Source organism: Campylobacter concisus, assembly GCF_003048605.1.
In the GTDB taxonomy this organism is placed as follows: domain Bacteria; phylum Campylobacterota; class Campylobacteria; order Campylobacterales; family Campylobacteraceae; genus Campylobacter_A; species Campylobacter_A concisus_BM.
On sequence record NZ_PIRX01000007.1, the window covers coordinates 1 to 115,343 of the forward strand.

The 115,343-nt window shown below is 40.4% G+C and carries 112 protein-coding genes and 2 pseudogenes (1 of these 114 running past the window's edge); 36 read left to right on the forward strand and 78 right to left on the reverse strand.

Translation table 11 applies throughout. The features are described from left to right. The 6 genes from CVS86_RS06700 to lepA all read right to left on the reverse strand — a co-directional run. On the reverse strand, window positions 1–1,339 hold a 1,339-nt coding region (locus tag CVS86_RS06700; RefSeq protein ID WP_107791377.1), incomplete at its 3' end, for a cache domain-containing protein. Window positions 1,340–1,453: 114 nt separating this feature from the next. Then, window positions 1,454–2,023: a ComF family protein gene (locus tag CVS86_RS06705; RefSeq protein ID WP_107791378.1), complete on the reverse strand. Its 570-nt coding sequence runs from the start codon at window positions 2,021–2,023 to the stop codon at window positions 1,454–1,456. Beyond that, window positions 2,023–2,580, reverse strand: a complete 558-nt coding sequence (locus tag CVS86_RS06710; protein WP_021086532.1) for a YajG family lipoprotein — start codon at window positions 2,578–2,580, stop codon at window positions 2,023–2,025. The genes CVS86_RS06705 and CVS86_RS06710 overlap by 1 nt, the downstream gene beginning before the upstream one ends. Before the next feature lie 10 nt (window positions 2,581–2,590). Further along, window positions 2,591–3,313, reverse strand: a complete 723-nt coding sequence (locus tag CVS86_RS06715; RefSeq protein WP_107791379.1) for a hypothetical protein — start codon at window positions 3,311–3,313, stop codon at window positions 2,591–2,593. After that, on the reverse strand, window positions 3,307–3,537 hold the full coding sequence (locus tag CVS86_RS06720; protein ID WP_009294206.1) for a 2-hydroxymuconate tautomerase family protein: 231 nt from the start codon (window positions 3,535–3,537) through the stop codon (window positions 3,307–3,309). The genes CVS86_RS06715 and CVS86_RS06720 overlap by 7 nt, the downstream gene beginning before the upstream one ends. A 175-nt stretch (window positions 3,538–3,712) precedes the next feature. Beyond that, a complete protein-coding gene (gene lepA / locus CVS86_RS06725) occupies window positions 3,713–5,503 on the reverse strand; it encodes a translation elongation factor 4 (RefSeq protein WP_107791380.1) in 1,791 nt (596 codons plus the stop codon). A gap of 134 nt (window positions 5,504–5,637) precedes the next feature. On the opposite strand from lepA, the pseudogene CVS86_RS06730 reads away from it, so the two are divergent. The 3 genes and pseudogenes from CVS86_RS06730 to CVS86_RS09920 all read left to right on the forward strand — a co-directional run. Next, window positions 5,638–7,650, forward strand: a pseudogene (locus tag CVS86_RS06730) (class I SAM-dependent DNA methyltransferase); the annotation flags it as partial. Window positions 7,651–7,943: 293 nt separating this feature from the next. After that, on the forward strand, window positions 7,944–8,285 hold the full coding sequence (locus CVS86_RS10165) for a hypothetical protein (RefSeq protein WP_199906532.1): 342 nt from the start codon (window positions 7,944–7,946) through the stop codon (window positions 8,283–8,285). A gap of 53 nt (window positions 8,286–8,338) precedes the next feature. Further along, a complete protein-coding gene (locus CVS86_RS09920; protein ID WP_234399246.1) occupies window positions 8,339–8,797 on the forward strand; it encodes a hypothetical protein in 459 nt (152 codons plus the stop codon). A 1-nt stretch (window position 8,798) separates the two neighbouring features. Here CVS86_RS09920 and CVS86_RS06740 read toward each other — a convergent pair whose 3' ends face one another. Both CVS86_RS06740 and CVS86_RS06745 read right to left on the reverse strand, forming a co-directional pair. Next, complete coding sequence (locus CVS86_RS06740; protein WP_234399247.1) at window positions 8,799–9,716, reverse strand: cation diffusion facilitator family transporter; 918 nt, start codon at window positions 9,714–9,716, stop codon at window positions 8,799–8,801. Next, window positions 9,691–10,575: an ABC transporter six-transmembrane domain-containing protein gene (locus tag CVS86_RS06745; protein WP_107791382.1), complete on the reverse strand. Its 885-nt coding sequence runs from the start codon at window positions 10,573–10,575 to the stop codon at window positions 9,691–9,693. The genes CVS86_RS06740 and CVS86_RS06745 overlap by 26 nt, the downstream gene beginning before the upstream one ends. Before the next feature lie 149 nt (window positions 10,576–10,724). Between CVS86_RS06745 and CVS86_RS06750 the strand changes: the two genes are divergently transcribed. From CVS86_RS06750 to CVS86_RS06760, 3 genes are all read left to right on the forward strand, one after another. After that, complete coding sequence (locus tag CVS86_RS06750) at window positions 10,725–11,099, forward strand: cupin domain-containing protein (RefSeq protein ID WP_103642681.1); 375 nt, start codon at window positions 10,725–10,727, stop codon at window positions 11,097–11,099. Between the two features lie 236 nt (window positions 11,100–11,335). Then, window positions 11,336–11,734: an NAD(P)-dependent oxidoreductase gene (locus CVS86_RS06755; RefSeq protein ID WP_107791383.1), complete on the forward strand. Its 399-nt coding sequence runs from the start codon at window positions 11,336–11,338 to the stop codon at window positions 11,732–11,734. 100 nt (window positions 11,735–11,834) lie between these two features. Next, window positions 11,835–12,248, forward strand: a complete 414-nt coding sequence (locus CVS86_RS06760; RefSeq protein WP_107791384.1) for an Rrf2 family transcriptional regulator — start codon at window positions 11,835–11,837, stop codon at window positions 12,246–12,248. 48 nt (window positions 12,249–12,296) lie between these two features. On the opposite strand, the gene CVS86_RS06765 is transcribed toward CVS86_RS06760, so the two are convergent. From CVS86_RS06765 to CVS86_RS09925, 15 genes and pseudogenes are all read right to left on the reverse strand, one after another. Next, on the reverse strand, window positions 12,297–13,322 hold the full coding sequence (locus CVS86_RS06765; RefSeq protein WP_103601627.1) for an aspartate-semialdehyde dehydrogenase: 1,026 nt from the start codon (window positions 13,320–13,322) through the stop codon (window positions 12,297–12,299). Between the two features lie 70 nt (window positions 13,323–13,392). Beyond that, complete coding sequence (locus tag CVS86_RS06770) at window positions 13,393–14,547, reverse strand: sigma-54-dependent transcriptional regulator (protein ID WP_107791385.1); 1,155 nt, start codon at window positions 14,545–14,547, stop codon at window positions 13,393–13,395. A gap of 12 nt (window positions 14,548–14,559) precedes the next feature. Further along, a complete protein-coding gene (locus CVS86_RS06775) occupies window positions 14,560–14,952 on the reverse strand; it encodes a hypothetical protein (RefSeq protein WP_107791386.1) in 393 nt (130 codons plus the stop codon). Next, window positions 14,928–15,428, reverse strand: a complete 501-nt coding sequence (locus CVS86_RS06780; protein ID WP_087582583.1) for an LPP20 family lipoprotein — start codon at window positions 15,426–15,428, stop codon at window positions 14,928–14,930. The genes CVS86_RS06775 and CVS86_RS06780 overlap by 25 nt, the downstream gene beginning before the upstream one ends. 44 nt (window positions 15,429–15,472) lie before the next feature. Next, entirely contained in the window at window positions 15,473–18,094 is a 2,622-nt protein-coding gene (gene gyrA, locus CVS86_RS06785) for a DNA gyrase subunit A (protein ID WP_107791387.1), read from the reverse strand. Window positions 18,095–18,182: 88 nt separating this feature from the next. Further along, on the reverse strand, window positions 18,183–19,007 hold the full coding sequence (locus tag CVS86_RS06790; RefSeq protein WP_107791388.1) for a CheR family methyltransferase: 825 nt from the start codon (window positions 19,005–19,007) through the stop codon (window positions 18,183–18,185). Next, on the reverse strand, window positions 18,997–19,563 hold the full coding sequence (locus CVS86_RS06795) for a CheB methylesterase domain-containing protein (RefSeq protein WP_021092891.1): 567 nt from the start codon (window positions 19,561–19,563) through the stop codon (window positions 18,997–18,999). The genes CVS86_RS06790 and CVS86_RS06795 overlap by 11 nt, the downstream gene beginning before the upstream one ends. A gap of 34 nt (window positions 19,564–19,597) precedes the next feature. Further along, window positions 19,598–21,298 carry a methyl-accepting chemotaxis protein gene (locus CVS86_RS06800; protein ID WP_107791389.1) on the reverse strand — a complete coding sequence of 567 codons (1,701 nt, stop codon included), beginning with the start codon at window positions 21,296–21,298 and terminating at the stop codon, window positions 19,598–19,600. Between the two features lie 67 nt (window positions 21,299–21,365). Then, on the reverse strand, window positions 21,366–21,632 hold the full coding sequence (locus tag CVS86_RS06805; RefSeq protein ID WP_223227339.1) for a FlhB-like flagellar biosynthesis protein: 267 nt from the start codon (window positions 21,630–21,632) through the stop codon (window positions 21,366–21,368). After that, the gene (locus tag CVS86_RS06810) at window positions 21,629–23,275 is read right to left on the reverse strand and encodes a flagellar hook-length control protein FliK (protein WP_107791390.1); all 1,647 of its coding nucleotides are present in this window, start codon (window positions 23,273–23,275) and stop codon (window positions 21,629–21,631) included. Before CVS86_RS06810 ends, CVS86_RS06805 begins: the two co-directional genes overlap by 4 nt. A 3-nt stretch (window positions 23,276–23,278) precedes the next feature. Beyond that, window positions 23,279–24,523, reverse strand: a complete 1,245-nt coding sequence (locus CVS86_RS06815) for an MFS transporter (protein ID WP_107791391.1) — start codon at window positions 24,521–24,523, stop codon at window positions 23,279–23,281. Next, window positions 24,513–25,067: a hypothetical protein gene (locus CVS86_RS06820; RefSeq protein ID WP_234399248.1), complete on the reverse strand. Its 555-nt coding sequence runs from the start codon at window positions 25,065–25,067 to the stop codon at window positions 24,513–24,515. The genes CVS86_RS06815 and CVS86_RS06820 overlap by 11 nt, the downstream gene beginning before the upstream one ends. Next, entirely contained in the window at window positions 25,015–25,296 is a 282-nt protein-coding gene (locus CVS86_RS06825; RefSeq protein ID WP_012001455.1) for an AtpZ/AtpI family protein, read from the reverse strand. The genes CVS86_RS06820 and CVS86_RS06825 overlap by 53 nt, the downstream gene beginning before the upstream one ends. Beyond that, entirely contained in the window at window positions 25,296–26,579 is a 1,284-nt protein-coding gene (hemL, locus tag CVS86_RS06830; RefSeq protein ID WP_107791393.1) for a glutamate-1-semialdehyde 2,1-aminomutase, read from the reverse strand. Before hemL ends, CVS86_RS06825 begins: the two co-directional genes overlap by 1 nt. Before the next feature lie 257 nt (window positions 26,580–26,836). Beyond that, window positions 26,837–27,172, reverse strand: a pseudogene (locus CVS86_RS09925) (c-type cytochrome); the annotation flags it as partial. An 83-nt stretch (window positions 27,173–27,255) separates the two neighbouring features. On the opposite strand from CVS86_RS09925, the gene folD reads away from it, so the two are divergent. Genes folD through CVS86_RS06850 form a run of 3 tightly spaced genes read left to right on the forward strand, consistent with a single transcriptional unit; the run spans window position 27,256 to window position 29,667 of the window. Then, complete coding sequence (gene folD, locus CVS86_RS06840; protein ID WP_107791395.1) at window positions 27,256–28,107, forward strand: bifunctional methylenetetrahydrofolate dehydrogenase/methenyltetrahydrofolate cyclohydrolase FolD; 852 nt, start codon at window positions 27,256–27,258, stop codon at window positions 28,105–28,107. An 11-nt stretch (window positions 28,108–28,118) separates the two neighbouring features. After that, window positions 28,119–29,024: a signal peptidase I gene (gene lepB, locus CVS86_RS06845; RefSeq protein WP_021083635.1), complete on the forward strand. Its 906-nt coding sequence runs from the start codon at window positions 28,119–28,121 to the stop codon at window positions 29,022–29,024. After that, window positions 29,011–29,667, forward strand: a complete 657-nt coding sequence (locus CVS86_RS06850) for a site-2 protease family protein (RefSeq protein ID WP_107791396.1) — start codon at window positions 29,011–29,013, stop codon at window positions 29,665–29,667. The genes lepB and CVS86_RS06850 overlap by 14 nt, the downstream gene beginning before the upstream one ends. Before the next feature lie 18 nt (window positions 29,668–29,685). Here CVS86_RS06850 and CVS86_RS06855 read toward each other — a convergent pair whose 3' ends face one another. Beyond that, window positions 29,686–31,062 (reverse strand): DUF4139 domain-containing protein, encoded by a 1,377-nt coding sequence (locus CVS86_RS06855; protein ID WP_234399250.1) that lies wholly within the window; start codon window positions 31,060–31,062, stop codon window positions 29,686–29,688. A 118-nt stretch (window positions 31,063–31,180) separates the two neighbouring features. On the opposite strand from CVS86_RS06855, the gene rpiB reads away from it, so the two are divergent. From rpiB to ychF, 6 genes are read left to right on the forward strand one after another with little or no spacing between them, the layout of a single operon-like run. Further along, entirely contained in the window at window positions 31,181–31,624 is a 444-nt protein-coding gene (gene rpiB, locus CVS86_RS06860) for a ribose 5-phosphate isomerase B (protein ID WP_021086444.1), read from the forward strand. Then, window positions 31,621–31,953 carry a hypothetical protein gene (locus CVS86_RS06865; RefSeq protein WP_002939538.1) on the forward strand — a complete coding sequence of 111 codons (333 nt, stop codon included), beginning with the start codon at window positions 31,621–31,623 and terminating at the stop codon, window positions 31,951–31,953. Before rpiB ends, CVS86_RS06865 begins: the two co-directional genes overlap by 4 nt. A 20-nt stretch (window positions 31,954–31,973) precedes the next feature. After that, a complete protein-coding gene (gene apt, locus CVS86_RS06870; RefSeq protein ID WP_107791398.1) occupies window positions 31,974–32,522 on the forward strand; it encodes an adenine phosphoribosyltransferase in 549 nt (182 codons plus the stop codon). Window position 32,523: 1 nt separating this feature from the next. Then, window positions 32,524–33,129 carry a DedA family protein gene (locus CVS86_RS06875; protein WP_021083652.1) on the forward strand — a complete coding sequence of 202 codons (606 nt, stop codon included), beginning with the start codon at window positions 32,524–32,526 and terminating at the stop codon, window positions 33,127–33,129. Then, window positions 33,110–34,561, forward strand: a complete 1,452-nt coding sequence (locus CVS86_RS06880) for a leucyl aminopeptidase (RefSeq protein ID WP_107791399.1) — start codon at window positions 33,110–33,112, stop codon at window positions 34,559–34,561. Before CVS86_RS06875 ends, CVS86_RS06880 begins: the two co-directional genes overlap by 20 nt. After that, entirely contained in the window at window positions 34,561–35,664 is a 1,104-nt protein-coding gene (ychF, locus tag CVS86_RS06885) for a redox-regulated ATPase YchF (RefSeq protein WP_107791400.1), read from the forward strand. The genes CVS86_RS06880 and ychF overlap by 1 nt, the downstream gene beginning before the upstream one ends. A 471-nt stretch (window positions 35,665–36,135) precedes the next feature. Here the strand turns inward: ychF and CVS86_RS09825 are convergent, their stop codons facing one another. After that, entirely contained in the window at window positions 36,136–36,309 is a 174-nt protein-coding gene (locus CVS86_RS09825) for a hypothetical protein (protein WP_159070816.1), read from the reverse strand. Window positions 36,310–36,535: 226 nt separating this feature from the next. Further along, entirely contained in the window at window positions 36,536–37,807 is a 1,272-nt protein-coding gene (locus CVS86_RS06890) for an anthranilate synthase component I family protein (protein ID WP_107791401.1), read from the reverse strand. 144 nt (window positions 37,808–37,951) lie between these two features. Here CVS86_RS06890 and CVS86_RS06895 point away from each other — a divergent pair, with 144 nt between their 5' ends. Then, window positions 37,952–38,692: a sulfite exporter TauE/SafE family protein gene (locus CVS86_RS06895; protein WP_103650818.1), complete on the forward strand. Its 741-nt coding sequence runs from the start codon at window positions 37,952–37,954 to the stop codon at window positions 38,690–38,692. Window positions 38,693–38,722: 30 nt separating this feature from the next. Here CVS86_RS06895 and CVS86_RS06900 read toward each other — a convergent pair whose 3' ends face one another. The 25 genes from CVS86_RS06900 to lpxB all read right to left on the reverse strand — a co-directional run bounded on the left by CVS86_RS06900 (window position 38,723) and on the right by lpxB (window position 65,265). Continuing rightward, window positions 38,723–40,183 (reverse strand): class I SAM-dependent methyltransferase, encoded by a 1,461-nt coding sequence (locus tag CVS86_RS06900; protein ID WP_107791402.1) that lies wholly within the window; start codon window positions 40,181–40,183, stop codon window positions 38,723–38,725. Continuing rightward, a complete protein-coding gene (gene serC, locus CVS86_RS06905; RefSeq protein ID WP_107791403.1) occupies window positions 40,183–41,262 on the reverse strand; it encodes a phosphoserine transaminase in 1,080 nt (359 codons plus the stop codon). The genes CVS86_RS06900 and serC overlap by 1 nt, the downstream gene beginning before the upstream one ends. A 2-nt stretch (window positions 41,263–41,264) precedes the next feature. Further along, the gene (xseA, locus tag CVS86_RS06910; protein WP_107791404.1) at window positions 41,265–42,431 is read right to left on the reverse strand and encodes an exodeoxyribonuclease VII large subunit; all 1,167 of its coding nucleotides are present in this window, start codon (window positions 42,429–42,431) and stop codon (window positions 41,265–41,267) included. After that, window positions 42,424–43,146, reverse strand: a complete 723-nt coding sequence (ubiE, locus tag CVS86_RS06915; RefSeq protein ID WP_107791405.1) for a bifunctional demethylmenaquinone methyltransferase/2-methoxy-6-polyprenyl-1,4-benzoquinol methylase UbiE — start codon at window positions 43,144–43,146, stop codon at window positions 42,424–42,426. Before ubiE ends, xseA begins: the two co-directional genes overlap by 8 nt. Before the next feature lie 13 nt (window positions 43,147–43,159). After that, window positions 43,160–44,566, reverse strand: a complete 1,407-nt coding sequence (locus tag CVS86_RS06920; protein ID WP_234399249.1) for a CHAD domain-containing protein — start codon at window positions 44,564–44,566, stop codon at window positions 43,160–43,162. 138 nt (window positions 44,567–44,704) lie between these two features. Further along, window positions 44,705–45,115, reverse strand: coding sequence for a Fur family transcriptional regulator (locus CVS86_RS06925; RefSeq protein ID WP_009294652.1), 411 nt, complete (start codon window positions 45,113–45,115; stop codon window positions 44,705–44,707). Between the two features lie 71 nt (window positions 45,116–45,186). Further along, window positions 45,187–47,013, reverse strand: a complete 1,827-nt coding sequence (gene dxs / locus CVS86_RS06930; protein WP_107791406.1) for a 1-deoxy-D-xylulose-5-phosphate synthase — start codon at window positions 47,011–47,013, stop codon at window positions 45,187–45,189. Beyond that, window positions 47,006–47,878 (reverse strand): flagellar assembly protein FliH, encoded by an 873-nt coding sequence (gene fliH / locus CVS86_RS06935; RefSeq protein ID WP_107791407.1) that lies wholly within the window; start codon window positions 47,876–47,878, stop codon window positions 47,006–47,008. Before fliH ends, dxs begins: the two co-directional genes overlap by 8 nt. Next, window positions 47,875–48,906: a flagellar motor switch protein FliG gene (fliG, locus tag CVS86_RS06940; RefSeq protein ID WP_012001435.1), complete on the reverse strand. Its 1,032-nt coding sequence runs from the start codon at window positions 48,904–48,906 to the stop codon at window positions 47,875–47,877. Before fliG ends, fliH begins: the two co-directional genes overlap by 4 nt. After that, window positions 48,906–50,603 carry a flagellar basal-body MS-ring/collar protein FliF gene (gene fliF / locus CVS86_RS06945; RefSeq protein WP_103597392.1) on the reverse strand — a complete coding sequence of 566 codons (1,698 nt, stop codon included), beginning with the start codon at window positions 50,601–50,603 and terminating at the stop codon, window positions 48,906–48,908. The genes fliG and fliF overlap by 1 nt, the downstream gene beginning before the upstream one ends. A gap of 4 nt (window positions 50,604–50,607) precedes the next feature. Continuing rightward, the gene (hisC, locus tag CVS86_RS06950) at window positions 50,608–51,705 is read right to left on the reverse strand and encodes a histidinol-phosphate transaminase (protein WP_107791408.1); all 1,098 of its coding nucleotides are present in this window, start codon (window positions 51,703–51,705) and stop codon (window positions 50,608–50,610) included. Next, window positions 51,705–52,784: a prephenate dehydratase gene (gene pheA, locus CVS86_RS06955; RefSeq protein WP_103620195.1), complete on the reverse strand. Its 1,080-nt coding sequence runs from the start codon at window positions 52,782–52,784 to the stop codon at window positions 51,705–51,707. The genes hisC and pheA overlap by 1 nt, the downstream gene beginning before the upstream one ends. Further along, the gene (lysA, locus tag CVS86_RS06960) at window positions 52,768–53,991 is read right to left on the reverse strand and encodes a diaminopimelate decarboxylase (RefSeq protein ID WP_107791409.1); all 1,224 of its coding nucleotides are present in this window, start codon (window positions 53,989–53,991) and stop codon (window positions 52,768–52,770) included. The genes pheA and lysA overlap by 17 nt, the downstream gene beginning before the upstream one ends. Window positions 53,992–54,046: 55 nt before the next feature. Beyond that, window positions 54,047–55,111, reverse strand: coding sequence for an LptF/LptG family permease (locus CVS86_RS06965; protein WP_107791410.1), 1,065 nt, complete (start codon window positions 55,109–55,111; stop codon window positions 54,047–54,049). After that, window positions 55,108–55,656, reverse strand: coding sequence for an aminoacyl-tRNA hydrolase (gene pth / locus CVS86_RS06970; RefSeq protein WP_107791411.1), 549 nt, complete (start codon window positions 55,654–55,656; stop codon window positions 55,108–55,110). Before pth ends, CVS86_RS06965 begins: the two co-directional genes overlap by 4 nt. An 11-nt stretch (window positions 55,657–55,667) precedes the next feature. Then, entirely contained in the window at window positions 55,668–56,204 is a 537-nt protein-coding gene (locus CVS86_RS06975) for a 50S ribosomal protein L25/general stress protein Ctc (protein ID WP_002939542.1), read from the reverse strand. A gap of 67 nt (window positions 56,205–56,271) precedes the next feature. After that, window positions 56,272–57,432: a type IV pilus twitching motility protein PilT gene (locus CVS86_RS06980; protein ID WP_103598339.1), complete on the reverse strand. Its 1,161-nt coding sequence runs from the start codon at window positions 57,430–57,432 to the stop codon at window positions 56,272–56,274. Beyond that, window positions 57,432–58,424, reverse strand: a complete 993-nt coding sequence (locus tag CVS86_RS06985; RefSeq protein ID WP_103616985.1) for a transaldolase — start codon at window positions 58,422–58,424, stop codon at window positions 57,432–57,434. The genes CVS86_RS06980 and CVS86_RS06985 overlap by 1 nt, the downstream gene beginning before the upstream one ends. A gap of 4 nt (window positions 58,425–58,428) precedes the next feature. Beyond that, window positions 58,429–59,055, reverse strand: a complete 627-nt coding sequence (serB, locus tag CVS86_RS06990) for a phosphoserine phosphatase SerB (protein WP_107791412.1) — start codon at window positions 59,053–59,055, stop codon at window positions 58,429–58,431. Between the two features lie 8 nt (window positions 59,056–59,063). Beyond that, window positions 59,064–59,561 carry a chemotaxis protein CheW gene (locus tag CVS86_RS06995; protein ID WP_021087872.1) on the reverse strand — a complete coding sequence of 166 codons (498 nt, stop codon included), beginning with the start codon at window positions 59,559–59,561 and terminating at the stop codon, window positions 59,064–59,066. Window positions 59,562–59,571: 10 nt separating this feature from the next. Continuing rightward, window positions 59,572–61,926: a chemotaxis protein CheW gene (locus tag CVS86_RS07000; protein ID WP_107791413.1), complete on the reverse strand. Its 2,355-nt coding sequence runs from the start codon at window positions 61,924–61,926 to the stop codon at window positions 59,572–59,574. An 8-nt stretch (window positions 61,927–61,934) separates the two neighbouring features. After that, window positions 61,935–62,888 (reverse strand): chemotaxis protein, encoded by a 954-nt coding sequence (locus tag CVS86_RS07005; protein ID WP_103568277.1) that lies wholly within the window; start codon window positions 62,886–62,888, stop codon window positions 61,935–61,937. After that, entirely contained in the window at window positions 62,888–63,679 is a 792-nt protein-coding gene (locus tag CVS86_RS07010; RefSeq protein ID WP_107791414.1) for a UDP-2,3-diacylglucosamine diphosphatase, read from the reverse strand. Before CVS86_RS07010 ends, CVS86_RS07005 begins: the two co-directional genes overlap by 1 nt. 62 nt (window positions 63,680–63,741) lie before the next feature. After that, entirely contained in the window at window positions 63,742–64,227 is a 486-nt protein-coding gene (greA, locus tag CVS86_RS07015) for a transcription elongation factor GreA (RefSeq protein ID WP_009294667.1), read from the reverse strand. 3 nt (window positions 64,228–64,230) lie between these two features. Continuing rightward, window positions 64,231–65,265 carry a lipid-A-disaccharide synthase gene (lpxB, locus tag CVS86_RS07020; protein WP_107791415.1) on the reverse strand — a complete coding sequence of 345 codons (1,035 nt, stop codon included), beginning with the start codon at window positions 65,263–65,265 and terminating at the stop codon, window positions 64,231–64,233. 102 nt (window positions 65,266–65,367) lie between these two features. Between lpxB and surE the strand changes: the two genes are divergently transcribed. Both surE and CVS86_RS07030 read left to right on the forward strand, forming a co-directional pair. Next, window positions 65,368–66,144, forward strand: a complete 777-nt coding sequence (gene surE, locus CVS86_RS07025; protein WP_107791416.1) for a 5'/3'-nucleotidase SurE — start codon at window positions 65,368–65,370, stop codon at window positions 66,142–66,144. Beyond that, on the forward strand, window positions 66,134–66,784 hold the full coding sequence (locus CVS86_RS07030) for a ThiF family adenylyltransferase (protein WP_107791417.1): 651 nt from the start codon (window positions 66,134–66,136) through the stop codon (window positions 66,782–66,784). Before surE ends, CVS86_RS07030 begins: the two co-directional genes overlap by 11 nt. 981 nt (window positions 66,785–67,765) lie before the next feature. Here the strand turns inward: CVS86_RS07030 and CVS86_RS07035 are convergent. From CVS86_RS07035 to pheS, 9 genes are all read right to left on the reverse strand, one after another. After that, window positions 67,766–68,377 (reverse strand): DUF4304 domain-containing protein, encoded by a 612-nt coding sequence (locus CVS86_RS07035; protein WP_107791418.1) that lies wholly within the window; start codon window positions 68,375–68,377, stop codon window positions 67,766–67,768. Window positions 68,378–68,401: 24 nt separating this feature from the next. Then, the gene (gene efp, locus CVS86_RS07040) at window positions 68,402–68,968 is read right to left on the reverse strand and encodes an elongation factor P (protein ID WP_004317246.1); all 567 of its coding nucleotides are present in this window, start codon (window positions 68,966–68,968) and stop codon (window positions 68,402–68,404) included. A gap of 21 nt (window positions 68,969–68,989) precedes the next feature. Continuing rightward, a complete protein-coding gene (gene serA / locus CVS86_RS07045; protein WP_234399251.1) occupies window positions 68,990–70,570 on the reverse strand; it encodes a phosphoglycerate dehydrogenase in 1,581 nt (526 codons plus the stop codon). Continuing rightward, window positions 70,564–71,046 (reverse strand): hypothetical protein, encoded by a 483-nt coding sequence (locus CVS86_RS07050; protein ID WP_107791420.1) that lies wholly within the window; start codon window positions 71,044–71,046, stop codon window positions 70,564–70,566. Before CVS86_RS07050 ends, serA begins: the two co-directional genes overlap by 7 nt. Before the next feature lie 5 nt (window positions 71,047–71,051). Then, the gene (locus CVS86_RS07055; protein WP_107791421.1) at window positions 71,052–72,728 is read right to left on the reverse strand and encodes a 30S ribosomal protein S1; all 1,677 of its coding nucleotides are present in this window, start codon (window positions 72,726–72,728) and stop codon (window positions 71,052–71,054) included. A gap of 80 nt (window positions 72,729–72,808) precedes the next feature. Next, window positions 72,809–73,633, reverse strand: a complete 825-nt coding sequence (locus tag CVS86_RS07060) for a 4-hydroxy-3-methylbut-2-enyl diphosphate reductase (RefSeq protein ID WP_107791422.1) — start codon at window positions 73,631–73,633, stop codon at window positions 72,809–72,811. Next, window positions 73,614–74,900 carry a 3-phosphoshikimate 1-carboxyvinyltransferase gene (gene aroA / locus CVS86_RS07065; RefSeq protein ID WP_107791423.1) on the reverse strand — a complete coding sequence of 429 codons (1,287 nt, stop codon included), beginning with the start codon at window positions 74,898–74,900 and terminating at the stop codon, window positions 73,614–73,616. Before aroA ends, CVS86_RS07060 begins: the two co-directional genes overlap by 20 nt. Continuing rightward, complete coding sequence (pheT, locus tag CVS86_RS07070; RefSeq protein WP_107791424.1) at window positions 74,897–77,233, reverse strand: phenylalanine--tRNA ligase subunit beta; 2,337 nt, start codon at window positions 77,231–77,233, stop codon at window positions 74,897–74,899. Before pheT ends, aroA begins: the two co-directional genes overlap by 4 nt. Continuing rightward, window positions 77,230–78,225: a phenylalanine--tRNA ligase subunit alpha gene (gene pheS, locus CVS86_RS07075; protein WP_107791425.1), complete on the reverse strand. Its 996-nt coding sequence runs from the start codon at window positions 78,223–78,225 to the stop codon at window positions 77,230–77,232. Before pheS ends, pheT begins: the two co-directional genes overlap by 4 nt. Before the next feature lie 118 nt (window positions 78,226–78,343). On the opposite strand from pheS, the gene CVS86_RS07080 reads away from it, so the two are divergent. Continuing rightward, the gene (locus CVS86_RS07080; RefSeq protein WP_004317216.1) at window positions 78,344–78,697 is read left to right on the forward strand and encodes a histidine triad nucleotide-binding protein; all 354 of its coding nucleotides are present in this window, start codon (window positions 78,344–78,346) and stop codon (window positions 78,695–78,697) included. A gap of 58 nt (window positions 78,698–78,755) precedes the next feature. On the opposite strand, the gene CVS86_RS07085 is transcribed toward CVS86_RS07080, so the two are convergent. From CVS86_RS07085 to CVS86_RS07100, 4 genes are read right to left on the reverse strand one after another with little or no spacing between them, the layout of a single operon-like run. Continuing rightward, a complete protein-coding gene (locus CVS86_RS07085; RefSeq protein WP_107791426.1) occupies window positions 78,756–81,635 on the reverse strand; it encodes a histidine kinase in 2,880 nt (959 codons plus the stop codon). Then, on the reverse strand, window positions 81,625–82,359 hold the full coding sequence (locus CVS86_RS07090; RefSeq protein ID WP_103597359.1) for a hypothetical protein: 735 nt from the start codon (window positions 82,357–82,359) through the stop codon (window positions 81,625–81,627). The genes CVS86_RS07085 and CVS86_RS07090 overlap by 11 nt, the downstream gene beginning before the upstream one ends. Then, a complete protein-coding gene (uvrC, locus tag CVS86_RS07095; protein WP_107791427.1) occupies window positions 82,356–84,173 on the reverse strand; it encodes an excinuclease ABC subunit UvrC in 1,818 nt (605 codons plus the stop codon). Before uvrC ends, CVS86_RS07090 begins: the two co-directional genes overlap by 4 nt. Beyond that, complete coding sequence (locus CVS86_RS07100) at window positions 84,167–84,619, reverse strand: hypothetical protein (protein ID WP_107791428.1); 453 nt, start codon at window positions 84,617–84,619, stop codon at window positions 84,167–84,169. The genes uvrC and CVS86_RS07100 overlap by 7 nt, the downstream gene beginning before the upstream one ends. 30 nt (window positions 84,620–84,649) lie before the next feature. Between CVS86_RS07100 and CVS86_RS09930 the strand changes: the two genes are divergently transcribed. The 3 genes from CVS86_RS09930 (at window position 84,650) to guaA (ending at window position 87,862) form a co-directional block, all read left to right on the forward strand. Next, complete coding sequence (locus tag CVS86_RS09930) at window positions 84,650–84,817, forward strand: hypothetical protein (RefSeq protein WP_002940093.1); 168 nt, start codon at window positions 84,650–84,652, stop codon at window positions 84,815–84,817. Window positions 84,818–84,930: 113 nt separating this feature from the next. Then, window positions 84,931–86,319 (forward strand): sodium:proton antiporter NhaD, encoded by a 1,389-nt coding sequence (nhaD, locus tag CVS86_RS07105; protein ID WP_009294572.1) that lies wholly within the window; start codon window positions 84,931–84,933, stop codon window positions 86,317–86,319. 10 nt (window positions 86,320–86,329) lie between these two features. Continuing rightward, a complete protein-coding gene (gene guaA, locus CVS86_RS07110; RefSeq protein ID WP_103615060.1) occupies window positions 86,330–87,862 on the forward strand; it encodes a glutamine-hydrolyzing GMP synthase in 1,533 nt (510 codons plus the stop codon). A 413-nt stretch (window positions 87,863–88,275) separates the two neighbouring features. On the opposite strand, the gene CVS86_RS07115 is transcribed toward guaA, so the two are convergent. The 6 genes from CVS86_RS07115 to mscL form a co-directional block, all read right to left on the reverse strand. Beyond that, on the reverse strand, window positions 88,276–89,076 hold the full coding sequence (locus CVS86_RS07115) for a phosphatidylserine decarboxylase (protein WP_107791429.1): 801 nt from the start codon (window positions 89,074–89,076) through the stop codon (window positions 88,276–88,278). 1 nt (window position 89,077) lies between these two features. Continuing rightward, on the reverse strand, window positions 89,078–90,190 hold the full coding sequence (locus CVS86_RS07120) for a metallophosphoesterase (protein ID WP_107791430.1): 1,113 nt from the start codon (window positions 90,188–90,190) through the stop codon (window positions 89,078–89,080). 219 nt (window positions 90,191–90,409) lie between these two features. Continuing rightward, window positions 90,410–91,780 (reverse strand): multiheme c-type cytochrome, encoded by a 1,371-nt coding sequence (locus tag CVS86_RS07125; protein WP_107791431.1) that lies wholly within the window; start codon window positions 91,778–91,780, stop codon window positions 90,410–90,412. 9 nt (window positions 91,781–91,789) lie between these two features. Then, window positions 91,790–92,362, reverse strand: coding sequence for a cytochrome c3 family protein (locus CVS86_RS07130; RefSeq protein ID WP_009294580.1), 573 nt, complete (start codon window positions 92,360–92,362; stop codon window positions 91,790–91,792). Between the two features lie 120 nt (window positions 92,363–92,482). Then, entirely contained in the window at window positions 92,483–93,121 is a 639-nt protein-coding gene (locus CVS86_RS07135) for a Crp/Fnr family transcriptional regulator (protein WP_107791432.1), read from the reverse strand. A 98-nt stretch (window positions 93,122–93,219) separates the two neighbouring features. Then, the gene (gene mscL, locus CVS86_RS07140; RefSeq protein WP_107791433.1) at window positions 93,220–93,618 is read right to left on the reverse strand and encodes a large-conductance mechanosensitive channel protein MscL; all 399 of its coding nucleotides are present in this window, start codon (window positions 93,616–93,618) and stop codon (window positions 93,220–93,222) included. 147 nt (window positions 93,619–93,765) lie between these two features. Between mscL and gltX the strand changes: the two genes are divergently transcribed. The 3 genes from gltX to CVS86_RS07155 are packed head-to-tail and all read left to right on the forward strand — an operon-like array spanning window position 93,766 to window position 96,978. Further along, complete coding sequence (gene gltX / locus CVS86_RS07145) at window positions 93,766–95,061, forward strand: glutamate--tRNA ligase (protein WP_107791434.1); 1,296 nt, start codon at window positions 93,766–93,768, stop codon at window positions 95,059–95,061. Between the two features lie 8 nt (window positions 95,062–95,069). Beyond that, the gene (locus CVS86_RS07150) at window positions 95,070–95,363 is read left to right on the forward strand and encodes a YggT family protein (RefSeq protein ID WP_103629952.1); all 294 of its coding nucleotides are present in this window, start codon (window positions 95,070–95,072) and stop codon (window positions 95,361–95,363) included. Further along, entirely contained in the window at window positions 95,341–96,978 is a 1,638-nt protein-coding gene (locus tag CVS86_RS07155) for a lytic transglycosylase domain-containing protein (RefSeq protein WP_107791435.1), read from the forward strand. The genes CVS86_RS07150 and CVS86_RS07155 overlap by 23 nt, the downstream gene beginning before the upstream one ends. Here CVS86_RS07155 and CVS86_RS07160 read toward each other — a convergent pair. Beyond that, complete coding sequence (locus CVS86_RS07160) at window positions 96,899–97,378, reverse strand: hypothetical protein (RefSeq protein WP_103590827.1); 480 nt, start codon at window positions 97,376–97,378, stop codon at window positions 96,899–96,901. The two genes, CVS86_RS07155 and CVS86_RS07160, sit on opposite strands and share 80 nt — an antisense overlap. A gap of 120 nt (window positions 97,379–97,498) precedes the next feature. Here CVS86_RS07160 and mobB point away from each other — a divergent pair, with 120 nt between their 5' ends. The 5 genes from mobB to CVS86_RS07185 are packed head-to-tail and all read left to right on the forward strand — an operon-like array spanning window position 97,499 to window position 101,987. After that, complete coding sequence (mobB, locus tag CVS86_RS07165) at window positions 97,499–97,978, forward strand: molybdopterin-guanine dinucleotide biosynthesis protein B (protein WP_021092954.1); 480 nt, start codon at window positions 97,499–97,501, stop codon at window positions 97,976–97,978. Then, complete coding sequence (locus CVS86_RS07170; protein WP_002940090.1) at window positions 97,978–98,841, forward strand: class 1 fructose-bisphosphatase; 864 nt, start codon at window positions 97,978–97,980, stop codon at window positions 98,839–98,841. The genes mobB and CVS86_RS07170 overlap by 1 nt, the downstream gene beginning before the upstream one ends. Further along, entirely contained in the window at window positions 98,841–99,059 is a 219-nt protein-coding gene (locus CVS86_RS07175) for a hypothetical protein (RefSeq protein ID WP_002940116.1), read from the forward strand. The genes CVS86_RS07170 and CVS86_RS07175 overlap by 1 nt, the downstream gene beginning before the upstream one ends. A 15-nt stretch (window positions 99,060–99,074) precedes the next feature. Further along, the gene (gene metG, locus CVS86_RS07180; protein ID WP_107791436.1) at window positions 99,075–101,009 is read left to right on the forward strand and encodes a methionine--tRNA ligase; all 1,935 of its coding nucleotides are present in this window, start codon (window positions 99,075–99,077) and stop codon (window positions 101,007–101,009) included. After that, window positions 101,010–101,987 carry a ferrochelatase gene (locus tag CVS86_RS07185; RefSeq protein ID WP_107791437.1) on the forward strand — a complete coding sequence of 326 codons (978 nt, stop codon included), beginning with the start codon at window positions 101,010–101,012 and terminating at the stop codon, window positions 101,985–101,987. Between the two features lie 33 nt (window positions 101,988–102,020). Here the strand turns inward: CVS86_RS07185 and hcp are convergent, their stop codons facing one another. Beyond that, the gene (gene hcp, locus CVS86_RS07190; protein ID WP_002940097.1) at window positions 102,021–103,349 is read right to left on the reverse strand and encodes a hydroxylamine reductase; all 1,329 of its coding nucleotides are present in this window, start codon (window positions 103,347–103,349) and stop codon (window positions 102,021–102,023) included. Window positions 103,350–103,570: 221 nt separating this feature from the next. On the opposite strand from hcp, the gene CVS86_RS07195 reads away from it, so the two are divergent. Then, window positions 103,571–104,215, forward strand: coding sequence for a flagellar biosynthesis protein (locus CVS86_RS07195; protein ID WP_107791438.1), 645 nt, complete (start codon window positions 103,571–103,573; stop codon window positions 104,213–104,215). Window positions 104,216–104,271: 56 nt separating this feature from the next. Here CVS86_RS07195 and queC read toward each other — a convergent pair whose 3' ends face one another. Further along, window positions 104,272–104,970, reverse strand: coding sequence for a 7-cyano-7-deazaguanine synthase QueC (gene queC, locus CVS86_RS07200; RefSeq protein ID WP_107791439.1), 699 nt, complete (start codon window positions 104,968–104,970; stop codon window positions 104,272–104,274). A 24-nt stretch (window positions 104,971–104,994) separates the two neighbouring features. Between queC and ybeY the strand changes: the two genes are divergently transcribed. Next, the gene (gene ybeY / locus CVS86_RS07205; protein WP_107791440.1) at window positions 104,995–105,432 is read left to right on the forward strand and encodes an rRNA maturation RNase YbeY; all 438 of its coding nucleotides are present in this window, start codon (window positions 104,995–104,997) and stop codon (window positions 105,430–105,432) included. A gap of 23 nt (window positions 105,433–105,455) precedes the next feature. On the opposite strand, the gene CVS86_RS07210 is transcribed toward ybeY, so the two are convergent. Further along, entirely contained in the window at window positions 105,456–106,010 is a 555-nt protein-coding gene (locus CVS86_RS07210; protein ID WP_107791441.1) for a DUF1523 family protein, read from the reverse strand. Between the two features lie 71 nt (window positions 106,011–106,081). Then, window positions 106,082–108,313, reverse strand: a complete 2,232-nt coding sequence (locus tag CVS86_RS07215; RefSeq protein ID WP_107791442.1) for a nitric-oxide reductase large subunit — start codon at window positions 108,311–108,313, stop codon at window positions 106,082–106,084. Window positions 108,314–108,532: 219 nt separating this feature from the next. On the opposite strand from CVS86_RS07215, the gene CVS86_RS07220 reads away from it, so the two are divergent. From CVS86_RS07220 to CVS86_RS07235, 4 genes are all read left to right on the forward strand, one after another. Next, window positions 108,533–109,588 (forward strand): ABC transporter substrate-binding protein, encoded by a 1,056-nt coding sequence (locus tag CVS86_RS07220; RefSeq protein WP_107791443.1) that lies wholly within the window; start codon window positions 108,533–108,535, stop codon window positions 109,586–109,588. Between the two features lie 3 nt (window positions 109,589–109,591). Next, window positions 109,592–110,599 (forward strand): FecCD family ABC transporter permease, encoded by a 1,008-nt coding sequence (locus CVS86_RS07225; RefSeq protein WP_002940127.1) that lies wholly within the window; start codon window positions 109,592–109,594, stop codon window positions 110,597–110,599. Further along, window positions 110,599–111,372: an ABC transporter ATP-binding protein gene (locus CVS86_RS07230; RefSeq protein ID WP_009294599.1), complete on the forward strand. Its 774-nt coding sequence runs from the start codon at window positions 110,599–110,601 to the stop codon at window positions 111,370–111,372. The genes CVS86_RS07225 and CVS86_RS07230 overlap by 1 nt, the downstream gene beginning before the upstream one ends. 111 nt (window positions 111,373–111,483) lie before the next feature. Next, window positions 111,484–111,795: a hypothetical protein gene (locus CVS86_RS07235; protein WP_103629938.1), complete on the forward strand. Its 312-nt coding sequence runs from the start codon at window positions 111,484–111,486 to the stop codon at window positions 111,793–111,795. Window positions 111,796–112,166: 371 nt separating this feature from the next. Here the strand turns inward: CVS86_RS07235 and recG are convergent, their stop codons facing one another. The 3 genes in view from recG to CVS86_RS07250 are tightly spaced (each overlapping or abutting the next) and all read right to left on the reverse strand, a layout consistent with a single transcriptional unit that may run on beyond the window. Continuing rightward, complete coding sequence (gene recG / locus CVS86_RS07240; RefSeq protein WP_107791444.1) at window positions 112,167–113,987, reverse strand: ATP-dependent DNA helicase RecG; 1,821 nt, start codon at window positions 113,985–113,987, stop codon at window positions 112,167–112,169. Further along, window positions 113,977–115,206 carry a M16 family metallopeptidase gene (locus tag CVS86_RS07245; protein ID WP_107791445.1) on the reverse strand — a complete coding sequence of 410 codons (1,230 nt, stop codon included), beginning with the start codon at window positions 115,204–115,206 and terminating at the stop codon, window positions 113,977–113,979. Before CVS86_RS07245 ends, recG begins: the two co-directional genes overlap by 11 nt. Continuing rightward, window positions 115,207–115,343, reverse strand: partial view of a dehypoxanthine futalosine cyclase gene (locus tag CVS86_RS07250; protein ID WP_107791446.1) — the 3' portion only. The gene runs 910 nt beyond the window's last position; only the last 137 of its 1,047 coding nucleotides appear in the window; its start codon lies beyond the right edge, outside the window; it ends in the stop codon at window positions 115,207–115,209.

Here is a 115,343-nt window from a genome sequence, read left to right on the forward strand (position 1 = left end):
CATCATCAAGTCTTTTTGTAAAGTCTTGGTTTTTATAAGTGTTTAGTAGATCAAGTACATCTTTGCCGTTACTTGAGATTGCATTTTTAAGAGCAAGTTGTAGATCTTTAAATGTGCTTTTTAGTTGATTTAGAGCTGGGTTATTAGTATCTGCTTCTAAGCTTGCTTCATAGTTGCCATCTTTTATCTCATTTACAAAGGTGTTGGCTTTTTGGATGAAGGTGTTCTCTTTTTCTTTAGATGTTTGGATCTTTTGGATGTTTTCATTTATAAGAGAAGACATAACGCCAAATTCATCTTTTGAAACGATATTTGACTTAACTGGCTCTTTGATCTCGTAGTTTAAAAATTTAAAGAACGAAATAAGAGAATCAGATATCTTTGAGAGTGGCTTAAGCGATCTGCTAACGATAAATATAAGAAGCGCTACGATGACTACTATAAATATAACTGATGAGATGACTTGTGAGACAAGTGTTTTACTAAGGCTTCCGTCATAATCGCTCCAAGAGTTTGCAGAGCACACAAGCCAGTTTGCTTGATCGTAAAGCTCGCAAGCAAGAAGTCTCTCTGTGCCTCTGAGGTTATAAGTAAATGTTTTATCGCCATTTTTCTTATACTCGTTTGAGTAGTCGTCAATGATCTTCATAGCTTCGCTAGCATCAGATAAAACAAGATCCTTATGAACAAAATGAATTATCTTTTTATGCTCTAGATCAAATAGTGCTATCGCGCTACTTGGAGTTGGTTTTATCTTATTAAGCTCATTATCAAGCTTATCTATGCCCATATCCACGCCAAAGACACCAACGACCTTGCCATCAACAACTATCTTTTTAGCGATAGTTAAATTTAAGCCACCAGCTGAGCTTGTGTATGGAGCTGAAAAGATAATGCCATCTTTTGCAATAGCGTCCTTGTACCAGCCTTTAACCCTCGCATCATAGTTTTTTCTCTGATCAAAAACCATAAATTTACGCTCTTTACCATCAAGTACAGCGTTATAAACAGCACCATCAGCAGCATAGCCAAAGTAAAACTCAGAAAAATCAGTAACCTGCGCTGCGTTCATCAGCACTTTTTCTAAAGCCTCTTTGTCATCTAAAATTTGTGGATGCGCCTCGAGGTAACTAGCAAAATTTTGAACGGCTGCAAGCTTATCTTCAAAAAATGCATTCATATAAAACTGCAAAACTTTTGAAGATGAAGTCTTAGACTCCTTTGCTAGATCATAAATCCTCTCCTTGGTATTTGTGTAATTCACCGTTGAAAACACGCCAAGCGAGACAACTAAAAGCACCACGATAATGAGTGCTATCTTGTTTGCTGCTTTTTTCATAAACAAAATCCCTTTGTGTAAAATTTTATCTTTATATCGGCAAAAATTTTTTATGGTTAATAGCTATTTACAATTATTTAGGTGTGAAATTTCAAGTAAAATTTCACATAAAGCCTAGTTTCTAGCATCTGCTAAAACAAGTGCAAAAAGCACATCAACGCCTGCTTTTTGAAGCGTATCTCTAGCTTCTAGTATCGTTGTGCCAGTGGTTACGATGTCATCGACTAAGATAACTGGCGCGGTGATCTTTTTTAAAATTTTAAAATTTCTTGGATTGTTTTGTCTAAATTTAAGATCCTTGCCGCTGTAACTGACACTGCTTGTCGCATGCAGGGCGTGAAAGATGGGTTTAAGGTTTTCAGCACGAAGTTCATTTGCCAAAATAGCCGTGTGTGAGTAGCCATGATGCACTCTATCATCTATCGGCAGGGCGTAAATTTGCTCTGGAAAGCTAAAGCTTTTAGCAAATTTCTTAAATGCAAATTTGGCTAAATTTTTATAGATAAAAAGTCCGTGCATTTGGTGCTTTGAGTGTATAAGCTCTTTGATCTCAGAGTAGCCATAGAAGCTATAAATTTTAAAGCCCTCTAGCTCTCTTACTACAGGGCTTGGCTCGCTTAAAATTTGCGAGCAGGTTTTACAAAATGTCTTTAGCGTAAAGCTCTTGCAAAACGCACAAAACATCAGCTATTTAAGATAGCGATAGCAGAGCGCTTAACAGCGTCGTTGATGATGTCTGTTAAAAATGGCTTAAATGCTCCGCCAGTGCGAACTAGCTCAAATTTAGTTTGGTTGTTTGAGATATTTTTGATGATGCTTTGATCGCCTTTTTGAATTTTAAGAGTGATCTTTATCTTGCCCTTTGTGTTGTCACTGTTATATCCGCTCATATTTGCTTCAAATTCGTTTATGAAAACTTCAACCACAACGCCACCCATGCCATTTACATTTGCGCCACGTGCCGCAAGCTCTCTTTTAAGGGAGTCGCTAAAGTAAGTCGCAAGATCGTTTTGAAGCACGACATACTCTTTTACAGTGCCTCTACCATCGGTTATAGTTGCAATAGTGCTTTTGTTTTTGCGACTATCATGCACCGCGCTTATATAGACTTCAAGGCCGTTAGCTTGCTGACTTGCAGCAGTTTTGTAAGGATCGAAGGCAACTACTGTCTGAGTAGGAGCGCAACCGCTCAAAAATAGGACAAAAAGTCCAAAGATAGCTAGAAATTTAAATTTACTCATATTTCTCCTTTCAAAGTTTAGTGATCTCATCAGCCACTTTTATGGCAGCTTGCTTGACTAAAAGCGCGATAAAGAAGTCAAACTGGCCGCTTTTTGACGCCTCAAGCTCCTCCACGTGGTGTCTAGTCGAGATAGGAATTCGTTTTTTGAAATTTATATCTGAAAGCACAAGCTCGCCGTATAGATGTCCGTTTAAGATTTCAGAGCTTCTAGAGTAAGTGCCTCTAAGCTCGTCAAATCTAAAATCAAGCCTATATGTATAAGGCGATGTTTGCGTATCCACGACAACGATGCCACGCGAATTTAGCTCACGTTTTAAAAACATATAAAAGAGCACTTCAAGGCGTGGATTTGAGTTAAAGACTACGCCACTACCATCTTCTCTTGTATAGTAAATCGACCTTGCGCTGCTTCTAGCATCCACGATCCTATGAAAATAGACCTTCTTTAGCCCGACATTTATGTCGATCATATTTTTTTCTAAGCAGCAGTTTATCGCCACGTCGCTTCTATACTTGACACCATTTATAAAGACGCCATCACCCCTGCCCCTGCAAGCACTGCAGTCAGCTGGGATCCTCATAACCTCTTCAAAATAGGTCTTATCTTCGCTACTTATGCTTGCACTTTGCACACCGTCTATGCCCTCGCACGATAGACAAAGGCTAGCTTTTGCCACGCAGCCAGTTAGAAAGACGGCTGCAAAAATTGCTAATAATATCGCTCTTAGCATTTCACTTCCTTTTGCTCTTTTTGTTTTTTGCGGAGATTTTTCACGCTCTCGCCTGCGATGCCGTAGTTGTTCGTATCGATCTCATCGATAATGACAACGGTATTTTGAGCGCTTCTACCTAAAATTTCGCTTATTAGCTTTGTAACTCCGCTTATCATCTTCTCTTTTTGCTCCACGCTTGGGCTATCACCCTCTTTTGTCACGCAAATTTTCACAAACGGCATAGCACTCCTTTTTGTAAATTTAGTACTTAAATTTTAATCAAAAAATAAAAACCAAATGCGGACGTATCGCAAAGTCAGACAAGGCGTGGATAAAATTTACGACGGGAGTTACCATGGCAGGTAATGACCGAGTAAATTTTAGACACAACGAAGTATGACAAAGCGAGACAACGCATTAGTCTATTTTTAGGACGGATAAAAACGCCTCCTGCGGCAAATTCACCTTGCCAATGGCCTTCATCCTCTTCTTACCCTCTTTTTGCTTTTCAAGCAACTTCCTCTTACGCGTGATGTCGCCACCGTAGCACTTGGCGGTTACGTTTTTACCCATTGATTTTACGGTTTCACGAGCTATTATTTTATTACCGATGCTAGCTTGTATCGCCACCTCAAAGAGCTGACGTGGCACGATCTCTTTCATCGCCTTTACGAAGTCCCTGCCCTTTGTCTGCGCCTTGCTCTCAGGCACGATGATAGAGAGCGCATCGACCGCCTCGCCGGCCACTTTGACATCAAGCTTCACTAGATCGCCCACGCGGTAGTCGCTAGGCTCGTAGTCAAAGCTCGCATAGCCTTTGGTGCTTGACTTTAGCTTGTCGTAAAAGTCCATCACGATCTCGTTCATCGGTATGTCATACTCGAGTAAAACGCGGTCAGTCGTGATATAGTCCATCTTTGTTTGTATGCCGCGGCGGTTGTTTAAGAGTGTGATGATGTTGCCCAAAAACTCGCTTGGCGTGATGATAGTCGCTTTCACGTACGGCTCAAGGATTGAGTCTATTTTATTGACTGGTGGCAGCTGGCTTGGGTTTTGTATCTTTAAACTTAACCCGTCAGTTTGGATGACTTCATAAGTCACAGTCGGCGCTGTAGCGATGAGATCTAGGTCAAACTCGCGCTCCAACCTCTCTTTGACGACCTCCATGTGAAGAAGACCCAAAAAGCCAACCCTAAAGCCAAATCCAAGTGCAACTGAGGTCTCTGGCTCGTAGCTAATGGAGCTGTCATTTAGCTTTAGCTTATCCAGCGCATCACGCAGATCTTCAAATTTATCAGTTTCTATTGGATAAAGCCCCGCAAATACAAACGGCTTAGCCCTCTCAAAGCCGCCAACTGGCTCTTTTAGAGGATTTCTTGACTGCGTCACCGTATCGCCCACCTGCACGTCGCTAACGTTTTTTAGACCAAGCACGACTATGCCGACCTCGCCAGCGCTAAGCGTTTTGGTCTTGATCGGTGCTATAGGATTTGGATACATGAGGTCTAGCACGATGTGTTTTTTGCCCGTGCCCATGACCAAAATTTCATCATTTTTTGAAATTTCACCATCATAAACACGCACAAGAGCAAGCGCGCCAAGGTAGTTGTCAAACCAACTATCGTAGATTAGCGCCTTTGTAGGCTTGCTTACGTCGCCATTTGGCGCAGGGATCCTCATGATGATCGCTTCAAGCAGCTCCTTTATGCCAACGCCTGTTTTTGCGCTCACTTCGATCGCTCCTGAGCAGTCAAGTCCGATGATGTGCTCTATCTCCTCTTTTACCCTAGCAGGGTCAGCCGCTGGCAGGTCGATCTTGTTGATGACCGGGATGATCTCTAGGTTGTTTTCAAGTGCGATATAGACGTTTGCGATGGTTTGCGCCTCTACGCCCTGGCTAGCATCCACGACAAGCAGTGCGCCCTCGCAGCTAGCCAAAGAGCGGCTCACCTCATAGCTAAAATCGACGTGTCCTGGGGTGTCTATCAAATTTAAAACAAAATTTTGCCCATTTAGTGCGTAGTTTAGGCGGACAGACTGGGCTTTGATCGTGATGCCACGCTCTTTTTCGATATCCATCGTGTCCATGATCTGCGAGCTCATCTCACGGTCGCTAACAGCGCCACACTCCTGAATGAGACGGTCAGCAAGCGTGCTTTTGCCGTGGTCAATGTGAGCGATGATGCTAAAGTTTCTAATGTTTTTCATATAAGCTTTACTTTTTCTGAGAATTTGGGCTTTATTTTGCCTAAAGTTGATTTAAACACTAATAAATGTATTTTTATCATTTCAATATATTTTTTCGCTAAAATGCCGTCTAAAACTTTCAAAAAAGAGGGCTTATGTCAAAGTGGCAGTATGAAAACGATGTTGATGACTATGTAAAGGCTATTTTTAAAAATTTAGGACTTAAAAAATCGCGTGATTTTAATGAAAAGCAAGCAATGACGCCCTATTTAAAAGATGCGCTAAAAGGTTCAGCCAAAACCAAAGCTAAAGAAAATTTTGGGGTTCCAGATTTTAGCTTGGAAATTTATGACATTCCCGTAATCATAGAAAATAAATTTGGTTTGAAAAAATTAATCGCTAAAGACAAAGATAAAAACGAGATGAAATTTGATGACAAGTCCATATCAGGCTATGCTGTAAATGGTGCGCTTCACTATGCTCGTTCAATAATCGCAAGTGGCAAATATCATGAAGCCGTTGCAATCGGTATCGCTGGTGATAGTGAAGAAAACATACAAATTTGCGTATATTTTGTTTGGGGCAGTAGTGAATTGACATTTAAATTTATGGATAATTATAAAACTTTAAATTTCCTCGAAAATAAAAAGAGTTTTGAAAATTTTTACAAAGATGCCAAATTAACCGACGAAGATAAACACAGATTTTTAATTACATCGCGCGAAATTCTTAAAATTTATGCTAAAAAACTAAACAAACTAATGCATAATCACAATATCACCGCTCCGCAACGAGTCCTTTATGTCTCTGGGATGCTACTTTCAATGCAAGACATAAAAGAGAACTACGGACTAACGCCAGATGACTTGAAAGGTTCTCAGTTGGATAATGAACGAGACAGTATTCGTATAACTAGTCGCATAAGCTCATTTTTAAAAAATAGAAAAATTCCGTCCGAAAAGCTAAATTTAATGCTAGCTTCCTTTAATGAAATTTCAAAAAATTCACAACGAGACGAGATAGATAAAACTAAACCAAACGACAAAGAAGTTGCACATTTGTTGAAAGAAAATTCTAGCACTACCAAACAAATTTTCACGTTTTTATATAGAAATATTTTTCAAAAAATAGATGGCTCAGGCGGTGAAAGCTTTGGGCATATCGACGTAATGGGTGAGATGTATAGCGAGTTTTTAAAATATGCTTTAGGTGATGGCAAAGAGCTTGGCATCGTGCTTACTCCACCTTATATAACTAAAATGATGGCTGAAATTCTAGATATAAACAAAGATAACCGCGTTATGGATTTAGCCACTGGAAGCGCTGGCTTTCTCATCTCTGCGATGCAGATAATGATAGAGAACGCTAATGAAAATTACGCCAAAGGAAGTAGCGAAGCCCTAAAAAAGATAGATGAGATCAAAAGAAATCAACTTCTAGGCGTGGAACTAAATGCCGAAATGTATACTCTTGCAGCTACTAATATGATATTGCGTGGCGATGGTTCGGCTCGAATAGAACACGGCAGTGCATTTAACCGTCCAGACGAGCTTTACTCAAATTTTAAAGCCGATAGAATTTTGCTAAATCCACCATTTACATTTGATGAAAATGGTATGCCATTTATTGCTTATGGGCTTGATAGGATGGCAGAAGGCGGGCTTGGTGCCATAATCATCCAAGATAGTGCAGGTAGCGGTAAAGCTGTGAAATCAAATTAACAAATTTTAAAATCCCACACTTTACTAGCAAGTATAAAAATGCCAGTTGATCTTTTTGTGCCAGTCGCGGGAGTTCAAACGAGTATTTATATTTTTAGAGCACACGAACCGCACAAATTCGAATGCTCTGTTAAATTTATAGACTTTAGAAATGACGGCTATAAAAGAACTTCTCGCTCATTACAAGAGTTAGACGAGCCTACGCAAAGATACGCTGATATAGTTAAAATTTATAAAGGTGGCAGAGCCGCGAAAGTAGATCCAAGGCTTTGGAAATTAGACGAAATTTTTGTCGAGGATTTGATAACAAAAAGTGGCTCTGATTGGAATTTTGATCAGCATAAGAAGGTCGATGCTATGCTGACACTAGCGGATTTTAAAAAGAGCGTAAGCGACTATCTAAGCTGGGAAGTGTCGCAAATTTTAAAAAAGGATAGTCCCAGTAGAAGCAGTATTGTAAATAAACGAATTGCAAATTTAGAGCAAGAATTTAAGGCGAGTGGCGGAAAATTTGAGGAATTTCGGATAGGAGATATTTTTGATATTCAAACAGGTTCGCTTTTAAATTCTAGTGTTTTAACAAACGGTGATATAAAACGAATTTCTGCAAAAAGTGAAGATAACGGTGTGATAGGGACATACGATACACTAAATATCAGTGAGGCTAGGCATTACGAAAATTTTATCTCCGTAAATTTTTTGGAGACGTATTTTATCATCCATATTTGGCGAGCGTTGAAATGAAAGTGCATGTTGTAAAATTTAAAAAATGTGAAGCACTTGCTTTTAAAGAAATCGAATTCACTAATTATTCTGGACTTTATATTTCTAGTTGCATTAAAAATATTTTACGTGGCAAATTTGGATATGGCAATCAGCTTTCTAGTTCTAAATTAAGAGATGGAAAATTTAAAATTCTTTTGCCGACGCTAGGCGGCGAGATAAATTTTTCCTTTATGGAAAAATTTATCGAAGAGCTCGACGCGTATTTACGCGCCACTGGGCTTAAAAATTATGAATTAACTGATGCCGAAAAATCCGCCCTTGCTAAATTTGACGAATTTGATAAATGGGGGGGGTAGCGAAGGAATTTAATTTAAAGAAACTTTTTGGAAGCTCTACTCGTGGAAAGCGCTTGAAAAGTTCGGATAGACGTGACGGTAATTTACCTTTTGTAACCGCTGGAGAAGCCGATATGGGAATATCTGCTTTCATAAGTAATGATGTAGAAATTTTTAAAGAGAACACTATAACAATAGATATGTTTGGCTCGTCCAAATATCGAAACTACAAGTATGGAGCTGATGACCACGTAGCAGTAGTGCATACTGAAAATTTACCAAAGCATGCTGCTATTTATGTCACAACAGCTATTCATAAAGTAGCTAATGCTGGACAGTTTAGTTATGCGCGTAATTTTTATGCTAAAGATGCCGATGAATTAAATATTTTATTGCCAGTTTTTAATGGTGAAATTTGCTACGAATTTATGAACGATTTCATAAAAGCTATCGAAAAGCTAGTTATAAAAGACGTCGTGCTTTGGGCTGATAAAAAGATAGAAGCAACCAAAAAGGTCGTTAATAAAGCCTAGATTAGTGATGATGCCCGCAGTGATCATCTTCATCATTTAGCTCGCAGATGAGATCATCTTTGTGCCCAAGGCTCTCGCTCTCAAACTGAAGCGTGACATGGCCGATGCCAACGTGAGAAAGCTCGTGCTCGATGCGCTTTATCATCTTTGAAATTTCAGCCACACTTAACGCATCATCCACCACCACGTGGGCTATGAGCGCATTTGTGCCAGCATTTATCGCCCAGATATGCAGGTCATGCACGATTTTAACGCCATCTACACCCTTTATAACGCCTAAAATTTCGTCCGTATCAAGCTTAAGCGGCACGGCTTCGATCAGGATATTAAAGCTATCTTTTAGCAAGCTAGCGCCACTTTTTATGATGAGTAGCGAGACAAAGATACTTGCGATGCTATCGGCCTGCGTGAAGTTAAATTTCATCACAAGAAGTGCCGCGACGATGGCGCCAACTGAGCCAAGTGTGTCGCCAAGCACGTGCAAATAAGCACCTTTCATGTTTAAATTTTCTTTTGTATCAGCACTTTTATGCATATAAATAGCTACGACTAAATTTACCACAAGCCCCAAAATACTAACAAAAAGCATCGTTTTAGCCTCTATCTCTGGCTCGCTAAAAAGCCTAATAATAGCTTCGACTACAACAAAGACTGCAAGTGCGATAAGAGCGATGGCATTTATGAAAGCAGCGATGATCTCGACCCTTTTGTAGCCAAAGGTCTTTTGTAAATTTGCCCTTTTTTCTGCGATCTTAAAAGCAACCAGCGACAAAAAGAGAGCCGCAGCGTCTGAGAGCATGTGAAATGCGTCGCTAATAAGCGCAAGCGAGTTTGAAACGAAGCCAAAAACGGCCTCAACTATCATAAACGTGAAAATTAGAAAAAACGAATTTCTAAGAACGCTCTTGTTGTGCATCATTATCCTTCTTTTGGGCGTCGATCCTCTTGCCGATATCTTTTAAATTTGAAAATTCCTCGATGAGCTTTGGCGAGTCGTCAAGACTGATGACGAAATTCCATATATAGGTCATCACAGAGTAGATGTGGCCGGCATTTGTCTGCTGCGAGCTTAGCACTATTATCGCCACCAAAAAGAGTAGCGAAGCGCTAATGCCGATGATAAAATAGCTCATCGCCTCCCTATTTGAGATCGCTATACGAAATTTAGAAACGACGTCATAGTGCCTATTTAGCGTGCTTTTGTTAAAAACACCTATCACCTTTGCTTCTTTTTCTAGGCGGTCATTTAAGCGAAGATAAAGGTCGTCATTTTTCTTGATATATCTTGGTAAAAATATAAGAAAAAAGGTCATCACTACAAAGCACGCCACAGCGACCTTTGACCGGGCAAAAATGAGCATAAACGCTGAGCCGATGATCGAAATGACCGATGTAAAAAACATAGGAAAATGCGTCTCAAAGAAATTTACAAACTCTCGCGAGAGCGCTACTCTGGCGATGATGGCGGAGTCGTCTTTGGCATTTTGTTTTTCATTCATGATGACATTTACAGCAAGCTTTGCGTAGATATTTGCAAAAACTTGCGTATCCACGCGGCGCCTAATGGCTCCTACAAGCCACGCTATAAGCACAAAAAGTGCGTAAATGAGGGCATTTAACGTATTTCCTTGCATGATTGCGTTGATCGCAAAGCCCGCAAATATCGGATAAGCTAGAAAAAGTCCGTTCTCTGCTAGCACCAAAGCAAAGGTCAAAATGAGCTTTTTGTTATGCTCGGTAGCTATGCTCTTTAGCGTTTTAAAGGCGTTATTTTGCAAATTTACTCCTAAATTTTCGTGAATTCTAGCCAAAATTTATAAATTTTGAAAAATTTTTGTTGTAACTATTGACATTACAACAAAAAATCACTATACTTCGCTCATCAGTTGTAAGAAAAAAGATTACAACAAAAAACAAGGAGAATAAAATGAAAAATTATCAAGTTGCAAAGATCACAAACGAGCCAAGAGTCGAGCTAAAAGAGGCTTTAAATTTAACTGGCTGTGAGGTATCTATAAACGAACTTCCAGCAAATGTGAGCGTGCCATTTGTCCATGCGCACAAGCAAAACGAGGAGCTTTACATCATCACTGATGGCGATGGCGAGCTTTTTATCGACGGCGAAGAGATAAAAGTAGGCAAAGGCGACGCGGTGCGTATAGATCCAGATGGCAAAAGGTGCTTTAAAGCTGGCAAAAACGGCATCAAAATGATCTGCGTCCAGACAAAACGCGGTAGCCTAGAGCAATACACTATGAGCGACGGCGTGATAGTTGATGACGTAAAGCCAAGCTGGCTGTAAATTTAAAAAGCAAAATTTAAATAGCAATCATAGGCACAAACGGCAAAAGCGGCGTAAATTTATCTAAAAATGGCTTCAAAACTAGTCGATCGTTAGAGACAAAGAGTAAAACGACGATGTAAAAGTCATCTATAAAAGATATTTTTTAGCCTACAAAAGCTGATATAACAGACTTTGATGCGGTTATCAGCGCATTTGCAGCATGAAGCAAAGAAACTTTCCCACTTCACAAAAAAGTGGCCGTTCACCTTTTAAATTTACTAGAAGGCACTAGCACAAGGCTTATCGTAGCTCTTGGCGCTGATACATTATTTGTTGACAGCAAAGGCACTATGGTCATGGATACGCCAGACTTTCCAGCAGCATATATGGGCATGGCAAAGGCTACGGCGGAGTCATATTTTGAGCTAAAAGGTAGCACAAATGTGCTTTGGACGTATGTAAGTCCAGCAGGCGACTACGACGCAAATGGCGCTCGCACGGGCAAATACGTGCTTGGCGGGGATGATCTCATACTAAACTCAAAAAATGAGAGTTACATAAGCTACGCAGACCTTGCGCTTGCGATCATCGACGAGCTAAAAAATAAGAAATTTATCCAAAAGCGCTTCACTGCCGTCGGCGAGAGAGAGTGAGTTTATAAATTTGACAGCTGGCGAAGGCTCGTAAGTCAAATTTAGCTGGCTGTCTTTGGCAGAAAATTTAAGTATAATCACGAAAAATTTAAGGACGATCATGCAAGTTGGCATTAAATTTTCAACTGCGATACACGCGCTTTTATGTGCTAAATTTTTTGAAAATGAGAAGGTTACAAGCGAATTTATAGCAGATAGTATAAACACAAACCCAGTTATCGTTAGGCGCCTACTTGGCACACTAAAGGCTGCAGGACTCGTAAATGTCGCAGCTGGAGTTGGTGGGGTGAGCCTTGCAAAAGAGCCAAAAGATATAAATTTACTTGAAATTTTTAACGCAGTAAATGAGAAAGAAAAACTTTTTAAAATTCACTCTGACTCACCAAAAGCCTGCCCAGTTGGCGGTAGGATAGAGGAGCTTTTGTCTGGGCACTTTTTAAGAGCGCAAACTGCCCTAGAAAACAAGCTAAAAAGCGTTACTTTGCAAGACTTGCTAGACGAGCTTGCAAGATAAATTTAGACTAGAAGATTGATCCTTTCTAGCCTAAAATAAATTTACAAACTACTCCTGCATCATGGTCCATTTTTGTGCGATCCTGACGGCATTTGTCGCAGCTCCAACGCGGATCTGATCGGCACTGCACCAAAGGTGAAGCACATTTGATCTAAAGTTATCAACCCTGATCCTGCCAACGTAAGTCTCGTTTGTATCGCTTGAGATAGTAGGCATCGGATACTCTTTTTTAGCTGGATTATCGACTACGACGACACTTGGAGCTTTGCTTAAAACCTCTCTTGCTGCATCTGCGCTCACGTCTTTGTCAAAGTGGATGGTGATCGCCTCAGAGTGGCTTCTAAGCACTGGCACACGCACACATGTCGCGCTCACTTCGATATCTTTGTGAAGAATTTTTTGCGTTTCATTGACCATTTTCATCTCTTCTTTTGTGTAGTCATTATCCAAAAAGACGTCGATGTGAGGGATCACATTTAGCGCTAGGCGGTGCGCAAAGACCTTTGGCTCGCACTCATCAAGCTTAAATTCAAAAAACTTTTGCATCTGAACAACAAGCTCCTCCATGCCCTCTTTGCCAGCGCCGCTTGCTGCTTGATAGGTAGAAACATCGACCCTATTGATGCCAAAAGCGTCATTTAGTGGTTTTAAAATTTGAACCATTTGGATAGTTGAGCAGTTTGGATTAGCGATAATGCCGCGGTTTTTCCACATAGCAATGTCGCTAGGATTACACTCAGGCACGACTAGTGGGATATCTTTATCCATCCTAAAATGGCTGGTGTTATCAATAACTACCGCGCCGCTGTCAGCTGCAAATTTGGCAAATTTCTCTGAAACTGAGCCACCTGCACTAAAAAATGCGATATCGATCTCGTGCTCGCTAAAAACTTTCTCGGTTAGCTCTTTTACTTTGTAATGTTTGCCCTTAAATTCGATCTCCATGCCAACGCTCTTTGCACTTGCAAGTGGCAAAAGCTCACCAACTGGGAAATCAACCTCTTCCATAACTCTAAAAAGCTCTTCGCCGACCGCTCCAGTAGCACCAACGACCGCTACGTTAAATTTTCTCATCTGCTCTCCTTGGTTTCTTTTAATTTTCTTAATTTGCATAATTTTACTAGCCAAAAACTTAAATTTTTACCTATTTTTTACTTCTTGCTTGCAAAAATAGATCTTTTGGCAAAATTTCATCGCCCTCGCTTAGTATCGCTGCACGCTGCACGACTGAGATGAGCTCTCTTACGTTGCCTGGGTAGTCGTAGCCCAAAAGCTCCTCTTTGGCTGCTTTTGAGAAATTTTTAGCCTCAAAGCCATACTCTTTGCAGCATTTGTCCAAAGCATCCTGTGCGATAGGCAAAATTTCATCTTTTCGCTCGCGAAGTGGCGGGATGAAAAGCGGGATCGTGTTTAGACGGTAAAAAAGATCCTCTCTAAACCTGCCCTCTTTCATCGCAAGCTCTAAATTTGCATTTGTAGCGCAGATGATGCGAACGTCTATCTTTTCGCTCTTTGTAGCGCCAAGCCTTGTTATCTCGCGCTCCTGCAAAGCACGAAGCAATTTTGGCTGTAAATTTATAGGCATCTCGCCGATCTCATCTAAAAATAGCGTTCCGCCATTTGCCAGCTCAAACTGCCCTTTTTTGGTAGTCGCAGCGTCAGTAAAAGCGCCCTTTTCAAAGCCAAAAAGCTCACTTTCTATCAAATTTTCAGGGATCGCAGCCATATTTAAAGCGATAAATGCCGCATCTTTTCTTGGTGAATTTGCGTGGATAAATTTAGCAAAGACCTCCTTGCCAACACCACTTTCACCACTAAGCATGACTGAGGCGTCAGTTCTTGCAGCTTTTAGTGCGATATTTAGCGTAGCTTCAAGCGCCTTTGAAGTGGCTAAAAAGCCGTTATTTTCGCTTTTAGTTTCAACTTTTTTTATGCTTTTTGGAGTTTTTTGTTTTAGCGCCTCTACCCTTTTTATCGCTTCATATAGCGTTGAGACGTCAAATGGCTTTGTTAAAAAGTCCTTCACGCCAAGCCTAACGCTCTCGATCGCCTTGTTAAGTGTGGCGTTACCAGTCATTATGATGACGTCAAATTTGCCGTTTAGCTCTTTAATGAACTCAAGTCCGTCCATCTTTGGCATGTTTATGTCGGTGATTATTAGATCAGTGTCGTCGCTTAGCTTTTTTAGAGCTTCAACTGCGCTCTTGTAGCTTTTGATGTTTAGCTCTTCATACTCGCCAAGTGCGATCTCAAGCGACTTTCGCATATTGATGTCATCTTCTACTATGACGATATTCATTTGATCTCTTTTTTATTGAAGTGTGCCGATGATAGCGGATTTTGGCTTAAATTCCACCATAAATCTAACTGGCAAAATTTTCAAATTTGAAGCGTTTGTGACCTGCGCATTTTTGACATTAAGCTCATTTTTTATCATCACTTTTTTTAAGACAAAGCAGTCAAAAATTTCATCTTTGTGTAAATTTAAAAAGCCAAGAGTTGTGGTGTTTTCATCTTTAAAAGCATCTATCTGACAAAGAAATTTTGGTTTTGGATTTGGCGAGAGAGTCATCGCCTTTGAGAAAGAAATTTCCTCATGCGCGATGATATGATTTGTCGTATCGACCTTTGCCCAGAAGATAAACTCCTCTAGGCAAAAGGTGAAATTTAAAAGTATCGTTAGTAAGAAAAAACTTCTCGCCACTTATCTTCGTCTATCTTAAGCTCCATATTTACCTTATAAAGCCCGTCTTTGAAATTTTCATTCACGATCCTTGCGTTTTTAACAAGACCTTGAACCTTTGAGGTGATAGATGAATCGTTTAGCATCGCGTCTCTTACGGTGTCTTCAGCATTGATCTTTACGCCGTAAAGCTTGCCTGCAAGCTGCGAATAAGCATCAGCCATCGCTGCTCTTTTTGCAAGAGTGACTGACTGAGCGTATGAGAGCGAATTTAGCGGAGCTATACCCTCGCCTGTGGCTCTAAAAGTGGTCTCTCTTGGAGCGCTATCATATATCATCTTCTCTTTTTTCATCACCTCTCTAAGATCGTCTTTATCGACCTTTTGGATGACTACGTTGCGGTTTGATGTGCTAGTTGGCTCGCCCATAAAGCCATTAAATGAGCAGCCGCCAAAAATAGCAACCATCAAAGCAAAAGATAAAATTTTAACCTTCATAAACAACCTTTTTTATGCTTTTATTTAAAATTTAACAGCAAATTTTATTCCAAAAGCCCCATATCTTCGCCTGGTGCTTCATCCTCGTCCTCGCCGTCTTCAGCCTTAGGGCATCTTGCGATACTTACAACATCATCGCCATCGACATTTACGACGATCACGCCGCTTGTGTTACGTCCTGCTTTGCGTATGCTTTGCATATCTACTCTTATCATCTTGCCGCTTGATGTTAGAGCCATAAGATCTTGCTCTTCATCAACCATCACAACACCCACTAGATCGCCTGTTCTACTTGTTAGCTTCATGCAGATGACGCCTTTGCCACCGCGATTTGTCAAGCGGTACTCATCAGCAGTTGTGCGCTTGCCGATACCTTTTTGAGATATGCTTAAAATTTCTTGGTCATTGCTTTCGATGACCGCAGCACCTACGACCTCATCGCCTGGCTCTTTAAATTTGATACCAGTTACGCCGCGTGCAGTTCTTCCCATTTGGCGAACCTTGCTGATCTTAAATTTAAGACACATACCCTTTTTAGTAACGACAAACAGCATTGTCTCATCGCCTGAGTTTGCGTCCTCTTCGGCATTTACATTATCTTCATCGATCTCATTTTGAAGCTCTTCAACTTCAAGCACCTCTGTCTCAACGCTTAGCTCATTTTCTGGGTCGATGACTGGCATATCATCGTATGTTTGAGCGATGAGCGCAGTTACTAGCTCGTCGTTCTCATCAAGGCTTATCGCTCTTACGCCAACTGAGCGGATGTTTTTAAACTCACTTAAATTTGTGCGTTTTACGATGCCGTTTTTAGTAAAGAACGCTAGCGATTTGCTCTCGTCAAAGTCAGTTGTTGGAATGATCGCTTTGATCTTCTCATCAGGCTGCAACTGAATCAAATTTACAACTGCTTTGCCTTTTGCTGTGCGGCTTCCCTCTGGGATCTTATAGACTTTTAGCCAGTATAGCTGTCCGCGGTCAGTCACAAACATAAGCGTATCGTGGGTATTTGAAGTAAAGAAGCTCTCTATAAAGTCATCATCGTATGTCGTGACCGCTACTTTGCCCTTGCCGCCACGTTTTTGCTTCTCGTACTGCTTACTTGGCACACGCTTGATGTAGCCGCGGTGAGTTATGGTTACGACCATATTTTCATTTGGTATGAGGTCCTCAATGTCGATATCATCGTAGTCATCAACGATCTCAGTCACTCTTGGTACTTTAAATTTATTTTTGATCTCAAGAAGCTCTTCTTTGATCAAATTTTCAAGCAATGTCTCGCTCTTTAAAATTTCATCAAGTCTTGCGATCTCAGCCATAAGCTCGGCTAGTTCGGCCTCTAGTTTTTCTCTCTCTAGGCCTGTAAGCTTGCTTAGACGCATATCAAGGATAGCGTTTGCTTGAAGCTCTGAGAGGTTAAATTTACTCATCAAGCCTTCTCTAGCAACGGCTGTATCAGCACTATTTCTAATAAGCTCGATCACCTCGTCGATGTTATCAAGTGCGATCTTTAGACCTTCTAAGATGTGGGCTCTTGCGCGCGCTTTTTCAAGCTCGAATATCGTCCTTCTAATGATAACGGTTTTTCTGTGATTTAAAAATAGCTTAAGTAGCTCGATAAGATTAAATACCTTTGGCTCTTTGTTATTAATAGCAAGCATAATAACGCCAAAAGTGCTCTCCATCGTGGTTGATTTAAAGAGATTATTTAGCACGATGTCGCTCATAGCGTCGCGTTTTAGCTCGATGACTACGCGTATGCCGTCTTTATCAGACTCATCTCTAACCTCGCTTATGCCATCTATCTGCTTATCTTTTACAAGCTCAGCGATCTGCTCGATAAGCCTTGCTTTGTTTGTTTGATACGGTAGCTCGTCGATTACTATGACATCTTTGTTTGGCTTTTTTTCTATGTGAGTTTTGGCTCTTAGTTTGACCCTGCCACGACCTGTGCGGTAGGCCTCTATGATGCCTTTTTTACCAAAGATGATACCGCCAGTTGGGAAGTCTGGACCTTTTATAAATTCCATCACCTCTTCAAGTGTCGCCTCTTTGTTTTCAAGAAGTAGCAAAAGACCGTCTATTAGCTCATCAAGGCTGTGTGGTGGGATATTTGTCGCCATACCGACCGCAATACCGCTTGAGCCGTTTAATAATAAATTTGGCACACGGCTAGGCAAAACATCTGGCTCGACCTCTCTATCGTCGTAGTTTGGTACAAAATCAACCGTATCTTTGTCAATATCTTTTAAAAGCTCTTCAGTAAGCATGGTCATTCTAGCTTCGGTATAACGCATCGCAGCTGCGCTGTCACCATCAATCGAGCCAAAGTTTCCTTGTCCATCAACGACTGGATAACGCATAGAAAATTTCTGAGCCATACGAACAAGTGCGTCATAAACCGCTATGTCGCCGTGTGGGTGGTACTTACCGATGACTTCGCCGACGATACGAGCTGACTTCATATAGGCACTTCTGCTGCCAACACCGAGGTTATCCATAGCGTATAAAATTCTTCTATGAACTGGCTTTAGTCCGTCTCTAGCGTCAGGCAAAGCACGTCCGACGATGACGCTCATAGAGTAGTCAAGATAGCTATTTTTTATAGAATCTTCGATATCAACTGAAGCGATATCTTGAGTTAATTCAAGTAGATTGTCTTTCATTTTTATCCTTAAATTTAGCTTGTGGGATTTTAGCTAAAAATTGATAAAAACTTTCTAAGGGCAAAGCGGCTTGGGTTAAATTTAACCCTTAAGCACGCTCGTAATATGTAGCTCCGTTTGAAAAACGCTTTGTGTAAAGCGGGGTATATGGCACAAGATCAGCGTGTCCAGCATAAAGCCTGCCCTCTGGTTTAAGTAGCTTGTGCAGCCTCTCAACGCATTTTAGCCTAAATGCATCGTCAAAATATATCATCATATTTCTTGAAAGGACGATGTCAAATTTACCGAGATTAAACATCGCATCGTCAAAAACGTTTAAAATTTTAAACTCACACCTTGGCAAAATTTCTTTTTTGATGAAAAATCTGTCATCTTTTTTTGTAAAAAATCTCTCTTTTTGAAACTCGCTTAGTCTATGCAAGCTCCTCTCGCCGTAGCATCCGACGCTACAAGCTTGTATGGCTTCTGAGTTTATGTCGATGCCAGTTAGCTGGATATCACTTTGTTTAAGGCCAAATTCATAAGCAAGCATAGCAAGCGAATAGACCTCATCGCCAGTTGAGCAAGGCGCACATAAAATTCTAGCCTCCCCAAGCTCTTTTGCGTAGTAGATCACGTCTTTTAGCTGGGCTAGCTCTCTATAAAAATATGTCTCATTTACGGTGACTAAATTTAAAAGATCTTGCCTAAGCAGCGTGTCAAATCTTATCATCGAAACTAGATCTTTAAAGCTTTTTATCTGGCGATTTTTAGCAAATATACTAACTCTTTGCAGCGTGATGTCCCTCTTTGGCTCTAGATCGACCCCGCAAAGCGTCTTTATAGTGCTCATAAATTCGTTAAATCCATCCATGTCGCTTGGTGCTTTTGCCTCTAAAACTTCGCTTTGTTTATCCACTTTGTTAAAAAGCATTTAAAAACTCCTCAAGCTCTTTTCTTATCATCATTAAATTTAACGATTTTAAATTTTGATTTAGCTCCTTAGCACGCTTTGGCATGCCATAAACTATGGCACTCTCTTCGTTTTCAGCTATGCATTTTGCGCCTGCTTTATAGAGCTTATCTAGCCCAGCTGCACCATCATCGCCGATGCCAGTTAGTAAGATCGCAAGTAAATTTACATTTTTGGCGATCTGCGTGCCTGAGTTAAAAAGCACATCAACATTTGGCGTATATATCGTTTTTATCTCAGGTTGTGGCTTTGCGCTGACCGGCAAAGTCGCTGAAATTTCAAAATTTTGATCACAGATATAGACGATATTTTCTCTTAAATTTGTCTTTTCGCTTAGAATTTCAACATTTATGTTGCACTCCCTGCCCATTTGCGTGACAAACGAGTTTATAAACATCTTGTTCATATGCTGAGCGATGACGACCATCGCACCATTTAAATTTATATCTTTTAATAGTTTTTTTATATGACCTGGGCCTCCTGTTGAAGCCCCTATTAAGACCAGTTTTTGAGCCACTAATTGCCTTTAAATTTAAAATTTACTACACAAATCAAGTTCTAAATTCGCCAAGTTTTGCATTTAGCGTATCTGTCATCTTGTTTAGATGCTCAGCAGCTGAAGCTATCTCTTCTACGCTTCTTGTGCTTTGAGATGAAATTTGACTTATGCCCTCCATGCTTTTTACTATATCGTCAATATCCTTGCCGGTCTTTATATAGTCCTCGATAGTTTTATCAGATAGTCCTATGGCTGATCTCATGATATCACTCATATCTCGTATAGTCTTTTGCGCGTTGTTTGCTACGCCTGTTAGCTCGCTTATTTGCTTAGAATTTATACTCATTTGCTCGCTGCTTTCATTTATCGCTTGAACGATGACGTTGATAGTTGCGTTTATCTCAGTTAAGCTCTTTTGAGTGCGCTCAGCAAGCTTTCTAACCTCATCAGCAACGACTGCAAAGCCACGTCCGTGTTCTCCTGCACGTGCCGCTTCAATGGCTGCGTTTAGTGCAAGTAAATTTGTCTGATCGGCAATGTCATTTATAACCACAAGGACTGATTTTACCTGCTCAGCGTCACGGCTAAGCTGCTCGATCTTGCCAGCCATTTGATTTTCAATATCAGATGTCTGAGCGATCTCTGAAGATAAATTTGAGATGGTATTTAGCGTCTCATCAACGTAGGTTAGCGCCTTTTGAAGATCATCTTTACCACCTTTTGCAACTTCGATTGAATCTTTCATATATGATTGTATCTCAGCGCAATCCTTCCCAGCGCTCTGAACTATCTTGCTTGATTTTTCTACCCCACGACCAGTTTGGACTGAGGTTGAGCTAAGCTCGTTTGCAATGGAGCTGTTTTCATTTGAGATATCTTTTGCCTCGGCTATTAAAACCCTTACTTTTTCTATAAATTTATTTATGGCCTCGCTTGCTTTGGCTATCTCATCTTTGCCTACAACTTCTAGTTTTCTTGTTAGATCGCCATCTCCACTTGAGAGGTTTGTGGCTCGCAAGATTAGCTCATTTAGCGGTTTTGTGATAGAAAATTTAGAGTAAAGCATAGCAACTATTAGTGAGATGATTAAAACTACGACGGCTATGACGATGAAATTTGTAGTGTTTGCATTGGCGTCATTTTGCATAGTGGCTGAAATTTTATCTATCTCTTTATACATGCCCTCAAGACCAACAACAGACATCAGCACTACATCTTCATGAAAGAGGCTTAGTTTTAGCCCTTTTCCTATCTTTCTTGTAGTTGAGCCATCTTTTGACTTAGCCACAAAATTTACAAAAGCGCCCTCGCTATTTTCTGAGGCTTTTTGCATGAGATCTTTTATGTATTTATAACCATTAGCATCAGTTGCTTCAAGTCTATCAAGGCCGTTATACTCAGGCACTCCAGGACTAGAGATAACCACGCCTTTTGTGGTGTAGATACTAAAGTATCCCTTTTTATCATCGCCAAATCTAGCCCTTGAGAGATAATCGATGATATCTTCTTTTTGATCTTCTATGGTCTCATTTGCGTCGTCATAGACCTCTTGAATTTTTAGCAAAATGTTTGAAACGATATCCATCTCTTCGCTTAAAGCTGCCCTTTTATCGGCCAAGACCGTTTCGGTTAGCTGCTTGGTAGAAAATTCTATCGCTTTGTTTTGCTCGTAAATGTTTAGAAAGACTAAAATGGCTCCAAGCACCAGTAGGGACGAGACGATCATCATCGTCACTTTTGATGAAATTTTCATAATACCTCCTTTTTTAATGTTTAAATTTCCTTAATTTTGAGATTATAGCACTATTAAAGTGCAATATTTACTTTTTATTTGTGATCTTATATAAAAAGCTAAATATCTCAGCCACTGCCTTATATAAATTTGGCGGTATCTCTTGATCGACCTCGACCTTACTTAAAATTTCAATAAGATCAGGATCCTCTTTGATCGGTATGTCATGCTCTTTTGCAAGGCTTATTATCTTATTTGCTATCTCGCCAGCACCGCTTGCAAGCACCTTTGGAGCGTTATCTTGCGATCTGTTATAGCCAAGAGCGACGGCTTTTTTCTTATTTACTTGCATCAAATTTTCTTATCAAAGCCCACATCAAGGCCGCCAAAATTTTTAAATCTATCGTTTAGCTTCACCTTTGGCAAGGTTTTGATGTTAAAATTTGAAACGATTAGTCCAAGCTTTGAGATAGCCTGCTTTAGCTCGCTCGAGCTAGATATTATGAGCTCTTTAAACTCATTTGTCTGCGTTGCCACCGATAGATCGATATAGCGTTTATCCACAAGTCCAACCATCACATTTATCTGGCCAAATTTCTTGAAATTTAGATCGATCTGGGCATAAAATTTATCCTTTTTGCCCTGCTTAAACGCGACATTTCCGCCCTCCACGCCGTCCCAGATATAAGGCATATAAGTTTGTATGCCTCCTTGCAAGCTTGAGACCATCTGGTGCATCTCTATTTGCGAGATCATCTTATTTGCAGCATTTACGGTCTGGGAGTTTTGGCTCTTTTCGCTTATGTTTAAAAGCGTGCTTTTTACATCTTGATTTAGCACCTTTGAAATTTCACTCTGGCTCTTTGTCGTGATGTTATTTATATCATTTGTGGCTAGTTTTAGCTGCTTTAAAAGCGCCTTACTCTCGGCTAGATCGCTTTTAGCCGCACTTGCTTCTGGGTCTGCTAGGCTAAGGCTGTGAGCTAGGCGTCTTGCTGCACTTTGGAGCTTATCTTGCAAGCTGCCCTCTTTTGAGACGTCGCTAACCTCGTTAAACGCCTTTACAAGCCCAGCCTCATCACCTATATTATTTAGCATTTTTAGATCGTTTTTTAGGCTCTCAAGGATAGCTTTTAGCTCTTTGTGATTTGAGCTAAAAGCCACACTTTGATTTAACTTTTCGCTAGCTAAATTTCCTACCTTCTCACTTAAATTTGAGATGAAATTCTCCATCTTACTGGTCTGATTTTTAACAGCGTCTGCGCTTTGCTCTTTTGAGAAGTTTTTATCTAGAAATTTAGCCACATTATCAAGCTTATCCACATCTTTTAAAAGCGTTTTTATGCTTGAGTTATCAAGGATGTTTTTAGCATCACTGCTCGCTTTTTCAAGCATAGAAGTAAGCTTCATAAATGAGTTTTGATTATCCAAGCTCTCATCATTTAGGGTTAAAATTTGACTAAGTAAATTTTGATTTGAGAGATTTTTTATATCGCTTAGTAGCTTTTGTATCGAGCTTGGTAGCTTCTCTGGAGTAAGCGCATCTTTTAAATTTGCTTCAAGCATGACGCCAGAGTTTTTGATCTGATCATTTAGCGAGCCAGCTTTAAGATCGGCTATTGGCTTTAGAAATTCTTTTAGTTTTAGAGCAAGGCTTTTTATCTCAGGGCTTTCATTTTGCGCAGCTTCTGCCTCTAAGCTTTTTGCAAGGTCTGAGAGCTCGCTAGCTAAATTTGGAGCGATCTTAGTATCTTTTGCCTGAGATAAAATTTGCTCAGCTTTGCTAAGGCTTGAAGCGCTTTTTAGATCATCAAGCACCCTTGCAACTAGCTTGCCAACGTTATCAAGGGCGTTTGAAACGGTTTGTTCGCTTGGCGTCCCAGCTGGCTGATTTTTAAAAAGCGAACCCTCGTTTTTACGGACAGGCGCGTTTTGGGTGGCGTTTTGCCCAGTTTGAACCGAGGTGTTTGATATATTTAGAGAATTTGCTACGTCCATTTTCTACTTTTTATTTTCTCTATCGGCAAAATTGCCATTTTGCTGAATAGTCGCGATGCCAGCCGTCCTTGCAACGAGCCTGTCGTTGTACTCTTTTCTCATGTGCTGTGGTATGGTCTTTTGCGTTAGTGCAAATAAAATAAGCCCAACATAAAGCACCAAATAGACATATATAAAGCCAAATGCGCCAAAAATTTTCATCGCATAGCTCATAAGAAGCGGCGAGAAAAGCGAGGCAAAAGAGTAGCTAAAAAGCAGCGCACGTGCCACTTGGACGCTCTTTGTCTTGTCTGTGATCTCGTCATTTGCCCTAGCGAGCGAAAGTCCGTATGTGCAGAAAATGCCACCTCCAAAGAAAAATGAAAGTATGTATTGAACGATCAAATTTGAGCCATTTAGCAAAAAGAGTGCTGCACTAACTAATGCCACGGCGCTGCAAAGCAAGAGCGCTGGGCGTCTGCCGTATCTATCTGAAAAGCCTCCGATAAATGTTTGAGCTAAAAAGCCCCCAGCCATCGCTATGGTCATGAAAAATGATGCCTCTTTTGCGCTATATCCTTGAAGCAAAACAAAGAGGCTTGCCATAGAAAAAAAGCCATTTATCGCAAGTCCTGCAACAAGCGCTCCCACAAGGGCTAGCGGGACGATGCCAAAAATTTTAGGAATGTTTATGGGTTGGCGCTGCGGGATTTGAGGCTGGTTTATGCGGATTAAATTTAAAGGTATGCTTGAGAGCATGATAAAGGCTGCGCTGATGATGAAAATTTCAAATGCGCTAAGATCAAGCGCTAAGATCAAAATTCCAAGTCCAAAACTCGTGTAGAAAACGCACTCGTAAAAGGCGATGACACGCGATCTTATCTTGTTTGGGATCTTAGCGTTTAGCCAGCTTTCTATAACCATCAAAAGTGCGTAGTAGCAATATCCCAAAGAGGCTCGCAAAATCGCCCAAAATATCAAATTTTCACTTATGGCGTGAAGCATGGCTGAGACTGCAAAGATAGCTGAAAAGATAGCAAAAGCTCTGATGTGGCCGGTGGTTGAGATGATCCTGTGCGCTGTGATCGTGCTAATTAACGCTCCTATAAAAAATCCAGTGTTAATTAGTCCAATCGCAAGCTCGCCTACGCCATTTTGCTTAAGAAGTGCACTACAAGATGCGATGACTAGGCCATTGCCTATAAAAAGTAGGCTCATGCCTAAAAATAGTGGCCCCATCGAGCGAATGATCCTAAAGCTACTTGCCATCTGCGTCCTTTCTCAAATTATTTTGCATTATCCCAAAGACAAAAGCTCCAATGGGCATCGGAGCAAGCCCCACTAAAAAGCCGGGCACGTTTAGTAAATTTTCATTTTTTAAAAATATAAATCCAAAAAAAAGTATCGCATACGCAACCAAGCGATAAGGCATAAAGGCTGCCACAAAGCTTCTATCTTTAAATGAAAATTTCTGCTTTTTTAGCCTTGCTTTTTCCTCTTTTAGGCTAAACTCTTTTGCCTCATTTTGGGGCAAAATTTCTTCATCCTCTTCATTCTCTTCTTCTATCTTGGCTAAAATTTCATCTCTTGCATTTTCTAGTCTCGAGTTTATGCGGTTTTTATAGGCAAAAAAGCTAGCCGTTAGAATGATAAGCGAGGCAAAAAATGAAATTTGCGAGCTTATAAAAAATTGATTTGATATAAATTTGCCAACCGCGCTAAGGGCTAGCCAAAGCGCAAAGTAGCAAATAAAAAGCCTGCTAATCGTCCTCGTCATCATCGTCTTTTGTGTAGCCCTTATATCTAGTCTCATCCTTTAGCTCATCTAAGCTTTTAACCTGCGCTTTATAGGCTTTATAGACATTTAAAATAGCAGCTGCGATGCCAATAGCAAAGCCTATCCAAAGTGCTGGCGTGAAATTTGTAGCCTTTTTTACAAGATATCCTAGCCCAGTGCCAAGCAAGATCGCAACTACGATTGAAACACCAAGGCTTAGCTGCTCAGCCCCTGCTACGATATCTTTTATCTTAAATTTTGCCATTAAGCTTTTATCTCCAAAAATGCCTCTTTAGCTGCATTTACCGCTAGGTCGATATCAGCTTCGCTCATAGCATCGCAGATAAATCCAGTCTCAAACTGGCTAGGCGCAAGATAAATTCCACGCTTAAGCATCGCTTGATGAAATTTAGCAAAGAGTTTTGTATCGCTCTTTAGCGCATCGTCGTAGTTTTTTACGGCATGCTCTGTAAAAAAGTAGCCAAACATCGAGCCGCGAACCTCGGTTTGGATAGTGATGCCAGCGCTTTTTGCTGCCTCTTTTAAGCCGTCCATTAGTTTTTTAGCTAGTTTTTCAAGTCTAGCGTATAAATTTACGTCGCTATTTATCTTAGAAATAGCCGCTATACCAGCGCTCATCGCCACTGGGTTGCCACTTAGCGTGCCTGCTTGATAGACAGCACCCTCTGGGCTTAGGCAGTCCATTATCTTGGCCTTGCCACCAAAAGCAGCGACGTTCATGCCTCCGCCTATAACCTTGCCAAATGTGACAAGATCGGCATCCACCTCGTGAAATGGATATGAGCCAAGGCGAGAAGCTCTAAAACCGCTCATAACCTCATCAAGAATGAGCACAGCGCCAAATTTATCGCAAAGTTCTCTAAGCTCACGTAAGAATTTCTTATCAGCTGGCACAAGCCCCATATTTCCAGCGATTGGCTCGATTATGACGACGCCTATTTTGTCTTTGTTGTTCTCAAAAATGGCTTTTACGCTCCCTATGTCGTTGTAGATAGCTAAAAATGTATTTTTCACAACATCTTGTGGCACACCGCCGCTTGAAGCGTTGCCGTATGTCGTTGCGCCACTTCCTGCTTTGATAAGAAGTGCGTCGCTGTGCCCGTGGTAGCAGCCTTCAAATTTAATAAGTCCATCTTTTTTAGCATATCCTCTAGCCACTCTGATAGCGCTCATGGTAGCCTCCGTGCCAGAGCTAACGAAGCGAATTTTATCTATTTGTTTAAACTCATCACATATTAGCTTTGCTAGAGCGGTCTCTTTTGGTGAGGGAGCGCCGTAAGATACGCCTTGTTTTACAGCAGAGATGATCGCCTCTTCGATATCTTTGTCGCAGTGACCAAAGATGAGCGGACCCCAGCTTTGGATGAAGTCAAGGTATTTTTTACCCTCAACATCATATAGATAAGCGCCCTTGGCATGATCTATCATCACAGGCTCGCCTCCAACGCTGCCAAATGCACGAACAGGTGAATTTACGCCGCCTGGGATATATTTTTTAGCTTCACTAAACGCCTCTTTATTTGTCATTTTTTATCCTTTTGATTTTGTGTTTTTAAATTTGTCTTTTGATTATCTTTTTGATTTGTTACTGGTTTTACTGGCGGTTTTACAGGCTCAGCTGGTTTTGCTGGTGCCTTTTGTGCCTGCACGGTGGCTGGCTCTACTGCTTTTGCCGCAGGGGCGGCTTTAGTAGGTTCTGGCTGTTTTTGCGTAGCAGCAGGGGCGGCTGGCTTAGCTAAAATTTTAGGTGCTACTTTTGCCGCTTTTGCAGGAGGTTTCATCTGATTTGTGATGTATTCATAAAGGATGGTCGTCTCCTCATCTGTCAAAAAGTAGCTTGGCATGACGCCTTTTGGCTTTGTAAGAGCTGCTTTAAAGCTTTCAAAATCTATATCGTTTATCTTTGGCGCTCTAAGCTCATCATCGACCGTTTTGTTTGCTTTTTTGTCAAAGTGCTTGTATTTAGAGATTAGGCTGCCCTCGCCCTTTGCGCCGTGACATTTATCACAGCCTATGCCACGCGGATTTAGGTAGAGCATCTTGGCGTACTCGGTCTTTGTGATAAAATCAGCACCAAAAATCGCCACGCAAAAAAGCAAAATCAAAAAAACAGACCTCATAAACCTCTCTTTTAAAATTTTAATTTATTTTTAGGTATGATACCACCCTTGTGATTAAAAAAGCTTTTAAGTAAGGATCGAATATGAAAATTTTAGACGGAAAAGCCGTATCTTTAAAGGTCAAAGAAAGCGTAAAAGTAAGAGCTGATGGGCTAAAGAAATTTGGTATCGAGCCAACCTTAGCCGTCGTCTTGGTCGGCGAAGATAAGGCATCTCAAACATACGTTAGAGCCAAAGAGAAAGCCTGCAACGAATACGGCATAAAAAGCGTGGCTCACCGTCTAAGCGAAAATACAACCCAAAACGAGCTACTTGCGCTTATAAACGTGCTAAATTTAGACGATAGCATCCATGGCATCTTGGTTCAGCTACCACTGCCAAAGCACATTGATACAAACGTCGTGCTCGCAGCGATCGATCCACGAAAAGATGTAGATGGCTTTCACGCTGTAAATGTTGGCAAACTTGTTAGCGGGCTTGATGGCTTCGTGCCTTGCACACCGCTTGGCGTGATGGAGATTTTAAAAGAGTATGGCATAGATGTAGCTGGGCTAAATGCGGTGGTGATTGGCAGAAGCAACATCGTTGGCAAACCTATGGCAAATTTACTACTAAATGCCTCTGCAACGGTTACGGTGACACACAGCAAGACTAAAAATTTAAAAGAAATTTGCAAAAATGCCGACCTCATCGTTGCAGCCATTGGCAAGCCATTTTTTTTAAAGGCTGACATGGTAAAAGATGGCGCAGTAGTCGTTGATGTGGGCATAAACAGACTTGATGATGGCAGGCTTGTGGGCGATGTGGATTTTGACGAGGTCGCACCAAAATGCTCATATATCACGCCTGTTCCTGGCGGCGTTGGCCCGATGACCATAGCCATGCTTTTAAACAATACAATCCTTGCTGCACAAGCAAAGATAGCTAAAAATTAAAGAGTGAGATAATGAAGAGAGCTTTTACTAAATTTTATGACTTTTGCTCAAGCTGGACAGGCACGGTTATCATCGTTTTGCTTGTCATTTTCTTTGTAGCTCAGGCCTTTGTGATCCCGTCTGGTTCGATGAAAAACACGCTTTTGGTTGGGGATTTTTTATTTGCTAAAAAGTATGTTTATGGCATACCAACGCCAAGAATTCCATGGCTTGAGGTAAAAATTTTACCTGAGCTAAATGACAATGGTCACCTTATAACTGGCGATGGTCCTGCAAGAGGCGATATAGTCGTTTTTCGCTATCCAAACGATGAGAAAACTCACTTTGTAAAGCGCTGCTTTGCCACGAGCGAGGACGAGATCGTCTTTACTGAAAAAGCCCTCTATCTACGCCCAAAAGAGGGAGATAGCTTCATAAAGGCAAACTGCCGTGAAAATTTAAACGGCAAAGAGAGTAAATTTGGCTACTCATGCAAGGACGTTGTCGAGCTTGATGGCAAGCTTTTCATAAAAGAGCCATATAGATTTAGCGGCATCCACTACGATGAAAATGTAAATTTATTTGAGCAGATGGTTTTTATGCTAAATACAAACAAATCAAACGTCTTTATGAAGCCAGCGCTCATTAGCTCACTACCGCAAAATCCAAATTTTAACTTTAACGCTTTTTACGTCAAAGTGCCAAAAGATGAGTACTTTATGATAGGCGACAACCGCGACCACTCAAACGATAGCCGTTTTTGGGGAAGCGTGGCTTACAAAGATATAGTTGGACAGCCTTGGTTTATATATTTTAGCTGGGACAATAACTACAATGTGCGCTGGGAGCGTATCGGACGCTTTGTAGATACGATAGAAAATGATGAGTTTTTCACAAAACAAGCTCTAAAAGAGGGAGAAGTTGATGGACTTCACTAATTTTGACCCCATAAAAGTCGCTACTATCGTCCTCTCTTTAGTAATCGCCATCGTTGGTCACGAGATCGCTCACGGATATGTCGCTTATAAATTTGGCGACAACACAGCAAAAAATCTTGGCAGACTTAGCATAAATCCCATAAAACACATCGATCTTGTTGGCACTATCATCGTGCCACTGGTGCTTTATCTAAGCACTGGTATGATGTTTGGCTGGGCAAAACCAGTGCCTGTAAATACCTACACAGTCGTGCGAAATGGCGGCTACAAGGCAGCTATCTACGTAAGTCTAGCTGGCATTTGCTACAACGTCATCTTGGGCATCTTGTCGCTTTTTGTGCTAAAGGCTCTATTAAATATAGAAACCTTTGAAATTTTACTTCAGTTTTTATTTACGCTTGCACTTTTAAATTTGATGTTAGCAATATTTAACCTCTATCCGATCCCGCCACTTGATGGCTTTCACGCGCTCGAGTATGCGCTTAGAAATTTTGGCTTTCACGCACTGGCTGAGAAGCTTGAGGGCATCTCGCGATATGGCTTTGTCATCCTTATCATCATCCTCGTCTCGCCTTTAAAAGATACTATCTTTTATCCGACAAGATACGTTTTAGATATCGCAAGCGCATTTATAAACGGCTAAATTTAGAGCGAATTTGCTCTAAATTTTTGGCTTTGTGATCTTATAAGAGTACTCTTTTTTAAATTCCTCTTTTGGCGCAAGGCTAAATTTAAGCTCCACCTTGCCATCTTTGCTGATATCTTTTTTATCAAAGCCCTTTATCTCGACCTTTACCACCTCATCAGCAGATACTGGCACGCGATCAACCAAAGTGATATCGACACTCTTGCTTGAGTTATTTTTGACACTTATCTCATAGCCCTCTTCGCTTATGCGGTCTTTGCCAAGAAACGAGCTCTTTTTAAATTTATTTAATCGCTCTTTTTTAAGCTCGATTAGCTCGTTTTGTCCCAAAAAGAGCTGAGTGGGCTCATCTTTAGTTTTCATCTCAAACTCGCTTGGACTGCCAACACTCACACCATTAACGTAAAACTGCGTTTTAGCTGGAGTTAGATCATCATTTAGCTTAAGGCTAGCCACGTTATATGCCTTTAGCGAGCCGTAAAAATCAGCAAAAACGCTAAAATTTGCATCCATTTTTTGCGTATCATAAGTTATATATTTGCTCTCGCCTTTTGCTAAATTTATCCCATCTATCTTCCAAATTTTGGCAAACTCATTCTCATCTCTTTGCACACGCATATCAGCGACCTCAGCAGTGACTTTCGCGGCTCTTAGCATATTTTTTGAAGCGCCGTAACCATCAGCCTCCGCCTCACTCTCCTCGTACCAAGGGTAAAACTTGCTTGGAGCAAGCGCCTTTTGATATCTGGTTGGATAGATGGCGAGCTTTAAATTTTTAACATCGCTTGCAAATGGGTTGGTGAGTAAAATTTCTTGTTTTATCAAGATATTTTTGTTTTTTGTGTCTGCATAAATTTCATTTAGCGTCTTTGGGGCCTCATCATCCATGTATGAAAGCGTCGCCTCTTTTGGGTTGCAAGCAAATTTCATATCAAGCTGCAAAAATCCAGCCAGATCGCTCTTTGGCTCATTTTCTTTAAGCGCTTCAAGCTCACTTTTAGCAGCTGAAATTTTCTCGATATTTTCTAGGCTAAATTTATAAAACTCATCAGCTCTTTTTGTCACATCGTTACTTTTGTTTTCTTCTACTAAAGCCTGCTCTATAAACCTACCTCTTGCATTTAGCGCCTCAAGCTTATTGTTTAAATTTGCAACTTCTTGCTTCCATTTTATGTAACTTGGGCTATTTTCTTCGCTGATCTTTTTTAGATAAGCATTCGCATCACAATCCCCATTTATAGTGATGCTCTCACTCTGCACACCCTCTGGCACAAAGGCGCTAAAAGAACTATTTGCGTCACTAAATTTTTGAGTGATGATCGTTTGATCTGTGTAGATCTCTATTAGATTTTCATTTGCAAAGGCTAGCGTAGAAGCCACTAAAAAGAGCATTTTTTTCACATTTTCTCCTTTAAATTTTTGGTAAATTATAGCTTCATTTTGGCTGAGAGTAAAATTTTATTTTAATGCAACTTTGACTATAATCAACAAAAAATTTAACGGACTTTTCATGAAGATAGACAAAGTTTTCTTAGCTAGCGATCACGCTGGTTTTGAGTTAAAAAACGAGCTTAAAGAGGCTATTAAAGGGCTTGGATACGAAGTAGTTGATCTTGGCACAAACGATAAAAATAGCGTTGATTACCCTGATTATGCGCATTTGCTAGCAAGCAAGCTTGAGCCTAACTGCTACGGCGTGCTAGTTTGTGGCACAGGCATAGGCATATCAATAGCCGCAAACAGGCATGAAAACGTAAGATGTGCCCTTTGCCACGACGAATTTACCGCTAGACTTGCAAGAGAGCACAACGACGCAAACGTAATCGCTTTTGGCGCAAGAGTTATTGGCGCAGGCGTGGCTATCTCGGCGGTTGAAGCCTTTTTAAAGACTGAGTTTGCAGGTGGCAGACACGAAAGAAGAGTCAAAAAAATAGAGCTTGAGGCAGGCAAATGATAGGCGAGTGGATCGTTTTTACCGCTCTTGTTTGTGCTGCGATCTACCTAACCGTCATGGTTTTTTACTTCAAAACGCTTCTAAAAAAAGAGCGTGCGACAAAAGATTTTATGAAAAATAACCTCCAAGACACCGAGGTCGTCATAAGAAAATTTCAGATCCAACTTCAACGAAGTCTAGGCAACATCGACATCTTGACAGATGAGCTAAACAAAACTAAAAACGACGTAACCTCACTTCGCACAAGAAACTCCCAGTACCGCTTAGAAAACGACAAGCTAAGACAACGCATTCGTGAGCTTGAAGGCAAGATCGAAGCGCTACTTTAACATCAAATTTAAGGAAATTTATGAAAATTTTAGATCAAAAAGGCAAAGAATTTTTACTAAACTCTATTCGCTGCATAAATGACTTTCCAAAGCCTGGCATAGTCTTTCGCGACATCACGACGCTGCTAAATAACAAAGAGGCATTTAACTTTTTGATAGATCATTTGGTGGCTAGATATGAGGACGCAAATATCGACTATATCGCTGGCATCGAGTCTCGTGGCTTCATCTTTGGCGCGGCGCTTGCAGCAAGGCTAAGGCTGCCTTTTGTGCCTATTCGCAAGCCAAAAAAACTACCTTTTATCACGCTTTCTCAAAAATATAGCCTAGAGTACGGCGTCGATGAAGTGCAAATTCACATCGATGCTTTTGGAGAAAAAGCGGGCGCTAGAGTACTTTTGATGGACGATCTCATAGCCACTGGCGGCACTGCAAAGGCTTCAGTTGAGCTTATCAATCAAACTAACGCAACCTGCGTAGAAGCGTGCTTTATCATAGATCTAGTCGATCTAAAAGGTAGCGAAAAGCTAAAGTCGCTTACTAAAATTTACAGCGTTTTAGAGGTTTAGAATGGAAGAGTTTTTTATAGAACTGCTTAAAGAGTACGGCTACATCATACTTTTTGTCTGGTGTATCATGGAGGGCGAGATGGCCTTAATAATGGCTGGAATTCTCGCTCACACCACGCACATGCACATCGCGCTTGCTATCTTTGTGGCTGGACTTGGAGGCTTTGTGGGAGATCAAATTTACTTCTACCTTGGCCGCTACAATAAAAAATACATCGCAAAAAGGCTTCACACGCAGCGGAGAAAATTTGCAGTGGCGCACATAATGCTGAAAAAATACGGCTGGCCGATCATCTTTTTGCAACGCTATATGTATGGCTTTCGTGTCATCATACCGCTTTGCATAGGACTTACCGGATATGACGCTAAAAAATATGCCTTTATAAATTTGATCAGCGCTTGGTGCTGGGCGGCGATCACCACCATACCTGCTTGGATACTTGGCGAGCATATACTTGTGCTACTTCAAAAAGCAAAAGAGCACTGGTATGTCGCTATCCCAGTGGTTGCCATATTTATGGGGCTTTTGATATATACATTTAAGCGCATCGAAAATAAAATTTTAAACGAAAGGAGAGACAGAAGACATGCAGTTTCAAATAGTTGATAAGAAATTAAAAGATATAAAAGCTGATATTGAACTAATTTTCGTAGTAGATAAGGAGTTAAAACATAAATTTATAGGCGATAAAGAGGCTATTAAATTTAATAATTACAAAGGCGATAGCGTCCTCATCCTAAGTGAGGCAAAAAGGGCTTACGTGCCACTTTCTAAGCTTGATCTTGATGAGCTTAGGGTTGCAGCCGCTAAAGCTTATAACGCGCTAAAATCGCTAAATATTAAGAGCATAAAACTAGCTTCTTACGTAGTGGAGTGCCAAAAACTAAGCTTTGAAGCGCTAGCTGAGGGCTTTTTGCTTGGAAGCTATGAATTTAACAAATATAAAGAGAAAAAAGAGAGATACACCCTAAAAGAGATCATCTTTTCTACTGAAGAATTTTCTGGTAAAAAGGTCGATCTAAAGGCAGCAAACGAGGGCTTTAAAGAGGCGGAGATAATAGCAAGCGCTACAAATTTCACAAAAGATATCGTAAATGAAATCCCAGAAATTTACACACCGCAAAAGATGGCGCAGGACGCTTTAAATTTAGCCAAAAACATCGCGAGCATAAAGTGCGAGGTCTATGACGAGAAATTTCTAGCAAAAGAGAATATGAACGCATTTTTGGCTGTGAACCGCGCAAGCGTGCATAAACCAAGGCTCATCCACCTAACCTATAAGCCTAAAAAGTCTAAAAAACGCATCATCTTTGTTGGCAAAGGGCTAACATACGATAGCGGCGGACTTAGCTTGAAGCCGGCTGATTATATGCTAACAATGAAATCAGACAAAAGCGGTGCAGCAGCAGCTCTTGGCATCATAAAAGGTGCTGCGGAGCTAAATTTACCATTTGAAATTCACGCCATTTTGGGCGCAACTGAAAATATGATCGGCGGAAATGCCTATAAGCCTGATGACGTACTTATCTCAAGAAGTGGCGTTAGCATAGAGGTTAGAAACACCGATGCAGAGGGACGCTTGGTCTTGGCTGACTGCCTAAGCTACGCGCAGGATTTTAAGCCAGACATCCTAATCGACATGGCAACCCTAACTGGCGCTTGCGTCGTGGGACTTGGCGAATACACAACAGGCATCATGGGCAACAGCGAGAGCCTAAAAAGCGAGTTTAAAAACAAGATAAAAGATAGCGGCGAGCTAGCGACTACGCTTGATTTTAACCCTTATCTTAGCGAGCTTATCAAAAGCCAGATCGCAGACGTTAGCAACTGCGCCTCAAGCAGATATGGCGGCGCGATCACGGCTGGCATGTTTCTAGCTAAATTTATCAAAGATGAGTACAAAGATAAGTGGCTACACCTTGATATCGCAGGCCCAGCATACCGCGAAAAGGCTTGGGGATACAACCAAGCAGGTGCGAGCGGGGCTGGCGTTAGGATGAATTTATACTTTTTACAAGCACTTAGCAAGGAGAATTGATGGGACTTTCAGTTGGAATAGTAGGCCTACCAAATGTGGGTAAATCAACGACATTTAACGCACTTACAAAGGCGCAAAATGCCGAGAGTGCGAACTATCCGTTTTGCACTATCGAGCCAAACAAAGCCATCGTGCCAGTGCCTGATAAACGCCTAAATGAGCTTGCAAAGATAGTTAGTCCAAATAAAATTCAATATTCAACCATCGAATTCGTAGATATCGCGGGCCTTGTAAAAGGGGCAAGCTCTGGCGAAGGACTTGGCAATAAATTTTTATCAAACATCAGAGAGACCGAGCTTATTTTGCACATAGTTCGCTGCTTTGAGGATGAGAACATCACTCACGTCGAGGGAAGTGTTGATCCAGTAAGAGACATCGAGATCATCCAAACCGAGCTGATACTAGCTGACATCGAGCAGCTAAATAAAAAGATAGAAAAGCTCACAAGAGAGGCAAAAGCAAACGCAAAAGGCGCAAAAGAGACGCTTGAGGTAGCAAATTTACTTCTAGCTCATCTAAATGAGGGTAAAAGTGCAAGTAGCTTTGAGCAAAGAGATAGCGAGGCGTTTTTGACATTAAACAAAGAGCTAAGACTTCTAAGTGCTAAAGAGGTAGTTTATGGCGCAAATGTCGATGAAGAGGGGCTTAGCGAAGATAATAAATTTGTAAAAGCGCTAAAAGAGTATGCTAAAGCTTCAGACCACGAGGTGATCAAGCTTTGTGCTAAGGTCGAAGAGGAGCTAATAGGCCTAAGCGACGAAGAGGCTCACGAGTTTTTGGCATCTCTTGGCACGAACGAGAGCGGCCTTGAAAAGATCATCAAAACGTCTTTTGCAAAGCTAAATTTGATAAGTTATTTCACCGCTGGCGTCGTAGAAGTAAGGGCTTGGACGATCACAAATGGCTGGAAAGCGCCAAAAGCAGCAAGCGTCATCCACAACGACTTTGAGAGGGGCTTTATCAGAGCTGAAGTGATAAGCTACGAGGACTACATCGCACATGGCGGCGAAAATGGAGCCAAAGAGGCTGGCAAGATGAGACTTGAGGGCAAAGACTACGTCGTGCAAGATGGTGACGTGATGCACTTTAGGTTTAATGTCTAAATTTAGCCCTTTTTGGGCTAAATAGCTAAAATTTATACATAAAATATTCAAGCTTTGGGTTGCAAGGCAAATTTAAACTTCTTTGTTGCAAGTTAATAAAATTCTTTTAAAAAATATATCAAGTCATAATCTTATGAGCCAATTAAGTCTTAATAGAAATACTAAATCTAGAGAAATTTTGGTAGATAAAATAATGCGCTCACTATCTCTTACAAGCTTTCACGTCTATGATAAATTTTAAATACTATGAGTTTATGGATCAAAAACTGTGATACTGTTTTAAGCTTATATAATGAACACGTGAAAATACCACCAAAGTTTAGGCAAATAGACCAATCCTAATAAACAACATTGACCAAGTATAAAAATTTACCTATATGCTTAGCGTATTTATTTTATAAGCCTGATCGCCTCAGTAAATTTTAGCTCTTTATTTTCAAAGAGATTATACTTGGTTGCATTTCTCGCCAATTATGACAATGTTTGAGCCAAGCTCGAAATTCCCAGACACTCGCCCTTTTTGATGTGTAAATTTTCATACTCATAAATTTGCGTAAAAATTGCCATCGCATTTATTTGGATGCACTCATCAAAGCTAAATTTCATCTTGCAAGCGTTTAGCGCACCCACGAAAAATAGAGTCATTGCAGCTAGGCTAAATTTATCTTCGAATTAGTTATTCTTTTTAAAGCCAAATAATACAAATTTGCTTTTGCAGGTTGATTTGCCACCTTGCAAATTTAATTATTTATCTTTTTGCAAATTCTTTTTATTATCCTTATGCGCCATAAAGCATGCACATATAAAAACAAAGATCGTTATAGCTAGGATCAAATTTTGCCCTGGCATGAAAGCCCCCTACTTTGTAAATTCAAACCTCTTTTGCGCTGTTTTTAAAGACATTTACCACACTGGCTCGTTTGTGGCAAATTTCAGCATACTCTTTTTCGTTTTTTGAGTCATAGACTATGCCAGCTCCAGCTCCGACAAAGACGTCGCTAAAGCCGTTTTTAGCTGGCACAAAGATAGCTGAGCGGATGAGGATCGCCACCTGAGCGTCGCCATTAAAATGCAAAAATCCAATGCCCCCGCCATAGATATTTCGCTCAAAAATTTCAAGCTCGTTTATGATCTGCATCGCTCTGATCTTTGGCGCACCGCTTAGCGTGCCAGCTGGGAAGATGCTAGCTAGCACGTCAAAAAGATTAAGCTCCCTAGCGCACTTGCCATAGACGTCGCTAACAATGTGCATCACTTTTTCAAATTTCTGGATATGCATCGCATTTTTCACGACCACGCTCTTTGGCTCTGAGACCCTGCCGATGTCATTTCTGGCAAGATCGATTAGCATCTTATGTTCAGCCAGCTCCTTTTCATCGCTTAAAAGCTCATTTTCAAGCGCCACATCAGCGTTTGCATCGCCGCCTCTTGGTCTTGTGCCTGCGATCGGTGCTACAAAAATTTGCTCACTTTTCATCTCAAAAACAAGCTCAGGCGACGAGCCGACCACATCGCCATAAGGCGTAGGAAAATGAAACATATATGGGCTAGGATTTGCGTTAGCTAGCTTTTTGTAAAAATCCAAGCTGCTCATATTCGTTGAAATTTCAAGTAGCTCCCCAAGCACCACCTGAAAGACGTCGCCGCTTCTTATGTATTCTTTTGCAACTTCAACCATATCTTCAAAGTGTTTCTTTTCGCTACTAAGATCAGTTTTTATGCTAAATTCACACTCTTTTTCGCCCTTATGCTCTGCCTTTAAATTTAGCAAAAAGTCGTAATACCTCTCTTTATCCCCATAAAAAGTATAAATTTTACTCATCTTATCAAAGTGCAGATATGCTTTAGCGTCAGCGTAGATAAATTTTGGAAACTCATACTTTTTAGCTTTCTCTTCGCCGATATACTCAAAGTATCTCACACCATCATAAGCAAAAACGCCAAAAAGTCCGGCAAAAGGAGCTAGCGATCTGTTACGATTAGTATCAAAGTAGCTTCTAAGTCCGTAAAAGTCCATATCTTTTTCGTCGATATATTCGCAGTCTATGCCGATTATCGTTTGTGTCTTGTCTTCAGCAAGGTAGCTATTTTTAAATTTCTCTCTGATCGCTTCATAATAAAAAAGTGGTTGTTCTAAGAGCATATTTTTCCTTTTAATTTTTTATTGATTATAAAAAATTTTCGCTTTTACTTTTTAGAATTTTGGCTAAATTTTTAAATTTACGCCTTTTTTACTATTTTTTTAAGAGCCCCTTGGCTAAAATTTGCACCAGTCGAGGGAGAAAAAATGCTTTTTGTAGAACTATTTATAATCGGTATCGGCGTTGGTTACATCGCTGGGTTTTTTGGCATCGGTGGCGGCACGGTCGTCGTTCCTATCATGGTCGCCTTTGGATACGACGTCAAAACTGCCATTGGCATAAGCGTCATGCAGATGATCTTTAGCGCGACATTTGGCTCGTATCTAAACTACAAGGCTGGGCTTTTAAAGCTAAATCGAGGCGTCTTTTTGGGGCTTGGAGGCTTGGTTGGAGCCAGCTTTAGTGGCATCATCGTGTCGCACGCGCCTGCACTTTTACTTGAGTCTATGCTACTTGCGACATTTGTCTTTTCGCTTATAAAACTATACTTTTCACCAAACAGCGACGGCTCAAATGCGAATAATTCGCTCTTTTTGCTATTTTTAGTTGGCGTTTTTGTTGGCGTTTTTGCCATTAGCATCGGCATCGGTGGAGGCGTCTTTATCGCTCCTATCTTGGTTGGCTTTTTACGTTACGAGCTTAAAAAAGCCGTTTCTATGGGCGTATTTTTCGTTATGTTTGCAGCCATCGCTGGCTTCACCTCACTCTCACTAAATGGTCACATCTCATACGCTGAGGGCACATTTTTAGGTCTTGGCTCGCTAATAGGCGCATACTTTGGCACCAAAAAGACGCAACATACCGACAAAAAAACACTTAAAAAATGGTTTTTGGTCTTTTATATAGCGATGATATGTTTGATATTAAAAGATATGTTTTTTGAGTAAGAGCATGGCTAAATTTGCCACGCTCTTTTTTTAAATTTCTTCAAAAAAGTAGGCTTCGCTTAGTTTAAAAGCAAGCTCTTTTAGCTCGTCTTCGCTTAAATTTGCGCCCTTTGCGATCTCTTTAAAGCTAGCCTTGCCGTCAAATTTCAAGGCGGCTTTGATCTCTTCAACGCTTAAGTTTAGCTTGCCATTTAGCTCATTTGCTAAAGATATAACTGGCGAGCTAGCCCCCAGAAAATACCCAAGATAGGCCGCTATCCTAGGCTTTAGCCTAGTTTTTTTAGGCTCATAAGCAAGTGCTGCAAGCTTTGATGATGAAATTTTGGTGTTTTGATCATTTAAAATTTCAAGTAGTCCCATAAATGCTTCGCTCTCGCTCTCTCCAAGTGCAGCCTTTACTTCACTTAAATTTAGGCTTTGCGGATAGGCTTTGCTTAAAATTTCTTGCGTTTTTGTCCTTGGCTGCTCGCTAAAATAGGCAAAATAAACCCTATCAAGCTCGCTTTCTCCAAGCACCGCGTCAAAGTCTTCAGCGCCTTCAAGCCTTTCTTTGTGCGCGATGAGGCTCTTTCTAAAGGATCTATTAAACAAAAAGTCATTTAGCTGCTCTTTCTTGATGCGGGTGTTGTAGCTTTGCTCGATGTGCGCGTCAAAGCGATATATCCCAGTCGAGCTTGCAAAGATATCATTTAGCGAGGCGTCTATGACGTAGCAAAGTCCGTGTTTATCGATGTGCTTGGCAAATTTATGAAAGTATGTTGGTTCGTTACTAGCCTCCAAAAAGTCGTGCAAAATGTAATAATCACTCCCCTTTGCGATGATGCCTTGTAAGAAATTTAGCTGCGTCAAAAGTAGCTTCATGCTGTCTTTATAGACGACGTCGCTTTGGTTTTGCAGGCTAAATTTCAAATAATCCTGCAAAAAATTTAGCTCCTCTTTGACGTGAGGTAGCGACTCTTTATCGCCCCTGTTTGCGCTTGCAAAGAGCATGAAGTCCCTTAAGATATCAAGGCTCTTCCAACCTGGGTAGGTGTTATAAGAGACGTAGGCGATGCCATCTTTGCTAAGTAGCGCCTTGATCGTTGCAAGTAGCGCATCTCTTACGTTTGGGCTCACCCAGCTATAAACGCCGTGAGCGATGATGTAGTCAAACTCGCCAAGCTCTTTTATATCATGCTCATTCATGTGCAAAAAGTCACGCTCAAGAAGGGTGAAATTTTCTAATTTCATCTTCTTTGCGATCTTGTTGCCCTCTTCTACTTGGTGGCTTGAGATGTCGATGCCAACGACCTTTGCCTCTTTGTGCGAAGCTGCAAATGGCAAGATATTACCGCCGTATGATGAGCCAAGTTCCAGCACTCTGGCATCTTTTAAATTTGCCACCTTTAGCCCTAGAAATTTAGCCACTGCCTCTATCCTAACGGGCGAGCAGTCGCTAAATGCAGCTGAGAAATAAGGAATTTCATCGTAAGCTTTTTTTGCCTTGTTCATCAGCCGTGCTTTCTGGCAAATTCTCTCATGAACTCGCCAAGTTTCTCAACGTCGCTTTGGCTAACGGCGTTGTAGATAGAGGCTCTTATGCCGCCAAGATGTCTGTGACCTTTTAGCCCTAGCATGCCCTCTTTTAGCGCTTCTTCGACGAAAACCGGCTCAAGCGCATGATCTTTTGGTATCGTAAAGCTCACGTTCATATCTGACCTACTTGATTTTTTAGCGTGCCCCACGTAAAAGCCATTTGAGCTGTCTATGATGCTATAAAGCGTGCTTGCTTTTTTGGCATTTATCTTCTCAACCTCGGCAAGTCCGCCAAGATCTAGCAGGTGCTGCATGGTTAAATTTAAAAGATAAATTCCAAAAGTTGGCGGTGTGTTATAGAGCGAGTTTGCCTCTACGTGCGTTTTGTAGCGCAAAAACATAGGGACGTTTTGGCTGCTCACGCGATCAACTAGGTCTTTTCTTAAAATGACGATAGTCACGCCGCTTGGGCCTGCATTTTTCTGAGCGCCGCCGTAAAGCAAGCCGATACTGCTAAAATCAAGCGGTCTAGCGAAAAAATCGCTCGAAGCATCTACAACAAGGGGCGATTTGGTCTTTGGCATAGCCTTATACTGCGTGCCATAAATCGTGTTGTTTGAGCAGATGTAGGCGTAGTCGGCGTCATCGCTAAATTTAAACTCAGGGATGTAAGAGAAATTTTCATCCTCGCTGCTTGCGACGACATCTACATTTACGCCAAGCACTTTTGCCTCTTTGATCGCTTTGTTTGTCCAAACGCCGGTGTTTGCGTACTCCGCCCTGCCACCTTGATATAAATTCATCGGTATCATGCTAAATTGCAAGTGTGCGCCGCCTTGCAAAAATAAAATTTCATACTCATCGCCGATGCCGTAAAGCTTTCTTATCTTCTCCATCGCGCCAAAGTGGATCTCCTCAAAAGTCTTGCTTCTGTGGCTGATCTCCATGATCGAGTAGCCCTCGCCTCTGTAGTCGGTAAATTCGGCCTTTGCGTGCTCTAAAACCTCTAATGGTATCGCACTTGGGCCTGCGCTAAAGTTGATTTTTCTACTCATTTTTACTCCTTGATAATTGCTTTTTTATGTGTATTTTGCGAGACAAGCTCGATCTCATCATTCAAATTTAAATCCCTAAGATCAGCCCTCTTGCCATCTTTTCTAACCTCGATAAGCCCCTTAGTGCTCTCAAAAAAGAGCTCCCTCATCTCATAAGCCTTCTCTAGCGAGCTAAGGGCTGAGCCAAGAAGCAAGATCTTTCTTTGCACGGCGTTTATTAGGGTGTTTTGCTTGTTTGCCACCTCGCTAAATTTTAGCTCGATCCTAGCTTTTAGGGCGTTTGATGAAAATTTAGAAAGTAGTAAATTTAGCAGATTTTGCTTTTTTGTGATCTTTAAATTTAAAGCGCTATCAAGATCGTCGCTGAGCCTATCAAGATACTGGAAAAACGCCTCTTCATCAGGCAAAAGATCAAGCATGGCTGCACTTGGCGTAAGAGATCTGCGGTCTGCTACAAAGTCACTTATAACATAGTCGATCTCGTGTCCGATAGCGCTTATGACTGGCGTTTTGGTGGCATAAATTTCACGAGCTAAGCCCTCGTCATTAAAGCACCAAAGATCCTCTTTGCTGCCGCCTCCTCTAGCTAAAACGATCACATCAACGCCGTATTTATCGGCTCTGCGTAAGGCTTTTATAAGCGAGCTTGGAGCGCTTTCGCCCTGTGTTAGCGCGTCAAATATATAAATTTCACTTAGCCTCCAGCGGCTCTTTACCACCTTTAGCATATCCTGAAGCGCGGCTGAAGTGGCGCTTGTGACAAGGGCTATTTTTTTAGGTAAATTTGGTATCTCTTTTTTTGCACCAATGTCAAAAAGGCCCTCGTTTTCGAGCTTTTCTTTAAGCTGCCTAAACGCAAGCTCAAGCTCGCCCTCGCCATCAGGCAGCATCGCACTAGCTACTAGCTGATACGACCCACTTGGCGAATAAATGGTCACTTTGCCATAAATTTTGACCTTCAAACCCTCTTTTGGCAAAAATTTCACCTTTTGGTTATTCATGCGGTACATCACGGCTGAGATGCTTGACTTTTCGTCCTTTAGCGTGAAGTACCAGTGCCCAGAGGCGTGCTTTGTTAGGCGCGAAATTTCGCCACTTACCTCGACATAGTCAAGGGTTGCCTCAAGCAGTGCCTTTGCTTTTTCGTTTAGCTCAGATACGCTAAGCATTGATTTCTTTGACCTTTTTAGCGATAAATAGCGTCGAGATGTCCATGCTAAAGCCCTTGCAAAGCTCTATCTCAAAGCCAGCCTCCACAAGCTCATCACAAAAGCTCTTTGCATCGAGGAAATTTTCTATCGAGCTTGGCAGATACTCGTATGCCTCTTTGTTTTTTGAGATAAAGCCCCCGATACTTGGCAAAATTTTACTTAGGTAAAAATCTCTTAGTGAGGTTATTAAGCCCTTTTTCTGGCGCTTTGTAAATTCAAGCACAACTACGTAGCCATCTGAAGCAAGCACTCTATTAAATTCTCTAAGCGCAGCCTTTCGCTCAACCACGTTTCTTATGCCGTAGCTTATACTTAAAATTTGAGCCTCGCCACTTGCAAGCGTTGTATTATCAGCGTAGGCTTCTATAAATTTAAAATTTGGAAATTTCACTCTTGCCTCTTTTAGCATGCCGCTTGATGGGTCGATGCCAGTTAGGCTTTTCACCTCTACGCCAAATTCTTTTGAAATTTCACTCCAAAGCCCCATCATATCGCCAGTGCCGCAAGCCACATCCACGATATTTATGCTTTTATTTTTAAAAATTTCTAGCATATACCTGCAAGCAAATTTCCTCCAGCTCACATCCACGCCAAGGCTTAAAACCCTGTTTGCGACGTCGTAAGTCGGAGCGATCTGGTTAAACATATCAACTATCTTTTCTTGTTTTTGCATAAATTTTAGACCTTTATATGTAGTAAATTTTTAAATTTCGCGAGATCTTGCGAGTTGCTTTTATAAATTTAAGCCGTTTTTTTAGTATCTCTTCTCTGGTTTTATAAATTTGTTTGTAAATTTTACTCTCTAGCTTTTCTTTACCAGCAGCCTCTGGCAAGCGCTCTAAGATGCCAAGCCAGACGTCATAGTCTTGAAGCGCACCAAAGATCTCTTGCATGTCTTTTAGCCGCTCTTCATACTTTTTAAGCCCGTCAAAATAAAAAATCTCACTCAAAAACTCATAAGTATATCTCACTTTTTTTAGCTCGATCCTGATCTTATGAAAACTCTCATTTGGGCAGTCTTGATTGAGGCTTCTTAGCCTCTTTTGAGCCAAAACTAGAAGCGTTCTTAGTTTAAACGAGCCAAGGCGCGAAAGACTTACGTCAAAGAGCTTTGATCTATAAAACTCGCCCTCGTTTAAAAATATCTCCCACTCTTTTAAAAATGCGTAGTTTTCCTCATCGCCTAGATAGCTCTTTACATTTTCATACTCTAAATTTAGAGCCTTTTGCACAAAGTAAATTAGCTCATTTGCGTGCTTTTGCTCGCTTAAAAAGCCTAGAAATATGTCTAAGTCTCGCTTTTTGTTGGTTGAATTTGCCAAAATTTTAAAATTCTCACCAAAAAAGAGCGTCACTTTCTCATCAAAAACTCCGTTAAAAATTTTAAGTAGCGACCTAACTTTTCTTAAATTTACTCGCAGGTTGTGCAAAATTTCTTCGTCATGATCTTGCAGATAGTCACTCTTTAGCCTCTTTATCTCTTTAAATATGCTTAAAAACAAAACCCTAAGAGCCTCGCCGCTTTTTAAATTTGCAGCAAAATTTGGCGAAATTTCTTTGTTTTTAAAGACATTGTAGGCTCTTTTGTAGTCGATTTGTTCATTTTCGTTTGCGTGAATGGCAAGAAATTTATTTTTATATCTTTTATCGCAGGTGACATCGGCCTTACAAAACTGCTCCAAAAATGATGGCAACTTAAAATAGACAGCCTCATTTTCATCAGCAAATTCAATCTCAAATGTGCAAAGTCCATTTAAGTCATCTTTAAAAACGTCGATGTTGCAGGGGTTGTTATTCAGCCGAAAAATGTATCTATCTTTTGTGATGACGTGGCCGATGCGGTTTTTTAAAGCCTTTTTAAACTCCGCCTTTTCGCAAAATTCCTCATTTTCTTCTCTTATAAGATCTTTGCCAACCTTGATCGTTTTTATAAATTTATCCTCTTCGCTTCTGAAGCGGATCTCTTCATTTTGCGTGATCTTGGTGTAAAACTGAGAAATTTCAAGGTGCTTAAAAACTAGCCCAGCCTCTTTTAGAAAATCTAGAATTTGAGAATTTTTGAGTAAAAATTTACGCTCTATCTCCAAACCCACATTTTTCTCCGAAATTTTTTGCTTATTTTAGCGAGTTAGTGCTTAAAATAATGAGAAAAAGCTAATTTTAGGCTTGTTTGAAGTGTTTTATGAAGAAAAATAAAAATTTATGTTGCGTAATGCAACATAAATTTTGCCTTATCGGCAGTGCTTACAGCTTTTTACGCTAGCAACGATATTTAGGCGCTCGATGATGTTACCGATCTTTTTTTCAAGCGCTTCTTGGTATTTGCCAAGCTCTGAGTCATCATAGCTCATATCCTCGACGCTACCGCAGTTTTCGCAAACCACGTGGATGTGCGGATGCTCGTAGATGTCGTATCTCGCCTTTTGATTGACGATATTTACTTCAACCACTAGACCCTCGTCTTTTAGAGTGTTTAGGTTTTTATAAACAGTTGCGAGCGAAACTGATGGATTTTCTTTCAAAATTTCATCATAAAGCTCATCGATCGTTGGATGTGTGTGACGATCAAGAATTCTCAAAACGCTAAGACGCTGCGGCGTTACTTTAAGCCCAGACTGTTTTAGCAACGATACATATTGCATAATTTTCCCCTATACAAATTTTTGCTTTATGCTAGCAAAAGTAATATTAAACGTTTCTTTATTAAATGATATTAATTATTCTCTAGTAATTTTTGGGTAATTTGCTCAGCGCTTATGCCAAGGCTCTTTTCAACCTCTGCTGTCGAGCCATGCTGGATAAATTTATCATCATACTCAAAGCTAACAACGCTTACATTTGATATGCCATTTTCTTGTAAAAAGGCACTTACGATCTCGCCAACACCGCCTTTTTTAGCGCTATCGCTAAAGATATACCACTTTTTAGTGCGTTTTGCTAGCTCACATAAAAGCTCTCTATCAAGTGGCTTTACAAAGACTAGATCAACTAAGATCACCTCAAGCTTGCCAACTAGTAAATTTCTAACTAAATTTGCCTTGCCAACGCCGTTGCCATAGCCTAAAAATGCGGTCTCACTCTTTGCGTCAGCCAAAATTTCACCCTTGGCAAATTCAAGCGGTTTAGCTTTAAACTCATCTCTTAAGATAAACGCCCCACGCGGATATCTAAACGCGCTAACACCCTTGTAAGAGTAGGCAAATTCCATAACATTTTTCATGCTCTCTTCGCACCTTGGAGCAAAAAGAACCATGTTTGGCACAGCGTTTAAAAAGCTAATATCAAAAGCGCCCTGATGCGTTTCGCCGTCTTCGCCCACGATGCCTGCTCTATCCATCGCAAATGTGATGTTTAAATTTAAGATAGAAGCGTCGTGGATGACCTGATCGTATGCCCTTTGCATAAAAGTCGAGTATATCGCGACAAATGGCTTAAAGCCCTCTTTTGCCATGGCTGACATCGAGGTGACAGCGTGCTGCTCGGCTATCGCCACGTCCCAAAAGCGGTCTGGAAACTCATGTATAAGCGCGTCCATGCCAGTGCCTGTTGGCATCGCAGCTGTTACGCCAACGATGTCGCTGTGCTCTCTTGCCATCTTTAAAAGCTGCTCGCTAAAGATCGCCGTGGCTGACTTGTTTGACTGTCTTTTTATAAATTCGCCACTTTTTAGATCAAACGGCCCAACTCCGTGCCAATTTTCATAATAACCCTCCGCAAATTCATACCCTTTGCCCTTTAGCGTCTGCACATGCACGATGACTGGTTTTTTCATATTTTTGGCTGTTTCAAATGTGCTAAGAAGTGCTGAGAGGTCGTGCCCATCGACTGGGCCTATGTACTCAAGTCCAAGCTCTTCAAAAAACATGCCAGGAGTGATGAGCCTGATGCCCTCCTCCATGCGTCTAGCCATATAGGCTGCAGAGTCTGGCATGTAGCTTAAAAAGCGCTCAACCCTGCCTTTAAATTTTTGATAAAACTGCCCAGCCATCATCTGGCTTAGATACTTGCTAAGCGCGCCTATTGGCTTGCTTATGCTCATTTCGTTGTCGTTTAGGATGATGACACAAGGATATTTTCTATCCCCCAGCTCATTTAGCGCCTCATACGCCATGCCGCCACTTAACGAGCCGTCACCTATGACAGCTACTGGCAAGCGCTCTTCATTTTTTAGTTTGATCGCCTTTGCAGCGCCAACTGCAAGCGATATGGACGTCGAGCTATGGCCCGCTACAAAGTAGTCAAATTTACTCTCGCTTGGTTTTGTGTAGCCGCTGATACCGTTAAATTTTCTAAGCGTATCAAATTTGTCCCAGCGCCCAGTTAGTAGCTTGTGCGCGTAGCTTTGGTGGCTCACGTCAAAAATAAATGGATCTTTTGTAACGTCAAAAATTTTATGCATCGCAACGATGATCTCGACTGCGCCGATGTTTGAGCTAAGATGGCCGCCATTTTTGCTAACGGTGGATAAAATTTTATCTCTGATGTCGTGGCAAAGCGCGTTTAGCTCATCGACATTTAGGCTTTTAACATCTTTATTCATTATTTACCAGCATTTTTAGCTTCTCAAGCCTTGTTTGCATCGTCGCATCGATGTTTCCACCCTCGCTTATTATCACCACACCACCTTTGCTTATGGCGTCATCAGCGCTTACTTTTACGCGTTCGTTTTTACTAAATTGCTCTTTTAGATAGTCGCTATCTTCTGGATTTACGCGAATTTCTATATTTTTTACGTCACTTAGCTCTTTTATAAGCGAATTTGCTAGGTGATGAGCGATCTGACTAGATGCGCTTGATACCTCTTTTTCTATCACCTCTTTTGCGATCTTTATCGCAGTTTGCCCAAGCTCTTCCTCACTCTTTTTCAAAAACTCATCAAATTTAATGCACTGCTCATCTAGCTTTGCAGCTGAAGCGCTAAATTTAGCCTCAAGCTCCTTTATCTTTGCCTCGTTTGCAGCGTTTGTTTGAGCTATGCCTTCGTTTTTGCCATCCTCTTTTGCACGGGCGATCTCAGCTTCAAGACGCTTTGCAAATTCACTCTCTTGATTTTCTATCTGCATTTGAAGTTTGATGATGTTGCTGCTTAGCTCATCTGTCTTTTTAAGTAGCTCCTCGACAAAACTCGAGTCAAATCCAGGCTGGTGAGCTTGACTATTTTGAGGTTGAGGCGCAAAGTGATTTTGCATATTTGGTTGCATTTGGTGAACTGGCTGGCTTTGCGGCGTGAAATTTTCACCACCTTGCTCTAAATTTTGCTCATTTAGCTCTTCACTAAGATTATTTTCTTCTATCAAAACAGGTGCGCTATCTTGGGCTCTTTCATTGCTCCCAAGCACCTTAAATCTATAATTTTCTATAAAGTGAGCCGGCGAGGTCTCACTTGTTATTACGCTACTTTTCATTCTATCATCTCATCTGCTTCGCCAACTTGGAAGACGCCCTGATCAGCTAGGCCTTGAACAACCTCAACGATGCGTCTTTGCGCCTCTTCAACATCTTTTACACGCACAGCGCCAAGGTATTGCATCTCCTCTTTAAAGGCTTCGGCTGCACGCTGAGACATATTTGATAAAAATTTATCTTTAATGCCATCGCTTGAACCCTTAAATGCAACCATAAGGTCTTTTTTATCGACATTTTTAAGAATTTCTCTAATCGCAGTTGCGTTAAGATTGATAATATCTTCAAATGTAAACATAAGCTCTTTGATCGTTGTGGCAAGCTTATCGTCGCTTTGCTCGATGCGCTCGATCGTGCTTTTGCTAGCTTTTTGGCCAAGTCTGTTAAGCACTTCTGCCACAGCTCTTGGGCCACCAACCTCGACCTTGTAAGATGTGAGGCTTTCAAGCTTGCCCTCAAGCACGGTTGAAACACGTTTGATGACTGATGGGCTGATCTCGCCAAGATTTGCCATCCTGATCACTACCTCGCTTCTTAGCTCATCTGAAAAGAAGCTTAGCGTCTCGGCAGCACTTGTTGAGTCCATGTGGGCAAGGATTAGCGCGATAGTTTGAGGGTGCTCTTTTACGATGAAGTCTGCAAGTTGCTGTGGCTTTATCTTATCAAGATAGCCAAAGCTCTTTGAGTTTTCCATGCTTTTAGCAAGCTTGTCTAAAATTTTCTGCGCAGCCTCTGGACCAAATGTGCGGTATAAAATTTCTTTTGCATACTCTAAGCCGCCACTTCTCATATATTGATTTGACTGCATGAGAGCGTAAAATTCTTCTAAAATGGCGCCTGCAACTTGTTTGTCTATATTTTTTGCAGTTGCTATGTAGCCTGAAATTTCAGTGATGACATCAACATCCATGTGAGAAAATATAAGAGCCGTCGCCTCTTCGCCAAGCTGTATTAGTAAAATAGCGATCTTTTCTGGCATCGAAAGATCGTCATATATCATCTTTTGCTTATCGGTTAGTTTTATAGACATCAAATTTCCTTACGCATGTTAAAGTCACTATCGTTTTTAACCATATCTTGGAGTAAATTTGAAATTTCCTCACTTCGCTCGGTGACTACTATCTTCATCTTTTCAAGAAGCACGTCGTATTTTAGCTCGTCCTCGTTAAATTCACCGCTAAGACCAAGCTGCTCCTCGACCTTCTTGCGAGCAGCTTTAAATTTCTCGAGCGTATCTTCAGCATCCACCTCGATATCTTCAAGATCGTCCTGGGCTTGCTCCTCTTCTTCTTTAGTCTCTTCAAGCATCTTTTGCATAAATGGCACGATAACTTTTTTGTAGAAGATGTAAAGTAGCAGTGCTGCAAAGATGTATTTAAGTAGCGGCAAGAAAGGCATCACGTAGTTATTCATAAAGCCATCCATCTTCTCGCCAGTGCTGACATCTTTGCCAGTTTTAAACTCGAAGTTATCTAAGCTTACCTCATCGCCTCTATTTTGATTGTAGCCGATTGATTGTTTGATTAAATTTGTGATTGACTCTCTTTGCTCTTTAGTAAGCGGGGCAAATTCAAGCTCGCCAGTTGGTTTGCCGTCTTTATCCTTTTTACTTTGATAAAGTCCGTCTATAACGACAGCTGCGCTTACTCTGTTTATGCTGGCAAACTGCCCTTTGACATTTGTCACTTTCTTTGAAATTTCGTAGTTTGTCTGCTGCGAACTTTTGTTGTACTGCTCTTTTAAAGTGCTGTCATCTAGCCCTTGAACAGGGCCTATGTTGCTAACTGCACCTGGTACGCCGCCTACTTCATTTGGAGCCGAGCCTTGGCGCTTTTCTTCGATGTTGCTCTCGCTTCTTACGACGTTATTTGGGTCATAAACCTCGCTTTTTGTATCTTTTTTATCAAAGTCAAAGTCGATATTTACCTTTGCTACGACCTTATCTGCCCCGCCCACGATAGGAGCTAGGACATTTACGATCTTTTGCTCATAATTATTTTCAAACTCGCGCTTATAGCGGATCTGCTGAGCTATGGCATCACTATCAAACTCTCCGTCTTCATCGCCAAGTGCGACGCCGTCTTGATTGACGATCTTTACGTTTTCGGTGCTTAAATTTGTAACAGAAGCAGCAACTAGGTTTTTAATGCCAAAAATTTGCTTCGCATTTAAACTAACCCCTGGCTTTAGCTCAACGACAATAGAAGCGGTCGGAAGTGCTTGTCTTTCAGTAAAGACGCTCTCTTTTGGTATGGCTATTCTTACGGTTGCTTTTTGGATAGATGAGAGGCTCTCGATCGTTCTAGCTAGCTCGCCCTCAAGCGCTCTTTGAAATTTAACTCTCTGCTCGGCGTCTGTTGCGCCAAATTCTTGCTTGTCAAAAATTTCAAAGCCGATCTTGCTCTCTTTTGGTATGCCAAGCGTTGCAACAGCGATACGCTCTTTATAAACATCGCTTGTTGGCACAAGGATAGTGCCTTCATTTGCTAGTTTATACTTTATGCCATCTTTATTTAGCTGATCAACTATTAAGGCTGAGTCGCTTGGGCTGATGTTTTCAAAAAGGACGCTATATCCTGCAAAGCTATCACTTTTACTTTTGTAAAGCGTTAAAAATACCAAAAAAGCCACTACTAAGACGATCGAGCTGCCCGCGACGATCTTTTGTTTTAGTGAAAGCTTTTGATAAATTTGACTTATTTGATGAAGTAATGCCTTAAAATCCATATCCCTACTTTAAAATTTGCTTTAACTCTTCAAAAACTCTATCGTTTTGCCATGCCTGACCGATGGTGATTCTCACCGCATTTAAGGCATAGCTTTTTAAATCTCGTAAAATTATACCTTTTTTTAGCATCTTTTCGCATATCTGGCTTGATTTTGGCTCGTTAAATTTAAATGTGATGAAATTTGTATAGCTTGGGATAAACTCTATGTCATTTTCCTTTGCAAATTCCTCATATCTCTTCATCTGCTCGAAGTTGTTTTGCATAGTTTTTTGCACAAATTCATCATCTCCAAGCGCCACTATCGCCGCTCTTAGGCTTGGAGTTGTGATGTTAAATGGAGCTCTTAGCTTTGAAAGAGCGCCTATGATCTCTTCATTTGCCACGCCGTATCCAACACGCATGCCACCAAGTGCGTAGGCCTTTGAGAAAGTGCCAAGATAGATGGCATTTTTAAATTTCACCACCTCGCTTGGCTTTATCTCTTTTTTGCTATCTTTAAATTTAGCAAATTCGTTGTATGCACAATCAAGCACGACAAGCGTGTTTTCACCAATGTTTTTTATAAATTTATAGACATCCTCGGCATCGATGCACTCGCCCAAAGGGTTGTTTGGCAAGCAAAGAAAAATGACTGAAATTTCATCTTTGTGCGCGTTATAAATTTCTAAAAACTCACTCAAATTATGCTCCACGCTCTTTGTGCGGTAAATTTTAGCCCCAGTTTGTTTTGCATAAATTTCATACATTGCAAATGTCACGCCAGCCATCAAAACGCCACTTTGCTTATTCGCCTTTGCGTGAAGTGCAAACTCTATGATCTGGTCGCTTCCAGAGCCGATAATTAAATTTTTGCTAGTTACGCCAAATTTCTTAGCCAGCCCATCTTTTAGCTCAAAGTAGCTATCATCTGGATAGAGATGTGCGTTTTTAGCGACCTCTTTTAGCGCCTCTTCTACGCGTTTGCTAGTGCCAAAAGGGTTTTCATTGCTCGCTAGCTTTATCACATCTTTTGCATCGATGCCAAACTCTCTAACTACAAGCTCGATCGGCTTTCCAGCCTCGTAATTTACTAGATCATCTAAAAAGTCATTAAATTTCATTACTCATCTCCGTTTAAATAGCTTCCAAGCCACGTTATCTCAGCACCGCTCTCTTTTGCGAGTTCAAAGGCGTTTTGCACCTTCTCATCGTCGATATGCCCTTCAAAGTCAAGGTAAAAAATTGACTTAAATTCGCGCTGTTTGATAGGACGTGACTCAAGTTTTGTGATATTGATATTTTCATTTTTAAAGATAGAAAGCAGATCAGCAAGGCGTCCTGGGCTGTGATCGGTCTTTGCAAGGATCGAAGTTTTCGAGTTTTCAACCTTGGCGTTTTTAAAATCGCTTAAGATCAAAAATCTCGTTCTGTTTGCCATATTATCTTCAATAGTTTCATAGACAATTGGCACGTTGTAAATTTTAGCTGCGATTTTTGAGCAAATGGCGGCTGATTCTCTATCCATAGATGCCATATATGCGGCTGCGGCAGTTGATTTGGCTGGAATAAATTCGACCTCATTTAGCAGGTGATCTTCTAAAAATTTACGGCACTGGTTGTAGCCTTGCGGATGCGAGTAAATTCGCTTTATCTCTTTTAAATTTTCATTTATACTAACAAAGCTGTGGTGGATATCTACGTAGAGCTCTGCCACTATCTTTATATCATCAAATTTACTCAAACAATCAAGCGTAGCTCCAACAGCACCTTCGGTGTTGTTTTCGATAGGCACGACGCCGTATTTCGCCTCTTTTTGAGCTAGCTTCGTAAAAACTGCCTCGATCGTAGCAAGTGGCAGATAGGCACTCATCGCGCCAAATCTACTCTGCGCTGCTTGATGCGTATAAGTACCCTCAGGTCCTAGATAGACGATCTTTTGAGGCATCTCTAAATTTCTACTAACAGCAAAAATTTCAAGATAAATAGCCTCGATCGCAGCCTTATTTAAGGCTTTTTCTTTGCTAAGGCTTGTTAAGCGGTTTATGATAGCTCGCTCACGCTCAGGGCGATATATAGGCGTCCCACTCGTTTGCTTTAGCTTGCCGATCTGCTCGACAAGCTTCATCCTCTCATTTAGTTTATTTAAAATGAGATCATCGATGCTATCGATCTCTTTTCTAAGCTCATTTAGCTCTTGCATCAGCGCTCTCCAAAAATTCTATCTCAGGTGCAACAACGTCCTCAAAGCACTCACGTCTTCTTATCAGCCTATCTTTGCCATCAAGCACGCAAACTTCAGCGGCTCTGTTTCTTGTGTTGTAGTTTGAGCTCATGCTAAATCCATAAGCTCCAGCCCCTTTAACCACGATGACGTCGCCACTTTCACACTCTGGTAGATTGATATCTTTTGCTAAAAAGTCGCCACTTTCACAAACTGGACCGACCACATCGCAAGTGCCTAAATTTTCATCCTTGCCATCGACAAAAATTTTGTGATGAGCGCCATAAAGGCTTGGTCTTATGAGATCATTCATCGCGCCATCAGTGATGACAAATCTCTTTTTGCCGTTAAATTTCTCATATAAAACGCTTGCGACAAAGTAGCCAGCATTGCCCACGATAAAGCGTCCTGGCTCGCAAACGATGGTCACATCTTGACCCTTTAGCGCGCCTAAAATTCCTTGTGCGTAGTCGTATAAATTTATCTCTTTTTCATCGTTATAGATGATGCCAAGTCCGCCGCCAACATCAAAAAATTTGATATCGATCTCAAGCGCTCTTAGCTCCCTTAAAAGCTCGCTAACGATCTTTGCAGCGTCTATTATCGGGCTTAGTGAAGTTAGCTGCGAGCCGATGTGAAAGTGTATGCCAGTTGGCTCAAGAAACTCTGAAGCTTTAGCGTGGATATACATCTTTTTAGCTGTTTCCGCATCGACGCCAAATTTGTTTTCATTTAGCCCTGTCGAGATATATGGGTGAGTTTTTGCATCAACGCCTGGATTTACCCTGATGCTAATCCTAGCCTTTAAATTTAGCTCTTTTGCGATGTTTTCAAGCCTTAAAAGTTCGGCAAAACTCTCGACATTTATCAGCAAAATTTCATTTTCTAAAGCCTCTTTTAGCTCTTCATCGCTCTTGCCAACGCCGCTAAAGATGATCTGATATCTCTTAGCACCTGCAAGAAGCGCTCTTTTGACCTCGCCGATGCTCACGCAGTCAAATCCAGCTCCAAGATCAGCCAGAAATTTTAAAACGCTTAAATTTGAGTTTGCTTTTACAGCGTAGCAAACTAGAGATTTTCTAGCGTAAAATGCGTTTTTTAGTGCCTCATAACGCTCTTTAATGTAGTTAAAATCATAAACGTAAAGTGGGGTTTTGTATTTGCTTGCAAGCTCTTTAAAATCCATAAAATAGCCTTTTTTAAAATGGCTTGATTTTACAAAAAAGTTGCCAAAATTTGGCTTAACGATGCGATTTTATGAGATAAATGGCGTATGCAAAAAGCAAAATAACAGGGAGAACCATGCCGATCTCTGGCAAGATGACTGAGGTTTGAGCAAATTTAGTTAAGATAAAGAGAAGTCCCCAAACTACGAGTGTTATCACAACAAAGATAAATGTTGAGAGTGCGAGGTTAAAAAACCTGCCAGTCACTGGCAAATGATAGTAGAAAATAAGCAATAAAAATGGCGCAAAAAATGGCGTGATGGCAAGGTTATAAAATGCCGTCCTTGCGCTATCAAGCCCTATGCCTTCGTTTTTAAATGTCTTTATAAAATTTATCGCATCAGGTATGTTAAATTTCGAGTTTTCAACGCTTGCAGCGCTCTCGATGCTCTTTGGCTTAAAGCCTCTTAACGCATCTAAATTTTCGCTTTTTACCTTGCTAAAGCCACTTTCGCCAAGCTCTAAGCTTTGAGGCAAAAAGGTCTGATTTACATCTTCTAAAACCCACTCATTGTCTTTAAATTTAGCGTGGTCGGAAAAGGTTGTTGAGAGCAGGTCAGTGCCATTAATGTCAAAAATTCTCACGTCATTTGACCTTTGCTTGGCTGAGTTTAGCTCTTTTATATAGATAAATTTACCTTCAAATTTCAAAAATGAGTCGTTTGTACTTTTTGAAAAAGCGGTGTTTTTTGCGATGCTTTTTTGATAGTCATGCGCATAAGCAAATGGCGTAAAATTTAGCCCAACGTAAAAAATCGTCACAAAAAGTGCGATAAGAAATGGCGGTAAAACGAGCTTGTTTTTGCTGATACCAAGAGCATAAAAGCTAATTAGCTCGTTTGAGCGAACCATATTTACATGCAAAATTATTAGCGCAAAAATGAGTGAAAGTGGCAAAACGTAGCTAATGGCACTTAGCGCAGTAAGGCCAACGTAGAGTAGCTGAAGGTTGGCAGATGGCGGCAGATCTTTTAAATTTGTAAGCAGATCAATGCCAACATAGAATAGCTCAAGCGCTAAAAATACGATAAGAAAAGATTTTATATAGACCCAGCCAACGTATCTGGCGTATAGTTTCATTTGATAAGACCTTTTTTTACCGTAAATTTTTGTGAAATTTCGTTGATGTCGCTCTTTAGCAGCTCGCAAACTGCATTTTTTGTATAGGACAAAATTTCATCTAAAGCCTTTTTCTCCTCGTCGCTAAACTCGCCAAGGACGAAATTTTTAGCATCACCCTCATGTCCGATACCAACACGCACTCTTTCATAGTCGTTGCCTATTAGATTATCGATCGATTTTATGCCGTTATGTCCGCCGCTACTGCCGCCTTTTTTAAATTTAACCGCGCCAAAACTAAGGTCAAGATCGTCGTGGATGACGATTATCCTATCTGGTTTATAAAAGTCTTTTACCGCTTTAACACTTTGACCTGAGAGGTTCATAAAGGTTGTTGGTTTTAGCAAGATAATGTCGTTAAATTTAAAAACTTCGCCTTGAAATTTAGCTGAGCTAACATCTTTGAAATTTGAGTCTTTTAGGAGGTCTATAAGCATAAAGCCTATGTTGTGTCTAGTGTTTTCGTATTTGGGGCCAGGATTTCCCAGCCCCGCTATTAGTGTCACAAAAGCCCTTTTTATTTAGCTTTAATAACTCCAAGTACCGCAACACGGTCAGCGTCAATGATAGTAACGCCTTTAGGAGCTGTGATATCACGAACCAAAATCGTATCATCAATGTCAAGTTTGCTTACATCAACGTCAAATGAATTTGGTAAATTTTCAGCCGTGCATTTTACGCAAAGACGTCTTTTTGACTGGATCAAAACGCCCTTATTTTTAAGACCAATAGGTGTTCCAACTGGCTTAACTGGGATCATATATTTTGATAAAACGCCTGGAAGTGCTACTTTTAGATCTACGTGTTTAAGATCGCTTGTAACAACATCTCTTTGGTAATCAACAATAACGACATTATAAACTTTTCCGCCTACTTTTACATCAAAAGCAAGGCTCTCTTTTTTGCGTGCTTCTTTTATAAAGTCATTGACTTTAAAAGCAGCTGCAACATTCTCTAATCCCTTGCCATAAATGTTGGCGATTAGATAACCATCTCTTCTCAAAGCCTTCGCAGACTTCTTACCGATACTCTCTCTAACGATTCCTTCTAACATCGTTTTCCTTTCATAAAAAATAGGTGCTGATTTTATCTAATGCTTTATAAATTTCACATAAAGCTTATTAAATTTCTTTAAGCGCGATCACTTCAGGTTGATCTTGTTTGCTTTGAGGTTTACCAAAATTTACACCATTTTCAAAGCTAAAACCTGCTACATTTGAGCTTTTTATCTTAAGCTGCAAATCGCCCCTGTTGCTAGCATTATCAAGCGCCACTTCGGCACTAATTATCTTATTTTCATAAAGTTCAAGCAGGTGCTGATCAAAGGTTTGCATGCCGTAAGTATTTTTTGACTCAGCTATGGCAAGATCGATCTCATCAAATTTCTCTTCAGATATGAGCTCTTTTATGCGGGTATTTTTTCTCATGATCTCGACTGCTGGGCGTCTTGTGCCAAAAAGCGTCTTAACTAGCCTTTGTGAGATGACGCAAGCAAGCACTGAAGAGAACATAAGGCTGACCTTATCTCGCTCGCCTTGCGGGAAGCTATTTACTATTCTATTTACGCTCTCTTTTGCATCAAGCGTGTGAAGTGTCGAAAGCACCAAGTGACCAGTCTCAGCAGCTCTAATGGCAGTCTCAATCGTCTCAAGATCTCTCATCTCACCTACCAAAATGATGTCAGGATCTTCTCTTAATGAAGCCCTTAGTGCATCTGAGAAATTTAGCGCATCTGCCCCGATAGAGCGCTGGTTGATTATACTTTTATCGTCGTTAAATACGTATTCGATCGGATCTTCGATAGTCACGATGTGCGATCTTTTTGTCTGGTTTATGAAATTTATCATGCTTGCAAGCGTTGTCGTCTTGCCACTTCCAGTTGGGCCAGTCACTAGGATGATGCCACGAGTGGTCTCGGTGCAAATTTTTTCTATCACGCTTGGTAAATTTAGATCTTTTATAGTTGGGATTTTTGTTGGAGTGACACGAAAGACAGCAGAAATTCCATTTATCTGCAAAAACATATTTACACGAAAGCAGTACTCATCATTTAGTTTATAAGAAAAATCGATATCTTTTTTATCCATAAACTCATCAAATTTAGCCCCCAAAAGCTCATTTGCGATAGCTACTGCGTCACTTGGGTCTAAATTTTCTTCACTAAGTGGCATGATCTCACCATTAAATCTGCCATAAACAAGGCTTGCGGACTTTAGATGAAGGTCGCTACCACCTTTATCCACTAAAGAACACAGATATGAGTCTAGGTCTTTTTTGGTCATTAAAGTGATTTCATAATGTCGTCAAATGCCGCAACAAACTGCTTTAAGCCGTCATTTAAAAGCTCTTTATAAGTAGCATTTATATCGATATCATTATTTTTTATGATGTGAAAAAAGCTTGAGATATTCTCTTTGCTAGGGGCATTTTTTGCCTCAGCTTTTTCTTTTATAAATTCTTTTATCGTATCTATCGGAGCTGTGTTTATAGAGTTTTTATACATTAGCTCCCTAACGTAATAATCCCCTCTTAAGCCACCACCTTTTACGCCAGTGCTTGCAAAAAGTGTCCTTACGTTTTCTAAGCCAAAATCCTCAATGATATGATAGATATTTGCAGCGTTCATTATGCCGATCTGCCCTGTTGGTAGACTCTTTGCAGCCATTGTCTCATCAAGCTTTCTATCAAATCTACTAACAAAAACACTGATCACACCTTTTGGCATCGTCGTATCCACAAAGCGGCTTGCATAAGCCTTACTGCCCTCTTTAAAAGCCTCTAGGCAGTTTTTAGCCTGATCTGGCGAGAAAATGAGCGTCGCATTTACGCTAATACCTCTTGCCATAAGCGCGCTCATCGCTTCATAGCCCTCTTTTGTGGCTGGAATTTTTATCATTACATTTGGCATTGAGATAAGATTGTGAAGCCTAATACCCTCTTCTATCGTCGCAGCTGTTTCACCACTTAAATTTGGATCAACCTCGATACTAACAAAGCCATCATCGCCATTTGCGTAGTTTTTTAGCATTTTACATGCGGCGATCTTGATATCTTGGGTCGCTAAAATTTCATAGAGGTCTTTTGGGTGACGCTTGTTGCTATTTTGTATGATCTGTTTGTAAGCAGGTGATGCAAAAGCTGTTTTAAAGATAGCTGGGTTGCTTGTAGCTCCGTTTATAACGCCTTTTTCTAATAAAGAGTTGAGTTCGTTTTGTAAAAAATCTCTCTCTATAAAGTCGCACCAAAGAGAAAATTTAGCTTCATTGTCATACATTTTTTCACCTTATATATTTTAAAATTTCACGCAGATCCTTGACATCCACGCAATGCGTCGCCTCTTTTTTTAAAATTTCTTTCGCACAAAAGGCAATTTTTAGATCACATTTTCTAAACATTGACACGTCATTAGCTCCGTCGCCAACGCACATGATCTCACTTTTATCTAAATTTAATAGCCCCTTTAAGCGATCTATCATTTCGCCTTTTGAGCTACCAAACATCATCTCTCCGCCAACTTCACCTGTTAAAATTCCATCTTTGTGGTGCAAGATATTTGCAAAATTTGCATCAAATTTAAGTTTTTCTTGCATCTTATCAGTTGCGATGTGAAAACCACCACTAAAGACCACAACCTTTATACCTTTTTGCTTTAGAGCAGCTATAAGCTCGCTAGCTCCTGGCATGATGGGTAAATTTTTACAAATTTCATCTGCTTTTGAAAGTGGCATTCCTTTTAAAAATTTTACTCTTGCTGTAAGACTTTCAAAAAAATCAAGTTCGCCGTTCATCGAACGCTTCGTTATACTAGCCACCTCATTGCTGGCGTTATTAGCGGCGGCGAGGATATCAATTGTCTCGCCGTCCATTATCGTAGAGTCAAAGTCAAAAACACAAAGTTTTATCAAGCTATGCCCTAAAAATCACGCTTTAAAAGGCTCTCAACCTTTAAAATCGTAAGGATATTTTGATCGCGTTTGCCGATACCATATATCATGCCTTTGTCTTTTACCAAAGTCTCTGGCGGCGGATCGATCCTGTTGCGGTCTATCCTGATAGCCTCCGTCAAACGGTCTATCACGAAGCCTGCGATATTATCCTCATCTTTCATGACGATATATCTTGTATTTGAGCTTTGTTTTGTAACATTTAGTGAAAAACGTTTTCGCAAATCAATAAGCGGGATAACGTTTCCACGTAGGTTAAAAACACCAAGAACATAGTCAGGCACGCTAGGAACACGGGTGTATTCGATAGGCTTGATTATCTCTTGGATATTTAAAATAGGTATCGCATACTCTTCCTCGCCAACAACAAAGCCTACAAGTTGGACTATATCTTCGTTGTTTTTTATCTCAGGCTCGTCAATTTGCTGTTTTTGTTTGCTTAAAACTTGGTTTAGTTTATCATTCATCGCCTAACCCCTAACCTAATTTAATATTTTTTCTAACAACGTTTTCAAGGTATTCTGACGAATATGGTTTTGTGATATATTCTGTCATACCAACCTCTACTCCGCGCAATCTATCAGTTTTAGACGTTCTTGATGTTACTGCTATTAGCGGTAAAGTGCGATACTTAGAGTATTTGCGAATTTCACCAGCTAGAGTATATCCGTCCATCCTTGGCATCTCAATATCAATGAGCACCGCATCAAATGCATGCTCGCCTGATTTAATTATATTGAGTGCTTCTACTCCGTTAGTTGCTTCTATTATTGTGACGCCGATTGGCTCAAGCGATTTTTGCATGATGGTTCTATCCATCTTAGAGTCATCAACGATTAGGACCTTATAATCGCTTGGTTTCTCTTTTGCTTTAGTGCTATCTTCCATTTCGGCTCTAATATTTACCTTAATATCCTTTGCCATCTCCATCATAGCACCAACGTCTATGATAAGAGTTACGCGGCCATCGCCTCTAATAGTAGCTCCAGCGATGCCTGGGATATTTTGTAGATAATCACCCATTGACTTAATAACGATCTCTTCTTGACCAACTAATGTATCTACAATGATACCCAGTTTTGCCTCAGCAACGCCGATGATAACGACGTAAGTTTGATCTCCACCGTCAAAGACTTTATTGACACCAAAGACATCCGAAAGTCTAACAAGAGATAAGACCTCATCTCTTAGTCTTAAAACGTTTTTACCATCGATCGTGTAAATATCATCGATCGGCACCCGAACAGTCTCAAGAACGCTCGCAAGTGGTATCGCATAAAATTCCTCTTGTGTTCCAACAAGAAGTGACTGAATGATCGCAAGTGTGAGTGGAATTTTAAGCTTCATAACCGTGCCTTTTCCAACTTCACTCTCGATATCAATGATACCATTTAGTTTTTCGATATTTGTCTTAACAACGTCCATACCAACGCCACGACCAGATACGTTTGTAACCTTCGCTGCAGTTGAAAATCCTGGCTTAAATATAAGACCAAACGCCTCTTTCTCACTCATCGCATCAGCTTCACGCTCAGTGATGATGCCTTTTTCTATAGACTTAGCTTTAAGCATATCAGCATCCAAGCCCTTACCATCATCAACTATCTCAACAACGATATGGTTGCCCTCGTTGTAAGCTTTTAGCTGAACAAGGCCTTTTTCAGGTTTGCCCATTGCCTTTCTTGTCTCAGGGTCTTCGATACCGTGGTCGCATGAGTTTCTGATGATGTGAACTAGCGGATCGCCGATCTCTTCAACGATTGATTTATCAAGCTCAGTCTCTTCACCTGAAATTTCAAGGTCGATCTGCTTACCAAGCTCACGGCTAAGATCGCGTATCATACGTGGGAATTTATTAAAGACTTTTGCTATTGGAAGCATTCTTGTCTTCATAACAGCTAGCTGGATATCAGTCGTAACTAGACTTAGGCTTGATACTACTTGATTTAGCTCTTCAAGGAATTTCTCGCCCTCATATCTCTCTTCTACGTCATCATAAATTTTTAACAAGCGGTTTTTGCCAAGGACAAGCTCGCCGATTAAATTCATCAAGTGATCAAGTCTTTTTACTTCAACACGTATCGTTTGCTCTTGTGCTACTGCACTGCTGCTACTAGCTGCTGGTACTTTTTTATCTGCATCTCTTTCTCTACTAGGAGCTGGCTTAGGTGCAGGTGCTTGTGCAGCGCTAGCAGCTGGTGCTATCTCTTCAGGAGATTTTGGAGCTATGCCTTTTGAAGCACGTCTTGCTTGATCTTCTGCTTTTCTAACTTTTAAGAGTCTCTCTATCTCAGCTTCAACCTCAGAGTCACTTAGCTTTGAAAGCTCAGCATCGCTTACTTCAGGAGCTGCTTCTTCAGCTGGTGCGGCAGGTTCTGGCTCTTTTACTGGCTCAGGAGCTGGTGCTGCTGCTGGAGCTTCTGGGGCTGCACTTGGGGCTTCACCTTCAGAAATTTGTGTCAGACTAGCGCAGATATTTTTGATATCAATGCCAGCGGCTGCGTCACTACCATTATCTCTAATGCTCTCAAGTAGTCCTTTCATCATATCAACTGACTCAAGGACAACGTCCATGATATCTGGAGTGATCTTTAGCTCGCCTTTTCTAGCTTTGTTTAAAACATCCTCCATGTGGTGAGTAAGCTCTGTTAAAACATCAAAATTTAAAAAGCTTGAGCTACCTTTTACTGTGTGAGCAACACGGAAAATTCTATTTAAAAGCTCCAAATCTTCAGGATTTGCCTCTAGCTCAACAAGGTCATGGTCTATCTGCTCAATAAGTTCGAAAGCCTCTATTAAAAAGTCTTCCATTATTTCTTTCATATCATCCATACTTCACCTCACTTCGCAGATTTAGAATGTGCTTCAATCACTTTTAGCACCTCTTGATAAAATACACCAGCATCAAATTTTGTAAGATACGCAGCGCCACCAGCTTCTTTACTCTTAACCTCACTAAATTCGTTGCTTAATGAAGAGTTAAACACAACTGGAACATCTTTAAATCTATCATCATTTTTAATAGTTGAAGCAAAGCGGTATCCATCCATTTGTGGCATTTCGATATCACTTAAGATAACTCTAAGCTCTTTTGTTAAGTTATCTCCATATCTTTGATAAAGCTCCTCCATCCTCTCTAAGCCCTCAACGCCGTTTTTAGCTTCAACCACGCTAAGGCCCATCTTCTCAAGTGCATCTTTTACTAGCTTTCTAGCAGTTGAGCTATCATCTAGAACCAAAGCAGCACCTTTGATCTTTTGATCGTCTGTTACGTCAAATTCGATCTTTGGTGAGTAAATTCCTAGCTCTTCAACGATGCTTTCAAGATCAAGGATAAGAAGTACTTCGTCGTTTTCTATTCTCGTTACACCTGTGATCTTGCCCTTATCTAGAGTACCAGCTCCAGCAGCAAAATTTGCAGGCTCTATGTCTTTCCAGTTTATACGTCTGATCCTCTTGGCCTCATGGACGATAAAACCGATCAATATACCGCTAAATTCAGCGATAATAACACGTGGTTTTATGACGACACCCTCAGTTGGCTCGATGATATTCATCCATCTTGCCAAATTTATAACAGGGATAACCACACCTCTTAAATCAAAAATTCCCTCGATATACTCGGGAACGCCAGGAAGCTCGGTAAGATTTGGCATCTTAATGATCTCCCGCACCTTTGCGACATTGACTCCGTATATTCCTTCATATACTTTGTTTTCGGCCTTTTTAAAGATACGAAAATCAACAAGTTCCATCTCGTTTGAGCCCGTTTTTAGTACGTTGTCTCCAAACATCAATGTCCTTTCAAACTCATTTTGAGCAAATTCAACTTTTGCTGGGCGTATTCTACAACAAAATAACTTTGCTCGCATGCAAAACAAGGTAAATTTATATAAAATCTATCGTAAATATCAAATAGCTCACCTTGATGATAGTGTCCCTCTATCACTATACTTGCGTCAAAGCCCTGCAAATGCTTGCTCATTAGCTCCTTGAAGTTTAAAATTTTATAGTGCAGATTTTTCTTAATAAGTTTAGCTAGTATCGCTTTTGAAATTTTAAAATCCAAAATTTTATCAAGCGCGTTCATAAATTTCAAAAACCATCTAAGCCTTAAAAACCTAAGCGCATACTTATCTATAAAAGGTAAAAATATATCGCCATGCGCGATCTGGACGTGCTCACCGCCTATAGTTCTAAATTTCACTGGCTGAGCGCAAATGTCATAAACCTTTACCCCTTCAAAGCTTAGCCTCTCGCCTTTGTCCCAAAAATCTCTAGTTTTATTAAATAAATTTGAAAGCCTAAAATCGTGGTTGCCCTCGAAGTAAAAAATTTCCACCTTTTGTGAAATTTTATTTATAAGACTTAAGTGCTCAGCGTAAAATTCTCTTGTATATTCGCCCTCGCCCGTTAAAAAATCAAATATATCACCAAGCAAGAAAATCTGTGGCGGCTCTTTGATCTCTCCGCTATCGACAGCGCGCAAGAATTTCAAAAATCCATCGCGGTTTATGTTTTCATGCGCATCAGCCAAAAAGATCGCGCCTTCTTTTATAACGGGGGCATATAGATATTCGCTCAAATTTTACCTTAATTAAAAATTAGCAGAGCCAAAAAGCAGTTTTAGCTCTTTGCCTCATCTTTTTAGTCAAATTTTATAGGTTTGTAGCAGATATTAACGATCTCAACGTCGCTTCTGCCTTTTGGTAAATTTAGCGCGACCTCATCGCCCTCAGCCTTGCCTAAAAGCTGCTTTGCAAGAGGTGAGTTTATCGAGATATAGCCCTTGTCTAGGTCACTTTCGCTAACACCAACTATCGTGTAAGTATGCTCAACCTCAGTCTCTTCGTCCATTATCGTCACACTTGAGCCAAACCTCACCCTATCATGCTCGTAGCTACTTGGATCGATCACTTCTGCGTTTGCCAAAAGTGCGCTAAGCTCAGCTATCCTAGCGTCTATAAAGGCTTGCTTCTCTTTTGCTGCGTGATACTCAGCATTTTCTTTAAGATCGCCGTGGCTTCTTGCGATGTCGATCTCTGTTACGATTTGAGGACGCTGCACCAGTCTTAGATCCTTTAGCTCAGCTTCTATCTTCTCGTATCCGTGCATTGTCATTGGTTCACTCATTTTTTACTCCATATTTTTTAAAATTTTTACTACATTTTTACTGCTGCCATGCCCTAAGTAAGCCCGTAGCTCATCGCAGCCTTTTAAGAATTTTTGCCTATCACAGCTCTCATAAGCTTTTAGCAAATTTTCAGCCGTTGCAAATTCTTGGATAAATTCCTCATGAAGCGGCTCTTTGCCCATGAAGTCAAACATTATATTTGCAAGTCCCGCGTGCTTAATCTTTACAAATTTTCTAGCGATGAAAACATCTATCGCTTTTGCCTTGTATGCTAGCACAAATGGCGTGCCAATGAGCGCTGCTTCAAGCGTAGCCGTTCCAGAGCATACAAAGGCAAAATCGCTCTCATACAAGGCTTCAGGCGTGTTTGAGACGATATCAAAATCGCTCACATCGCCATAAATTTCACCCACTTTATCAAGCAAAAATGGCGGCACGACAAGAAGCCTCTTGGCATCTATTTTTTTAGCAAGCTCTCTATAAACTGGCATCAGCCTTGAAATTTCTGACCTTCTTGAACCTGGCAGAAAAGCCACTTTGCCGCTGCTACTTAGGCTAGTTTTTTTAAGCTTTATCTCATCCATCAAAGGATGTCCAACATAGGTCGATCGGCTATAAAATTTCGCATCAAATGGCAGGATCGAAGCGAGGTTGTCACAATACCTCTCCACTACGCTCACTCTTTTTGGCTTCCACGCCCAAACTTGAGGCAAGATGTAGTATGTCACGGCCGCCTTTGCCCCAGCCTCTTTTATAGCCTTTGCAAGCGGCAGGTTAAAGGCTGGACTGTCGATTAGCAGCACCGCATCAGCCTCTTTTGCCATCTGGCTCATCACTTTCATCGCCTTTTTTGCTTTAAAGATGAGCGGCAAAACCTCGACAAAGCCCATCGCTGAAAACTCGCTGCTTTTCATATATGGCGTGCCAAGCTCTTCGCTAAAAATTCCCATTAGCTCAAATTCGCCCTCAAAATTTTTCAAAATTTCTTTTAAATGCAAATTTGCCGATGGCTCAAGAGCGGAGACTAAAATTTTCATTTACACACTTTCATCAGGTCTTTTTTTGGGGGCATTATACGCAAAAATTCTTTAAAATTTTAAGAAAGCTGTGATAAAATCCAACCCTTTAAAGGATAAAATTTGAAAGAAATTTTGATAACAAATGACGATGGATTTGAGGCGACTGGGTTGTTTGCCTTAAAAGAAGCTTTGTGCGAGCTAGATGGCGTAAATGTCACGATCGTAGCTCCAAGCTCTGAAAAATCAGCCTGCGCTCACTCGCTAACTCTCACAAGGCCGCTTAGATTTATAAAACTTGATGATAACTTTTTTAAACTTGACGATGCAACGCCTAGCGACTGCGTATATCTCGCACTTCACGCACTTTATAATAAAAAGCCAGATCTAGTGATAAGTGGCATAAATCACGGGGCAAATTTGGGCGAGGACATCACCTACTCTGGCACGTGTGGAGCGGCGATGGAGGGCGTTTTGCAGGGCATTAGAAGCATCGCTTTTTCGCAGTTTTATGAAAACAACTCACTAAATGAACTTGGCTTTGAGCTAGCAAAAGAGGTGGTGAAATTTATCACTCCAAAGGTGCTAAATGATGAAATTTCGCTAAATCCAAGGGAATTTCTAAACGTAAATATCCCAGCTAGAACTAGCAAAAATTTCAAAGGTTACACCGTCGTGCCAGCTGGCAAACGCACTTACGCCACGCATGCCATGCTTAATCGCAATCCAAGAGGCATCGAGTACTACTGGCTTGGAAATGCCGCACTTGAATACGAAAAAGGTGAGCCAAGCGACATCAGCAAGGTAAATGAGGGCTTTGCCACTATAACGCCCATAAAACTAAATATGACTTCATACGAGAGCTTGGAGAGCTTAAAAGGGAAATTTGATGCAAAATGATAGATTTACAAGGATAAGATGGCTCTTTGGTGAGGATGGTTATAGTAAGCTTCAAAGCGCAAAAGTGCTAGTTTGCGGAGCTGGAGGCGTTGGCGGGATGTGCGTGGATGTGCTCGCTAGAAGCGGAGTTGGACATATCACGCTGATAGACAAAGACATCTTTGATGTGACAAACCAAAACCGCCAAATTTATAGCGAAAACGTGGGTGGCGTAAAGGTGGAGGAGTTTGCCAAAATTTATCCTTGCGTCACACCTATGCAGACATTCATCACACCTGAGTTTGTTGCTGGATTTGACTTTAGCAAATTTGACGTGGTGATCGATGCGATCGATGATATCGCTGCCAAGATCGCCCTTGCAAACGCAGTAGATCCTAGCAAATTTATAGCCTCGATGGGTGGTGCAAAAAGGGTCGATCCTACAAAAATAAAGGTGGCTAGCGTTTGGAAAACCTCGGTCGATCCACTAGCTAGAAAATATAGATATGAGCTAAAAAGATCGGGTTTTATCGGAAATTTCGACGTAGTTTTTTCGGTCGAAGAGCCACTTTGCAAACCGCTTGGAAGCTTCATGGGTGTGACTGCCTGCTTTGGGCTAAATTTAGCCTCACTAGCTGTTAAAAAGATAGTTGAACAGTAAGTCTAAATTTACACTCCGAGCTAAATTTCAAATTAGAGCTGACATTTTTGATAAATTTAATAGCCAGCTATGCAAAATCTAAATTTAACAATCTGCGATGAGCATTTATAAATTTTAAAAAATTCGTGAACGAGTAATTTTAGTAGTCAATTCTCGCGAGTGAATAAGATTTTAAAATTTGCAAAGACAGCTTGATTAAATTTGTAAATTTCTTTTTATTCAAAAGGGGAGACAAGGTGTCTTGAATTACGGTCTGCTTGCAGTACGAGCTTGCGAAGCAAAGAAGCTCACTTCCCCCTTAACAATCCCCTAACCCATACAACGTTCAAGGTGGCATGCTTCAGTGCTTCGCACTGCATGCAGTTAAAAACTCAAGCAAATTTAAAATTTCATGAACGAGTAATTTCGGCTCTAAAATTTGAGCTAAGCTGTAAGCGAAGCCAAATTTTAGTAGTCAATTCTTGCGAGTGAATGAAAGTTTAAAAATTTATAACTACGAACTAAAAAATATTTAATTTTTACAAAAATGTTCAAGCAAATTTTAAAATTAGAGCTGGTATATCACGTCTTTAAATTTAGTACTAAACGATGTGCAGCCTAAATTTAGTAGTCTGCTAAGGCAAGTGAATAAGATTTTAAAATTTGCAAAAGTAGATTTTTATAAATTTAAATTTTTTATCAAAAAGGGTGACAAGGGGGCTTGAATTTTGCTTCTCAGGCTCGCAACTGCAGAATAGACACTAAATCACGTCTACTTGCAGTTACGAGACGAAGCCAGAGCAAAAACCTCTCGCACCTTCCAAATGCATGCTTTAATGCTAGTGCATCGCAAACCACAACAAATTTCTATTTTAAAATATAGCTTTAAATTTATAAGTCCTAAATTTTAATAAGTAGTTTAAATAAATAAAAATTTAAAAATAGACGCAAAGTTTACATATTTATCTAATTGTATTTGCTGTTTTTACAACCAAATGCGATTTAACATTTAAATTTTATCTCATCTTTTTTATATTTTTTAAGTAGCTCGTTTATCTGGTTTTGAAATTTCCCCCACCTTGCTTCGCTGCCATGCTTTACGAAGAGCCTTTTGGCATGAGAGATCAAAATTTCACATTTATCTTTTATCAAAAGATATTCGTAGAGTTGATTTATCGCTGCAAGGCCGTTTTGTTCGAGCATTAGCTCTATTAAATTTTCCTCCGAGCTATTTTGCTCGAAAAATTTAAAAACAAAGCCAAGATCGTTTGCTACATTTTCATAAATTTTAGCCACGTCACTATCTGGCTCTAGCTCGTAGTATGCAGCAGATGTGCGAGTGATTTCATGTGCTCTAGCTCTGTAATGGCACTCATACTCTTTTGGCTTGCTAAGCGCTTCTTTGCCAAGAGTAGCCTCTATAAAAGGGGCGTAAATGCCGCAATTTATATAAAATCTTGTGCGCTCTGAGCTATTGCCGCTGCTTTTTTGAAAATTTACAACGTAGATAAAATTTGGAGTATTTTTGTAGAAATTTAAAGCGCTCTTGCTAAAGCCATTATCCTTAAATAGCGACTTTAGCAGAGCGATAAGCTCGTCAAATTTCTCTTTCATAAATTTAACGTGCCAGATGTATTGTTATTTATTTGCGCGCTCGATATATTCGCCACGAACTGTATCAACGCGGATAACCTCGCCTTCTAGTACGTGAAATGGTATCTGAACTACCGCGCCACTCTCAAGAGTAGCTGGCTTTTTGCCACCTTGTGTGTCACCCTTGAAATTTGGTGGAGTCTCAACTATCTTTAGCTCGACTACCTGTGGCACTTCAACGCCGATAGCATTGCCATTGTGAAATAAAATTTCAACCATCATGCCATCGATCATCCATTTTTTAACATCACCCACGTCCTCATCGCTGATCGCAACTTGCTCGTAAGTAGTCGTGTCCATAAACTGGCAGAACTCGCCGTCGTCATAGAGATACTGCATCTCTTTCTCTTCAAGATGCGGCTGCTCGCACTTGTCACCTGCGTGAAAAGTCTTTTCAAGAACCTTTCCATCGACAAAAGATTTGATCTTTGCACGAACAAAAGCTGCACCCTTGCCCGGTTTAACGTGTTGATATTCTACGATTTTATAAGGAACGCCATCGATCTCGATCTTTAGTCCCTTTTTTAGATCGCCCATTGAATATGAAGCCATTTTTTATCCTTTCGTAATTTGTTATATAACTGCGTATTGAGCCCAAACACAAGCTTCAAGTGCGTTTAATCTCTCTAGCGTTTCTGTTTTTATATGTTCATCAACCAAGATGACCGCAAGCGCCATGCCGTGCTCATCTCTGCCAAGTCGGAAGTCTGCGATGTTTATCTTCTCATCAGCCAAAATTTTACTGATCTGAGCGATAACGCCTGGTACGTCGTGGTTTTTGAAGATGATCATCTTGCCTTTTGGCTTGAAGTCAGTCTTAAAGCCATTTACAGTCACGATGCGTTGCTGATTTTCACCAAAGACCGTGCCGCCAACACTTACGATGCCATTTTCAGTAGTAATTCGAACCGTGATCTTATTTTTAAAGATACTATCTCCACCTGTGCTAGTTTCAGTAGTTATGCCTTTTTCGTCGCATAAAAATTTAGCATTTACATAGTTTATCGCGTCGCCAAGACTCTCTTTTAGAGCGCCCACTATGGCAAATGTCAGCATTGAATTTGCATATTCGCTAATCTGTCCGTGAGTCTCTATACGAATAGCCTTGATAGCGCTTTTGTTTATCTGAGCTGCAAGAAATGCCATCTTGCTTGTAAGATCAATATAAGGCTCAACAAACGGCGGTAGATCTTCTGTTTTTATAGGTAAATTTAAAGCGTTTGGATAGCTTATGCCACGTGCTGCTGATATAGCCTGCTCGACTGCCTCTACTGCGATGTTGCGCTGTGACTCAAGGGTGTTTGCCCCAAGATGTGGAGTGACGCTTACATTATTTAGATCAAGAAGCGGATGACTTGTTGCTGGCTCTTTTGTAAAAACATCGATGCCAGCAAAAGCTACCTTGCCGCTTTTTAGCCCCTCATAAAGCGCCTCTTCGTTATAAAGGCCGCCCCTAGCGCAGTTTATAAGTCTTACGCCATCTTTCATCTTTGCTATCTCTTTAGCGCCGATCATATCGGTTGTCTCTTTGGTCTTTGGAGTGTGGATCGTGATGAAGTCACATGCCAAGATGTCATCAAAATTTTTAGTATAAGTGCCACCCATATCGATGACCTTAGATGGATCGATGTATGGATCGTAGGCAATGATATCCATGCCAAAAGCTTTAGCACGAGCTGCTACTCTTGAGCCGATGTTGCCAAAGCCGATCACGCCTAGTTTTTTCTTAAACAGCTCAACCCCATACCACTTCTCACGCTTCCAAATTCTATCTAGCTTTAGATCGTTGTGAGCGTATTCAAGTGATCTTGCAGCTGCTAGCATGTGAGCCATGGTTAGCTCAACTGCTGCGATAGTATTTGCGGTTGGGACGTTCATAGCGATGATGCCTCTTCTTGAACAACCATCTATATCAACATTATCCACGCCAACACCAGCTCTAACGATAGCTTTTAGTTTTTTACCGGCTTCTAAAAACGCCTCATTTACCTCAGTCGAGCTTCTAGTGATCGCCACATCAGCCTCACCTAAAATTTTTAAAAGCTCGTCTTTTGGAGTATTAACTGCGTCTATTATATTTATATCTTGCTCTTTTTTTAAAAGCTCAAAACCTACTGGGTGTATCGCGTCGCAAACAATGATAGTTTTCATAATTTTACCTCTCTCACACTTGAGTGGATATCGTAAACCCTTAGCTGCAAAATGATATTTTGCAAAAGCCTTGAGTCTTGGGTATTTAAAAAGATCTGGCTTTTGGCGCCATCCTTTACAACAGTGAAATCAACCTCGCTATTTCTTAAAGTCTGCATCAAGCAGAACATAGAGTAGATGTCGTTTTTATCTATCAAAAGTTCGTATGCTGTGATCTTTGGCTTTTCTATCTTAGGTCGGTTGTATTCTATAAAAATTTCATTTACGGGCAATACGTAATCTTTTTTCTTAATAGTTGCCAGCTCGTTGATCCAGTTTTCACTGCCGGCTGTGTTTTTGGTTATATTTTGCTCACTTGTAATATTTTTTTCAGTAGTTTGGCTGAAATTTACGCTTGCAAATTTAACAAGATAAACTCCAACCAAACCTAACATCACAAAGAGCAGAACAACTACTAATAAAAGCGTGCGTCTGCCCATTTATACTAGCGTAATTGTTCTTTTATGATGTCGCCAAGTGTTACTTTGTCGTCGTTGTCGTTGATCTCATTTAACACTTCACGCTCTTTTTGTTTTGCTAAACGGCGTATGCTTAGGCGAATTCTATTTTTCTTCTCATCAATAAATGCAATAGCAGCTTCGATCTCATCGCCAATTTTTAGTGTGCTAGCATCTACGCTACCTAGATCTTCTTTGCGGATTAACGCATCGACATTATCGCCAAGCTCAACAAACACGCCAAAATCTTTAATGTCACGGATCGTTCCTTTTACGATGTCGCCTACACTAAATTTATTAGCAAATGCTTGAACTGGGCTTTGTTTTAGATCTTTTAGGTTTAGAGAAATTTTTTGCTCAGCGCTGTCGATTTTGATGATCTTTACTTCTAGCTCATCGCCAGCTTTGAACATATCTTTGCACTTGTCATTTCTATCCCAAGATGCATCTTCGTTGTGTAGCAAACCCTCAACGCAGCCTACTCTAACAAATGCACCAAAATTTGTGATAGTTGTCACAACGCCTTTTACTACGTCGCCCTCTTTAAATTTCGCTTTAAATTCATCAAATGGCTTTGGAAGTAAATTTTTAAGGCTCACTCTTAAGCGGTGCCCTTTTGCGTCTATTTCGATAACTTCAACATCGATCTCTTGACCTTCACTGATGTGATCTTTTGGATTTTTGATATTTTTATCCCATGAAATTTCAGATATGTGTAAAAATCCTTCAATATCATTTCCAAGATCAACAAATGCGCCATAAGGCTCAATATTGCTAACTGTTACTTTGATAGTGTCGCCAACTTCTAGACCATCATTTATGATCTCTTCCCAAGGATCTGGAGTAGCAGCCTTGATAGATAGAGATAAGTGGCGTTTTTCGTTGTCATAGCTAATAACTTTAACTAAAACTTTATCGCCCTCTTTGTATAAAGAGCTAGGATTTACTGGGCCTTTGTAGCTTATCTCACTGTAATGCACAAGTCCGTCTACACCGCCAACATCAACAAACATGCCATAAGTTGTGATTTTCTTAACTGTGCCCTCTATAACACTATCATTTTCTACTATGTTTGATAGAGCTTCTTTGCGTTTTTTGCGGTCATCATCTAAAATTTTCTTTCTTGAGACAACGATGCTATTCTCTTCTTTATCAACTTTTATAACTCTTACTTTGTATGATTTTCCAACTACGCCCTCAGCGTTTTTAAATCCGCTGTGCGTTCTTGGTAAGAAAAATTCTACGCCATTTGCGTCTTGAGTGATAAAACCACCTTTATTTTTTCCAACTACTTTTACGTCGATTTCGCCAGAATTTTCAGGATCGTAAGCTTCGATGAAAGCTTTAACTTTCTCTTTTCTAAGTGCTTTTTTGTGCGACACTATAGGTCTTCCATTTCTTGATCCAGTTATTACAACTTTGATCGTATCGCCAACTTTATGCGTCAGGTTGCCGTTTGCGTCAGTGATCTCAGAAACATTTAAAATGCCTTCTGACTTCTTGCCAACGTCAATTAAAACCTCATCGCCATTGATACTGACGATCTTTGCGTCACTATCTTCTTCAGTCTTTTTAAAAGACTCCTCTAACATCGCAGCAAAATCGATATCTTCGATATCTTCGTCTTTTGCTTTTCCTAATTGAACACTTTTGTTCACAGCCATCTTGATCCTTTAAATTTTATTATGCCAGTAGAGGCAAATTGGCTTATTATAGTTAATTGTGGCTTTAGCTAGGATAAATTTTATACTTTTTTGATTCTATCAACGACTTTTTGTATGATCCAGTCAGGTGTGCTAGCGCCCGCACTTATTCCGCACAAATTTTTGCCCTCAAACCATGATTTTTCAAGCTCTTCTTCGCTTTCAATGAGATAGCTATCTTCGCAGAAATTTTTAGATATTAGGTAGAGTTGTTTTGTGTTCGAGCTGTTTTTTCCGCCGATGATTATCATCACGTCAGCTCTTTTTGCTAAATTTTTAGCAGCCTCTTGGTTTTCAAATGTCGCGTTGCAGATCGTGTTAAAAACGCGCAGCTCTTTTACATGAAGCATGAGATAGTTTGCGATCTGCATAAATTTCTCAACTTTTCTAGTAGTTTGGCTAACGAGTGCGACTTTTTGCTTAAATTTAATGCCCTCTAGCTCGCTCTCTTCAAGCACGACATAGACATTACCCTTGGCATACGACTTCACCCCTTTTACCTCTGGGTGATGCACGTCACCAAAGATTACCACATCGTAGCCCTCTTCGCTCATTTTTTCGCAAATTTGTTGTGGCTTTGTCACAAACGGACAAGTTGCGTCGATCACTTTTATATCAGTCTTTTTTAGCTCTGCAAGGTCGTTTTTAGTGATGCCATGAGTGCGGATGATCGCCTTTTTCTCATCTTTTAGCTCGTCTATGCCCTCAAGCGTCTTTACATTGTAGTTTTTCTCAAGCCTATTTATCTCTTCATTATTATGGATGAGCGGACCGATAGTTGCGGCATCTCCAGCATTTTCAGCTATCTTTATCGCCCTTTTTACGCCAAAGCAAAATCCATAACTACTAGCAAGCTCGATCTTCAACTCTAGCTCCCATTTTCTTTAAAATTTCAGCAAAATTTGGAAATGAAGTGGCGATAAATTCGCTCTTTTCTATCTGCATGCCACATTTTAGTCCAAGTATGGCAAAGCTCATGGCGATCCTGTGATCTCCGTGGCTATCTATCGTGGCAAATTTAGCCTCAGAGCCATTTATGATAAAGCCATCTTCAAGCTCGCTAGCATCGACACCGCACTGCTTTAGCGCATTTATCGTGACAGCTATCCTGTCGCTCTCTTTTACGCGAAGCTCTTTTGCGTTTGTTAGCTTGCTTTGACCCTTAGCGCAGGCAAATGCGATGGCTAAAGCTGGGGCTTCATCGATGAGCCACGAGATATTTTCGCTAACTTCTACACCTTTTAAATTTGGCGAGTATCTAACCTCGATATCGCCGATATCTTCGTATTTGCTTAAAGTTTTGTGAAATTTTATCTCAGCGCCCATTTTTTCTAAAACTCTGTAAGCTTCGATGCGAGTTTTATTTAGCAAGATATTTTTTAAAATGATATGCGAATTTGGGATAATTAAAGCTGCGACCGCAAAGAAAAATGCCGAACTTGGGTCATTTGGCACGTCTATATCAAGTGGCGCAAGTGGGCCTTTCATCGCCTCTAGAGTGATCTCTAAGCCGTCACGCTTTATATCAGCTCCCATGCCAGCAAGCATGCGCTCAGTGTGGTCTCTGCTTAGCTCTGGCTCGCTAAATTTGCAGCCATTTGAGTAAAGAGCCGCTAGCAAAAGCGCACTTTTTACCTGAGCTGAGGCGATCTTGCTCTCAAAACTAAATCTTTCAAATTTAGTCCCTCTTATGCAAAGAGGAGCGTTGTTTGCGTTGTTTGCGCCATCTATCTTTGCCCCCATCTCATTTAGAGGCTTAGCTATCCTTGCCATCGGGCGAGAATTTAAGTATTTATCGCCACTTAGCACAAAAAAGCCCTCCTGTGCGGCTAATAGCCCCATAAAAAGCCTCATCGCCGTGCCTGAGTTGCCACACTCTAAAATTTCATTTGGCTCTTTTATCTTTTGTGGCGGAGCGATTGTTATCTCAGCTGCGTTATCTTCGATCTTTGCGCCAAGGAGCTCGACTATTTTTAAGGTATTTAGCGTGTCGCCTGCTCTTAGATAGTTTCTAACGCGAGATGGCTTGTCGCTTAAAAGCGAAAACATCGCGCATCTATGCGAGATAGACTTGTCAGCTGCGATGTCATCGATGGTTAAATTTAGACTTTTTTCTAATGGATAAATTCTCATCTTATTCCGATATTTAGTTTCTCTTTTAGCTCGCTTAAAATTTTATCCATAAGTGCGTTTATATCGTCATCTTCGAGCGTTTTTTCCATATCTTGAAATGTAAATTTAAGGCTAAGACTAATCGCGCCGTTTAGTTTTGCATCTTTATAGATATCAACTGGCAAGAACTCTTTTAGCTCTTTTAAATTTAGCCCTCTTATGCACTCATAAATTCGTCCAGCCTCGAAATTTTCAGGTACAATGAGACTAAGATCTCTTGTCGTGCTTTGGAATTTTGAGTAAGGCACTGCTAAGATCGGCTCAAATTTAAGCTTTGCAAAATCAATCTCGCAAACATAAGTTTTAGGTAGATCCCTTTTTGCCTCTACTCTTGCATCGACTCTGCCGATATAGCCGATCTTTTCGCCATTTTGATATATGTGTGCTTGCTCGTATGGGCTAAGATACGATATTTCGCGGCAAGGTTTTAGCTCAAATTTACCTATGACATTTTGCACCATCGCTGCAAATGCGTAGAAATTTGCCTCCTCGCCCTTTGCGCCGTTTATCAGTGTTGGCTCTTTTAAAAGCCCAGATACGACAAATCCTAAATTTAAACCTTGATTTGCATTTTCGTCAAAAACTTCGCCAAGCTCAAAAAGTCTAACTGAGCGTTTTGAGTTTTTGATATTTTTCTCGCTTGAGCTTAGAAGGTGATTAACAAGTGCCGGTCTAAGCGTGTTTAGCTCGTTGTTTATAGGATTTAGTATCTTGATCTTGCAAGGCTTGAAATTTAGCTCACTTAGCTCATCAAGGCTGTCAAATACGTAGTGCACGCTTTCAAAAAAGCCATTACTAGCTGCACGGTGCCTTAAATTTAAAGCATTTTTATAGTCAAAATATGTCTTATTTAGCCTATTTTTCTCAGAGAAATTTAACGGCGTTGAGGCGATATTGTCGATGCCTATTATCCTCACGATCTCCTCGCAGATATCATGAGAATTTACGATATCGTGGCGAAATAACGGCACTTTTACATTAAAGCTCTCTTGTTCGACATTTACGCTTATCTCAAAGCCAAGTTTCTTTAAAATTTTCACGACATCGTTTCTAGCTACCTCTTGCCCTATCATATTTTTAAGCTCGCCAAGTGAGATGCTAAGCGTGATAGGCTCGGTGCCAAGTAGCGACTGCTGCGAGCCCGCAAAAAGACTTAGGCTATCTTTAAAGCCAGCAAGCTTTTTGAAAAGATAGTCGGCGCCATAAGCTAAATTTGGCTCGCTACCACGGCTTGAGCGATAAACTTGATCGCCTTTTGGTAAATTTTTATTTTCAAAAATGGCCTTTGAGACAACATCTGGTTTTACATAGCTAGCCTCTACCAAGATCACCTTTGAGCCCTCATCAACCCTAGCTTCATCGCTTTGGTAAATTCCAGCAACACCTAAATTTTTATCCTCACAAAAGACCACACACTCGCCATTTTCGCCATTTTTGATGTCAAAAACTGCTTTTTCGCCCTCGCCCACAAGCTTAGCGTGATCATAAGCTCTAAACAAGACGCCCGTGCAAAATGTCGCGTATTCAAGCAGTCTTTCTACTAAATTTGTCTTTTGACAATCAATCAGAGCTAGCCTCAACCTAGTTAATAAATTTTCACTTAATGCATTTTTTAGCTCAAAGGCTTTATATAAAAACGAGCCATTTACCTTATCTTCGGTTCGCACAGATGCGATCCTGCCGATGCCTAGTAAATTTTCACTGTCTTCATTTTCGTGGCTATCTTTCATATTTAGATCAAGCGCGGTGCAAATTTCTCTTGCGATGCCGTGTAAATTTTGGCAGTCGCCCCTATTTGCTGTGACATCAACCTCGATGATCACATCTTTAAACGCTTCAAATTCGCCAAGACTTGTGCCAAGTTTTAGCTTGCCAATACTCTCATCAAGCGGCAAGATGCCGTCATTTGTCTTAGGTAGTCCTAGCTCAGTTGAAGAGCAGATCATACCGCATGACTCGATGCCTCTTAACTTTGCCTTTTTGATCTCAAGACCATTTGGCATCGTCGTACCAATGAGCGCGACTGGCACAAACTGACCAGCCTCGACGTTTTTAGCCCCACACACGATCTGAAGCGTTTCGCTGCCAACATCAACCTGACAAACGCTTAGTTTATCGGCATCTGGGTGCTTTTCTCTACTTTTTACGTAGCCAACTACGATGCTCTTTGGCAAATTTATCTCTTTATAGCTATCAACTTCTAAACCAATTGAATTTAATGTCTTTGAAAGTGTCTCGCCGCTAACCTCGCTAAGGTCGATCCACTCGTTTAACCAATGCTTTGAAATTATCATTTAAACTGCTCCAACAATCTTAAATCTCCCTCAAAAAGTGACCTTAGATCAGGCACTCTATGAAGCAACATCGCAAATCTCTCAACGCCAAGGCCAAAGGCATATCCACTTACATTTTTATAGCCAACCGCCTTAAATACATTTGGATCAACGACGCCGCATCCAAGCACCTCAAGCCAAGTAGTCTGCTTACACACCCTGCAGCCCTTGCCATGGCAGAATATACAACTAATATCAACCTCTGCGCTAGGCTCCGTAAATGGGAAAAAGCTAGGGCGAAATCGCACTTCAACATCGCCAAACATGTGCTTTAAAAAGCCCTCTAACATTGATTTTAAATTTGCAAAGCTAACTTTCTCAGCGTCCTCCACCACAAGGCCTTCTACCTGGTGAAACATCGGTGTATGCGTTAAGTCCATATCACGTCTAAAGACAGTGCCTGGCGCTATCATGCGGATAGGTGGCTTTTGATTTAACATAGTTCGCACCTGAACTGGGCTCGTATGCGTCCTTAAAAGTCTAAAATCATCTAGGTAAAATGTATCTTGCATATCCCTTGCTGGGTGGTATTTTGGTAAATTTAGCGCCTCAAAGTTGTGAAAATCATCTTCTATAAGCGGCCCAGTCTCGAGCGAGAAATTTAGAGCTAAAAAGTACTCAATTATCTTATCCATCGTGGCCATCACAGGGTGCAGCGCCCCGCTAGCGACAGGCTCGTTAAAGAGCGTGATATCAGCGGCCTCTTTTTTCATCTTACTATCTATCTCTTGCTCGCTAAGCTCGGCCTTTTTAGCTTCTATAAGCGCGCTTAGCTCATCTCTTTGCTTGTTTAAATTTGCTGCAAATTCCTTTTTCTCATCCTCGCCAAGCTCTTTTAGCTTTGCAAAGCCTTGCGCCAAGATGCCCTTTTTGCCAAAAATTTCTACCCTGACCTTCTCCAGATCATCAAGAGTTGAAACTTCATTTTTGATTTTATTAATGAAATCTTGCAATTTTTTACCTTTATGAATTTTTGCATCGATTTTATAGAAAAAGAGTTAAAATCAAGATAAAAAGCGCGAAATTTAAGCACACTTTGATATAATTTCTCAAACTTTCAAAGGAGCTAAAATGACCATATTTGAAAAGATCGTTGCTGGTGAAATTCCTTGTAACAAAGTGCTTGAAAGCGAGAAATTTCTAGCTTTCAACGACATCAACCCAAAAGCGCCGATCCACATCCTCATCATCCCTAAAAAACACTACAAAAACTTCCAAGAGATGGATCCAGTTTTGATGGGTGAGATGACTAAATTTATCCAAGAAGTGGCGAGCTTAATGGGCGTTGATAAGAGCGGTTACCGCCTCATAACAAACTGCGGCGAAAACGGCGGTCAAGAGGTCATGCACCTACACTTTCACCTGCTTGCTGGCGCAAAACTTGGCTGGAGTGAAGGCGTAGCTGATCCACAAAGCACTTTTTAAAAATAAAATTTAGACTCTTTTTGAGTCTAAATTTCACTTCAAAATTTTACTTCAAAACTCAAACCTTAAATTTTATAAACTTAAAGTTGCTCTTTAGTTCATTTTGGGTCGAATTTATCTCGCCAAGCTCTGATTTTACGAAGTTTGTAAGCTCTATCTTGCTCACACTTGGAGATAGGATTTTTATATACTCTTTTTGGTTTTTAAGCTCTAAGTTATTGCTAAAAAGAAGCACTCTAGCATCTAGCTTTAGCCCAGCTCTAAGCTCAGATATCGTGGCTATTAGCTCTTTTATATCAAAGCCCTCCGCTGCTTCATCCACAAGTGCTAGTGAGCAAGGTTTTGTCTTTATCTTTATCAAAAGTTCGCTAAAGCTATTTGCGACCTCAAGCGTGTTTTGAAACTCGCCAAGAGCGCCAGCAAATATCTTATTTTCAAGCTTTGTGCTCTTGTAAATCACTATATTTTCATTTTTACTAAAGTATCTATTTTCTTTGCTTGGCTTATAGTTTTTTATAAATTTAGGCAAAATTTGATTTAGCTCATCTTTGCTAAAAGGCTTTCTGATCTTCTCATCAAAGGCAGGCAGCAGCTCTCTTTCAGGGATATTTGAGGTATTTGAGACCACAGCGACTAAATTTATCTTCTCTTCTTGAAGCGATCTTATCTCTTTTACGAAATTTGCCACGCCATTTTCAAAAAATGAAGCATCGATAAAGACTGCGTTAAATCTATTTAAAAGAAGTGCTTGTTTAAGCTCTTTATGGCTGCTAACGCCTATGACTTCGCAGTCTAAGAAGCTAAAAGCACGCGAAAACATCTCAAGGCTAAGTGGGTTTTTATCGCAAAGCAAAAAGAGCACTTTCTCTTCAGCCAAGCTCTCGCCCCTATTCTTCTCCATATAGACAAGCCGTGCAACGCTAAGTGGCGTGAGCGGATCTTTTAGCAAGACCACATTTTTTATATTTATATTTTTACTCGCACTTTGCCTTGCAAAGACGATGTCGTAGTTTTTCGCTAGTGCTTGGTTGTTTGAGATGATGTTTTGAAACCTAAGCCCCATATCTTCTAAAGTGGCTGCAAAAAATTCATTATATTTTGCATTTATATCAGGCAGATACGCGATCCTTAGCTCGTGATTTAGACTGAAATTTTGCAGTTTTTGCACCTTTTTTAGACTAAGGATAAATTTAAACTCATTGCCAGCTCCACCAAGCGTGCTTATGTCAAGGCTTGAGTTAAAAAGCTTTAGATAAAAGCTGGCAAGTCTTAGATAAAACTCGTTCTCTTCATCGTTTATCTCATTTTCATCTTCTGTGTTTAAAGCTTTTATCTGCTCTTCATTTATGAAAATTTGATTTGTCCTTATCTTTGTTTCGATTAGCAAAAGACCGCTTTGACTAAGAGCGTCGCTGACATTTTTTATCTCTACTATCAAGTTGGCAAATTTATCGCATTTTGTCACGATAGCTTGCATGATAGAGCCAAAGACGACGCTTATCTTCTCGCTATCGCCCTCTAGTTCGTCGCTAATGTTTGCATCAAGATAGGTTAAGAAATTTAGCTTTTTCTCTTGCGTGAAAGGTATCTGCGCTTCAAGTATGTTTGAAAACAAAATTTGTGGGTTAAATGGCTTTAAATTTAGTCCAACTTCGCCATTTTTGCTATCAAGCAAGCCTTTTATATTGCTATAATTTAGCGCGATTATTTGGCTATTTTTTTCTAAATTTTCAAAAAGAAGCTCATTTTTTACCACGTTTTCATCTTTTTTTAGGGTAGCGACCGAGCTAAAGATCTGCTCTTTTGCTTGATAAAATTTCTTACTTAGCCTAACAAGCAGTCTATCTTTTATCGCAGCAAAGCTTCTTTCTTGCTCATACTTTTGAAGTAGCTCTTTATATAGGGTTATGAAGCTTTCTATTAAATTTTGTGGATTTCTATCACCTTTTTTTAAAATCTCATCTCTTACAAGCTTCATTTTTTGGTTTAAATTTTCTAGATCTTTTAGCCAGATGTATGTTTTATAGCCAGCGTAAAAGAGCCAAAGCGATAGAAAAAACATCAAAAATGTTAGACTAAGCACCTTTACTCTAAAGTTATCATTTAGTCTCTTTAGCTCGTCACTTAAGACATTTGCTATCTTGCTAAAGAGCTTGGCTCTATTGCTTTCAAAGGTATATATCTGCAAAATTTCATCACGTGTTAGCTCATTTTTTAGCTTTAGCTTAAGGCGGATCTCGTCATAGCCCTGAGAGGTCTCTATATTATCAAGCCTATCTATATCTCTTATTATGTTGTCTTTTATATCGCCATTTGGGAGTAAATTTGCATTTATATCGTTGTATTTAAGGCTATCTAGAGATTGTTTTAACGAACTTTCGGTAATTTTTTCTTTACCTATAAGCACAGCCAAGATATGCTCTTTTGTGGTATTTACGTTTTGAAGTAGCTCATAGGCTCTGATTAAAGAGAGTATATAACGCTTCATATTAATATCTAAAGCAACATCTCTAAATAAAATTTGCCCACTTTCTACGACAGAATTTGCTAACTCAACAAAGCTAAGAAACGAGAGATTAGAGCTCTCCCAACTTGCATTTGCGTTTTTTAAAACTTCATTTAGCCTATCTCTTATCCTTTTATCATCTGGTGTGTTAGAAAGAGTGTTTGATAAACTTTTTACAAACAAATTCTTAGCAGCATTTGCCTCTCTTAAAGCCGTCTCGTCTTGTGGCGACCTAGTTTTTTCATATCTTTCGTAAGCAATTCTTTCTGAAACGATCGCATCTAAGGTTTTTCTTATCAAACTTTCTCTTTTTACCTCACTATTTATGCCATAAGAGATCCTAAATTTATCAAAGTAGAGCGCGCCATTATAAAAGCAAGTGATAGCAGCCAAAAATATCGGCAAAAGAACCAAAAATTTACTAACCCTCATGGCCAAGCCTTTTTGAAAATTTATTGCAAAGCGTGCTTATTTCGCCTAGTCTTTCATTGATATGAGCGATCTTTTTAATTTTGTTTGGTCTGGTAAGTAGCGCATCGAAATTTGCCACAAGCGGAGTGATCTTTAAATTTAGCGCTGGCTCTTTTAAGATCTTTATGCTCTCTTCTAAAAATTTAGTATCTCTTGCTTGCACCGCACTTTGGATAAAGATCATCTTGTCTTTTGCCTTGCTTAAAAATATACCAAGGTAGGTCGCAAACTCGCTTTTGCTTAAATTTAAAAAGCTAGCAGTCTCACTAAACCAGCTCTCGTTTAAGACCTCTTCTTCTTTATCCAAAAGCTCTTTTTCATCTACCTTTAAATTTGGCAAGCGAAGTTTGGTCTTTGCTTTTATCGCAGCTTGCTGGTTTTGGCTGTAAATTTCTGTTTGATCGAGGATTAAAAGCTCAAAATACTCTTCATTTTTTACTGAGCTGATCTTTGAAAATTTAAGCGTAGCATTTAAAATTTTGCCGTTTTTGGTCTTTAAATTTACTCTTAAATTTGGTCTTTTAGCTAGATAATCTATAAAAACTCCAGACTCTTTGTAGTCTAAAACTAGCTCGTCAATGTCTTTATGCTCGCTTAAAAACTCCCTTATATCTTTAAATTCAAGCAGGCCAAGAGAGATATCTCCCATCGCTAAAATTTGACCGTTTTTGTCGTATATTATCACTTCAAATTTCCTTCTTTGAGCGTTAAAAGCTTTGCTGCTACGCTTTTGTTTGTTATTTTTGCCACTTCGTCTAAATTTGCTTCGCTGATTTTATCAAAACTTCCGTAAAAGCTGATTAATTTCGCGATACTGCCCTCAGAAACGCCAGCTTGTCTTAGCTGTGATCTTTGCATATCGTTTTTCTGCCTTGTTTTTCTGTGAAAACTGATGACAAATCTATGGCTTTCATCGCGCATTTTTTGGAAAAACTGCAGCTTTTTATCGCTCGTGCTTAGGCTAAAGCTGCCATTTTTTGTATAAATTTTATCTTTCGCCTCGCCTTTTGCGCGGTGAGCTTTGGCGTCTATTTTTTCTTTTGAGATGGCGATCACATCGACGTTTGCGCCGCTACTTGCTAAAATTTCACAGGCTAAGCTTAAAAGCGCTTCGCCACCATCAATAACCCAAAGATCAGGCGGGCTAAGCTTATCAAATCTAAGTGCTCTAGCTGTTAGGCTCTCTCTCATCTGATCGTAGTCGTTTTTGGAGCCAAGATGCATGTGGCGGTAGTTTTGCTTCGCCCACTCGCCATGCTCATAGCGCACCATCGCTCCGACACTTGCCTCGCCAAAAAGGTGTGAGTTGTCGTAAGCCTCGACCACGTAAGGCGTGTGAGCTAGATTAAAATACTCTTTTATATCATTTAGTAGCTCGTTGTCGTGTGTTTTTAGGTATTTTTCGATGCTAACTTCAGCGTTTTTTGTAGCGATCTCGCAAATTTTACGCTTATCGCCTATTTTTGGGCATGTGATGCTAAATTTACGTCCAAATCTCTCGTTTAAAATTTCTTCAACCAGCTCGCTATCTTCAAAGCTTTCATTGACGTAAATTTTGGTGCTAATTATTGGCTGACCAGCGATGAAGCTTTTTAAAATGGCCTGCTTATAAGCCTCGTTTATCTCGTCTTTTTGAGCGTTTTTAGCCTGCGTGATATCGGTTTTTACGCCTGTTATCTTGCCACTTTGCACGCTAAATCTCACCGCGCAGATCATATCATGCACGCAAGCGACTGAGTAGGCCTCAAAGTCCTCAAGCTTGGCTAGATCAACTTCAACCTTTGTTTGCATGTTTTTAAGCGTTTGCATCTTATCTCTAGTCGCGGCTGCTTGCTCGTAGTCTTCGGCCTTAGCGTAGTTTAGCATGAGCTCTTCAAGGCGAGCGATTAGCAAATTTGGATTTTGCAAAGCGGCTGTGGCATCAGCGACTATTTTGGCGTAGCTCTCTTTTGAAATTTTACCTTCACATGGGGCGTAGCAGCGTTTTAGCTGGTAAAAAAGGCAGGCTTTTTTGCCTTTGATGCAGGATTTTTTTTGAACTAGGTTGAAATTTAGATAAAGCGCTTCAAGTAGCTCTCCTGCTCCGCTAAAATATGGCCCAAAATAGCGTATATTTGAGCCTTTTACCACCTTTCTAGTGATCTCAAATCTAGGAAATTCATCGTTTAAATTTATAAAGATATAAGGATAGGTCTTGTCGTCACGAAGCAAGATGTTGTATTTTGGCTTAAGCTGCTTGATAAATGAATTTTCAAGTATGAGCGCGTCTGCCTCACTTGGTGTGACGATGTATTCAAGATGCACAGCCTCGCTTATCATCTTTGAAATTCTTGGGCTTAGTTTTTCAGCTGGGGCGAGGCTTGGGGTAAATTTAAAGTAGCTTTTGACCCTGTTTTTTAAAATTTTGGCCTTGCCGACATATAAAAGTCTGTTTTGAGCGTCAAAATACTGATATACGCCAGGCTCGTTTGGAAGCGTTCTGATCTCGTCTATTAGCATCTTGCCTGCTCGTTTTTCTTTAGCAAAATTTCTCTTAGCTCTTCAAATTTCTTATAAATTTGCTCATTTGTGGCTAAATTTTTAAACTCGCCCTTGCTGGCTGGAGTGATGAAATTTGACCTTTGCATAGGTTGTGGCGTGAAAAATTTTAGATATTTGCTCACGATAAATCTTATATTTTCTTCTTTTTTATTTTTTATATAGTTGATCTCACTAAGAGGTTTTGGCTCGATGACGCTTGTAAAAATGCTATTTTTATTAAATTTACAAAAGGTTTTTAATAACCCTTTTATATCATTTATACTACTATCACGTCTAAGCTCCAAAAGCCCTGAGGGATGAGTGAGAACGAAGGTCAGCACGCCTTCTCTAACGTAGCAAAAAGCTATGTAAAATCGCTTTGCTTTACCCATGAGGCGAAGAAGCTCTTGGCACTCGTCTGCCATGCTTAATTTTTCTTTATACAAAGGATTTTCGTGGATAGTATCTATCATAAATTTGGCGTTTTTCATAGGCTTATCTTATCATCTTTTATTTTAATTTTCGCTCTTTTTGCACTTAGTGGCTGCGGCTACAAGGACGATCCATTTTATGGCGATGCACCTGTAAAAGAGAAAAAAACTGACAAGATCAATAAAATTTGATCTTAAATTTCGCGTAAGATAAAAATGTAATGCAAGCTTAATAAATTTAACTAACCTAAATTTTAGGCTCATTTAAGTAAAATACGCAAATTTTTATCTTACAAGGAGAGTATATGAGGTTATTTGGACTTCTAGGCTTGTTTTTTGCTATAGCCTTTGGTGCTGACGGAGAAGCTGCGGCTATTGACTTAACTACTACATGGGCGGGAATTTTATCGCTTATCATTTTTGTTGTTGGATACTTTTTCATAGCAGCAGAAGAGAATTTTCACATCGACAAGGCAAAACCTGCCATCTTTATCGGCACTTTTATGTTTTTGCTAATCGGCGTTTATATGCTTATAAACGGCATGGATGTGCATTCGCTAGAGCACGAGGTAAATCACCTGATCTTAGAGATAGCTCAGATCGTATTTTTCTTAATGGTAGCGATGACATTTATCGAAGCACTTGTTGAAAGAGATGTATTTAACGCACTTAAATACAACCTAGTTTCAAAAGGCTACACTTACAGAAAGCTATTTTGGCTAACTGGTATTTTGGCGTTTTTCATTAGCCCAGTGGCTGATAACCTAACAACAGCGCTTATCCTATCAACAGTCCTTTTAACGATAGATAGAAATAATACAAATTTCCTAGTCGCAGGTGCGATAAACATCGTCGTAGCAGCAAATGCAGGTGGAGCGTGGAGTCCATTTGGCGATATCACTACACTTATGGTTTGGGCAGCTGGCAAGTCACCATTTTTAGACTTTTTTGCACTTTTCCCAGCTTCATTTATCGGCTGGTTTGTGACAGCGTTTTTACTTTCACGCATCGTGCCAAATACTGCGCCTCATTTTGACGTGGCTAATGAGCCAAAAGTGGTTATGAAAAAAGGCGGTAAAGCGGTTATCTTTATAGGTGCATTTACTATCTTTTGTGCAGTTATGATGCACCAGTTGTTTCACTTGCCAGCGATGTGGGGCATGATGTTTGGCTTCTCGCTACTTAGCCTTTATACATATTATTTCAAAAAAGCTCACAAAGATGAAGAGCCAATGAACGTCTTTCACTATATGTCAAAGATCGAGAACAACACGCTATTTTTCTTCTTTGGAATTTTAGCTGCAGTTGGCGCACTTCACTTTGCTGGATTTTTAAATTACGCTGTGTCGCTTTATGATAAATTTGGCTCAACACCTGTAAATATCGGAGTTGGCTTCCTATCAGCAGTCGTTGATAACGTCCCTGTTATGTCAGCTGTGCTAAAAGCAAATCCAGCTATGGGAGCTGATGCAGGCGAGGCTATGAGTCAGTGGCTACTTGTGACACTTACAGCTGGTATCGGCGGTTCTATGATCAGCTTTGGCTCAGCAGCTGGCGTTGGAGTAATGGGTAAATTAAAAGGAATTTATACCTTTGGTGCGCATATGAAATATGCATGGATGGTAGTTTTAGGATACATCGTATCACTCATTGTTTGGTATGTGCAGTTTGAAATTTTTCACATCTACTTTTAAAAGGTTATAAATGAACAATACGATTATAGTTTTGGACTTTGGTTCGCAGTATACTCAGCTAATAGCTAGAAGGCTAAGAGAAGAAGGAGTTTATACTGAAATTTTGCCATTTAACGCAAAACTAAGCGATATAAAGGCGAAAGATCCAAAAGGTATCATTTTAAGTGGTGGTCCAGCTAGTGTTTATGCCAAAGATGCCTACTTTTGCGATAACGGCGTCTTTGAGCTAAATATCCCTATACTTGGCGTTTGCTACGGCATGCAGCTACTTGCTCACACGCATGGTGCTGAGGTTTTAGCAGCTGATCACAAAGAGTACGGCAAGGCTGAACTTAGCGTCGTAAAAGAGCACGATCTTTTTAAAGATACACCTTCAAAACAAATCGTATGGATGAGCCATAGCGACTATGTAAAAGACCTACCAAAGGGCTTTGAGGCGATTGCGGTCAGCGAAAATTCGCCTTATTGCGCTTTTGGCGATGATAAACGTAAATTTTATGCGATCCAGTTTCACGCAGAGGTGCAACATAGCGAGTATGGCACGCAAATTTTAAAGAATTTTGCTAAATATATCTGTGGCTGCGAGAGCACATGGAATATGGGAAGCTTCGCTAAAAACAAGATAGAAGAGATCAGAAAAACAGTGGGCACTCACAAGGTGCTTTGCGCAGTTAGTGGCGGCGTGGATAGTTCTGTGACTGCGGCACTTTTAGCAGCTGCTGTGCCTGAAAATTTGATCCTTGTTTTTGTTGATAATGGACTTCTTAGAACAAACGAAAAAGAACAAGTTGAAGCTACATTTAGAACAAAGCTTGGCGTTGAGCTAGTTAGTATAGATGCGAGCGAGACCTTTTTAGGTCGCTTAGCTGGCGTCGTTGACCCTGAGAAAAAACGCAAGATCATAGGCGAGACATTTATAGAAATTTTTGAAAAAGAGGCTAAGAAGCATGGCGATGTGAAATTTCTAGCTCAAGGCACTCTTTATACTGATATCATCGAAAGCTCAGTCGTTGGCTCAAGCAAGACGATAAAGAGCCACCACAACGTTGGCGGCTTGCCTGATTGGATGACATTTGAGCTAATAGAGCCTTTAAGAGAGATTTTTAAAGACGAGGTTAGAAAGCTAGGACTTGAGCTTGGACTAAGCCGCGAGCTAGTTTTCCGCCATCCTTTCCCAGGACCTGGCCTTGCTATCCGCATCATGGGTGAGGTAAATAAACCAAGCCTAGAGCTACTTCGCAAAGCTGACGTGATCTTGCGCGATGAGCTAAAAAGTAGTGGTTGGTATAACAAAACTTGGCAGGCATTTTGCGTACTTTTAAATGTAAATTCTGTTGGCGTTATGGGTGATAATCGTACCTACGAAAACGCTGTTTGTGTGCGCGTGGTCGATGCGAGCGACGGCATGACTGCAAGCTTTTCAAGGCTTCCTTATGATCTGCTTGAAAACGTAAGCCGTCGCATCATAAACGAGGTAAATGGCATAAACCGCGTAGTTTACGATATCTCAAGCAAGCCACCTGCAACTATCGAGTGGGAGTAAGAACCTCTTAAATAAATAAAGCTGGTCGATAGATGATATCTTACGCCAGCTTTAATCCTAAAATCAAAATATAAAATTAACTCTTTTCAATAAATGCTTTCAATAAGATATTTAAACACAAAAAATAAGCACTTGAATTTATACCTTTTTTATTTTAAAGTAAAAACGTAGAATAAAGTTACACAACAAAATTTCAGTTAGATATAGGCAAAATAGTAAATTTACAGATGCCTAGACGGTCATAGAAAATTTATGAGCTAGAAACATTTTGCATCATCTTATAAATATCGCTTAAAAAATTATGCAAGTATCAAAAAATGTTTTTCTGAAATTGATGCGTTTTCATAAAAATACCAAGCACTTTTTATTTATTTAATAAGTTCAAACCAAATTCTCAAAAATTGGCTGTAAATTTATATTTCTCTGATCCTACCGATAGCTTCAGCAAATTTAAGCTCTTTGTTTTCAAAAAGGTTGTACTCGATCGCATCTTTTTCGCTAAGTATGACGATAGTTGAGCCAAGCTCGAAATTTCCAAGGCGCTCACCCTTTTTGATATGTAAATTTTCATACTCATAAATTTGCGTAAAATTTGCCATCGCATTTGTTTGAATGCGCTCATCAAAGCTAAATTTCATCTTGCCAACGTTTAGCGCACCAACGAAGACTAGCCAAAGTTTTTTGCCATTTTTCATCTCGCAAAGTAGCGCCACACGCTCATTTTTAGTATAAAGGCTATCGACCTTGCCAAGCCATTTTACCGCCACACTGTAAAGCTTGCCTGGGATATAGACCGCTTTTTTTATCGTAATATCGCAGGGTGCATGATAGTGATGATAGTCTTTTGGGCTAAGATAGATGTTGGCAAAGTCAAACTCGCCCTCAAGCTCGCCCTGCCCCAAAAGCTCCTTCACACCGTAGTTCATGCCTTTTATACTAAAAGCTTCTAGCTCTTTTGTAGTGCCAAAACTAAGGCAGGTACCATCAACAGGACTTATAAATATCTCATCTGCAGCGTCAAATTCTCTTGGCTTCAAGAGCTCCCTGGTGAAAAGTTCGTTTAAATTTTTATACTCACTTGCTGGCTTAAACTCGCTCATGTCGATCTTAAATAGCTTTACATAAAAGGAGTTGATAAGCTCTTGAAGCGGCTTGAAAAAGTTTAATTTAGCAACCTTGCCAAAAATTTGAGAAAAGAGATTGTCCTTGTTCATTTTATTCCTTGCTTAAATTTAAAATAGCGATCTCGCTGGGGGCAAATATCCTAACTGGAGGCCCCCAAAATCCTGCGCCGCTACTAACATAAGCTTGCATTTTATCATTAATCTTATAAAGCCCATGTAAAAAACCTTGATCTAGCAGGACTAAAATGCCAAAAGGAAAAATTTGTCCAGCATGCGTGTGACCACAAAGGACTAGATCGACATCTTTTTGCATAGTTTTTATAAATTTTGGCTGATGAGAAAGCAGGATAGTCGGCAGATCTGGGTCGCATCCTGCTAGCGCCTCGTCTAAATTTGGCTCTAAATTTTTAAATCTTATGCCAGCTAGATCATAGACCCCTGCTAAATTTATGCCAGCTATTTTTTCATTTTTATTGCCAAGCACCCTAATGCCTAGAGCGCGAATTTTTTCTAATATCCCATCAACTCCGTGGTAGTATTCGTGATTGCCAGGGACATAAAAGGTGCCATAGGTACTTTTAAGGTTTTTTAATGGATCTAAAAAATCGCCGATAAGCTCAGCTCTCATATCAACCAAGTCGCCAACTATCACCACTAGGTCTGGTCTAGCTAAATTTATCTCTTTTACAAGCTCAGCAACAAAGTCCTTTTGCAAAAACTCACCAATATGCACATCTGTTATCATGGCTATTTTTAGATCATTTTGTAAATTTTTTATTTTTATACTAATTTGTCTAATTTTTGGCGGAGTAAGTGCATTAAAAATTCCTTTTAAAAAGCAAGCAACTATAAAAACAACAAATGTCACATCAAAGCAAAATTTAATAAATTTTCGTCTTGTGGGATTAAAATGAGCTTTTGGACAAATAGATCTAACAACATCATAAAACAAACTAACACCAAATAAAAATAGTGAAAAACCAATGAGCGTCCCTGCTATCAGGTAGAGTTCTATATTTAAAAAAGAAAATCTTAGTTGAAGAACAAATACAAACTCAAGCACACTAATAATATAGAAAAATATACGAATTTTTTTAAGATGCGGTGTAAAAAATGATACCTTTTTGATAAAACGTTTGTATGAGTATAAATTTGTAAGAACACTAAAGATAAAAGCTCCAATAATGATCCGAAAAAGTCCCAAAATATCTCCTTGAAAACAAAGATTATATTTTATATTTTTAAATTTACATTATAGATTTTATTAATTATTTAGAACAATTTGTAGTGCTAAGCCGTATGATTTTATAATTTAAATTTACAAAAATAATTATTAAAAGATATTTGCCTTAGGATAATAACTAAAAGATAAAATTTGGAATTTAAAAATATAAAGGTGGGAAAACTCCCACCTTAAAAAGAATTACTGGACTTTGCCAGACTCAATTCTTTCTTTATAGATTTTGCGAAGTTTTCTAATGTCGTTCTTAACTTCGAATACACCATGCCAGTGTGAGTAGTCAGGACCACCCATTAGAGCGCCTTGTCTCATACGACGACCTTCATGGTGCCACATATGATAGTAGATATCTTGGAATTCATCTGACCAAGCATCTTCTAGTAGTAGGTTTTTAGCCTTCAACTCTTCAAGCATCTTAGTTGCTTCAGCGCTATAAACGTTATAAAGCTCTACTTGTTTATCACCCATAATGAAGAAGTTATCTGTGTGAGTTGTAGAGTGGCAAGCTTTACAAACTAGTTTCATCTCAGCACGTGCTTTTTCAGGATCGCCACTTGGGTGACCTGCTAGAGGTGTTCCTATGTTTAGTTTGCCAGTTTTTTCGTAAATAGCAGCAGCTTGTTCATCACCAGCTGTTCTTAGCTTACTGCTGATGCCCCATAGGTTCCATTTTAGTCTTCTTGAAACGTTGTGAGTTGTTGTTGTTTCACCAACACCACTCATGTGGCAAGCTGCACAAGTTGGAGCTCTAAAGTCTGGTACATCCCATGTATCAGGAGCAGCATCAAAGTTCCATTTGTGAGCTTCGCTATTATAGATATGTCCGTGCATTGAGTTGTTAAAGATCTCAATATCTGGGTGATCAGGTCCAAGGTGGCAAGATGCACAAGCAGCTGGTTTTCTAGCTTCAGCTACGCTAAATGTGTGCGCGCTGTGACATGATTTACAGTTACCTACGCCACCATCTGGATAAACATTGCCTATACCATAGTTTGGCCAAGTCTCTTTTGTAGGTTTGTGATCAGCGTCTAGTTTGATGACGGTTCCGTGGCACTGAGAACAACCAGTAGCATCTGGAGCCATTTTGTATTCTGGATGGTCCATACCCTCATAGTGATACATTAGTTTCACCATTGCAGGATTAGCATACATTTGCATAGCAGCTCTTGCGTGACCGCTCTTTACTAGTTCATCAACTTCGTTTTCGTGGCACTTAGCACAAGTTTTTGGGCTAACTAGCATTGAAACGTGGTTGTTAGAATCTTTTGGATGCACCTTAACTGAAGCCATAGGATTATCTGCATTTACAGAGTGGCAATCCATACAACTTACGCCAACGTGAGCGTGGCGACTATTTTTCCAATCGGCAACTATGCCGGGTGTCTCTTTAGCATGGCACTCAACACAGCTTTTTGATAAGTCTGACATTTTGTGAGCAACTTTAATGTTTTTTACAACATTAAGGTTTAAAGCGTCAGATTTATTTGCATCCATGTTTGCGGCAAAGCCAAAAGACATTAGACAGGCTAATAACATTAGCGACTTTTTAAACATCTCTCCTCCTTACTTGGTTTTATTGTTTTCTTGTTTTTTAATTGCTTCAAATTTATCGATTTGTAGTCCTAAATTCTTGTGACCAACATGCTCGTGGCAGTCAACACATGATTTCTTATTAGGATTTCCAAGAACGAAATAATCTCTATGTGGCAAGAATGATTTACCAGCTTGAATAACATTTTTTAAATTTGAGTGGCAAGTCAAACATCCACTATCATAGACAAAGTGAGATGCATGCTCGCGTTTTTTACGCCAGTCGATCTTATCCGTATCTGTAAAAAATGTCTTATAGCCATCATTTATCGATACTTTAAGTTTTGTAAGTACATAGGTATAGGCACTTGTATGGTTTAGGTGACAGGCTGAACATTCAGCTTTTATGCCAAGCTTGTTATTGCCGCCGTGTACATCTTCATGATATGCAGCATTCATAGGATCCATCGTGTGACAAATGGTACAGATGTAGCCGCTACCAGTCGCATGAAGTGCATCAGCTATGCCCATAGAAGCGATAAGGCCGATTACGATGCCTATTATCACAGATGACCAAACAAAAAATTTCTTCTTAACTTCAGCCAAAATTTCCTCCTGAATTTATCAATATATCGTAAATTTTTACGAAAATTTTAGACGAATACTATCCAAAAATATATAAATTTTTTCTTTAAGTAAATAAAAATATTTATTTGATATTAACTTTCAATAAGAATAAATTTCTTGTAGCCCACCTATATTTTTTTCTAGAATTTGGTTCTTCTCGTCAAGTTTGACCAAACCATTTGTTTTAAATTTATTTAAAATTCTCGAAAAAGTTTCTGGAGTCATATTGAGTATTGATGAAATTTTTGTATGCTTTAGTTCATTAAATAGATCTTCATGATCTAAAATAAACCTAGCAACCTTCTCTTCAGAGCTTAAGATGAGCTCTTGATGAAGTAAATTCGTTGTTATTCTTATCTTTTGAGCCATTGATTTTAGAAATTTCATGCAAATTTCTGGCTTTGTTAAAAATTGTGCTTCAAATTTTTCATAATTTATCTTTAAAACTTCACCAGAGATAGTAAAAATGGCGCTTGCTGGATAAGGGATATTTTCAAAATTTACGACTTCAGCTACAAAATTCATAGGTGCAAGCTGATGGATAAAAATTTCCTTGCCATTTGCTGTAGTTTTATAAAGCTTAACTGAGCCAGTTATCAAAAACGTAAGCCACTTTGGCTCCTCGCCCTCTATAAATAAAAACTCGCCTTTTTTGTATTTTTTAACAACACTGATTGCTTCAAGTTTAGCTAGATCCTCTGCGTCAAGGCCTTGGAAAAATGGGATTTGTTCTATCATATTTTACTCGCTTTTAAGATGAAAAAGCATTTTAGCATAAAAAATAGGACAAAATTTAACGGATTTCAAAGGGAGCTTTCTCCCTTTGATTAAAAAATTTATTTTTTAAGAAGATCTCTGATCTCAGTCAGAAGTGCTATATCAGCTGGAGTTTCAGGCTCTGATGGTGCCTCTTCGACTGGTTTTTTCTTAAGTGAATTTAGAGCTTTTATGACACAAAAGATACAAAATGCGATGATTAAGAAATCAACCATTGTTTGTATAAATGAGCCATAGTTTATCGTAACAGCAGGCGCACTATCGACTGCTTCTTTTAGTGTTAGCTTAAGATCAGTGAAATTTACACCGCCTGTTACAACACCAACAACTGGCATGATAATATCACCAACCAGTGATGAGACGATCTTTCCAAATGCCCCACCGATAACAACACCAACTGCCATATCTATGACATTTCCGCGCATTGCAAATTCTTTAAATTCGCTTATAAAACTCATTGCTTTCTCCTATAAATAGTTAAATTTTCGTGCGGATTTTATAAAAAATATGCTTTGCTTAGCCTAAAAATTTAAAATTACATAACTTTAAATTTATCAAGCTAGTGTTATAATCCAAACTTCAAATTTAACGTAAGGAATGAGCTTATGTATCGTTTTGCACCCTCTCCAACAGGAGATATGCACATAGGAAATTTACGTGCTGCTATTTTCAACTATATTTGTTCTTTGCAAGATAAAAGTGGCTTTATTTTACGCATAGAAGATACCGACAAAGAGCGAAATATCGAAGGAAAAGAGAAAGATATCTTAGAAATTTTAAGCAAATTTGGTATAAAACCAGAGCAAATTTACATCCAAAGTGAAAATTTAAAATTCCACAGGCAGCTTGCATCAAAGCTCCTCATCGACAAAAAGGCCTTTGCCTGCTTTTGCACCGAAGAAGAGCTAGAAGCTAAAAAGCAAAAGGCAAAAGAGCAAGGCGTGGCATATAGATATGACGGCACCTGCGAGAGACTAAGCGACGCTGAAGTTTTAAACTGCGAAAAGCCATTTGTTATCCGCATGAAAAAGCCTGCCGGCACGATGAGCTTTACAGACGCCATCAAAGGCGAGCTAAGCTTCGAGCCAGAGGCCGTTGATAGCTTTGTCATCATGAGAGCAGACAAAACTCCGACCTACAACTTCGCATGCGCGGTTGATGATATGCTTGAGGGCGTCACCTTTGTCATACGCGGCGAGGATCACGTGAGCAACACACCAAAGCAAGACCTCATACGCGAGGGACTTGGCTACACCGGCAAGATGAACTACGCGCATTTGCCTATCCTTTTAAATATAGAGGGCAAAAAAATGAGCAAACGCGAGAACGAATCAAGCGTAAAATGGCTCTTTGAGCAGGGATTTTTACCTGAGGCGATCGCAAACTATCTGATACTTCTTGGCAATAAAACCCCAACTGAAATTTTTACGATAGAAGATGCAGTAAAGTGGTTTGATATAACCAAAATTTCGCGCTCGCCCGCTAGATTTGACGTGAAAAAACTTGAGCAGATAAATAGAGAGCACATCAAACTTGCCTCAAAAGAGCGCATAAAAGAGATCTTTGGCGTGGATGAGAGCAAGGTTGAGCTAGTTAAATTTTACACTCAGGAAAGCTCTCTTGTGCCTGAGATAAAGGCAAAAGTAGAGGCTATATACTCACCAAAAATAGCTCCAGATGAGTATAAAAACGAATTTGAGATCATAAAAAAAACAGCTCGTAATTTAAAACCGTGCGAAACATTTGATGAGTTTAAAAAAGAGCTTATGAGCGCTACAAATTTAAAAGGTAAAAACTTTTTCATGCCGCTACGTGCGCTGCTTACAAACGACCTTCACGGCCCTGAGTTAAGCGAGCTCTATCCACTTATCAAAGATGATCTAGGCAAAATTTTAATCTAGGAGCAAAAATGATACTTTCGACACTATTTACAGCGATCGCAAACATCTTAAGCATCATCGTCAATGTCTATACGTGGATCATCATCGCAGCAGCGCTTGTTAGCTGGGTCAAGCCTGATCCTAGCTCGCCTATCGTGCAGCTACTTTACAGACTGACTGATCCTGTTTATAGCTTCATTAGACGCTATATAAAAACAGAATTTAACGGCATCGACTTTGCCCCACTCATCGTGCTTTTGGCACTTCAATTTTTAAGTCAATTTCTAATAAGGCTTTTATTTGTTTTTGCTGCGTCTCTTTAGTATCATCTCTCTGGCCTGCGTTGCTCTTTTGGCTAAAATTTACACCTACGAGGAGCTAAAAAACGAGCCAAAAAGCCTTGCAAAAGACTACTATATAAACCGCCTTATAAACGAGGGCAGCTACACAAAAGAGCAGATAGCTGAGCTTTCACGCGACGTTTTTAGAAAAAGTGGCTTAGTTCAAAAATCAATCAACAAAATTTTACCTCCAAAAGCAGCTCCTAGCAAATGCCCTGGCATAAGCGCAAGCAACATCACAAGTGCTAGTTTGGCTTGCCAAAATTTACTAACAACGATGAGCTTTTCTCTAAAACTTGATAGCAAAACTCGTGAAATTTTAGCGGCAAATCTTGCAAATACAAATCCAGAAAAAGCTAGAATTTTACGCACTTTAAACGAGCCAAACCCGGCTCTTAGCTTTGCAAATACAAACAATACAAAGAGCTTTTTAGAGCTTTTTAACGCTTCAAATCCGCAAAGTAAAAGTGCTCTTTTTAGCGTAAATTTTGAAGCAAATTTTATGAATAAGCTCTACATGCAAAAGGGCTTTACAAATTTACTAAATGACGTCGTATTTAATAAAAAATATGAAAGCTTTAGAAGAAATTTACTTAGCATAGACCCAGCTGTAACTGAAAAAAGCGATGCATTTACACTTGGGCTAAACGCCATCTTGCTAGGTCAAAATGACGTTGCATTTAGTTTTTTCACAAGAGCTAAAAGCACCTTTGATAGGGCTTGGCAAAGAGACAATGCCACATTTTGGCAGTATGAACTAAGCGGCGATGAGAGCTTTTTAAAAGAGCTAAGTGCTAGCAAAGATGCAAATATCTACTCACTTTACGCAAGAGATTTGGTCGGTGGCGAGCCACTTGAGGTGATCGTGCCAAGGCCTAGCAAGCAAAATATCGAAAATTTTGACGTGAGCGATCCATTTTTATGGAACAAAACCACGTCCCTTGCAAAGGATATGAACGCCACGCAGGCAAGCGAATTTGCGATGAGATTTTACACAAACGAAAGTATCGGCGCATACGCATACTTCATGCAAAAGGCGCATGGCTGGGAGAAGCAGTACTTTTTGATGCCAAGCTCGCCTGAGCTTGAGGGCATCAGCACTGAGCGAAAGTCGATGATCTACGCACTAGCAAGGCAAGAGAGCCTCTTTATCCCAAGCGTCGTTTCTACCTCTTACGCCCTTGGCATGATGCAGTTTATGCCATTTCTTGCAAATGCGATCGGCAAAAAAGAGCTAAAAATTCCAAATTTTGACCAAGACGATCTTTTTAAAACTGATGTTGCATTTAAATTTGCAAATCACCACCTAAACTACCTTGATAAATTTCTTTACCATCCGCTCTTTACGGCCTACGCGTATAACGGTGGTATCGGTTTTACCAAAAAGGTCATCACAAGAGATGATATGTTTAAAGAGGGGAAATTTGAGCCATTTTTATCTATCGAGCTAGTCCCAGTGGCTGAGACTAGAAACTACGGCAAGAAGGTGCTTGCAAACTATGTGATCTATATGGCGCTTAATGGTTCCAGTATAAAGATTTCGCAACTTTTCGAAAATTTAACAAAACCGGCTTTGACTGATAAATTTCGAAACTAAGTGCGAGATCGTCGCTTTGCTTGCTTGGTGCGGTCACTTCATAATAGACCGCCCAAGGCATAGAAAATCCAGCAAATTTAAGCATCTCGTCACTTTCATCAAGCAGCCTTGCGCTTGTGGCATTTGAGTCACCATTTACCTTTATATTGCTCAAATTTTGCGCATGCTCTTTTGGGTTTATGGCTACTAAAAAGTGTTCTTTGCTCTCGTCTAAATTTGAGTTATATATAGGATTTAAATAGGTTGCAATTATAAGCGTTCTATCGGTGCCATCGATGATCTCGCTCTTGCTTGTGTAGGCTAAAAGCTCATTTTTTAGTGGCTCATGCACGATCACTTTTTGATCAGCACAACCAAATATCATCAAAACAAATATAAAAAATAGTGTAAATTTTCTCATAAAAACTCTTAAAACATTAAATTTTCTCGCATTTTAGCATTTTATTTTTTAAATTTCACTCATAAATTTTAAAGCCAATATGAGCTATAATCGCAAGAAATTTTAACGAAAAAGGCTCTTATGAAAAGACTTGCCATTGCTTTTTCTGGCCCTTCAAATAGCGGAAAAACGACGCTTATCTTAAAAGTCGCAAAAAAATTTATAGATGATGGGCTAAAGGTCGTTGTAGTCAAGCACGACCCAGGCGACAAGGCCAAATTTGACGTTGAAGGCAAAGATAGCTTTAAATTTTCTCAGGCAGGAGCTGACGTAGTCGTGATGAGTCCGACTAGAACGACTTACTTTTCGCAAAGCTCGCAAGGCATAGACGAGGTCATAAGGATGATCGGCGAGTTTGACATGCTCTTAGTCGAGGGGCTAAAGACACTGCCACTGCCAAGACTAAGCGTCTTTAGAGGCGAGATCGATGAAGCATATCTTAGCTTTTCAGATGCGATCGCCACTTATAAAAAGCAAATCCCCTACGAGATCACAAATCTAAATTTAGACGATATAGACGCCATTTGTGCGTGGATAATCAAAAATGCAAAGGCTGTATAATGCAAGAACTAAACCAAATTTTTAACACAATAAAAGATATCGCAAAAGAGATAAGCGAGGTCATAAAATACGCCGATCTTGGCTACACAACTCACGAAAACGCAACTGGCGACACCCAGCTAAAGCTTGATGTCAAAAGCGACGAGATCATCACGGCTAAATTTAAGCAGCTTTCATGCGTAAAAGCGCTAATTAGCGAAGAGAAAGAGGACGAGCTTGAGATAAATAAAAACGCTAAATTTATCATCGCTTACGATCCACTAGATGGCTCAAGCTTAGTTGATGTAAATTTCGCCGTTGGCTCGATCTTTGGCATCTACGAAGACGAGGTAAAACCAGAGAATTTAATAGCCGCAGCTTACAGCATCTATGGTCCAAGACTTGAGCTAGTAATTGCTGAGAAAAAGGGCGCTTTGCCTAAATTTTATAGGCTTGGCAAAGATGGTGAGTTTAAATTTGTAAAAGAGCTTGAGCTAAAAGAAAAAGGCAAGCTAAACGCCACAGGAGCTACGCAAAAAGGCTGGAGCCAAACGCATAGAAACTTCATAAACGAGCTATTTAACGAGGGCTACAGGCTAAGATACTCAGGTGCGATGGTGAGCGACTTGCATCAAATTTTACTAAAAGGCGGCGGTCTTTTTAGCTACCCAGCAACGAGCGATCATCCAAATGGCAAGCTAAGGGTTGTCTTTGAGGTGCTCCCTTTTGCCTTCATATATGAAAATGCAAAGGGCGCAACCTCAAACGGCAAAAACCAAACACTCTTTGATATAAAAATAGAAAAAATTCACCAAACTACGCCATGCTTCTTTGGCTCACGTGATGAAATTTCTCTTTTGCATAAATTTTACGAGCAAAAATAATGCAAGAAGCACAAGCAAACGAACCACTTGACGCATTTGAGCTAGCCCTAAAGCAAAAGGCTAAAATCATGCAAGAGTGCCAAGAGCAAAAAGGTCGCAAAAGCTGTTTTAACTGCGAGGCATTTTTTGACTGCGAGACGAGGATAGAGTATGTAAATAGCTGCTACAACTCGATGTCAAAAGGCAACACCGGCAGTGACGGCGGATTTGATTTTTAAATTTAAAGGAAAAATATGAAAGAAAAAGCTTATATAACCACTCCGATTTATTACGTAAATGACGTGCCACACATCGGCCACGCCTACACGACTATCATCGCTGATACGCTGGCTAGATTTAACCGCTTGCAAGGCAAAGAGACCTACTTTATGACTGGTACAGATGAGCATGGTCAAAAGATCGAGCAAGCAGCTCGCGCTAGAGGCAAAACGCCAAAAGAGTACGCAGATGAGATCAGTGCGAAATTTAGATCGCTTTGGGATGAATTTGAGATAAGCTACGACCATTTTATAAGGACAACCGACGAAGAGCACAAGCAAACCGTGCAAAATGTCTTTGAAAAGATGCAAGCAAACGGCGATATCTACAAAGGCGAATACGAGGGCTTTTACTGCGTTAGCTGCGAGACATTTTTTAACCAAAGAGACCTACTTGAGGACAACCGCTGTCCAGACTGCGGCCGCGTGACATCTTTGGTTAAAGAAGAGAGCTACTTTTTCAAACTTTCAAAATATGAAGACGCGCTTTTAAAATGGTATGAAAACGACGAGCTTTGCGTCATCCCAAAGGGCAAGAAAAACGAGGTCGTAAGCTTTGTAAAAGGCGGACTAAAAGACCTCTCTGTGACAAGAACAAGCTTTGACTGGGGTATAAAGCTACCAAAGAGCGCAAACGACGACAAGCACGTTATGTACGTCTGGCTTGATGCGCTCATAAACTACTTAACAACACTAGGATACTCAAGAGATAATGCTAGAATGGACTTTTGGCCGCATACCACACACATCGTTGGCAAGGATATTTTGCGTTTTCACGCAGTTTATTGGCCGGCATTTTTGATGAGCCTTGGCTTGCCACTACCAAAACACGTCGCAGCGCACGGCTGGTGGACGATAGATGGCGAAAAGATGAGCAAAAGCAAGGGCAACGTCATAAACCCAAGAGAGGTCGCAAACGCTTATGGACTTGAAAATTTCAGATACTTTTTGCTTAGAGAGGTGCCATTTGGTCAAGATGGTGACTACAGCCAAAAAGCCTTGATCGAGCGCATAAACTCAGAGCTTGGCAATGGACTTGGCAACTTGCTAAGCCGTATAGTAGGAATGAGCGCAAAGTATAGCGACTACAAGATCGACTCAAAAGACGTGATCAAATTTCACAAAGCCGAGCTTGATGAGGCGGAGGGCTATCTTGATGAGGCTATTAAAAATTTAGAAAATTTAGCGACGAACCGCTACTTAGAGGATCTTTGGAAGGTCGTAACACTTGCAAACGCAGCCGTTGCGAAGTATGAGCCATGGTCGCTTGTAAAAGCTGGCAAAAGTGACGAGGCAAATGCACTTGTGGCACTTTGTGCAAATTTACTTGCAAAAGTGGCGATACTACTTAGCCCAGCTATGCCAAAAACTTGCGCTAAGATAGCTGATACGCTTGGCTTTAGCATAGATACGGTTTCTTACGAAAGTCTTGTATTAAAAAATGAAATTTCAAATTTTGTGGCAAAAGCTACTGAGCCACTTTTCCCAAGGATAGAAAAAGAGCTAATGGGCGAGGCAAGCAAGCCAAAAGAAGAAGCAAAAGTAGAGGCAAAAGCTGAGCCAAAAGAGGAGAAAAAAGAAGAAGGTATCATTAGCATCGATGACTTTGCCAAGATCGTGATAAAAGTTGGCGAAGTGCTCGAGTGTGAGAGGGTTGAGGGCAGTGAGAAGCTGCTTAAATTTAAGATAGATCTTGGCGAGGAGCAGCCACGTCAAATTTTATCAGGCATCGCCAAATACTACGAGCCTAGCTCGCTTGTGGGCAAGCAAGTTTGCGTTTTAGCAAATTTAAAAGAGCGAACAATGATGAAAAAATATGTCTCACAAGGCATGATCCTAAGCGCATCAGACGGCTCGCTAACGCTTCTTGGCACGCAGGCCAAGGTCAAAAACGGCGCGATCGTTGGCTAAATGACGATAGAAAATTTAACCCACATAATAAATGGGCAAATTTTAAACAACCCAAGCATATCAAGCGTGACTAGCTTCGCGTTTGAGGCTAAAAACATAAAACGAGGCTACGCTCTCATCGCCACGCAAAGCGATCAGATCGCACCTGCGATAAAGCAAGGTGCCTACGCTATCATTAGCGAAGAAGAGATCACGCCAAGCGACGACGAGATAGCCTTTATCAAGGTAGCAAGCCTGCAAACGGCTATCATCAAGCTCATGCGCTTTGAGGCGATCCACAAAAATATCAAATTTTGCGCGGTCAATCCCTTTATAAAAGCGCTTTTAGAGAAGTCACACCTCGAAAAAAACGCCCACGTCATACCTGAAAATTTGACCGAGCTTTTTTACAAAATTTTTCATGCAAATTTATTTGACACATTTTTTAGCGACGATACAAGGATACTTCAAAGGCTCTCGCTACTTTACGAGACAGCATGGACTGACACAAACATAAGCGTGCTAAATCCAAGCTCGATCTTTTTTACGACGCTAATTTACGATGACAAATACTATCAAAATTTATCCATCCCTAGAGTTTTTGCTGGGATGTTTTGCGGACTTCTTGGCTATCTTAAGAAAAACAATATCGGCTTTAAAGTGACAGAGAGCAGGATTTCATCGCACTTTGACCCAGTCTTTATCGACAAAGACTTTAAGCCAGTTAGTTTTGGTAGCAGTTTTAGGGCGGTGATAGCTGAAGAAGACGAGGAGCTATTTTTGACTGAAAGCATATTTCTAAGGCGAAATTTCAGCGAGAGCGAACTTAAATTTTGTCTGCCAAAAGATAGCACACTAAAGGTTGAAAACGCCATTTTTTATGAAAATTTAGACGAGATAAAGAAGCTACAAAATTTCGTCTACGCCCTTGTGCTTTGCAAAAAAGAAGATCTGCTTGATAGCTTAAGTCAAAGCAAAGAGCAAGGCGGACTCTTTTAAATTTAGAGCCAGAGCCTAAGCCCTGGCAGTTTTTTACTCACCTAAGAAGTATTTTAGATCAGCTTGCGCGTCGCCGCTAATTGGTCTAACGTTAAATTTATCTACTAAGAAATTTATGATCTCTTCATTGAAAAATTTAGGCAAGCTTGGTCCTACGTTGATATTTTTGATACCAAGGCTAAATAGCGCTAGCAAGATGATGACCGCTTTTTGCTCCATCCACATTAGCACGATAGAAACTGGCAAGTCATTTACTGCGATGCCTGTTGCCTCGCTTAGTGCAAGAGCTATTTTAACTGCGCCGTTGCTGTCGTTGCACTGGCCAAGGTCGATGTAGCGTGGTAGCTCGGTGCCTGGGACGTTGCCAAAGTCGATATCGTTAAATCTAAATTTACCACAGCTTGAAGTAAGTATCACGCAGTCTTTTGGAAGGCTAGCAGCTAGCTCTCTATAATACTCACGTCCCTTGCCAGGCGCGTCACAGCCAGCGATCACGAAAAATCTGCGGATCTTACCAGTCTTAATCGCGTCTAAAATTTGAGGGGCTAAAGTTAGGATAGTCTTGTAGTGGCCGCCAGTCACTAGGCTCTCGTCGCTATCAAAGCCGCTAACGTCGCCGCAAGCTAAAGCGCACTCGATAAGTGGTGTGAAGTCGTCGTTTTCGATGTGTTTTACGCCGTTTGTACCTGCGATCGAGTAGCCAAATAGTCTGTCAGCGTATGTGCAGTTTGAGCGTAGTGGCACGATGCAGTTTGTTGTCATTAGTATCGCACCTTTAAATTCGTTAAATAGCTTAGTTTGGTCAAACCACGCCTTGCCGACGTTGCCTTTTAGGTGGCTGTACTTGCGTAGTTCTGGGTATCCGTGAGCTGGGAGCATCTCTGAGTGAGTGTAGATGTTGATGCCTTTATCTTTTGTCGCTTCAAGTAGTGCTTTTAGAGCGTGCAAATTGTGTCCGCTTACTAAGATCGCCTTGCCCTCGACCTTGTTTTGGCTCACTCTAACTGGTGTTGGGATGCCAAATTTGGCCGTGTGAGCCTCGCTTAGTAGGTTCATCACCTCAACGCCAGCACCACCTACTTCAAGAAGCTGCTTGATGTGCTCATCGAAGTTGAAATTTGAGTTTGTAAGCGTAAAATAAAGCGTATCAGCCATAACGCGATCAACGTTGCTAGTATCAGCGCCAAGCTCGTGTGCGTGGTGGCGGTATGCGCTAAGGCCTTTTAAGCCAAAAACCATCGTATCTTGCAAAAGTGCTAGCGTGTCACTCTTGCCACAGGTGCCCATAGGCTGGCCCTTTGCACCGCATCCATCCTCAGCACTCATCTCGCACTGATGGCAAAACATCTTCATATCTTTCATCGTCTCTCCTTGTAAATTTAAAAATTTAAGCGGATTTTATCCTAGGTGGCTAACCATTTTGGTTGATAGCAGTCAAGAAAAGTTAAATTTAAATTTTAGTTATTAAATTTAAGGTTTTATGATTATGGATATCAAAATATAAAATTTGAAATTTGGTACAAAGAGTTAATAAAATTTATAAAAAAACGATTTACATTTGAAATTTATTTAAAAGGATGAAAATGAAAAATTTATTACTCGCGATATTTGCCGCCTTTATGCTTTGTGGCTGCGCTCCAAAGGGGATATTTGTCACCTTACCTGATGAGCAAGTACCTTCAAACATTAGTAAAAAGACCAAAATTTACATCGAAAGTGTCAAGGATGTGAGGGCTTTTGAAAACGACCCAAAACAAGCAAGCATCCCATCTTTATACAAGCACAATGTAAATGAAGTTAGCGCAAAAGAGAAGCAAAAATACATCGGCAGGACGAGAAATGGCTATGGCAAAGGGCTGTGGAACGTTATCTTAGAAAACAACCAAAACGTGAGCTCAGTGTTAAGGTCGCGCATAGAGGAGGCCTTTAAGGAAAACGGCTATCAAGTCGTAAAAGACAAAAGCCTAATCGATGAAAACACGCTCACCGCAAGCGCAAGGATAGTCAAATTTTGGTCGTACATATCGCTTGGTTTTAGCAAGGTTGGGCTAAATATGGATATAGACACACTTTTAAGCGTCAAAGACAAAGAGATAAAGACCGATCTTAAGCGCTCTGAGTTTTATTTTCTAGTGACAAATGATGACTTTTCAAACATCATAAAAACGTCTTTAAAAGAGTACAAAGAGAAGCTTGCAAAACAGATAAGCGAGCTAAATTTAGAGTAAATTTTAGGCTAGCTACTAAATTTATAGTAGCTAGCTTTTAAATTTCAAGGCAAATTTCACTTTTTATAAGGGATTTTATCAACGGCGTTTGCTTTTTTAAAGCCATTTAGCCTTAGCCTGCAACTATCACAAAGCCCGCACGCCTCATCCTCGCTCTCGTAGCAGCTCCATGTTAGCTCTATTGGTGAGCCAAGCTCAAGCGACTTTGAGACGATATCAGCCTTGCTTAAATTTACAAGCGGTGTGACGATCTCGCAAGAAAAATCAGCCGACGTGCCTAAATTTATCGCCTCATTTATGCTTTTTATAAAGCTCTCTTTGCAGTCAGGATACCCAGAGCTATCCTCCTCGACCACGCCTATGTAGATCGCCTGCGCTCCTTCTTTTTCGGCAAGTGCGGCGGCGATTGAGATAAATACGCCATTTCTAAACGGCACGTAGGTGTTTGGCACGTCCTTACTAACGCCATCTTTTCTTATCTGCATGCTCTTATCAGTTAGCGAATTTCCGCCTATTTGAGCAATGAAGTTAACATCTAAATTTATCTTTTTAACCACGCCCAGTCGCTCACAGATCTCATCAAACGCGCGCTTTTCTCGCTTCATTGTTCTTTGGTTATAGTCAAAATGAAGTGCGACCACATCATATCCAGCCCTCTTTGCCATCACAGCGCAAAGCGTGCTATCCATACCGCCGCTCATTATACAAACTGCTTTTTTCATATTTTGCCCTTTAAATTTGCTAAAATTATACAAAAATTTACTAAGGACAAGCCAAAAATGATACTTTGCGAAGAGAGTTATCCAGAAATTTTAGATCAAATTTGCTCATATCTAACGCCTGGTGAAGTTGAGCTGCTTTTTATCAACAAAGATGAGATGAGAGAACTAAATAGATCTGAGCGTGGCATAGACAAAACCACTGACGTCTTAAGCTTCCCCCTTGAGCTTGTCATACACGCCCCACTTGGCTCAATCGTCATAAACAAAGATATGGTAAAAGAAAAAGCAGCCGAGCTAAATCACAGCGAAGAGGCCGAAACTGCACTACTTTTTACACATGGCTTGCTGCATATCTTGGGATATGATCACGAAAAAGATGATGGGCAGATGAGAGAGAAAGAGTGCGAAGTGATAGCTAAATTTAACATGCCAAAGAGCCTAATCGTAAGAAGTGAAGATGTTAGGCTCATTGATCTAATAAACAAAAAGGGCTGATCTAGCCCCCCCTTTTTTTTGCATTAAAGAGTCTCTTTTTTCATCTCTAAATTTTCAACTTTTGGCGCAAAAGCCTTATTTATCTTTCTTATCCAGATGATGAGCGAGATAAATAAAATAAAGTAAAGCACGTAGCTAGCGATAGGCCAGCTGGTGTTTGTGCCGCTATCTTTTATCGAGATCGCGTTTCTAAACTCGTTTAGCATAGAAATTCTATATCCATAGTATTTGATAGTGACGTTTTTATCGCTATTTGTAAAGCCTTGAGCCTTAGCTTGGATGTCGGCTGAGTTAAATTTAAAATAAAATGGAAAGCCCCACGCCGTATCTTCGTTTCTATAAGCCATAACTTTTTCAGCGTTTTTCGCATCTTTTGTGTAGATGAAGTAGACATCTCTTACAGGCCCATCGGCTGGGTTTTTGGCGTCTATTATGCCATCTTTATCCATGCGTTTTACGTCGCCACCAGTTATCTGCACGCTTGCGTAGTGCGGAAATGAAAAATCAACCAAAAACGCCAAAAATAGGTGCAAAAGCACAACAAATGTAACGCAAATTCTCTTTAAAAATGTCATCATTTCTATCCTTTAAATTTGCACTATTTTATGAAAAGATAGCTTAAATAAAGGGGCAAAGCGCCCCCATAAATTTAAGCCTTTTTATTAAGCATAAATTTTAAAAGCTGAGCAAAGAAGCAGATGCCGCCGATTATCAAAACCGTATCGCCAAGCATCCTTAGCCATCTTAAATTTTGTAAGTGTGACTGCTGTAAAAGCTCAGCACTTCTTGCATACCACATGCCCTGCTCCAAGCTTGCAAATGCTTGATAAATTCCTATTGGAAGTAGTGAAAGCACGATCATTAGCATAAGTCCTGCATTTAGTCCCCAAAAGCCAACTTTCATCAGATTTTCATCAAATTCTTGCCCTTTAAATAGATAAGTAGCCACAAGCCAAACAAAGCCAAGTGCCAAAAATCCATAAACACCAAATAGTGCCGCGTGTCCGTGAACTGGTGTTGTATTTAGTCCCTGAATGTAAAATAGTGAAATTGGAGGATTTATCAAAAATCCAAAGACACCAGCGCCTAGCATATTCCAAAAGGCAACTGCGATAAAGCAGTAAAGTGGCCACTTAAGCGTTTTAGCCCAGCTTTGAGCAAACTGGAGTTTGTAGTGCTCATACGCCTCAGCTCCAAGCAAGACCAAAGGCACGACCTCAAGCGCTGAAAAGCTTGCACCAATAGCCATTATAGGCGTTGTAGTGCCTGCAAAGTAGAGGTGATGGAAGGTGCCTGGGATCCCGCCTATCATAAAGAGTGACGCACTTGCAAGCGTTGAAAATGTCGCAAATCTTTTTGAGACAAGACCCAAAGAAACAAAGACAAAGGCAAGTGAGGCTGTCGCAAACACCTCAAAAAAGCCCTCGACCCAAAGGTGTACAACCCACCAGCGCCAGTACTCCATCACTGGAAGCGGACTTCTTTGACCATAAAATAGCCCTGCTCCGTAAAACAAGCCAACCGCAACCGCTGACATAGCAAAGATAGTTAGTAAATTTTTATCGCCTTTGTTTTTAAACCCGCCTGCAAATCCACGAAGAAGCAGAAGCATCCAGATGACAAGACCGACAAACAAAATGATCTGCCAAACTCGTCCAAGATCGATATATTCATATCCTTGATGTCCAAGCCAGAAGCTTAAATTTATAGGCATGATGTTTGCGATAGCTAAATATTCACCCACAAAACTGCCAACTACAAGGAAAAGTAGCGCGTAAAAGAGCAGATCAACGCCAAGCTTTTGAAACTTTGGATCCTTGCCGCCATTTATGATAGGGGCTAAAAATAGTCCAGCTGCTAAAAATCCAGTCGCTATCCAGAAGATACTAGCTTGTATATGCCACGTTCTAGCAAGTGAATAAGGAATGTAGGCTGATAAATTTATGCCATAAAATTCTTGTCCTTCGACTGTGTAGTGAGCCGTAAAGCCGCCTATTAAAATTTGAAACGCAAATAGCGCTAGCGTGACAAAGAGATACTTTTTAAGCGCCTTTTGTGATGGTGTTAAATTTAGCTTTTTAAGTGGATCTTCACTGATAGGCTCAAGCTTTTCATTGTCTTTTTTGCCATAAAATGAGCTAAACCAAACAAGCAAGCCAACGCCAGCTAGAAGTATCACGACGCTTGCAATCGACCAAAAGACATTCTCACTTGTTGGCACGTTATCGATTAGTGGTTCGTGCGGCCAGTTGTTTGTATAGGTTGCCTCGCTACCAGGTCTGTTTGTCGCTGTCGCCCAGGCTGACCAGAAGAAGAAGTTGTTAAGATCAGCTCTGTCGCTAGCATTTGGAAGCGTATTTTCTTTCATCGCATAAGCTTCTCTTAAAGGCTTAAATTTAGGGTCATTACCAAAAAGCGCAGCATACTCGCTAGCTACTTGACTTATTGCCTTTAGCCTATCAGCGCTTAGCACAAATTTATCGTCCTTTACGCTATTTTCTCTATACTCTTTTTTGAGCAAAACCTTTAAATTTGCTTTTTGCTCGTCATTTAGATCAGCGTATTTTAGATGATAAATTTCATCAGCTTTGATCTCTAAAAAGGCAACTAGCTCTTTGTGAAGCCAGTCCGCACTCCAATCAGGCGCTTGATATGCCCCATGCCCCCAAACAGAGCCAACCTGCATACCGCCTATGCTTTGCCAAGCCTCTTGACCTTTATAGATACTCTCTTTGTCGATCACGACCTTGCCATTTTCGTCAGTGAAATTTACAACTGGAGGCGAATTTCTATAAACCTCAACGCCATAGTAGCCTAAAATACTAAAGCAAACTACCAGCACAGCAACAAATGCGAGCCAGTATCTTTTGTATTCACGCATTGATTCTCCTTTTTTAAAATTTAGGAGAAAGTTTATCTTATTTCAAAATAGTGACTAATGACATATATCAATAAAAGGAGAATATTTATCCTATTAGTTTTATAGAAATTTACAATAATATGCAAATTTTTCACAATGTATATGCAAATTTTACATAATATTAATGTAAATAGCAGTAATATATCGACAAAACTATTTCACACGAAAAAAGGAAAAAATATGCAAATGAATTTCATGCACAAAGTGGCTAAAATAGGCCTTGTTGCTTCGCTTTTTACAGCTCTTAGCCTAAGCGCAGCTGACTCTGCTAGAAGCATCACAGATATGAAAGGTGTCAAAGTAAGCGTCCCAGAAAAAGTTGAGAAGATCGCTGCACTATGGAATGCAAACAACGAGATCATCCTAGCACTTGGCGGTATGGATAAGGTTGTAGCCACAACTGATCTGATCAAAAACAACAAGTGGTTTGAGCACATCTATCCAAGACTTAAAAATTTACCAGCTGCACTAAACGGTAAAGACCTTCAGATCGAAGAGCTTGTTAAACTTGCACCTGACGTTATCATAGTGTATAACAAAAATTTTCAAGATGAACTTATCAAAAATGGCTTTAGCGCGGTAAATTTGATCTTTAGAGACTATCCAGATATGGAGAAAAGCATCTACGCAACAGCTGAAGTCATAGGCACTGATGATGCTAGAAAAAAAGCTGAAAAACTTGCTAATAAAATCCACGATAACTCTGAGTTTGTAACAGCAAGAACAAAAAGCATCCCTGACGCTAAACGTCCAAAAGTACTTCACCTTCTTGGTGGCGCAAATTTGCTAAAAATTGATGGTACAAACACCATCCAAAACACTTGGATCAAGCTAGGTGGCGGTGTAAATGCTATCAATACTGAGGGTTCAATGATCGAAGTTAGCGCTGAAGAGATCATCAATGCAAACCCTGATATCATCATCGTTGGCGGCAATGACACAGACGCACAGATCAAAAAGATAAAAGAGCACCCTGCATTCTCTGGCTCAAACGCTGTTAAAAACGGCAAAGTTTATGGTAACCCAAAAGGTGTATTTAGCTGGGATAGATATGGTGCTGAAAACGTACTTCAAATTTTATGGGCAGCAAAAACTATCCAACCAGATCTATTTAAAGATGTCGATATGAAAGTAAAAACAAAAGAGTTTTATAAAGAGTTTTTAGGTCACGAGCTTACCGACACAGAGTATGGCTATATCTTAAAAGGCCTAAATCCAGATGGTAGCAGTAAGTAAGATATGAAAAACGCAAATTTTTCAATAGTTGTTATCTTTTTAGCTCTACTAACGCTTGTTTGCGCCTTTGTAGCCCTTGGCGTTGGTAGATTTTACATACCTTTTAACGACGTCTTTAGCGTGCTAGCTCACGGTTTTGGCTATGGCGAAGGGGCAGCTAGTAACATCACAAATGTGATAGAAAATTTACGCATACCGCGCATTATAGCCGCTATCTTAGTCGGTGCTGCTCTTAGCGTGAGCGGTGCAGCCTATCAAGGCGTCTTTAAAAACCAGCTTGTAAGCCCTGACCTTCTAGGCGTATCAGCAGGCGCTTGCGTGGGTGCTGCAACTGCCATTATCTTTGATCTATCGCTATTTTGGATACAAATTTTTGCATTTGGCTTTGGCCTAGCAGCCGTTGCTATCACTCTAGCCATACCTAAGATGATGGGGCGCGCGAGCACGCTTATGCTGGTTCTTTCTGGTATCATTGTAAGTGGCCTCATGGGCTCAATAATCGGCTTTTTAAAATATGTCGCAGACCCTGAGACAAAGCTACCTGACATTGTTTATTGGCAGCTTGGTAGCCTTGCAAAGCTTGATAGCGATAACTTAATATACGTAGCTCCAGTGATGATCATCTGCGCCATTTTACTTATCGCCATGAGCTGGCGTATAAATTTGCTCTCTCTTGGCGACGAGAGTGCAGCAAGACTAGGCGTAAATGTGGCTTTTGAGCGCGCTGTCATCATCATCTGCGCTACGCTTCTTACAGCCTGCAGCGTCTGCATAAGTGGCATAGTCGCATGGGTGGGACTTCTTATGCCTCACTTAGCGCGCATGCTAGTTGGCGCAAATAACATAAAAAGTATGCCTGCAAGTATATTTATGGGTGCGATATTTTTGCTATTTGTTGATACTCTAGCACGCAGCATAAGCGTGAGCGAAGTGCCTCTTGGCGTACTTACTGGCTTTATCGGCACGGTATTTTTCGTCTGGGTTTTATGGCGAAATAAAAAGGTTGCGTGATGCTTGAAGTTAGAAATTTAAACTTTAGCTACCCAAATGGGGCTGGCAAACTAGAAAATGTAAATTTAAAGATAGGTGCTGGGGAAATTTTAACCATACTTGGTCGAAACGGAGCTGGCAAATCAACAACTTTAGGGTTAATAAGCGGCTCGCTAAAGCCAGTTTCAGGAGAGATTTTCCTTGATGGTAAAAACGTAGATAGCCTAAGCAACAAAGAGCGCGCTAAGATCATGGCATACGTCGCTCAAAGCGAGGTTACTGAGTACGACTACACAGGGCTTGAGTTTATCACGATGGGACGTGCGGCGCACCTTGGCATCTTTGCAAGACCTAGCAAAGAGGATGAGGAGATCGCTAGAATTTATACCAAAAAGCTTGAGATCGAGTACTTAGAGGATCGCTTTATCACGCAGATGAGTGGCGGTCAAAAGCAGATGTGTATGATCGCTCGTGCGATGGCTGCGCAGCCAAAGATGATCATATTTGACGAGCCAACGAGCGCGCTTGATTTTGGCAACCAGTATAAATTCCTACGCACCGTCAAATGGCTAAAAGAGCTTGGCTACTCGGTCGTGCTAACCACTCACAATCCCGACTTTGCCGTGCTTCTTGGCGGATATGTCGCTCTTGTAAAGGGTGATGGCGAGGTTGGATTTGGCACGGTTGATGAGATAATTAGAAGCGAGAATTTAAGCCAGCTTTACGGACTAAATTTAAACGTAAGCTACATCGACGAAGTAAAAAGAAACTGCTGCCTCACTTATCCACTCTAAATTTATCTGCTCTTAAATTTTTAAGGGCAGATAGTCGTTTTATCTAAAAATTTCTACTTAAATTTACTAACCATAAATGCTAAAATGCAAAATAAATTTAAAGGAAAAACAATGGCTTACCCACTACTAGGCACAAAGATCGTGATCGATGAAGAAAAGGTTTTAAGAGAGAAAAAGTATAAGCTAGATGTGATCTATGAGTATTTAGACAAACTTGCCAAGCAGTGCGACTTGATCAAAATTGATAAAAATACCTTTCACGCAAAAGGCAATGAAAATGACTTAGCAAATTTGGGTCTGTTTGTCTATAAACACGCCATTAAAAACGAGTGGATAACTAAAAATGTCAAAGAGTGGGTTTGGATTAGCCAAAAAGAGGGCAACAGCGATATAATTGGTGATGATATGGGAGTTTGGAAGTGAGCGATAAAAAAGAGAAAATTTATCCCGCCGTATCAAATTTCATATAAATTTTAAAAAGAGCCTGCGAAAGGTTAAATTTGCTAGGCAAGGTAAATTTAGGTATAGCGCAAAAACAAAGACATTTTTAAAACCCTGAGCCATTTTGCCACAGAGAGCCTAGACTTGGTTTGTTAGTAACTTTTTTTTAACAACAATATTGAAAAAAACAAGATCGATTGCGATAAAGCTAAATTAACCACGTAATAGTTGCCATTTTCTATCAAATTTAAAACTAGCCGTAAAAATTTGCGTCCTCATCTTAAATTTGACGCAAATTTATATCCTCTTAGCCAAAAGCAATCATCTACCTAAATTTAACACAACCCACAAGATCAAATTTGAGCTTTATTTTTAAGCTCGGCCACCCTAGCCTTTGCAACCTGCGTGATATCATCCTCGTAGTCGTAGAAGTTAAAGGTCGCTCCGTGTTGGAAAAAGCCATTTAGTATATCGCCGCTTTGGCGGTTTTTCAGATCAAGCTCGGCCACCTTAAAGCCGTCATTTGTCGCGCAAAATTCCTTTAGTCTAGCTGGCGCCTCTTTTAGCTTGGTAAATAAAAAGCAGTATCCATCGCCGCCGTTTCGCCCCACCCTGCCTCGCAGCTGATGAAGCGTGGCAAGACCGAGCCTCTCAGCACCCACGATCACTATCGTATTTAGCCTTGGTAGCGAGATGCCGACCTCAACAACGGTGGTTGAGAGCAAAATTTCGCCCTCTTCTCTAAATCGCCTTAAAATTTCCTCTTTCTCTTTATCCTTGCCGTGCGTGACGAAGACATTTTTGAAATTCTTTAGCCAAAAGCCCTGCGCCTCGCTTAGACTTTGGTAGTTTGAACTCTCGCTACTCTCGACTAGCGGATAGATGATGGCCACTTGAAAGCCGCCCGCAAGCTGCTTTTTGATGTGAGCGAGCAAAAAGCCAAACTCGCTAGCGCCTAAAATTTGGCTCATTATATTTTTCTTAAACGGCATCTGCTTTAAAAAGCTAAAATTTACGATCTCAGACTGAATAAGACTAAGTGTCCTAGGTATTGGCGTAGCTGAAAACTGCACGAAATTTGCTCGCTCGTCCTCGCTTGAGGCAAGCTCTTCTATCTTTTTGCGCTGATTTGAGCCAAAGCGGTGCTGCTCATCGACCATAACAAGCGGCGAGTTTGGCAGCTCGTGAAATAGAAGCGCATGCGTGCCAACGATCAAATTTGCCCCGCTAAAGTCTATCTTTTTCTCCCCACTTCGCACCAACATCACATTCATAAAAGGCGGTAGTAGCCTCTTTGCTTCATTATAAATTTGCTCGCTTAAGATGCTTGTTGGCGCCATCAAAATGGCACTTTGCGGATAGACGCTAAGCGCAGCCGCTAGGATCACAAGCGTTTTGCCACTTCCCACGTCGCCCATTATGACGCGCCTTTTTGCCTGCACAGCGCTAAGGTCGTCTCTGATGTCATTTATCGCGTTTAGCTGATCATTTGTCGGCGTAAATGGCAAGCTCTTAAGCCAAGAGTTTATGTCAAAAAGCTTGATTTTTGGACTTTTAAAGTAGGTTTTTTTAGCACTTAGCTTTTTTATGTAGTTAAAAATTTCTACAAATTTTAAGATTTCCACGCCCTCGCCCTCGTTTTTTAGGCGGTATAAAATTTGTACGCTTTGCTCGTCTAGCCGCTGCAAATCAGCTAGAAATTTAGCCTCTTTTTCATTTAAGCCCTCGGCTAGTAAATTTTGTAAATTTAGATATTTTAAGATGAGTTTTTTTAGCTCTTCGTCTTTTAGCTCGGTCTTAAATTTAGGCACGATCTGGCCTATTTTTGTGGTAATTTTTGGATTTACGATCTGCCACGAGCCAAAGGCGTAGGAGCAAAGCCCATATATTGCCATCTCTTTGCTAACCTTAAAAGCGCCGTAGTGCCAAGACTTTGCGTTAAAAATGACGATCTTTACACTACTTTGCCACTGCTCGCAAAAGGCAAGTGCTGTCAGCATGCCAGGGCGTGAGGCGAGCGAAGTGATCTTTACATTTATGCAGACCTGCCCTTCTCTTGGGCTCTTGGCGATCGTCGTATCCTCAAAGCCCTTTGGTAGCACAAGAGCAAGGTCAAGCAGGCTAAGCACGCCTATTTTTAGAAGTTTTGCTCTGTCGCTTGCTTCAAATTTCATTTTTTAAAACGCAAAAGCTTAGCTCATTTATCTCTGCGTGGGCTTTTATGAAGCTATTTAGTTCGCTTAGCGAAAGGGCTGAAATTTTATCCAGATCCTTTAAAAATGCCCCAAGCTCGCCATGTTCGTAAAACTCGCCTTGCGCGATGTCAAGGCGCTTAAAAAGCGTCTCAAGCCTAAGCGGCAACGAACCAAGTAAAAATTTCTTCGCCTGCTCAAGCTCGGCCTTGCTAACGCCTTTTTTGCTAAATTTTAAAATTTCCTCTTTTATAACGGCGATCGCCTCATCTTTTTTCTCATTTTTTGTCTGCATGTAGCCGTAAAGCTGGCTGTAAGAGAGATTTAGCAAATTTCTAGCGTATGCGCTATAAGCAAGCCCTCTTTTCACGCGTATCTCCTCCATGAGCCTCGAGCCAAAGCCACCCTCGCCCAAGACAAATGTCGCCACTGCGGCCTTGTATTTTTCTTCGGGCTTTACATCAAATGGCGAGCCAAAGTAGATGTATGCCTGCTCGCTTTGCCTGATGATCTCGCTGCTTTCGCACTTGTCACTTGGACTAAAGCGCTCTAGTTTTCGCACCTTGCCAGGTTTTAGGATCTCTAAAACGCTAGCAAGCTCTTTTGTCTGCTTCTCGTCGATGTCGCCACCAAGCACGCAAAGCAAATTTGAAAGGTCTAAATGCTCATTTAAAAATTTGCTTACATCTTCAAGCGTGATCGCTTTTATGCTCTTTTTAGTGCCGATACTAGGCTCTGAAAGCACACTTTTTGGATATAAAAGCTCAAAAAGCCCCTGCCTTGCCACGTAGTCAAAGTCGTTTTCATTTGCTGCGATCTCGCCAAGTGTGACGGTTTTGCACCTATTTAGAATTTCTTCTGTTAAATTTGGAGCGCTTATAAGCTCCTTTAGCTTGCCACACGCAAAGGCAAAGTGCTCTTTTAAGCAGTTTATATCTATGCAAAATGTCTCAAAGCCGCAGCTTGCATTTAGGCTGATCGCCCGCACTTCAAGCTCTTTGGCAAATTTAGCCGAGCCTAGCTTCATATCGCCCTCGTTTAGTAAATTTGCGCTTAGTCTTGCAAGGCCTGCAAGCTTGCCATTTTGTGAGCTGCCAGCTGCTTTGAAAACTAACTTTAGGCTCACTACTGGCATCGCTTTTGAGCTTTCAAAAACGACTGGGATTTTTACATTTTTTACATTGATATCTAAAATTTTCATCTAAAATTTCTCCAAAATATCGTAGTTTGTGTTGCGCTTAGCTGGAATTTCTCCGACATCTTTTATAAGCTCGATCATCTGGTCTTGATTCATCCTAAAGCTAGCCCCTGCTGCCTTTACGACGTTTTCTTCCATCA

Coding starts and splice junctions, on each gene's coding strand:
- CVS86_RS06715 (WP_107791379.1), bottom strand. CDS start 3,313: ATGCTAAGAGCGATATTATTAGCAATTTTTGCAGCCGTCTTTCTAACT.
- CVS86_RS06890 (WP_107791401.1), bottom strand. CDS start 37,807: ATGCTCTTAGAACAACCACTTTTTTATTATGAAGCGATCAGAGAGAAA.
- CVS86_RS07235 (WP_103629938.1), top strand. CDS start 111,484: ATGGCTTACCCACTACTAGGCACAAAGATCGTGATCGATGAAGAAAAG.
- CVS86_RS06865 (WP_002939538.1), top strand. CDS start 31,621: ATGATAGGCGAGTGGATCGTTTTTACCGCTCTTGTTTGTGCTGCGATC.
- folD (WP_107791395.1), top strand. CDS start 27,256: ATGAAAATTTTAGACGGAAAAGCCGTATCTTTAAAGGTCAAAGAAAGC.
- mscL (WP_107791433.1), bottom strand. CDS start 93,618: ATGAGTTTTATAAGCGAATTTAAAGAATTTGCAATGCGCGGAAATGTC.
- CVS86_RS06800 (WP_107791389.1), bottom strand. CDS start 21,298: ATGAAAATTTCATCAAAAGTGACGATGATGATCGTCTCGTCCCTACTG.
- CVS86_RS06850 (WP_107791396.1), top strand. CDS start 29,011: ATGGACTTCACTAATTTTGACCCCATAAAAGTCGCTACTATCGTCCTC.
- lepA (WP_107791380.1), bottom strand. CDS start 5,503: ATGAAAAACATTAGAAACTTTAGCATCATCGCTCACATTGACCACGGC.
- CVS86_RS06765 (WP_103601627.1), bottom strand. CDS start 13,322: ATGAGAAAATTTAACGTAGCGGTCGTTGGTGCTACTGGAGCGGTCGGC.
- lysA (WP_107791409.1), bottom strand. CDS start 53,991: ATGGATTTTAAAGAGCTTGCAAGCAAATACAAAACCCCACTTTACGTT.
- CVS86_RS07170 (WP_002940090.1), top strand. CDS start 97,978: ATGCAAGAACTAAACCAAATTTTTAACACAATAAAAGATATCGCAAAA.
- aroA (WP_107791423.1), bottom strand. CDS start 74,900: ATGAGAATTTATCCATTAGAAAAAAGTCTAAATTTAACCATCGATGAC.
- CVS86_RS07115 (WP_107791429.1), bottom strand. CDS start 89,076: ATGAACAAGGACAATCTCTTTTCTCAAATTTTTGGCAAGGTTGCTAAA.
- pheA (WP_103620195.1), bottom strand. CDS start 52,784: ATGCAAGAGCTAAATGAGCTTAGAAAAGAGATCGATAGCATCGATGAT.
- CVS86_RS07230 (WP_009294599.1), top strand. CDS start 110,599: ATGCTTGAAGTTAGAAATTTAAACTTTAGCTACCCAAATGGGGCTGGC.
- CVS86_RS06880 (WP_107791399.1), top strand. CDS start 33,110: ATGCAGTTTCAAATAGTTGATAAGAAATTAAAAGATATAAAAGCTGAT.
- CVS86_RS09825 (WP_159070816.1), bottom strand. CDS start 36,309: ATGACTCTATTTTTCGTGGGTGCGCTAAACGCTTGCAAGATGAAATTT.
- pheT (WP_107791424.1), bottom strand. CDS start 77,233: ATGATAATTTCAAAGCATTGGTTAAACGAGTGGATCGACCTTAGCGAG.
- CVS86_RS06770 (WP_107791385.1), bottom strand. CDS start 14,547: ATGAATATCGTCATAGTAGAAGATGACATCAATATGCGAAAGTCGCTT.
- efp (WP_004317246.1), bottom strand. CDS start 68,968: ATGGCTTCATATTCAATGGGCGATCTAAAAAAGGGACTAAAGATCGAG.
- lepB (WP_021083635.1), top strand. CDS start 28,119: ATGAAGAGAGCTTTTACTAAATTTTATGACTTTTGCTCAAGCTGGACA.
- CVS86_RS07195 (WP_107791438.1), top strand. CDS start 103,571: ATGAAAAATTTATTACTCGCGATATTTGCCGCCTTTATGCTTTGTGGC.
- CVS86_RS06790 (WP_107791388.1), bottom strand. CDS start 19,007: ATGCTTTTTAACAAAGTGGATAAACAAAGCGAAGTTTTAGAGGCAAAA.
- CVS86_RS06710 (WP_021086532.1), bottom strand. CDS start 2,580: ATGAGTAAATTTAAATTTCTAGCTATCTTTGGACTTTTTGTCCTATTT.
- CVS86_RS07035 (WP_107791418.1), bottom strand. CDS start 68,377: ATGAAAGAGAAATTTGACGAGCTTATCGCTCTGCTAAAGTCGCTATTT.
- ybeY (WP_107791440.1), top strand. CDS start 104,995: ATGATACTTTGCGAAGAGAGTTATCCAGAAATTTTAGATCAAATTTGC.
- CVS86_RS06995 (WP_021087872.1), bottom strand. CDS start 59,561: ATGAATGATAAACTAAACCAAGTTTTAAGCAAACAAAAACAGCAAATT.
- mobB (WP_021092954.1), top strand. CDS start 97,499: ATGAAAAGACTTGCCATTGCTTTTTCTGGCCCTTCAAATAGCGGAAAA.
- CVS86_RS06985 (WP_103616985.1), bottom strand. CDS start 58,424: ATGTATGACAATGAAGCTAAATTTTCTCTTTGGTGCGACTTTATAGAG.
- CVS86_RS07085 (WP_107791426.1), bottom strand. CDS start 81,635: ATGAGGGTTAGTAAATTTTTGGTTCTTTTGCCGATATTTTTGGCTGCT.
- lpxB (WP_107791415.1), bottom strand. CDS start 65,265: ATGAAAATTTTAGTCTCCGCTCTTGAGCCATCGGCAAATTTGCATTTA.
- CVS86_RS06820 (WP_234399248.1), bottom strand. CDS start 25,067: ATGAGACTAGATATAAGGGCTACACAAAAGACGATGATGACGAGGACG.
- gyrA (WP_107791387.1), bottom strand. CDS start 18,094: ATGAAAGACAATCTACTTGAATTAACTCAAGATATCGCTTCAGTTGAT.
- CVS86_RS07225 (WP_002940127.1), top strand. CDS start 109,592: ATGAAAAACGCAAATTTTTCAATAGTTGTTATCTTTTTAGCTCTACTA.
- CVS86_RS06875 (WP_021083652.1), top strand. CDS start 32,524: ATGGAAGAGTTTTTTATAGAACTGCTTAAAGAGTACGGCTACATCATA.
- CVS86_RS06825 (WP_012001455.1), bottom strand. CDS start 25,296: ATGGCAAAATTTAAGATAAAAGATATCGTAGCAGGGGCTGAGCAGCTA.
- CVS86_RS07030 (WP_107791417.1), top strand. CDS start 66,134: ATGCAAAATGATAGATTTACAAGGATAAGATGGCTCTTTGGTGAGGAT.
- guaA (WP_103615060.1), top strand. CDS start 86,330: ATGAACAATACGATTATAGTTTTGGACTTTGGTTCGCAGTATACTCAG.
- hisC (WP_107791408.1), bottom strand. CDS start 51,705: ATGAAATTTAATGACTTTTTAGATGATCTAGTAAATTACGAGGCTGGA.
- CVS86_RS07055 (WP_107791421.1), bottom strand. CDS start 72,728: ATGGCTGTGAACAAAAGTGTTCAATTAGGAAAAGCAAAAGACGAAGAT.
- fliH (WP_107791407.1), bottom strand. CDS start 47,878: ATGAAAAGTAGCGTAATAACAAGTGAGACCTCGCCGGCTCACTTTATA.
- CVS86_RS06975 (WP_002939542.1), bottom strand. CDS start 56,204: ATGTTAGAAGGAATCGTTAGAGAGAGTATCGGTAAGAAGTCTGCGAAG.
- CVS86_RS06780 (WP_087582583.1), bottom strand. CDS start 15,428: ATGAAGGTTAAAATTTTATCTTTTGCTTTGATGGTTGCTATTTTTGGC.
- apt (WP_107791398.1), top strand. CDS start 31,974: ATGAAAATTTTAGATCAAAAAGGCAAAGAATTTTTACTAAACTCTATT.
- CVS86_RS06810 (WP_107791390.1), bottom strand. CDS start 23,275: ATGGACGTAGCAAATTCTCTAAATATATCAAACACCTCGGTTCAAACT.
- CVS86_RS06900 (WP_107791402.1), bottom strand. CDS start 40,183: ATGAACAAGGCAAAAAAAGCTTACGATGAAATTCCTTATTTCTCAGCT.
- fliF (WP_103597392.1), bottom strand. CDS start 50,603: ATGGATTTTAAGGCATTACTTCATCAAATAAGTCAAATTTATCAAAAG.
- CVS86_RS07080 (WP_004317216.1), top strand. CDS start 78,344: ATGACCATATTTGAAAAGATCGTTGCTGGTGAAATTCCTTGTAACAAA.
- CVS86_RS07175 (WP_002940116.1), top strand. CDS start 98,841: ATGCAAGAAGCACAAGCAAACGAACCACTTGACGCATTTGAGCTAGCC.
- CVS86_RS07150 (WP_103629952.1), top strand. CDS start 95,070: ATGATACTTTCGACACTATTTACAGCGATCGCAAACATCTTAAGCATC.
- CVS86_RS07245 (WP_107791445.1), bottom strand. CDS start 115,206: ATGAAAATTTTAGATATCAATGTAAAAAATGTAAAAATCCCAGTCGTT.
- CVS86_RS07000 (WP_107791413.1), bottom strand. CDS start 61,926: ATGGATGATATGAAAGAAATAATGGAAGACTTTTTAATAGAGGCTTTC.
- gltX (WP_107791434.1), top strand. CDS start 93,766: ATGTATCGTTTTGCACCCTCTCCAACAGGAGATATGCACATAGGAAAT.
- metG (WP_107791436.1), top strand. CDS start 99,075: ATGAAAGAAAAAGCTTATATAACCACTCCGATTTATTACGTAAATGAC.
- ychF (WP_107791400.1), top strand. CDS start 34,561: ATGGGACTTTCAGTTGGAATAGTAGGCCTACCAAATGTGGGTAAATCA.
- CVS86_RS07185 (WP_107791437.1), top strand. CDS start 101,010: ATGACGATAGAAAATTTAACCCACATAATAAATGGGCAAATTTTAAAC.
- CVS86_RS06705 (WP_107791378.1), bottom strand. CDS start 2,023: ATGTTTTGTGCGTTTTGCAAGAGCTTTACGCTAAAGACATTTTGTAAA.
- nhaD (WP_009294572.1), top strand. CDS start 84,931: ATGAGGTTATTTGGACTTCTAGGCTTGTTTTTTGCTATAGCCTTTGGT.
- CVS86_RS06855 (WP_234399250.1), bottom strand. CDS start 31,062: ATGCTCTTTTTAGTGGCTTCTACGCTAGCCTTTGCAAATGAAAATCTA.
- CVS86_RS06980 (WP_103598339.1), bottom strand. CDS start 57,432: ATGACCAAAAAAGACCTAGACTCATATCTGTGTTCTTTAGTGGATAAA.
- CVS86_RS07100 (WP_107791428.1), bottom strand. CDS start 84,619: ATGGCAGACGAGTGCCAAGAGCTTCTTCGCCTCATGGGTAAAGCAAAG.
- dxs (WP_107791406.1), bottom strand. CDS start 47,013: ATGAATAAAGATGTTAAAAGCCTAAATGTCGATGAGCTAAACGCGCTT.
- xseA (WP_107791404.1), bottom strand. CDS start 42,431: ATGCTTAGCGTATCTGAGCTAAACGAAAAAGCAAAGGCACTGCTTGAG.
- CVS86_RS10165 (WP_199906532.1), top strand. CDS start 7,944: ATGAAAGTGCATGTTGTAAAATTTAAAAAATGTGAAGCACTTGCTTTT.
- CVS86_RS06760 (WP_107791384.1), top strand. CDS start 11,835: ATGCAAGTTGGCATTAAATTTTCAACTGCGATACACGCGCTTTTATGT.
- CVS86_RS06965 (WP_107791410.1), bottom strand. CDS start 55,111: ATGAAACTATACGCCAGATACGTTGGCTGGGTCTATATAAAATCTTTT.
- greA (WP_009294667.1), bottom strand. CDS start 64,227: ATGAGTGAACCAATGACAATGCACGGATACGAGAAGATAGAAGCTGAG.
- rpiB (WP_021086444.1), top strand. CDS start 31,181: ATGAAGATAGACAAAGTTTTCTTAGCTAGCGATCACGCTGGTTTTGAG.
- CVS86_RS07050 (WP_107791420.1), bottom strand. CDS start 71,046: ATGGGCAGACGCACGCTTTTATTAGTAGTTGTTCTGCTCTTTGTGATG.
- CVS86_RS07005 (WP_103568277.1), bottom strand. CDS start 62,888: ATGTTTGGAGACAACGTACTAAAAACGGGCTCAAACGAGATGGAACTT.
- ubiE (WP_107791405.1), bottom strand. CDS start 43,146: ATGCAAAAACAAGAAAAGATAGTTGATATGTTTAACCAGATCGCTCCG.
- recG (WP_107791444.1), bottom strand. CDS start 113,987: ATGAAATTTGAAGCAAGCGACAGAGCAAAACTTCTAAAAATAGGCGTG.
- uvrC (WP_107791427.1), bottom strand. CDS start 84,173: ATGCTAATAGACGAGATCAGAACGCTTCCAAACGAGCCTGGCGTATAT.
- CVS86_RS06740 (WP_234399247.1), bottom strand. CDS start 9,716: ATGATGCACAACAAGAGCGTTCTTAGAAATTCGTTTTTTCTAATTTTC.
- CVS86_RS07215 (WP_107791442.1), bottom strand. CDS start 108,313: ATGCGTGAATACAAAAGATACTGGCTCGCATTTGTTGCTGTGCTGGTA.
- CVS86_RS07210 (WP_107791441.1), bottom strand. CDS start 106,010: ATGATGACATTTTTAAAGAGAATTTGCGTTACATTTGTTGTGCTTTTG.
- serC (WP_107791403.1), bottom strand. CDS start 41,262: ATGAGTAGAAAAATCAACTTTAGCGCAGGCCCAAGTGCGATACCATTA.
- CVS86_RS06750 (WP_103642681.1), top strand. CDS start 10,725: ATGAAAAATTATCAAGTTGCAAAGATCACAAACGAGCCAAGAGTCGAG.
- CVS86_RS07220 (WP_107791443.1), top strand. CDS start 108,533: ATGCAAATGAATTTCATGCACAAAGTGGCTAAAATAGGCCTTGTTGCT.
- CVS86_RS07125 (WP_107791431.1), bottom strand. CDS start 91,780: ATGTTTAAAAAGTCGCTAATGTTATTAGCCTGTCTAATGTCTTTTGGC.
- CVS86_RS07135 (WP_107791432.1), bottom strand. CDS start 93,121: ATGATAGAACAAATCCCATTTTTCCAAGGCCTTGACGCAGAGGATCTA.
- CVS86_RS06925 (WP_009294652.1), bottom strand. CDS start 45,115: ATGCAATATGTATCGTTGCTAAAACAGTCTGGGCTTAAAGTAACGCCG.
- CVS86_RS06815 (WP_107791391.1), bottom strand. CDS start 24,523: ATGGCAAGTAGCTTTAGGATCATTCGCTCGATGGGGCCACTATTTTTA.
- hcp (WP_002940097.1), bottom strand. CDS start 103,349: ATGAAAGATATGAAGATGTTTTGCCATCAGTGCGAGATGAGTGCTGAG.
- CVS86_RS07160 (WP_103590827.1), bottom strand. CDS start 97,378: ATGAGAAAATTTACACTATTTTTTATATTTGTTTTGATGATATTTGGT.
- CVS86_RS06895 (WP_103650818.1), top strand. CDS start 37,952: ATGCTTTTTGTAGAACTATTTATAATCGGTATCGGCGTTGGTTACATC.
- fliG (WP_012001435.1), bottom strand. CDS start 48,906: ATGTCTATAAAACTAACCGATAAGCAAAAGATGATATATGACGATCTT.
- hemL (WP_107791393.1), bottom strand. CDS start 26,579: ATGACAAATAAAGAGGCGTTTAGTGAAGCTAAAAAATATATCCCAGGC.
- CVS86_RS06720 (WP_009294206.1), bottom strand. CDS start 3,537: ATGCCGTTTGTGAAAATTTGCGTGACAAAAGAGGGTGATAGCCCAAGC.